This is a genomic window from Dermacoccus sp. Tok2021 (assembly GCF_019895135.1).
GTDB lineage: Bacteria > Actinomycetota > Actinomycetes > Actinomycetales > Dermatophilaceae > Dermacoccus > Dermacoccus abyssi.
On sequence record NZ_JAGTHU010000012.1, the window covers coordinates 1 to 104,507 of the forward strand.

General features: G+C 69.1%; 97 protein-coding genes, 2 tRNA genes and 1 pseudogene. 61 read left to right on the forward strand and 39 right to left on the reverse strand.

The genetic code is table 11. The features are described from left to right. Window positions 1–153: 153 nt before the first annotated feature. The 8 genes from metG to K9D12_RS08265 all read left to right on the forward strand — a co-directional run bounded on the left by metG (window position 154) and on the right by K9D12_RS08265 (window position 9,676). On the forward strand, window positions 154–2,079 hold the full coding sequence (metG, locus tag K9D12_RS08230) for a methionine--tRNA ligase (protein WP_129665710.1): 1,926 nt from the start codon (window positions 154–156) through the stop codon (window positions 2,077–2,079). Window positions 2,080–2,110: 31 nt separating this feature from the next. Further along, window positions 2,111–2,962 (forward strand): TatD family hydrolase, encoded by an 852-nt coding sequence (locus K9D12_RS08235; protein ID WP_129665712.1) that lies wholly within the window; start codon window positions 2,111–2,113, stop codon window positions 2,960–2,962. Between the two features lie 325 nt (window positions 2,963–3,287). Then, window positions 3,288–4,178: a resuscitation-promoting factor gene (locus tag K9D12_RS15150; protein WP_129665714.1), complete on the forward strand. Its 891-nt coding sequence runs from the start codon at window positions 3,288–3,290 to the stop codon at window positions 4,176–4,178. A 77-nt stretch (window positions 4,179–4,255) separates the two neighbouring features. Beyond that, complete coding sequence (gene rsmA, locus K9D12_RS08245) at window positions 4,256–5,164, forward strand: 16S rRNA (adenine(1518)-N(6)/adenine(1519)-N(6))-dimethyltransferase RsmA (protein WP_129665716.1); 909 nt, start codon at window positions 4,256–4,258, stop codon at window positions 5,162–5,164. Between the two features lie 9 nt (window positions 5,165–5,173). Then, complete coding sequence (locus K9D12_RS08250) at window positions 5,174–6,100, forward strand: 4-(cytidine 5'-diphospho)-2-C-methyl-D-erythritol kinase (protein WP_129665718.1); 927 nt, start codon at window positions 5,174–5,176, stop codon at window positions 6,098–6,100. Window positions 6,101–6,151: 51 nt separating this feature from the next. Then, window positions 6,152–7,975 carry an ABC-F family ATP-binding cassette domain-containing protein gene (locus tag K9D12_RS08255; protein WP_129665720.1) on the forward strand — a complete coding sequence of 608 codons (1,824 nt, stop codon included), beginning with the start codon at window positions 6,152–6,154 and terminating at the stop codon, window positions 7,973–7,975. A 109-nt stretch (window positions 7,976–8,084) separates the two neighbouring features. Next, window positions 8,085–8,750, forward strand: coding sequence for a TetR/AcrR family transcriptional regulator (locus K9D12_RS08260; protein ID WP_129665722.1), 666 nt, complete (start codon window positions 8,085–8,087; stop codon window positions 8,748–8,750). Further along, complete coding sequence (locus tag K9D12_RS08265; protein ID WP_129665724.1) at window positions 8,747–9,676, forward strand: TIGR01777 family oxidoreductase; 930 nt, start codon at window positions 8,747–8,749, stop codon at window positions 9,674–9,676. Before K9D12_RS08260 ends, K9D12_RS08265 begins: the two co-directional genes overlap by 4 nt. A 10-nt stretch (window positions 9,677–9,686) precedes the next feature. Here the strand turns inward: K9D12_RS08265 and K9D12_RS08270 are convergent, their stop codons facing one another. From K9D12_RS08270 to K9D12_RS08280, 3 genes are all read right to left on the reverse strand, one after another. Further along, a complete protein-coding gene (locus K9D12_RS08270; RefSeq protein ID WP_129665726.1) occupies window positions 9,687–10,091 on the reverse strand; it encodes an MmcQ/YjbR family DNA-binding protein in 405 nt (134 codons plus the stop codon). Window positions 10,092–10,093: 2 nt separating this feature from the next. Further along, window positions 10,094–10,615 (reverse strand): MarR family winged helix-turn-helix transcriptional regulator, encoded by a 522-nt coding sequence (locus tag K9D12_RS08275; RefSeq protein WP_047312254.1) that lies wholly within the window; start codon window positions 10,613–10,615, stop codon window positions 10,094–10,096. Between the two features lie 76 nt (window positions 10,616–10,691). Beyond that, window positions 10,692–11,408, reverse strand: coding sequence for a TetR/AcrR family transcriptional regulator (locus tag K9D12_RS08280; RefSeq protein ID WP_129665728.1), 717 nt, complete (start codon window positions 11,406–11,408; stop codon window positions 10,692–10,694). A 113-nt stretch (window positions 11,409–11,521) separates the two neighbouring features. Here K9D12_RS08280 and K9D12_RS08285 point away from each other — a divergent pair. Then, a tRNA-Gln gene (locus tag K9D12_RS08285) sits at window positions 11,522–11,600 on the forward strand. A 215-nt stretch (window positions 11,601–11,815) separates the two neighbouring features. Here K9D12_RS08285 and K9D12_RS08290 read toward each other — a convergent pair. Next, window positions 11,816–12,073, reverse strand: coding sequence for a hypothetical protein (locus K9D12_RS08290; protein ID WP_129665730.1), 258 nt, complete (start codon window positions 12,071–12,073; stop codon window positions 11,816–11,818). A gap of 190 nt (window positions 12,074–12,263) precedes the next feature. On the opposite strand from K9D12_RS08290, the gene K9D12_RS08295 reads away from it, so the two are divergent. From K9D12_RS08295 to K9D12_RS08305, 3 genes are all read left to right on the forward strand, one after another. Next, window positions 12,264–13,118 (forward strand): hypothetical protein, encoded by an 855-nt coding sequence (locus K9D12_RS08295; protein ID WP_129665732.1) that lies wholly within the window; start codon window positions 12,264–12,266, stop codon window positions 13,116–13,118. Continuing rightward, on the forward strand, window positions 13,115–13,480 hold the full coding sequence (locus K9D12_RS08300) for a GntR family transcriptional regulator (RefSeq protein WP_047312250.1): 366 nt from the start codon (window positions 13,115–13,117) through the stop codon (window positions 13,478–13,480). The genes K9D12_RS08295 and K9D12_RS08300 overlap by 4 nt, the downstream gene beginning before the upstream one ends. Window positions 13,481–13,701: 221 nt before the next feature. Then, window positions 13,702–16,260 (forward strand): glycogen/starch/alpha-glucan phosphorylase, encoded by a 2,559-nt coding sequence (locus tag K9D12_RS08305; protein WP_129665734.1) that lies wholly within the window; start codon window positions 13,702–13,704, stop codon window positions 16,258–16,260. A 23-nt stretch (window positions 16,261–16,283) separates the two neighbouring features. Here the strand turns inward: K9D12_RS08305 and K9D12_RS15280 are convergent, their stop codons facing one another. The 3 genes from K9D12_RS15280 to K9D12_RS08320 all read right to left on the reverse strand — a co-directional run bounded on the left by K9D12_RS15280 (window position 16,284) and on the right by K9D12_RS08320 (window position 18,550). Continuing rightward, window positions 16,284–17,012 (reverse strand): response regulator transcription factor, encoded by a 729-nt coding sequence (locus K9D12_RS15280; RefSeq protein WP_129665736.1) that lies wholly within the window; start codon window positions 17,010–17,012, stop codon window positions 16,284–16,286. 147 nt (window positions 17,013–17,159) lie between these two features. Then, the gene (locus K9D12_RS08315; RefSeq protein WP_052947063.1) at window positions 17,160–18,209 is read right to left on the reverse strand and encodes an alpha/beta fold hydrolase; all 1,050 of its coding nucleotides are present in this window, start codon (window positions 18,207–18,209) and stop codon (window positions 17,160–17,162) included. A gap of 2 nt (window positions 18,210–18,211) precedes the next feature. After that, window positions 18,212–18,550, reverse strand: coding sequence for a hypothetical protein (locus tag K9D12_RS08320; protein ID WP_129665738.1), 339 nt, complete (start codon window positions 18,548–18,550; stop codon window positions 18,212–18,214). Between the two features lie 239 nt (window positions 18,551–18,789). Between K9D12_RS08320 and glmU the strand changes: the two genes are divergently transcribed. The 15 genes from glmU (at window position 18,790) to K9D12_RS08395 (ending at window position 34,817) form a co-directional block, all read left to right on the forward strand. Beyond that, window positions 18,790–20,310, forward strand: a complete 1,521-nt coding sequence (gene glmU / locus K9D12_RS08325; RefSeq protein WP_129665740.1) for a bifunctional UDP-N-acetylglucosamine diphosphorylase/glucosamine-1-phosphate N-acetyltransferase GlmU — start codon at window positions 18,790–18,792, stop codon at window positions 20,308–20,310. Between the two features lie 8 nt (window positions 20,311–20,318). Further along, on the forward strand, window positions 20,319–21,290 hold the full coding sequence (locus tag K9D12_RS08330) for a ribose-phosphate diphosphokinase (protein ID WP_047312561.1): 972 nt from the start codon (window positions 20,319–20,321) through the stop codon (window positions 21,288–21,290). 319 nt (window positions 21,291–21,609) lie between these two features. Next, entirely contained in the window at window positions 21,610–22,302 is a 693-nt protein-coding gene (locus K9D12_RS08335) for a 50S ribosomal protein L25/general stress protein Ctc (protein ID WP_129665742.1), read from the forward strand. Between the two features lie 113 nt (window positions 22,303–22,415). Then, the gene (gene pth / locus K9D12_RS08340; RefSeq protein WP_129665776.1) at window positions 22,416–23,006 is read left to right on the forward strand and encodes an aminoacyl-tRNA hydrolase; all 591 of its coding nucleotides are present in this window, start codon (window positions 22,416–22,418) and stop codon (window positions 23,004–23,006) included. Then, window positions 22,996–24,576 carry a glycosyltransferase family 39 protein gene (locus K9D12_RS08345; protein WP_223059930.1) on the forward strand — a complete coding sequence of 527 codons (1,581 nt, stop codon included), beginning with the start codon at window positions 22,996–22,998 and terminating at the stop codon, window positions 24,574–24,576. Before pth ends, K9D12_RS08345 begins: the two co-directional genes overlap by 11 nt. Before the next feature lie 137 nt (window positions 24,577–24,713). Next, complete coding sequence (mfd, locus tag K9D12_RS08350; RefSeq protein ID WP_129665746.1) at window positions 24,714–28,340, forward strand: transcription-repair coupling factor; 3,627 nt, start codon at window positions 24,714–24,716, stop codon at window positions 28,338–28,340. After that, entirely contained in the window at window positions 28,337–29,341 is a 1,005-nt protein-coding gene (locus tag K9D12_RS08355) for a MazG family protein (RefSeq protein WP_225911092.1), read from the forward strand. Before mfd ends, K9D12_RS08355 begins: the two co-directional genes overlap by 4 nt. Window positions 29,342–29,472: 131 nt before the next feature. Beyond that, a complete protein-coding gene (gene eno, locus K9D12_RS08360; RefSeq protein ID WP_129665748.1) occupies window positions 29,473–30,756 on the forward strand; it encodes a phosphopyruvate hydratase in 1,284 nt (427 codons plus the stop codon). A gap of 5 nt (window positions 30,757–30,761) precedes the next feature. Beyond that, window positions 30,762–31,343, forward strand: a complete 582-nt coding sequence (locus K9D12_RS08365) for a septum formation initiator family protein (RefSeq protein WP_187037588.1) — start codon at window positions 30,762–30,764, stop codon at window positions 31,341–31,343. After that, window positions 31,340–31,864 carry a DUF501 domain-containing protein gene (locus tag K9D12_RS08370; RefSeq protein WP_223059931.1) on the forward strand — a complete coding sequence of 175 codons (525 nt, stop codon included), beginning with the start codon at window positions 31,340–31,342 and terminating at the stop codon, window positions 31,862–31,864. Before K9D12_RS08365 ends, K9D12_RS08370 begins: the two co-directional genes overlap by 4 nt. A 2-nt stretch (window positions 31,865–31,866) precedes the next feature. Then, a complete protein-coding gene (locus K9D12_RS08375) occupies window positions 31,867–32,805 on the forward strand; it encodes a Ppx/GppA phosphatase family protein (RefSeq protein WP_223059973.1) in 939 nt (312 codons plus the stop codon). A gap of 130 nt (window positions 32,806–32,935) precedes the next feature. Continuing rightward, window positions 32,936–33,011: transfer RNA gene (locus tag K9D12_RS08380), tRNA-Leu, on the forward strand. A gap of 23 nt (window positions 33,012–33,034) precedes the next feature. Further along, a complete protein-coding gene (locus K9D12_RS08385) occupies window positions 33,035–33,955 on the forward strand; it encodes a Bax inhibitor-1/YccA family protein (RefSeq protein WP_223059932.1) in 921 nt (306 codons plus the stop codon). Further along, a complete protein-coding gene (locus K9D12_RS08390) occupies window positions 33,948–34,271 on the forward strand; it encodes a hypothetical protein (protein ID WP_223059933.1) in 324 nt (107 codons plus the stop codon). Before K9D12_RS08385 ends, K9D12_RS08390 begins: the two co-directional genes overlap by 8 nt. 123 nt (window positions 34,272–34,394) lie before the next feature. Further along, window positions 34,395–34,817 carry a VOC family protein gene (locus K9D12_RS08395; protein ID WP_223059934.1) on the forward strand — a complete coding sequence of 141 codons (423 nt, stop codon included), beginning with the start codon at window positions 34,395–34,397 and terminating at the stop codon, window positions 34,815–34,817. A 715-nt stretch (window positions 34,818–35,532) separates the two neighbouring features. Here the strand turns inward: K9D12_RS08395 and K9D12_RS08400 are convergent. Continuing rightward, entirely contained in the window at window positions 35,533–36,393 is an 861-nt protein-coding gene (locus K9D12_RS08400) for an oxidoreductase (RefSeq protein WP_129664027.1), read from the reverse strand. A 135-nt stretch (window positions 36,394–36,528) separates the two neighbouring features. After that, a complete protein-coding gene (locus K9D12_RS08405) occupies window positions 36,529–37,584 on the reverse strand; it encodes a pirin family protein (protein WP_129664029.1) in 1,056 nt (351 codons plus the stop codon). Window positions 37,585–37,792: 208 nt separating this feature from the next. Between K9D12_RS08405 and K9D12_RS08410 the strand changes: the two genes are divergently transcribed. The 3 genes from K9D12_RS08410 to K9D12_RS08420 all read left to right on the forward strand — a co-directional run bounded on the left by K9D12_RS08410 (window position 37,793) and on the right by K9D12_RS08420 (window position 43,487). Continuing rightward, window positions 37,793–40,081 carry a bifunctional UDP-sugar hydrolase/5'-nucleotidase gene (locus tag K9D12_RS08410; RefSeq protein WP_129664031.1) on the forward strand — a complete coding sequence of 763 codons (2,289 nt, stop codon included), beginning with the start codon at window positions 37,793–37,795 and terminating at the stop codon, window positions 40,079–40,081. A 1,124-nt stretch (window positions 40,082–41,205) separates the two neighbouring features. Then, complete coding sequence (locus K9D12_RS08415) at window positions 41,206–41,928, forward strand: response regulator transcription factor (RefSeq protein ID WP_047311104.1); 723 nt, start codon at window positions 41,206–41,208, stop codon at window positions 41,926–41,928. Continuing rightward, window positions 41,925–43,487, forward strand: a complete 1,563-nt coding sequence (locus tag K9D12_RS08420) for a cell wall metabolism sensor histidine kinase WalK (protein WP_129664033.1) — start codon at window positions 41,925–41,927, stop codon at window positions 43,485–43,487. Before K9D12_RS08415 ends, K9D12_RS08420 begins: the two co-directional genes overlap by 4 nt. Here the strand turns inward: K9D12_RS08420 and crcB are convergent. The 3 genes from crcB to K9D12_RS08435 all read right to left on the reverse strand — a co-directional run bounded on the left by crcB (window position 43,425) and on the right by K9D12_RS08435 (window position 46,341). Next, complete coding sequence (gene crcB / locus K9D12_RS08425; protein ID WP_129664035.1) at window positions 43,425–43,784, reverse strand: fluoride efflux transporter CrcB; 360 nt, start codon at window positions 43,782–43,784, stop codon at window positions 43,425–43,427. The genes K9D12_RS08420 and crcB overlap by 63 nt on opposite strands. Further along, the gene (locus tag K9D12_RS08430) at window positions 43,781–44,206 is read right to left on the reverse strand and encodes a CrcB family protein (RefSeq protein WP_129664037.1); all 426 of its coding nucleotides are present in this window, start codon (window positions 44,204–44,206) and stop codon (window positions 43,781–43,783) included. Before K9D12_RS08430 ends, crcB begins: the two co-directional genes overlap by 4 nt. 107 nt (window positions 44,207–44,313) lie before the next feature. After that, window positions 44,314–46,341 (reverse strand): PhoX family phosphatase, encoded by a 2,028-nt coding sequence (locus K9D12_RS08435; protein ID WP_187036088.1) that lies wholly within the window; start codon window positions 46,339–46,341, stop codon window positions 44,314–44,316. A 197-nt stretch (window positions 46,342–46,538) separates the two neighbouring features. Between K9D12_RS08435 and K9D12_RS08440 the strand changes: the two genes are divergently transcribed. Further along, a complete protein-coding gene (locus K9D12_RS08440) occupies window positions 46,539–47,126 on the forward strand; it encodes a DinB family protein (RefSeq protein ID WP_129664041.1) in 588 nt (195 codons plus the stop codon). Window positions 47,127–47,259: 133 nt separating this feature from the next. Here K9D12_RS08440 and K9D12_RS08445 read toward each other — a convergent pair whose 3' ends face one another. The 6 genes from K9D12_RS08445 to K9D12_RS08470 form a co-directional block, all read right to left on the reverse strand. Further along, window positions 47,260–47,781, reverse strand: coding sequence for a DUF4240 domain-containing protein (locus K9D12_RS08445; RefSeq protein ID WP_223059935.1), 522 nt, complete (start codon window positions 47,779–47,781; stop codon window positions 47,260–47,262). A gap of 109 nt (window positions 47,782–47,890) precedes the next feature. Next, window positions 47,891–48,526, reverse strand: a complete 636-nt coding sequence (locus tag K9D12_RS08450) for a methylated-DNA--[protein]-cysteine S-methyltransferase (protein ID WP_223059936.1) — start codon at window positions 48,524–48,526, stop codon at window positions 47,891–47,893. Continuing rightward, window positions 48,523–49,038 (reverse strand): RNA polymerase sigma factor, encoded by a 516-nt coding sequence (locus K9D12_RS08455; RefSeq protein WP_223059937.1) that lies wholly within the window; start codon window positions 49,036–49,038, stop codon window positions 48,523–48,525. The genes K9D12_RS08450 and K9D12_RS08455 overlap by 4 nt, the downstream gene beginning before the upstream one ends. 76 nt (window positions 49,039–49,114) lie before the next feature. Beyond that, on the reverse strand, window positions 49,115–49,648 hold the full coding sequence (locus K9D12_RS08460; protein WP_223059938.1) for a methylated-DNA--[protein]-cysteine S-methyltransferase: 534 nt from the start codon (window positions 49,646–49,648) through the stop codon (window positions 49,115–49,117). Beyond that, window positions 49,645–50,013, reverse strand: coding sequence for a MazG nucleotide pyrophosphohydrolase domain-containing protein (locus tag K9D12_RS08465; RefSeq protein WP_047310530.1), 369 nt, complete (start codon window positions 50,011–50,013; stop codon window positions 49,645–49,647). Before K9D12_RS08465 ends, K9D12_RS08460 begins: the two co-directional genes overlap by 4 nt. Before the next feature lie 40 nt (window positions 50,014–50,053). After that, window positions 50,054–50,572, reverse strand: coding sequence for an O-acetyl-ADP-ribose deacetylase (locus K9D12_RS08470; protein ID WP_187036078.1), 519 nt, complete (start codon window positions 50,570–50,572; stop codon window positions 50,054–50,056). Window positions 50,573–50,744: 172 nt separating this feature from the next. On the opposite strand from K9D12_RS08470, the gene K9D12_RS08475 reads away from it, so the two are divergent. Further along, on the forward strand, window positions 50,745–52,445 hold the full coding sequence (locus K9D12_RS08475) for a long-chain-fatty-acid--CoA ligase (RefSeq protein WP_223059939.1): 1,701 nt from the start codon (window positions 50,745–50,747) through the stop codon (window positions 52,443–52,445). Window positions 52,446–52,453: 8 nt separating this feature from the next. Here the strand turns inward: K9D12_RS08475 and K9D12_RS08480 are convergent, their stop codons facing one another. Both K9D12_RS08480 and K9D12_RS08485 read right to left on the reverse strand, forming a co-directional pair. After that, complete coding sequence (locus K9D12_RS08480) at window positions 52,454–53,107, reverse strand: class I SAM-dependent methyltransferase (RefSeq protein ID WP_370633482.1); 654 nt, start codon at window positions 53,105–53,107, stop codon at window positions 52,454–52,456. A gap of 168 nt (window positions 53,108–53,275) precedes the next feature. Beyond that, window positions 53,276–54,829 (reverse strand): MFS transporter, encoded by a 1,554-nt coding sequence (locus K9D12_RS08485; protein WP_223059940.1) that lies wholly within the window; start codon window positions 54,827–54,829, stop codon window positions 53,276–53,278. Window positions 54,830–55,261: 432 nt separating this feature from the next. On the opposite strand from K9D12_RS08485, the gene K9D12_RS08490 reads away from it, so the two are divergent. The 5 genes from K9D12_RS08490 to K9D12_RS08510 all read left to right on the forward strand — a co-directional run bounded on the left by K9D12_RS08490 (window position 55,262) and on the right by K9D12_RS08510 (window position 59,039). Further along, window positions 55,262–56,737, forward strand: a complete 1,476-nt coding sequence (locus K9D12_RS08490; protein ID WP_225911098.1) for an amino acid permease — start codon at window positions 55,262–55,264, stop codon at window positions 56,735–56,737. A 188-nt stretch (window positions 56,738–56,925) separates the two neighbouring features. Continuing rightward, window positions 56,926–57,111: a catalase gene (locus tag K9D12_RS15155; protein WP_223059942.1), complete on the forward strand. Its 186-nt coding sequence runs from the start codon at window positions 56,926–56,928 to the stop codon at window positions 57,109–57,111. Continuing rightward, complete coding sequence (locus K9D12_RS08500; protein ID WP_223059943.1) at window positions 57,098–58,015, forward strand: galactosyltransferase-related protein; 918 nt, start codon at window positions 57,098–57,100, stop codon at window positions 58,013–58,015. Before K9D12_RS15155 ends, K9D12_RS08500 begins: the two co-directional genes overlap by 14 nt. Next, the gene (locus K9D12_RS08505) at window positions 58,012–58,749 is read left to right on the forward strand and encodes a glycosyltransferase family 2 protein (RefSeq protein ID WP_225911093.1); all 738 of its coding nucleotides are present in this window, start codon (window positions 58,012–58,014) and stop codon (window positions 58,747–58,749) included. Before K9D12_RS08500 ends, K9D12_RS08505 begins: the two co-directional genes overlap by 4 nt. Continuing rightward, a complete protein-coding gene (locus K9D12_RS08510) occupies window positions 58,746–59,039 on the forward strand; it encodes a hypothetical protein (RefSeq protein WP_223059944.1) in 294 nt (97 codons plus the stop codon). Before K9D12_RS08505 ends, K9D12_RS08510 begins: the two co-directional genes overlap by 4 nt. A 160-nt stretch (window positions 59,040–59,199) precedes the next feature. Here K9D12_RS08510 and K9D12_RS08515 read toward each other — a convergent pair whose 3' ends face one another. Next, a complete protein-coding gene (locus K9D12_RS08515; protein WP_223059945.1) occupies window positions 59,200–60,357 on the reverse strand; it encodes a glycosyltransferase in 1,158 nt (385 codons plus the stop codon). Next, complete coding sequence (locus K9D12_RS08520) at window positions 60,354–60,641, reverse strand: GNAT family N-acetyltransferase (RefSeq protein ID WP_047310523.1); 288 nt, start codon at window positions 60,639–60,641, stop codon at window positions 60,354–60,356. Before K9D12_RS08520 ends, K9D12_RS08515 begins: the two co-directional genes overlap by 4 nt. A gap of 105 nt (window positions 60,642–60,746) precedes the next feature. Here K9D12_RS08520 and K9D12_RS15285 point away from each other — a divergent pair, with 105 nt between their 5' ends. The 4 genes from K9D12_RS15285 (at window position 60,747) to K9D12_RS08540 (ending at window position 65,855) form a co-directional block, all read left to right on the forward strand. Further along, a complete protein-coding gene (locus tag K9D12_RS15285; RefSeq protein WP_047310522.1) occupies window positions 60,747–61,916 on the forward strand; it encodes a phosphatase domain-containing protein in 1,170 nt (389 codons plus the stop codon). Between the two features lie 128 nt (window positions 61,917–62,044). Then, window positions 62,045–62,224 (forward strand): hypothetical protein, encoded by a 180-nt coding sequence (locus tag K9D12_RS08530; RefSeq protein ID WP_118912830.1) that lies wholly within the window; start codon window positions 62,045–62,047, stop codon window positions 62,222–62,224. 150 nt (window positions 62,225–62,374) lie between these two features. Continuing rightward, the gene (locus K9D12_RS08535) at window positions 62,375–64,393 is read left to right on the forward strand and encodes a thioredoxin domain-containing protein (RefSeq protein ID WP_223059946.1); all 2,019 of its coding nucleotides are present in this window, start codon (window positions 62,375–62,377) and stop codon (window positions 64,391–64,393) included. A gap of 160 nt (window positions 64,394–64,553) precedes the next feature. Continuing rightward, window positions 64,554–65,855 carry an MFS transporter gene (locus K9D12_RS08540; RefSeq protein ID WP_223059947.1) on the forward strand — a complete coding sequence of 434 codons (1,302 nt, stop codon included), beginning with the start codon at window positions 64,554–64,556 and terminating at the stop codon, window positions 65,853–65,855. Here the strand turns inward: K9D12_RS08540 and hrpB are convergent. Further along, window positions 65,846–68,401 carry an ATP-dependent helicase HrpB gene (hrpB, locus tag K9D12_RS08545; protein ID WP_223059948.1) on the reverse strand — a complete coding sequence of 852 codons (2,556 nt, stop codon included), beginning with the start codon at window positions 68,399–68,401 and terminating at the stop codon, window positions 65,846–65,848. The two genes, K9D12_RS08540 and hrpB, sit on opposite strands and share 10 nt — an antisense overlap. 133 nt (window positions 68,402–68,534) lie before the next feature. On the opposite strand from hrpB, the gene K9D12_RS08550 reads away from it, so the two are divergent. Beyond that, on the forward strand, window positions 68,535–69,725 hold the full coding sequence (locus tag K9D12_RS08550) for an MFS transporter (RefSeq protein WP_165357886.1): 1,191 nt from the start codon (window positions 68,535–68,537) through the stop codon (window positions 69,723–69,725). 163 nt (window positions 69,726–69,888) lie between these two features. After that, a complete protein-coding gene (locus K9D12_RS08555) occupies window positions 69,889–70,800 on the forward strand; it encodes a DUF559 domain-containing protein (RefSeq protein WP_129664073.1) in 912 nt (303 codons plus the stop codon). Between the two features lie 80 nt (window positions 70,801–70,880). Here the strand turns inward: K9D12_RS08555 and K9D12_RS08560 are convergent, their stop codons facing one another. Further along, on the reverse strand, window positions 70,881–71,504 hold the full coding sequence (locus tag K9D12_RS08560; RefSeq protein ID WP_223059949.1) for a LysE family transporter: 624 nt from the start codon (window positions 71,502–71,504) through the stop codon (window positions 70,881–70,883). A 75-nt stretch (window positions 71,505–71,579) separates the two neighbouring features. On the opposite strand from K9D12_RS08560, the gene ppc reads away from it, so the two are divergent. Both ppc and K9D12_RS08570 read left to right on the forward strand, forming a co-directional pair. Beyond that, on the forward strand, window positions 71,580–74,366 hold the full coding sequence (ppc, locus tag K9D12_RS08565; RefSeq protein WP_223059950.1) for a phosphoenolpyruvate carboxylase: 2,787 nt from the start codon (window positions 71,580–71,582) through the stop codon (window positions 74,364–74,366). A 48-nt stretch (window positions 74,367–74,414) separates the two neighbouring features. Next, a complete protein-coding gene (locus K9D12_RS08570; protein WP_223059951.1) occupies window positions 74,415–75,356 on the forward strand; it encodes a 2-hydroxyacid dehydrogenase in 942 nt (313 codons plus the stop codon). A 91-nt stretch (window positions 75,357–75,447) separates the two neighbouring features. Here the strand turns inward: K9D12_RS08570 and K9D12_RS08575 are convergent, their stop codons facing one another. Together K9D12_RS08575 and K9D12_RS08580 are read right to left on the reverse strand one after the other, a co-directional pair. Further along, window positions 75,448–75,843 carry a DoxX family membrane protein gene (locus K9D12_RS08575; protein WP_223059952.1) on the reverse strand — a complete coding sequence of 132 codons (396 nt, stop codon included), beginning with the start codon at window positions 75,841–75,843 and terminating at the stop codon, window positions 75,448–75,450. A gap of 133 nt (window positions 75,844–75,976) precedes the next feature. Continuing rightward, window positions 75,977–76,453 (reverse strand): NUDIX hydrolase, encoded by a 477-nt coding sequence (locus K9D12_RS08580; protein WP_223059953.1) that lies wholly within the window; start codon window positions 76,451–76,453, stop codon window positions 75,977–75,979. Window positions 76,454–76,597: 144 nt separating this feature from the next. Here K9D12_RS08580 and K9D12_RS08585 point away from each other — a divergent pair, with 144 nt between their 5' ends. Continuing rightward, on the forward strand, window positions 76,598–77,398 hold the full coding sequence (locus K9D12_RS08585) for an SDR family oxidoreductase (RefSeq protein ID WP_223059954.1): 801 nt from the start codon (window positions 76,598–76,600) through the stop codon (window positions 77,396–77,398). A gap of 32 nt (window positions 77,399–77,430) precedes the next feature. On the opposite strand, the gene K9D12_RS08590 is transcribed toward K9D12_RS08585, so the two are convergent. Beyond that, window positions 77,431–78,705 carry an MFS transporter gene (locus tag K9D12_RS08590; RefSeq protein WP_223059955.1) on the reverse strand — a complete coding sequence of 425 codons (1,275 nt, stop codon included), beginning with the start codon at window positions 78,703–78,705 and terminating at the stop codon, window positions 77,431–77,433. 137 nt (window positions 78,706–78,842) lie between these two features. After that, window positions 78,843–80,417: an alkaline phosphatase gene (locus K9D12_RS08595; RefSeq protein ID WP_223059956.1), complete on the reverse strand. Its 1,575-nt coding sequence runs from the start codon at window positions 80,415–80,417 to the stop codon at window positions 78,843–78,845. Window positions 80,418–80,614: 197 nt separating this feature from the next. Here K9D12_RS08595 and K9D12_RS08600 point away from each other — a divergent pair, with 197 nt between their 5' ends. The 3 genes from K9D12_RS08600 to K9D12_RS08610 all read left to right on the forward strand — a co-directional run bounded on the left by K9D12_RS08600 (window position 80,615) and on the right by K9D12_RS08610 (window position 83,570). Beyond that, entirely contained in the window at window positions 80,615–80,821 is a 207-nt protein-coding gene (locus K9D12_RS08600; RefSeq protein WP_118912817.1) for a heavy-metal-associated domain-containing protein, read from the forward strand. 101 nt (window positions 80,822–80,922) lie between these two features. After that, on the forward strand, window positions 80,923–83,238 hold the full coding sequence (locus K9D12_RS08605; protein WP_223059957.1) for a cation-translocating P-type ATPase: 2,316 nt from the start codon (window positions 80,923–80,925) through the stop codon (window positions 83,236–83,238). After that, the gene (locus K9D12_RS08610; protein ID WP_047310507.1) at window positions 83,235–83,570 is read left to right on the forward strand and encodes a metal-sensitive transcriptional regulator; all 336 of its coding nucleotides are present in this window, start codon (window positions 83,235–83,237) and stop codon (window positions 83,568–83,570) included. Before K9D12_RS08605 ends, K9D12_RS08610 begins: the two co-directional genes overlap by 4 nt. Window positions 83,571–83,658: 88 nt before the next feature. Here K9D12_RS08610 and K9D12_RS08615 read toward each other — a convergent pair whose 3' ends face one another. The 4 genes from K9D12_RS08615 to K9D12_RS08630 form a co-directional block, all read right to left on the reverse strand. Then, complete coding sequence (locus K9D12_RS08615) at window positions 83,659–84,792, reverse strand: alanine racemase (RefSeq protein ID WP_223059958.1); 1,134 nt, start codon at window positions 84,790–84,792, stop codon at window positions 83,659–83,661. An 83-nt stretch (window positions 84,793–84,875) separates the two neighbouring features. Beyond that, a complete protein-coding gene (locus K9D12_RS08620; protein ID WP_223059959.1) occupies window positions 84,876–85,421 on the reverse strand; it encodes an NADPH-dependent FMN reductase in 546 nt (181 codons plus the stop codon). Window positions 85,422–85,655: 234 nt separating this feature from the next. Further along, the gene (locus K9D12_RS08625) at window positions 85,656–86,330 is read right to left on the reverse strand and encodes a peptidyl-tRNA hydrolase (RefSeq protein WP_370633483.1); all 675 of its coding nucleotides are present in this window, start codon (window positions 86,328–86,330) and stop codon (window positions 85,656–85,658) included. Between the two features lie 43 nt (window positions 86,331–86,373). After that, on the reverse strand, window positions 86,374–86,913 hold the full coding sequence (locus tag K9D12_RS08630; RefSeq protein WP_223059961.1) for a hypothetical protein: 540 nt from the start codon (window positions 86,911–86,913) through the stop codon (window positions 86,374–86,376). 198 nt (window positions 86,914–87,111) lie between these two features. On the opposite strand from K9D12_RS08630, the gene K9D12_RS08635 reads away from it, so the two are divergent. After that, on the forward strand, window positions 87,112–87,453 hold the full coding sequence (locus K9D12_RS08635; protein ID WP_223059962.1) for a hypothetical protein: 342 nt from the start codon (window positions 87,112–87,114) through the stop codon (window positions 87,451–87,453). 7 nt (window positions 87,454–87,460) lie between these two features. On the opposite strand, the gene K9D12_RS08640 is transcribed toward K9D12_RS08635, so the two are convergent. Continuing rightward, entirely contained in the window at window positions 87,461–88,771 is a 1,311-nt protein-coding gene (locus K9D12_RS08640) for an MFS transporter (RefSeq protein ID WP_223059963.1), read from the reverse strand. Between the two features lie 366 nt (window positions 88,772–89,137). Between K9D12_RS08640 and K9D12_RS08645 the strand changes: the two genes are divergently transcribed. Further along, entirely contained in the window at window positions 89,138–90,628 is a 1,491-nt protein-coding gene (locus K9D12_RS08645; protein ID WP_223059964.1) for a DEAD/DEAH box helicase, read from the forward strand. 87 nt (window positions 90,629–90,715) lie between these two features. Here K9D12_RS08645 and K9D12_RS08650 read toward each other — a convergent pair whose 3' ends face one another. Then, window positions 90,716–91,678, reverse strand: a complete 963-nt coding sequence (locus K9D12_RS08650) for a patatin family protein (RefSeq protein WP_047310500.1) — start codon at window positions 91,676–91,678, stop codon at window positions 90,716–90,718. A 79-nt stretch (window positions 91,679–91,757) separates the two neighbouring features. Here K9D12_RS08650 and K9D12_RS08655 point away from each other — a divergent pair, with 79 nt between their 5' ends. The 7 genes from K9D12_RS08655 to K9D12_RS08685 all read left to right on the forward strand — a co-directional run bounded on the left by K9D12_RS08655 (window position 91,758) and on the right by K9D12_RS08685 (window position 97,815). Continuing rightward, window positions 91,758–92,519 (forward strand): TSUP family transporter, encoded by a 762-nt coding sequence (locus K9D12_RS08655; RefSeq protein ID WP_370633484.1) that lies wholly within the window; start codon window positions 91,758–91,760, stop codon window positions 92,517–92,519. A 34-nt stretch (window positions 92,520–92,553) separates the two neighbouring features. Next, complete coding sequence (locus tag K9D12_RS08660; RefSeq protein ID WP_223059965.1) at window positions 92,554–93,027, forward strand: DinB family protein; 474 nt, start codon at window positions 92,554–92,556, stop codon at window positions 93,025–93,027. A gap of 19 nt (window positions 93,028–93,046) precedes the next feature. Then, on the forward strand, window positions 93,047–93,379 hold the full coding sequence (locus K9D12_RS08665) for a YnfA family protein (RefSeq protein WP_047310498.1): 333 nt from the start codon (window positions 93,047–93,049) through the stop codon (window positions 93,377–93,379). Between the two features lie 100 nt (window positions 93,380–93,479). Continuing rightward, a complete protein-coding gene (locus tag K9D12_RS08670; protein ID WP_223059966.1) occupies window positions 93,480–94,151 on the forward strand; it encodes a CDP-alcohol phosphatidyltransferase family protein in 672 nt (223 codons plus the stop codon). Continuing rightward, complete coding sequence (locus K9D12_RS08675) at window positions 94,148–94,621, forward strand: hypothetical protein (RefSeq protein WP_223059967.1); 474 nt, start codon at window positions 94,148–94,150, stop codon at window positions 94,619–94,621. Before K9D12_RS08670 ends, K9D12_RS08675 begins: the two co-directional genes overlap by 4 nt. A 75-nt stretch (window positions 94,622–94,696) precedes the next feature. Further along, window positions 94,697–95,569 carry an oxidoreductase gene (locus K9D12_RS08680; protein WP_193642527.1) on the forward strand — a complete coding sequence of 291 codons (873 nt, stop codon included), beginning with the start codon at window positions 94,697–94,699 and terminating at the stop codon, window positions 95,567–95,569. 152 nt (window positions 95,570–95,721) lie between these two features. Next, window positions 95,722–97,815 (forward strand): neutral/alkaline non-lysosomal ceramidase N-terminal domain-containing protein, encoded by a 2,094-nt coding sequence (locus K9D12_RS08685; RefSeq protein WP_223059968.1) that lies wholly within the window; start codon window positions 95,722–95,724, stop codon window positions 97,813–97,815. 67 nt (window positions 97,816–97,882) lie between these two features. Here the strand turns inward: K9D12_RS08685 and K9D12_RS08690 are convergent, their stop codons facing one another. Further along, complete coding sequence (locus K9D12_RS08690) at window positions 97,883–98,821, reverse strand: alpha/beta fold hydrolase (RefSeq protein ID WP_193642526.1); 939 nt, start codon at window positions 98,819–98,821, stop codon at window positions 97,883–97,885. Between the two features lie 137 nt (window positions 98,822–98,958). Here K9D12_RS08690 and K9D12_RS08695 point away from each other — a divergent pair, with 137 nt between their 5' ends. Together K9D12_RS08695 and K9D12_RS08700 are read left to right on the forward strand one after the other, a co-directional pair. Beyond that, window positions 98,959–100,020 carry an NAD(P)/FAD-dependent oxidoreductase gene (locus K9D12_RS08695; protein WP_223059976.1) on the forward strand — a complete coding sequence of 354 codons (1,062 nt, stop codon included), beginning with the start codon at window positions 98,959–98,961 and terminating at the stop codon, window positions 100,018–100,020. Window positions 100,021–100,266: 246 nt separating this feature from the next. Next, complete coding sequence (locus K9D12_RS08700; protein ID WP_223059969.1) at window positions 100,267–101,061, forward strand: hypothetical protein; 795 nt, start codon at window positions 100,267–100,269, stop codon at window positions 101,059–101,061. A 17-nt stretch (window positions 101,062–101,078) separates the two neighbouring features. Here the strand turns inward: K9D12_RS08700 and K9D12_RS08705 are convergent, their stop codons facing one another. From K9D12_RS08705 to K9D12_RS08720, 4 genes and pseudogenes are all read right to left on the reverse strand, one after another. Beyond that, complete coding sequence (locus K9D12_RS08705; RefSeq protein ID WP_182434790.1) at window positions 101,079–101,468, reverse strand: DUF411 domain-containing protein; 390 nt, start codon at window positions 101,466–101,468, stop codon at window positions 101,079–101,081. Between the two features lie 259 nt (window positions 101,469–101,727). Next, window positions 101,728–102,336 (reverse strand): DUF305 domain-containing protein, encoded by a 609-nt coding sequence (locus K9D12_RS08710; RefSeq protein ID WP_223059970.1) that lies wholly within the window; start codon window positions 102,334–102,336, stop codon window positions 101,728–101,730. Window positions 102,337–102,921: 585 nt separating this feature from the next. Then, window positions 102,922–103,140, reverse strand: coding sequence for a heavy-metal-associated domain-containing protein (locus K9D12_RS08715; RefSeq protein WP_223059971.1), 219 nt, complete (start codon window positions 103,138–103,140; stop codon window positions 102,922–102,924). 75 nt (window positions 103,141–103,215) lie between these two features. Continuing rightward, window positions 103,216–103,533, reverse strand: a pseudogene (locus K9D12_RS08720) (heavy metal translocating P-type ATPase); the annotation flags it as partial. Between the two features lie 2 nt (window positions 103,534–103,535). Between K9D12_RS08720 and K9D12_RS08725 the strand changes: the two are divergent. Continuing rightward, window positions 103,536–104,507 (forward strand): MFS transporter (locus tag K9D12_RS08725; RefSeq protein WP_223059972.1); only part of this gene is annotated, 972 nt, incomplete at its 3' end.

Genomic DNA, 104,507 nt, shown 5'->3' on the forward strand with positions numbered 1-104,507 from the left:
CCCCCCCCCCCCCCCCCCCCCCCCCCCCCCCCCCCCCCCCCCCCCCGCCCGCGCCCCCCCCCCCCCCCCCCCCCCCCCCCCCCCCCCACAACTGAATCGGCCTGTCGTGAACGCCACGGGGCTGATTTGTCGGCGCCTCCTAGACTGGCCCGCATGACCAAGGTGCTTTCCGCTGTTGCCTGGCCGTATGCCAACGGCCCCCGTCACATCGGGCACGTCGCCGGTTTCGGTGTGCCCTCCGATGTCTACAGCCGCTACATGCGGATGGCCGGCCACGACGTCCTCATGGTGTCGGGTACGGACGAGCACGGCACCCCGATCGTCATCATGGCGGAGAAGGCGGGCAAGACCCCGCAGGAGTTCGCGGACGAGAACGCGAGCATCATCGTCGACGACCTCGTCGGCCTCGGCCTGTCGTACGACCTGTTCACCCGCACGACGACGGCCAACCATTACGACGTCGTGCAGAAGCTGTTCCTCGCCCTGTACGAGAACGGCTACATGGTCGAGCAGACGACGAGCGGCGCCATCAGCCCGTCGACCGGCCGCACGCTGCCCGACCGCTACATCGAGGGCACCTGCCCGATCTGCAAGTACCCCGAGGCGCGCGGCGATCAGTGCGACAACTGCGGTAACCAGCTCGACCCCACCGATCTCATCGACCCGAAGTCGAAGATCAACGGCGAGACGCCGGAGTTCATCGAGACGCAACACTTCTTCCTCGACCTTCCGGCCCTCGCCGACGCCCTCGCGGCGTGGCTCGACGGCCGTGAGGCGGCGGGCTCGTGGCGCCCGAACGTCATCAAGTTCAGCCAGAACATCCTCAAGGAGATCCGTCCGCGCGCCATGACGCGCGACATCGACTGGGGCATCCCGGTGCCGCTCGACGGCTGGCGCGACCTGCCGACGAAGCGCCTCTACGTGTGGTTCGACGCCGTCGTCGGCTACCTGTCGGCGTCCATCGAGTGGGCGCGCCGCCTCGGCGAGCCCGACAAGTGGCGCGAGTGGTGGAACGCCGACGTGGCGCGCCAGCTCGTCGACCAGACCGCGGCCGCGAGCGAAGCGAGCACCGGTGACGCGACGAGCGCAGCGAGGAGCGGCGCCCAGAAGACATCAGAAGTACTTCGCGATGATCGCGACGAAGGAGCGATCATCTCGAAGTACTTCATGGGGAAGGACAACATCACCTTCCACAGTCAGATCTGGCCCGCGGAGCTTCTCGGTGCGAACGGTGAGGGCTCGAAGGGCGGTTCGGTGAGCGAGTTCGGTCGCCTGGAGTTGCCCAGCGAGGTCGTGAGTTCCGAGTTCATGACGATGGAGGGCAAGCAGTTCTCCACGAGCCGCGGGCACGTCATCTACGTCAAGGACGTCGTGGAGCGTTACGGCCCGGATCCGCTGCGCTACTTCATCTGTGCGGCCGGGCCGGAGGCGCAGGACGCCGACTTCACGTGGGCAGAGTTCGTGCAGCGCAACAACTCCGAGCTCGTCGCGGGCTGGGGCAACCTCGTCAACCGCACGGCGAACATGATCCACAAGAACTTCGGTGAGATCCCGTCCCCGGGCGAGCTCGAGGACGTCGATCGCGCCGTGCTCGAGCAGGTGCGCGGCGGCTTCGCCACCGTCGGATCGCTCATCGAGCGCAACCGACTCAAGGCGGCGCTCACGGAGACGATGCGCCTCGTCGGTGAGGCCAACCGCTACGTCACCGTGACGGAGCCGTTCAAGCTCAAGGGCGACGATCAGCGCGAACGTCTCGCGACGGTGCTGCACACGCTGGCTCAGTGTGTCGTCGACCTCAACACGATGATGGCGCCGTTCGTGCCGTTCTCGGCCAACCTCGTGCACGAGGTCATGGGCGGCGAGGGCGAGTTCATGCCGATGCCGGTGGCGAAGGAGGTCACCGACCTCGACGACGGCCGCCCGTACCGCATCATCACGGGCGAGTACTCGAACACGCCGTGCTGGCAGCCGCGCGACATCACGCCGGGCACGCCGGTCGCCAAGCCGAAGCCCGCGTTCAAGAAGTTCGACCCGTCGGTCGTCGACGAGGAACTCGAGCGGATGAACGCCTCGGCCTGAGCCGAGGGCGAACACCCCGCGAGGAGGGGCGATGAACGACGAGAACCGCACGTACCGCGACAAGCCGGAGGCGCCTCAACCGTTGCCGCTGGCCGTCGTCGACAACCACACGCACCTCGACATCAGCCGTGACGGGGCGCCGACGCCCGACGTTCGCCGCACGATCGACGAAGCGGTGGCGGTCGGCGTCGACCGCATGGTGCAGGTCGGGTGCGATCTCGACGGAGCGCGCTTCACCGAACGCGTCATCGACGAGCACCCCGAGCTTCTCGGCGCGGTCGCGCTGCACCCCAACGAGGTGCCGAAGCTCGCCGAGGCGAGCGAGTTGGACGCGGCGTACCTCGAGATCGAGCGCATCGCCCAGCACTCCCGGGTGCGCGCGGTGGGGGAGACGGGCCTCGACTACTTCCGCACCGGCCCCGACGGCATCGCCGTGCAGCAGAGCGGTTTCCGCTGGCACATCGCCCTCGCGAAGAAGCTCGGCAAGGCACTGCAGATCCACGACCGTGACGCGCACGACGACGTCATGCGCATCCTCGCCGAGGACGGCGCGCCGGACGTCACGGTGCTGCACTGCTTCAGCGGTGACGTCGAGATGGCGCGCGAGTGCGTCGAGCGCGGGTACTACGTCTCGGTGGCGGGCGTCGTCACGTTCAAGAACGCGCGTGATCTGCGCGACGCCCTGGCCCAGGTGCCGCTCGAGAACCTGCTCGTCGAGACGGACGCTCCGTATCTGACGCCGTCGCCGCACCGCGGCGCGACGAACGCCCCCGCGCTCGTGCCCCTCACGGTGCGCGCCCTGGCCGAGGTCAAGAACGTCGACGTCTCGACGCTCTGCGCGGCCCTGAGCGAGAACTCGGAGCGCGTCTACGGACCGTGGTGAACGCCTCGTACCCCGGCAGGTCCGAGTCGCTCGAGGCACCGATAGGAGCCGATGATGTGACGAACGCCACACGCACGGCTTTTCGCCTGCGATAGCGCGTGTTTCAGGGTAGCCCCGCCTGCCTCGCGTTACATTTTCGTTACCTTGGTTTGATCCGTGCCCGTGCTTTCGGCAAGGTGTATCTGGTTCGCCCGAGTCTGGATCACCGGACGCGCCGCCCCTCGAAGGGGGCTTCGGCCACGTTCTCATCAGGAACGTCAGCCTTCCCGCTGTTACCGCAGCGTGCGCGTGCCCCCAGTGCCGGGACCTACGACATCGGAGCATGATGACCAACCTCACCAGCCGCACCACGTCCCGCTCGCTCGCCGCCGTCGCTGCTGTTGCGGCCGCCTCGACGCTCGCTGCCTGCGGCACGTCCGACTCGAACACGGCGTCCGACGTTCCCACGATCAGCTCGAGCTCGTCGAGCTCCTCCTCCTCCTCCACGCCGTCCCCGAGCACGTCCTCGGCGAAGCCGTCGGAGAGCGCCACGTCCAAGCAGACGCAGGCCACCAAGAACGACTCGAAGCGCGCTTCGCGCTCGCAGGCCCGCCAGGCCGCCCCGGCTCTCACGTACGTGAACTGGACCCAGGTCGAGGCCGTCCCGAACAAGACGGTTTACGTCTACAGCAAGGACATGCCCAAGGGCACGTCCAAGGTGACGCAGGCCGGCCGCGACGGCGCCGCCACCGTCACGTACCGCTCCGCCAAGAAGGGCGAGCGTGTCGTCTCCTCGAAGTCGATCGACTCCAAGGTGACCAAGAGCGCCGTGCGCCGCGTCATCACGATCGGCACGGGTCAGGCCCAGACCGCCCAGCCGCAGGCTCAGAAGCAGGTCTCGCGCTCGCAGGCCCGTCAGGCTGTGACGCAGCAGTCCGCACCGAAGAAGCAGCAGTCCGCACCGAAGAAGCAGCAGTCCGCGGCTCCCGGCGGCAGCTCGCGCTCCGGCTACTGGAACCGCATCGCCTCGTGCGAATCGGGCAACAACTGGAGCATCAACACCGGTAACGGCTTCTACGGTGGTCTGCAGTTCACGCAGCAGACGTGGGCCGGCTTCGGCGGTACGGCGTACGCGCCGCGCGCCGACCTCGCCACCCCGGCGCAGCAGATGGCGATCGCCGACAAGGTCCTCGCCGTGCAGGGCCCGGGCGCTTGGCCGGTCTGCCACAAGCGCTGACCAACAGGTCGTTCGTGACGAAGCGGTCGTCTCCTTCGGGAGGCGGCCGCTTCTCGCATGCCCGATAGGGTGGGCGCATGGTTGACGACGCCGCGCAGGCTGCACGTACCGAGCCCGGCGAGACGCGGGGGTTGCTGTCGGCCGCTGACATTCGGGCGCTCGCCGAGCGTCTCGGGGTTCGCCCGACGAAGACGTGGGGGCAGAACTTCGTCATCGACCCGAACACGGTGCGCAAGATCGTGCGCCTCGCCGGGGTGGGGCCGGGCGACCACGTCGTCGAGGTCGGCCCGGGGCTCGGGTCCTTGACGCTCGCGTTGCTGCCGCAGGTCGCCGGCGTCACGGCCATCGAGGTGGATCCGAACCTCGCGGCGCAGCTACCCGCCACCGTCGAGACGATCGCGCCGGCCGATGCCGACAAGCTCACCCTCGTCCAGGCCGACGCGCTCACGGTCACGTCGTTGCCCCACGAGCCGACGGCGCTCGTCGCGAACCTGCCGTACAACGTGTCGGTGCCGGTGGTTCTCAACTTCCTCGAGTTCTTCGCCTCCCTCGAGCGCGTGCTCGTCATGGTGCAGCTGGAGGTGGCGCAGCGCCTCGCGGCCGAGCCAGGCAGCAAGGTCTACGGTGTCCCGAGCGTCAAGGCGGCTTGGTACGCCGACGTTCGCCTCGCCGACCGTGTCGGACGCAACGTCTTCTGGCCCGCTCCCAACGTCGACTCCGGTCTCGTCGCGATGGCGCGCCGCGATCCGCCGACGACGAGCGCGTCGCGCGAGAGCGTCTTCGCCTGCATCGACGCGGCATTCGCGCAGCGTCGCAAGACGCTGCGGGCGGCGCTGGCGGGGTGGGCCGGCGGTGCCGACAAGGCCGAGGCAGCGCTCGTCGCGGCCGGCATCGACCCGCGTACCCGCGGTGAACGCCTCGGCATCGAGGAGTTCGCGGCCATCGCCGCAGCGCGAGAGGCCATGGGCGACACGCCGCGTGCATAGGGTGGGGGCATGACCGCTGAGATCGCACGTGCCACCCGGGTCGTCGTTCGGGTTCCCGCCAAGGTGAATCTCGAGCTGCGGGTCGGTCCGTTGCGCGACGACGGTTTCCACGACCTCGCCACCACGTTCCACGCCGTCGACATCTTCGACGAGGTGACGGTGACGCCGGACGCCGAGTTCTCCGTCAGCGTCACGGGCGTGGGTGAGGACAAGGTGCCCACCGACGAGACCAACCTCGCCTACCGCGCGGCGGCGCTGCTCGCCGAGCGCTTCGACGTCGAGGAGCGGTGCGCGATCCGTATCGTCAAGGCCATCCCGGTGGCGGGCGGCATGGCCGGCGGTTCGGCCGACGCGGCCGCCACCCTCGTCGCGTGCGACACCCTGTGGGGGCTCGACCTGCGCCGACACGAGCTCGAGGAGATCGCCGCCGAGCTCGGATCCGACGTGCCGTTCGCCCTCACCGGGGGCACCGCGCTCGGTACGGGCCGCGGCGAGCAGATCGTCCCGGTGCTCGCCACCGGTACCTTCGAGTGGCTGTTCGCGCTCACGCACGAGGGGCTCTCGACCCCGTCCGTGTACGCCGAGTGCGACCGGCTGCGCGAGGGTGAGGACGTGCCCGAGCCGCAGCCGTCCGACGGTTTGCTCGCGAGCCTGCGTTCGGGTGACGTGCACGGCGTCGCGCTCGCCATGCACAACGACCTCGAGTCGGCCGCCCTGTCGCTCATGCCGTCACTGCGCCCGCTCATGGAGATGGGCCTCGAGATGGGGGCGCTGTGCGCGCTCGTGTCCGGTTCGGGCCCCACGGTCGCGTTCCTGCTCAAGGATCGGCAGGACGCCGTCGCCCTGCGGCGCGTGCTGGAAGCCGGTGGCCTGGCGGACGACTTCGTCCACGCCAGTTCGACGCCCCACGGCGCCCAGGTGCTCGTCGTCGACTGACGCAGGCCCTCAGGTTTGGGCGGCCCGCCGCGGTGGGGGAGAATCGCGGCCATGGTCAACCTCGTCTCCGCTGAGAAGATCTCACTCGCCCTCGGCACCCAGCAGTTGCTCGACGACGTGTCGCTGGGCATCTCCGGCGGCGACCGCATCGGCATCGTGGGCCGCAACGGTGGGGGCAAGTCGACGCTGCTCAAGGTGCTCGCGGGCGTGCACGCCGTCGACGGCGGCCGCCTCACCCGCACGAACGGCCTGACGCTCGGCATGCTGACGCAGACCGACACGATTCCACCGGAATCGACCGTCCTCGACGCCGTCGTGGGCGACCGCGCGGAGCACGAGTGGGCCGGTGACGCGCGCATCCGCGACGTCATCAACGGGCTCATCCCGGGCATGGAGCTCTCCGACGTCGTCGGCCCGAAGTCGGGTGGTGAGCGCCGCCGCATCGCGCTCGCGCGCCTCCTCGTCGACGACCCCGACCTCCTTCTGCTCGACGAGCCCACCAACCACCTCGACGTCGAGGGCGTCCAGTGGCTCGCCACGTTCCTGTCGACGCGCCGCAACCGGCCCGGTACGGCGCTCGTCACGATCACCCACGACCGGTGGTTCCTCGACGCGACGAGCACGAACACGTGGGAAGTCATCGACGGCCGCGTCGAGCAGTACGAGGGCGGGTACGCAGCCTTCGTCCTGGCGAAGGCCGAGCGAGCGCGCATCGCCGCCGTCACGGAGGAGCGTCGGCAGAACCTCCTGCGCAAGGAGCTCGCCTGGCTGCAGCGCGGGGCGCCGGCGCGCACGAGCAAGCCGAAGTTCCGCATCGACGCCGCGAACGAGCTCATCAAGAACGAGCCGGACCCGCGCAACGACGTCGAACTCGTGCGCTTCGCGACGACGCGCCTGGGCAAGGACGTCGTCGACCTCATCGACGCGTCGATCACCGTCGGCGGGCGGGAGCTGCTCGCCAAGCAGACGTGGCGCCTCGCTCCGGGTGAGCGCACGGGCATCGTCGGGGTGAACGGTGCGGGCAAGTCGACGCTGCTGCGCGCGATCGCCGGGCAGCAGGAGCTGTCGGCGGGCAAGCGCAAGGAGGGCAAGACCGTCAAAATCGCGTACCTGACGCAGGAGGTGCGCGAACTCGACACGGTGGAGGGCTGGCGCGTCATCGAGGCCATCACCGACGTCGCGAGCTACATCGTGCTCGACGGCAAGGAGACCTCCGCCTCGCAGCTGGCGAAGCGGCTCGGGTTTTCGGGCGGGCGTCAGCAGTCGCGCGTCTCCGAGCTGTCGGGTGGTGAGCGTCGGCGTCTGCAGTTTCTGCGCCTGCTCATGGCCGAGCCGAACGTCCTGCTGCTCGACGAGCCGACGAACGATCTCGACATCGAGACGCTGACGTCGATGGAGGACGTGCTCGACGGCTGGGCGGGCACCCTGCTCGTCGTCTCGCACGACCGGTACCTCCTCGAGCGCATGTGTGACCGTCAGGTCGCGCTGCTCGGCGACGGCAAGATTCTTGACCTCGTCGGTGGCGTCGAGCAGTACCTCGAACTGCGCAAGCACCACCTCGAGGCGCAGGCGGCGTTCGAGCGTCAGGGCGCCGCGGCCAAGGGCGTCGACGCAACATCGCTCGCTGAGGGCGACGCCGCTCCGGCGCGCCAGGTCTCGGCCGCCGAAGAGCGCGAGGCGCGCAAGACGGTGGCGCGCATCGAGCGTCAGCTCGCGAAGGTGGCCGACCGCGAGGCGAAGCTGCACGACGAACTCGCCGCCGCGGCGAGCGACTACGGCAGGGCCGCCGAGATCAACGTGAAGTTGCAGGCCGTGCTCGACGAGAAGGAGGGCCTCGAGCTCGAGTGGCTCGAGGCGGCCGAACTCCTCAGCTGACGACGGCGCACGAAGACGACGCCCGGTCGGACCCCACGGTCCGACCGGGCGTTCGCGTATCTGGCCACACTAGTTTTGAACACGTTCAAAAAGGCGTAGTGTTCCTCCCATGACGACGAAGTCGGAAGCCACACGGGAGGTGCTCGTCGAAACAGCGCTGCGCCTGTTCCGTGAACGGGGTTACGAGAAGACGACAATGCGCCTCATCGCCACCGAGGCGGGTGTCTCGCAGGGCAACGCGTACTACTACTTCGACGGCAAGGACGCCTTCGTCCAGGAGTTGTACCGGCGCATCCAGGTCGAGCACCGCCGCCTCGCGGAGCCGCGCCTGCGCGAGGGGGCGCCGCTGGCGCAGAACCTGCGGGTGCTGTGGGAGGCGGGCATCGAGGTCAACGCGCCGTACTACGACTTCGGTTCGACGATGCTGCACGTCGCGTTGCGTCCGGGCGCCGGCGTCAGTCCGTTCTCGGCCGAGTCCGCGTCGCCGCGTGACGAGGCCATCGCCCTCGTGCGCCACGTGCTCGCCATCTCCTCGGAGGTGCCGAGGGGGCGGCTCGGCGAGCAGTTGCCGGTGCTGCTGTGGACGGCGTACCTCGGCGTGGTGCTCCATTGGGCCGTCGACGACTCGCCCGGTCTGCAGCGGACGCAGACCCTCGTCGAGGGCGCGCCGCCCATCGTGGGCAAGCTGCTGTCACTCGCGCGCTTGCCCTTCGCCCGTGGCGTGACGGGCGACCTCACCGATCTCATCGCCCGGCTGTCGAAGGAGCAGAAATGAACTCAGGCGTGATTGTCATGGCGGGGGCCTCGGGCTTCATGGGCCGACGGCTGCAGGAGGCGTTCCGGCATGACGGGTTCGAGGTCCGGACGGTCGGGCGCGGCGCGCAGAACGACGCGCAGTGGGACGACGACCTCGCGCCCGTGCTCGACGGCGCCGACGCGCTGCTCAACCTGGCCGGTCGCTCCGTCAGCTGCCGGTACACGAAGAAGACGGCCGACGAGATCTTCTCCTCGCGCACGGAGACGACGCGCAGCCTCGGTGAGGCGCTGGCGCGTTGCCCGAACCCGCCGAGCGTCTGGCTGAACGCCAGCACGGGCACGATCTACCGCGACGCCCGTGACCGGCCGCAGGACGAGGTCGACGGCGAGCTCGGCACGGGATTCTCGGTGTCGGTGGCCCGCGCCTGGGAGCGTGAACTCTTTGACGCCCCGACGTCCGTGCGCAAGGTGGCGCTGCGAACGTCGATCGTGCTCGGCGCGGACGGCGGTGCCCTCAGCCCGCTCATCAACCTCGCGCGGCTCGGGTTCAGCGGTCCGCAGGGTGACGGCGACCAGGTGTTCAGCTGGATCCATCTCGACGACGTGTATGGCGCGGTACGGCACATCATGGCCGACGACCGGATCGCCGGGCCGGTGAATCTGGCCTCGCCGCATCCGGTGAGGAACCGGACGCTGACGGCGGCCGTGCGTCGTCACTTCGCCGGTCGACTTCCCGATCGTGGAGTGCCGCTGCCGCGGTGGTCGCTCGAGTTCGGCGGGCGCGTCATCCGCACGGAGCCCGAACTCGTGCTCAAGAGCCGGTGGGTGGAGCCCGGCGTTCTCACCGCGACGGGGTACGAGTTCGCGTTCCCAGGCCTTGATGAGGCGCTCGCCGACATCGCGAAGGAAACGCCAAGGGGGCTGTTGCGGGTGCAGCTCGGGTGAAGTCTTCGCGTCAGCGGGCGTCGAGCTGGGCGATGAGCCGCTTGCCGGCCGTCGCGCGGTGGGAGGAATCGATCAGCTCGTGCACCTCGCTCCAGTCGACCGGGCCGCCGAGGCGACCGCTGAGGTCGTAGGCCAGCCAGCCGCGGGTGCCGAGGTAGGCGGGGACGAGGAAGCGGCCGTCGGCGAGGAGGGCGTCGCGCTCGTCGGGGCTGGGCAGGAACGTGATGGCCTGCGCGAGGGCGTCGTCAGGGACGCCGCGGGCGCGGTCGTCGCGGTGGACGTGGCCGGCCCACCAGCAGAACGTCTTCGTCGTGTAGAAAACGGGCGATCCGTGGGAGGTCTTCTCCTGGGCGCCGGGGAACGAGAGGCAGATGTCGCGGACGCGGGCGAGGAGGTGCGCGGAGTCGGCGGTCATCGTCAGGTCTCGACGGCGGCGAGAAGGGCGCGCAGGGAGTCGGCGAGGTCGGCGCGGCCCCGTTCGTCCATGCCGGACAGGAGGCGCCGCTCGTGGGCGAGTAGGGCGTCGAAGGCGGCGTCGACGACGGTGAGGCCGTCGGGTGTGAGGCGCACGAGCACGCCGCGGCGGTCGCTGGGGGAGGGCTCGCGGGCGACGTAGCCGCGCTTCTCGAGGCGGTCGACGCGGTTCGTCATCGTGCCCGAGGTGACGAGGGTCTGCTGGACGAGGGCGCCGGGGGAGAGCTGGAAGGGCTCACCGGCGCGGCGCAGCGCGGACATGACGTCGAACTCCCAGCCTTCGAGCTTGTGCTCGGTGAAGACCGAGGAGCGGGCCTGGTCGAGGCGACGTGCGATGCGGCTGATGCGCGAGAGGACGTCGAGCGGGGTGACATCGAGATCGGGGCGCACCGTGTTCCAGGCTGTGACGATCGCGTCGACCTCGTCGCCGCGCGTCTCGGGCTGGGGTTCGCGGTGGCCTGTCATGCGTGCAGTCTACCGACGCATCAAGAAACTTGACGTCGAGAGACTTTGGCCCGGTGCCGGCCGAGCTCGCGCCGGTTCAGGCGTCGGCCGGCGGGACGCCGTCCGCAGCGTCGTCGAGACGCGTGACGAGCGACGAGTTGCCGCGCGGCGGTGCAGTGGCGTCGATGGCCGTGGTCTCGAGGCGCGGGGAGGCTTCGAGGCCGGTGAGGCCGTTCCAGCCGAGGTTGACCATGTGCGCGGCGATTTCTTCGGCGGTGAACTCGTGGCCGTGTTCGAGCCACCAGTCGCCGGTGAGGGCGACCATGCCGACGAACATCTGCGCGTAGATGGGGGCGAAGCGCTCGTCGATCTCGCGGCGGCGCATGACGCGCGCGAGGTAGGTCTCGATCTGCGTGGCGAGGTCGGACATGAGGCTCGACAGGGGGCCGGTGGAGTGCCAGGACGGGGCGTCGCGAATGAGCACGCGGAAGCCGTCGGGGCGCGTGCTGATGTAGTGCAGTTCGGCGACGGTGGCGCGTTCGAAGAACTCACGCGGACTCATGTCCTCGGTGATGGCGTCGGCGATGCTTTCGAGCAGGGCGCGGGTCTCGCGGTCGACGACGACGGCGTAGAGGCCTTCCTTGCCGCCGAAGTGCTCGTAGACGACGGGCTTCGTGACGCCGGCCGCGGCCGCGATCTCCTCGACGGTGGCGTCGGCGACGCCGCGCTCGGCGAAGACGCGTCGCCCGACGCCGATGAGTTGCTCCCGACGCTCGGTGCCGGTCATGCGGATCTTCGGCCGTGACGTCGTCATTCCCTCATTGTGCCCTGCTCGCAGGCGAGTTCGGCGCTCGCGGGTCGGGCCGTGCGCCGATGTGCCGCAGGTGCGGGCGGTGAACTACTCTGGGGCGGTCCGTTCGCGGACGTTCCCCGGTTGCTCTGCTGGCAGGGGCCGCCTGACTTTGAATCAGGATTAGCGACGTTGGTTCGATTCCAACCCGGGGAGCCCGGGGTTGTTTGTGCAACACCCTGCATCGAGTTTGTGAAACTCGGTGCTCGGCGTTCCGAGAGCCCATTTGATCCGAATCTGCGCCCGATCGGCCTCGCTGACGCCCGGATCAGTACCTTGCGAAGCGTTCGGGCCGGCCCCGAGCATGCGAAATGCCCCGCTCTGGTGTGAGCGGGGCATGGCCGGGGGCGCGAGGTGTCTCGCGCTGTTGGTTACTGCTGTGTGGTTGTCCTGCTGATGGTCGGCGGTTGCATCGAGGCCGGTAGGGCTGTGTGGTCGCCGCGCTTGGCAGGTGGCGCGTTCGTCGTGCGTGGTTTGGAGCGCCGCTTGTAGCGGGCGGTGTCCTTACGCCGTGAGGGTTCGGCGACCGGCACTTCGGGGATGTCGGTGTCGGCCAGGCCGAAGCCGTAGCGGCTGCGGATGATGCGCATGTTGATGATGGCCAGGACGATACCGACTGCGATTGTCATCTTGGCTTGGCCCATGACGCGGATGGAGCCGCGGGTTTCCCTCGTTCTGGTGACGCATGTGCGACGCCCCTAGGGCTCGTGAGCTTCAGGTGGCGGGTCGTTGTCTCACACCCTTGTTCCAAGCCATTGACACAAATGGTTGCCGGGTCGCACACTCCTTGTATCAATCACTTGAAACAAGGAGTCCGGGATGCCCATTCTGTTCATCGGCGCGGTCATGCTCGTCGTCGGCATTGTGGTTGTCGCCCTTTCTGCGCGGCGCGGTGACGACTCGGGCACATCCATCGAACGAAGCGCAGGGCGGCATCTTCGCGCCACTCGCCTCGTCGCTCTAGTCTGCGGGGTCGCGGCCTTCGCCGGGAGCGTGACCTTCGGCGGTTCGCTGGGGCGTGGCCTTGTCGTCGCTCCCGCCCTCGCGGGCGCGGTGGCCACCGTCGTCATGGCGGTCGGCGAAATGAGCGCGCCGCGCGAAGGAGCGGTCGAGCGTTCGGCGTCCCTGGCACGCCGAAACCCGTCCGACTTCGTCTCGCGTGCGGCAGCCACAACAATGCTCGTCACGCTCGGTGCGCTGGTCGGACTGCTCGTGCTCGCCGGCCTCACCGCGTCGGCGGACGACATGGGCCGCGATGGCCGCGCCGTCGAATGGGCGACGGCCCTCGGGGGCGAAGGCCGCAGCCCATGGCCGGGGGCTTACTACGGGGTGCCGCTCGGAGTCAGCCTGCTCGTCCTGTGCGTCGGCCTGCTCGTAGGACTCCGCGCGGCCGCTGCGCGTCCGCAACTCAACGCCGATCACGCAGAAGCCGTCAGCGACAACGCTCTGCGTCACCGCAGTGCTCGCTCGCTCCAGTGCATTGCCCTCCTGGCGCTCGGTCCCAGCCTTGCCGGCGTCGCGCTCCTCGTGACGGGCGGCACCCGAACGACCCAGCCTGGTGCGCCGACCTGGGTCCCCGTGGCGCACTGGTGCGGCGTCGCAGGGCTCCTGATCGCGCTCGTCGCCTGCCTCGTGGGCGTGCGCACCCAGCTCGCTCGGGCGGCCACGCGATGACTGCACTGCGCGTCGACGCTGCCGACCCCACCCCGCCCTACGAACAGATCCGGCGGCAGCTGGCCCTCCTCATCGACACGGGCGAACTCGGGCAGGGCGAGAGGCTGCCGACAGTGCGACAACTCGCGGGCGATCTGCAGGTGGCCCCCGGCACGGTCTCGCGGGCGTTCAAGGAACTCGAGGCCGCGGGCTACGTCGAAACACGCCGCGCCGCAGGAACTCGAGTGAAGGCTCGACAACGTCCGAGTGACACGAGCGAACTCGACTCCCTCGCCGAAGGCTTCGTCGCTCGCGCGAGGACGCTGGGCGCCGACTCCGACGACGTGCGCGCTTCCCTCGAGAGGGCTCTGAGGAGAAGTTGATCGCCTGGCCGGCGTCCCGGTTGCGGCGATGCCGCGGCTGCTGCTGTCCGCCCGCGATATGGACGAGTAGCTGTCCGCGGGGGGAGTGCTGCCGGAGAATCGATTTCGGCGAGACATCACGGCCACCGTCACGCGTGGATCGGGCACCCAGCAGCCACGACCTAGGATCGGAAGTGCCGCACGAGCGGGCCCGACCGACCTCGATTTCCCCCGGAGAGTTCATGTCCCACGACCCGTCCGATCGTCCCAGCGCAGGCTGGCTCGCCGACGAGACCCCGCGCCTCGACAGCTCCGTCAAGGGCTCGGCGTTCGAGCCCACGAGCCCCCGGGCCACCGAGCCCGTTGTCGGCCCCGAGCGCACGGTCGACGGCTTTGCCAAGACGTTCCTCGACGAACTCAACTTCGAGGCCGGCGTCGCGCTCAAGCGCTCGACGACCACCGACCAGTACCTCGCGCTGGCCCGCACCATCCGCGGCTACCTCATGGCCGACTGGCTGCGCACCGCGGAGCGTCGTCGTCAGAACCCGACGAAGATGGTCGGCTACCTCTCGGCCGAGTACCTGCTGGGCCGCCAGATGGGTAACTCGCTGCTCGCCACCGACCTCGGAGACATCGCCGAGCAGGCCATGACCTCGCTCGGCCTCGACTTCAACCTCCTGCGTGCCCAGGAGATCGAGCCCGGCCTCGGCAACGGTGGTCTCGGCCGCCTCGCCGCCTGCTTCATCGACTCGCTCGCGTCGATGGACGTGCCGAGCATCGGCTACGGCATCCGCTACGAGTACGGCATCTTCCGTCAGACCTTCGAAGAGGGGCGCCAGGTCGAGGTGCCCGACGCGTGGCTCTCCCTCGGCGCCCCCTGGGAGTTCCCGCACCCCGACCGCGCCGTCCAGGTCAACTTCGGCGGCACCACCGAGCAGTACATCGACGGCGATGGCCGCACCCGCCGCCGCTGGCTGCCGGCCTGGAACGTGCAGGGCATCCCGTACCACTACATGGTTCCCGGCTACCAGAACGGCGTCGTCAATACACTGCGTCTGTGGAGCGCCCGCGCCACGCAGGAGTTCGACCTCAAGATCTTCAACTCCGGCGACTACGCCGAGGCCGTGCGCGCCCAGACCTTCGCCGAGAACATCTCGAAGGTGCTCTACCCGGAGGACTCGACGCCGCAGGGTCGCGAACTGCGCCTGCAGCAGCAGTACTTCTTCGTCGCGTGCTCGCTCAAGGACTTCATCGACCGCACGCTCGAGGAGGACTTCGACCTCGCGAGGCTCGACGAGCGCATCATCTTCCAGCTCAACGACACCCACCCCGTCATCGCCATTCCGGAGATGATGCGTCTGCTCATGGACGAGCACGACATGGAGTGGGCCGCAGCGTGGGAGGTCACGAGCAAGTGCTTCGCCTACACCTGCCACACCCTGCTGCCCGAGGCCCTCGAGGTGTGGCCCGTGGAGCTCATGACGCGCCTGCTGCCGCGTCACATGGAGATCATCTACCGCATCAACGAGGAGTTCCTCGACACCGTTCGCGAAGCCTTCCCCGGTGACGAACTGCGCGTTCGCCGCATGTCGGTCATCCAGGAGCACCCCGAGCGGGCCATCCGCATGGCCAACCTCGCGACGGTCGCCGGCGTCAAGGTCAACGGCGTCGCAGCGCTCCACTCGGAACTGCTGCGCGACAAGCTGCTTCCCGATTTCGCGGCCCTGTGGCCGAACAAGTTCACGAACGTGACGAACGGCGTGACGCCGCGCCGCTTCATTCGCCTTGCGAACCAGCAGCTGTCCACTCTCATCACCGACACGATCGGCCCCGGCTGGGAGACCGACCTCGAGCGTCTGCGCGAACTCGAGCCCTACGCCGACGACGCCGCGTTCACCGAGAGCTTCCGCCAGGTGAAGCAGGCCAACAAGGATCGCCTGCGCTCGATCCTGAGCCAGCGTGACGGCATCGAACTGCCCGAGCACGCGATGCTCGACGTCATGGTCAAGCGCCTGCACGAGTACAAGCGTCAGACGCTCAAGCTGCTGCACATCGTCTCGATGTACGACGACATCACGAGCGGGCGTGTGCGCCGCGAGGACGTCGTGCCGCGCACCTTCGTCTTCGGCGCCAAGGCGGCGCCGGGCTACGTCATGGCGAAGGAGATCATCTTCCTCATCAACTCGGTGGCGAAGACGATCGCGCAGGACCCGCGCGTCACCGACCTCATGGCCGTCGCGTTCCCCGCGAACTACAACGTGACGCTCGCGAACAAGCTCATCCCCGCCGCCGACCTCTCCGAGCAGATCTCCCTCGCCGGCAAGGAGGCCTCCGGCACGGGCAACATGAAGTTCGCCCTCAACGGCGCACTGACGATCGGCACCGACGACGGCGCGAACGTCGAGATCCGCGAACTCGTCGGCGACGAGAACTTCTTCCTCTTCGGCATGCTCGAGCCCGAGGTGGCGGCGCTCGCGGACCGCGGCTACACGCCGTCGTCCTTCTACGAGTCGAACCCGGCACTCAAGCGCGCCATCGACCTGCTCGCGAGCGGCCACTTCACCGGTGGCGACCGCTCGCTCGCGGCGCCGGTGGTCGATGATCTGCTCTACAAGGACAGGTTCATGGCGCTCGCCGATTTCCAGTCCTACCTCGACGCGCAGGCCCGCGTGGATGCCGCCTACCGCGACGTCGACGGCTGGACCCGCTCAGCGGTGCTCAACGTCGCGCGCTCCGGGTTCTTCTCCTCGGACCGCTCGATGCGCGACTACCTCGACCGCATCTGGATGCCGAAGAGCTGACGCACGAAACGCGGACGCCCGCGTCACCTGGCCGTTTCGGCCGGTGACGCGGGCGTGGCGCTGTCGGTGACGTTCCCGCTGCTCTCGATGGGTCGCGGCGTCAGGCAGCCTGCGGACGTGTCCGGGGTGCTCGGCGGCGTCATGTGGAAGCCGTAACCGACTCCCCACAGCACGGCTTCGGAGCGCGTCGTGACGCCCATCTTGCGGTAGGCGGTGCGGATGTAGCTCTTGAGGGTGTTGAGCGTGAGGTGCAGGTGCACGGCAATGATGTCGTTCGGCATGCCCTGGCAGATGAGCGCGACGACCTCGCTCTCACGCTCGGTGAGGCCCTGACGGCGCCCCGGCCACGTGCCGCGCTCGAGCTCGATGGAGAGCGAATCCGACACGACGTGCTCGCCGGAGTCGATGGCGCGCAGGGATCGCATGAGTTCCTCGCCGCCCAGCGCCTTGGACAGGACGCCCGTGACCCCCATGTCGAGCATCCGGTCGACGAACGACTGCGGAATGCTCTTGGTGAACACGGCGATGCGCTTGACGTTCTCGTCGGCGCTCAAGACGTTGAGGGTCGACCAGCCGCGGTCGGCCATGGCGAAACAGTCGTACAACGCAATGTCGACGCCCTGGCTGATCTCGGTCTGCGGCACGAGCTCGACCTCGTCCGCGTACGGCCTGAGGAGAGCGTCGAGACCTTGGACGACAATCTCGAAGTCGTTGATGAGCGCAACGCGCAGTTTCTTGTGCTGGGTTGACACCTGTTGTCCTTTAACCCGATTCGCCCGAGGGCCCGACGATGGTTCTCGCGGGAGTCTATCGACGCGCCGACCGCTCGGGCGCAGGACCAGGTAGAAGGTCGATTTCACGCTTGCCGCGCGAGGGTGATCCGGGCTGTCGGAACGAGTTCAGCCGGCAGGTGTCATCCGGCCCAGGAGACCGTTGAGCGCGCGCACGAAGCCGTCCGGGTCCGCCACCATCGACAGGTGCCCGGCGTTCGCGACGGTCGCCGACGGCGGGTGGCCGAGGTTGCGCTCGGCGCCCTCGCGTGAGCCGCCACCGGTGGCGTCCTCCTCGCCCCACAGGACGGCGCGCGGCACCCGAATCGCGCGGACCTGCTCGGGCGTGAGGTGGAGCATCGGTCGATCCGCCGTGTCGAACATCGCCTCCTCCGCGACGCGTTGCCGCAGCGGGCGGATCCACGCGTCGACGAGGGCATCGCCCTTCGCGCCCTGCAGGCCGTGGCAGACACTTCCGCACTGTGCGTCGAAGATGCGCCGAGGGAACCAGTTCCAGTGCGTGCCGAGGCGGTACAGCGACAGGGCGTACGGAGTGCGTGCGATGAACGACGCGACGGCCGGCGGTTCGCCCTCGCGTCCGTCGAACGGGAGGGCGTCACCGTCGGCGAAGACGATGCCGGAGATCCGATCGGGGTGCTCGAGGGCGACCGCCCCGACGACGGCGGCCCCGAGTGAGTGCCCGACGAGCGTCGGCTTGTCGAGCTGCAGCGCCTCGACGACGCCGAGGACGAGGTCGCTCTGGTCATCGAGCGAGTAGCGCCCCGAGTACTGCGAGTACCCCGAGCCCGCGAGGTCGACGGCGACGACGGGCCGGTCCTTCGCCAGCTGCGGTGCGACGAGAGACCACGACACGGTCGACTCGGCGAAACCGTGGACGAGAACGAGCGGAGTCTGCGTCGAAGCTGCGTCGCCCCAGCGTTCGTAATGGACGCTGATGGTTCGCCCGTCGCGCAGCTGAACGTCGACGTCGGCACCTGTCGGGGCGTCGAGGCGTTTCGGGGGAGTGGTGAGTGCGTTGAACGTCAGCGACAGCACCGTGACGACGAGAAACGTCGTGACCACGCCGCGCAGCACCCGGCGGCCGACGGAGCGCACACGCGTACGACGGACGGGTTGCTCGGCCGGTTCGGCCGACGAGGGAACAGACGCGTGGCTCATGCTCAGCCGAGCTCGCCGTTGCCGACGCTCGGCTCTGTCGTGCGCTTGGCCGCCGCGCCCATCCGCTCCTCAAAGCCACCCGATTCGACGAACGCCGTGATGCGCCTCGTGCCCATGGCCTGCAGAACGATGTTGGCGACAACGTAGGCGAACAGCGTCACGAGGACGATCCACGGCACCCAGTGGTCACCGAAGACCCAGACGACGGCCACGGGCACGTAGAACACGAGGGCCTGGGAGACACCGGCAATGGCCTGACCGATCGAGGGCTTGGCAGCTCGAGCCAGCCGACGCGCTGATGCAGGACGGCGGGCTTCGCGCCGGTGTCGTTCATTCCGCAAGTATGAAGGACGCCGAGTCCCCCTCTCGCGCTCCAACGAGCGCCGCCCGGATGCCGGAACGGCGCCGCACGACACGCTGGCGAAGACGCCCATGGCGCCTTGCGTCCAGGCCGGGACAAGCGTTCCCCGGGGCGAGGCGGTAAGTGGGGCGGTAGAGTCGCTGTGCTACTGCTGCCCGTTCGTGATCCGAGGCGGGCCGCAGCTTCCAGACATCACCGAATCGCAGGGGAGCTTCACACGTGAGCGCACCGCGTCCCGCAGCCGTCATCGTCCTCGCCGCCGGCGAGGGCACCCGCATGAAGTCAGACATCCCCAAGGTGCTGCACACGATCGGCGGACGTTCCCTCGTCGGGCACGCCGTCGCGGCCGCCCGGGGCACCGAGCCGTCGCACCTCGCCGTCGTCGTGCGCCATCAGCGTGAGCGGGTCGCGGCGCACATCGCAGAGATCGCTCCCGACGCGACGATCGCCGACCAGGACGAGGTCAAGGGCACCGGTCGCGCTGCGGAGTGCGCGCTCGAGATGCTGCCGAACGATCTCTCCGGCACCGTGCTCGTCACCTACGGCGACGTGCCGCTGCTCGCGACGCGGACCCTCACCGAGCTGACGACGGCGCACGAGCAGGGCGGCAACGCCGTCACCGTGCTCACCGCCGTCGTGCCGAACCCCACCGGCTACGGGCGCATCCTGCGTGACGCCGCGGGTTCCGTCGCGGGCATCATCGAGCACAAGGACGCGCTGAAGGCCCGCGAGGAGGGCACCGAGCACAAGGACGCCGTCGAGATCCGCGAGATCAACTCCGGCATCTACGCGTTCGACGCGGCGGTGCTGCGCGAGAGCCTCGCGAAGGTGACCACCGACAACGCCCAGGGCGAGAAGTACCTCACCGACGTCCTCGGGCTTGCCCGCGAGGCGGGCGGCCGCGTCGAGGCGCACACGATCGACGACCTCATGCAGACCGAGGGCGTCAACGACAAGGTGCAGCTCGCCGCCATGGGCCGCGAGCTCAACAAGCGCATCGTCGAGCAGGCCATGCGTGACGGCGCCATCGTCATCGATCCGGCGACGACGTTCGTCGACGTCGAGGTGACGATCGGGCGCGACACCGTCGTCCACCCGAACACGCAGCTGCGCGGCGCCACGACGATCGGCGCGAACTGCGAGATCGGCCCCGACACGACGCTGGTCGACACCGAGGTCGGTGACGGCGCGAGCGTCGTGCGCACCCAGGCCCAGCTCGCCAAGGTCGGCGACGAGGCGACGGTCGGTCCGTTCAGCTTCCTGCGTCCCGGCACTGAGCTCGGCGCCAAGGCCAAGATCGGTGGCTTCGTCGAGACGAAGAACGCCCAGATCGGCGACGGCGCCAAGGTGCCGCACCTCACCTACTGCGGCGACGCCGTCATCGGTGAGGGCGCGAACATCGGCGCGGGCACGATCTTCGCCAACTACGACGGCGTCAACAAGCATGTGACGCACGTCGGCGCCCACAGCTTCGTCGGCTCCGACTCGGTGCTCATCGCACCCGTCACCATTGCGCCCGGCGCGTACGTCGCCGCCGGTTCCGCCGTGGACGGCGACGTCGACTCCGGCCAGATCGCGGTCGCCCGCGGTCGGCAGCGCAACATCGACGGGTGGGTCGAACGCCGCCGCTCCGGCACGAAGACGCACGAGGCCGCCCAGAACAACACCCGGGCCACCACGAACGCCGACCCGTCAACTACTGTTGCTCCGGAATCCGCTGACGAAGGGACCTCGAAGTGAGCCTGTCCATGAAGCGCACGACCGAGAAGAACCTCATGGTCTTCTCCGGACGGGCCAACCCCGAACTCGCGCAGGCGGTGGCTGAGGGGCTCGGCACCCAGCTCGTGCCGACGCAGGCCTACGACTTCGCCAACTCGGAGACGTACGTGCGCTTCGACGAGTCGGTGCGCGGTTGCGACGCCTTCGTCATCCAGAGCCACACCGCTCCGGTGAACCAGTGGATCATGGAGCAGCTCATCATGGTCGACGCGCTCAAGCGCGCCTCGGCCAAGCGCATCACCGTCGTCGCGCCGTTCTACGGCTACGCACGTCAGGACAAGAAGTCGCGCGGCCGCGAGCCGATCTCGGCCCGCCTCGTCGCCGACATGTTCAAGACGGCCGGCGCCAACCGCCTCATGGCGGTCGACCTGCACACCGACCAGATCCAGGGCTTCTTCGACGGTCCCGTCGACCACCTGCAGGCCCTGCCGGTCATCACCGACTACGTCGCGAGCAAGTACGGCAACGAGAACCTCGCCGTCGTCTCGCCGGACGCCGGCCGCATCAAGGTCGCCGAGGCCTGGAGCAAGCGCCTCAACGGCGCACCGCTGGCCTTCATCCACAAGACGCGCGACGTGACGCGCCCCAACCAGTCGGTCGCCAACCGCGTCGTCGGCTCGGTCGAAGGCCGCACCTGCCTGCTCGTCGACGACATGATCGACTCGGGTGGCACCATCTGCCACGCGGCCGACGCGCTGATGAACGACGGCGCCGCGTCCGTCGTCATCGCCTCGACGCACGCGATCTTCTCCGACCCGGCCGTTCAGCGCCTGAACGACTCGGTGGCCCGCGAGGTCATCGTCACGGACACGCTGCCGATCACGCCGGAGAAGAAGTTCGACAAGCTGACGGTGCTGTCCATCGCGCCGCTGCTGTCGCAGGCCATCCGTGAGGTCTTCGAGGACGGCTCGGTCACGAGCATGTTCGACGAGGCGCAGTAAGCACCTCGCCCGACGACGGCCTCGAACCCCGCACGTGCGGCGGTTCGGGGCCGTTTCGCGTCCGTGGCGTCGCTCGTTTAGACTGGTCGACGTTGCCTCGGCGAGGGACGCTGCACGGGCGCGCGACGAAAGTCGCCGTTCGGATCCAGGGTCCGTGATCGACGCGGTGGTTCTCCGTTCGACGTCCGCTCTGAGTGAGCGTGTGACGAGTGGCGTACCCGCGCGAACTCGTGCCCGTACATCGCCCCGCGTCGAGGCCACCGCACCCGATACGTCGGTTCGCGCGCAAGCGCGAGCCCCTTCCGCTTGGAGGCCAGACATGGCACAGGAGAAGACCTACCTCGACGCCACCATCCGCACGGAGTTCGGCAAGGGCGCTGCCCGCCGCATCCGCCGTGAGGACAAGATCCCCGCCGTTCTCTACGGCCACGGTGAGAAGCCGGTTCACCTCGAGCTCGAGGGTCACGCCACGATGCTCGCCGTGAAGAACCCGAACAACCTGCTCACGATCCGCTACGACGGCAAGGAAGAGCTGGCGCTCGCCCGCGACGTCCAGCGCGAGATCCTGCGCCGCAACATCGAGCACGTCGACCTCGTCATCGTGAAGCGCGGCGAGAAGGTCGTCGTCGACGTCGCCGTCCACGTCGAGGGCGAGGCCGCTCCCGAGACCGTCGTCACGACGGAGAACGCGACGCTGTCCGTCGAGGCCCCGGCCACCGACATCCCCGAGTTCTTCACGGTTTCCGTCGAGGGCCTTGAGGCCGGCACGCAGATCCTCGCGAAGGACATCACGCTGCCCGAGGGCGTCACGCTCGACTCCGACGAGGAGCTGCTCGTCGTCAACATCACCGAGCAGATCTCCGCTGAGGCTCTCGAGGCCGAGCTCGCCGACGCCGAGGCCGAGGCCGGCATCGAGCACGACGAGTCCGACGAGGCCGAGGCCGCCGAAGGCGCTGAGGGCGAGTCCGCCGAGGGCGACGCAGCCGAGGGTGACGACTCCGAGCAGGAGTGATCCCCGGTCCGAACAGGACTTTCTGACGAGGCCCCTCGTCGCCGTCGCAGGCGGCGGGGGGCCTTCGTCGTCACCGCCCTGCGGCATACTGGTCGCTCGTGGAAAGGACGCCCATGGACCCCTGGCTCGTCGTCGGCCTCGGCAACCCCGGCCCGAAGTATGCAGGCAACCGCCACAACGTCGGCGCCATGGTGGTCGAACGCATGGCAGCTGACGCAGGCGTCACGCTGCGCGCCCACAAAGCACGGGCCGCCGCAGCCGAAATCCGCCTCGGCACCATGCCGGGCGGCATGCCCGGGCCCAAGGCCGTCATTGCGGTGCCGAGCAGCTACATGAACGAGTCGGGTGGACCCGTCAGCGCGCTCATGAAGTTCTTCAAGATCCCGCCGGAGCGTCTCGTCGTCCTGCACGACGAACTCGACATCGACTTCGGCGCGGTGCGCCTCAAACTCGGCGGCGGAGAGGGCGGCCACAACGGCCTGCGTTCCATCAGCAAGAGCATCGGCACGAAGGACTACCTGCGCGTGCGTCTCGGCATCGGTCGTCCGCCCGGGCGCATGGACGTGGCCGACTTCGTGCTCAAGGATTTCAACGCGAGCGAACGCAAGGAACTCGACTTTCTCGTTCCCGCAGGCGGCGACGCCATCGAAGCTCTCGTCCACCGTGGGCTCACCGACGCGCAGAACATCGTGCATGCCCACTGAACGCGTCACCGAGCACGTCAGCCGACGTCTCGCGCTGCACGCCTGGTCCGCGACGGCCGTCGTTGCCGTCGGGGGCCTGCTCTTCGTCCTCATTGCGCCCGGAGTGGGCGACATGTGGGCCGCCCTCGCACGCGCCCAGGCCGCTCGTGACGGTGTGACGCTCGGGTACTGGTTCAGCTGGTACTCCGGAGCGCATCCGCCCGGCGGCTACTCGGTCATCGTGCCGTGGCTGTCGGCGCTGCTCGGCGCGCACCTCGTCGTCGCGCTTGCGGCCCTCGCGATTCCGTGGGCCGTGGCCCTCACTGTGACCCAGGTTCGCCGACCGATCGTCGCCGTCTGGGTGGCCACGATCAGCGCCCTCCTCACCCTCGGTGCCGGCCGGACGACGTTCCTCGTCGGTGCGGTCATCGCCATCGGAGCCCTCGACGCCGCCATCCGCGATCGGCGCTGGCTCGCGTCGTTCCTCGTCGTCCTCAGCGGCCTGGCGTCGCCAGTGGCCGTGGCGTTCGTGCTCGTCGGTCTGGGCGCGGGATTCCTCGGCAAACGCCTGTCGATCGTGCCGATCCTCGCGGGGCTGGCCTTCCTCGGTGTTTCGTCGTGGCTGTGGGGCAGCAGCGGCCCCGAAGGCTACGGCTGGGCTCGCGCGCTCATCTCCCTCGCCCTGCTCGCGGTCTTCCTCTTCGCGAACCCGGCGCGTCCGGTCAAGGTCGCCATCGTCATCGCGACGTTCGCCATCGTCGTGTTCTCGGCCGTGCCCAACGCGATGGGGTCGAACCTCGCGCGGCTCGTGTTCGCCGTCCTGCCCGTAGCCGTGGCCGCGACGGCCCGGCGCAGCAACCGCTTCACCGCGCTCGCCGTCGTCCCGGCACTCGTCTGGTCCGCCTACTTCACCGCGCACGATCTGGCCGATTCGCGCGCTTCGGCGTCGTCGGTCACGGTGTACCAACCGCTCGCGGACGCCCTGAAGCGCCAGCCCGGTATCGAGACGAGCCGCGTCGAGGTGGTCGCCGACGGCACGCACACCTCGGCCTTCGTCCTCGCCAAGGACTTCTGGCTCGCTCGCGGCTACGAGACGCAGGCCGACCGCAGCCTCTCGGACGCTTTCGTCGACCGGGAGGCGAGCATCTCGCCGGAGCGCCTGAACGGCTGGTTGCGCGACTCGAGCGTCCGGTACGTCGCGCTCAACCGGCACCCGGTCAAGCGCACGGGGGAGTGGCGCACCGCCAACGCGCAGCCTGAGGGATGGCGCGAGGTCTGGTCGAACCGTGACTGGCGCCTGTTCGAGGTCTCGGGCACGAAACCGCTCATCGGTGACGGCGCCACGCTGCGCGGCAAGAGCGCCTCGCACCTCGTCCTCAACGTTCAGCCTGGGCGCGACGTCGTGGTACGCGTGCGCTGGTCGTCCTACTTGCACAGCCGCATCGTCGAGGAGAAGGGCCCGGGTGACGCGTCGGGTCACCCGGACGAGACGCCGCGCGTCATCCTCGAACCGTCGGGTGACGGATGGACGATGCTGCGCCTCGAAGGCTCCTCGGTTGCTCGTGACGTCGAACTGTTCGGCCGCCCCTGAGCGGGATGATTCCGCGCCGTTCCGGGGTTGTCGTAGAGCACACCTAGACTGAGGTCACGCCTTCGTCCGCCCCGGCGGCGTGCGAAGGCGTCACGGCTGCGCGCCCTGATCCAACCGCCCGCGAAGGAGTTCCGCGAATGCCCGAGGCCACCAATCTGCCGCTCATGCCGCTGCTCGAGCGGGTGTGCGCGGACGCCTCGGTCGGCAGGCTGCTCGCGTTGCGCGGCGAGGAGGGCCTCGTCGATGTTGCGGCCGCCTCCGGCCTGCGCGGACCGATCGCGGCGGCGCTCGCCGGCGCCTGCGCGCCCGGTGAAGGTGGCGTTCCGTTGCTCGTCGTCACGGCCACCGGTCGTGAGGCCGACGACGTCACGGCCGTCCTGCGCAGCTTCCTCGACTACGACGCCGTTGCCGACTTCCCGAGCTGGGAGACGCTCCCGCACGAGCGGATGTCGCCGCGCTCCGACACGGTCGGCAAGCGCCTGGCGGTGCTGCGGCGCCTCGCGCACCCCGAATCCGGCGGCACCTACGGGCCGATCGAGGTCGTCGTCGCCTCCGTGCGGGCGCTCATGCAGCCGCTCGCCAAGGGGCTCGGTGATCTCGAACCGGTCAGCCTCGCGGCCGGCGACGAGCGCCCGCTCGAAGACATCGTCGAGGCCCTCGTCGGCGCTGCGTACACGCGCGTCGACATGGTGGAGAAGCGCGGTGAGTTCGCCGTGCGCGGTGGCATCCTCGACGTCTTCCCGCCCACCGAGGACCACCCGGTGCGCCTCGAGTTCTGGGGCGACGTCGTCGAAGAGATCCGCTGGTTCAAGGTGGCCGACCAGCGTTCGCTCGAGGTCAACCCGCACGGGCTGTGGGCGCCGCCGTGCCGTGAGCTGCTGCTGACGCCCGAGGTCCGTGAGCGCGCCGCCGAGCTCGCCCCGACACTGCCCGGCGTCACCGACATGCTCTCCAAGGTGGCCGAAGGCATCACCGTCGAGGGCGTGGAATCCCTCATGCCGGCACTTCTTCCCGCGGGGATGGAGACGCTCGTCGACGTCGTGCGCCCGGGAACCCACGTCGTCCTGCTCGACCCCGAGCGTGTGCGCACCCGCGCCCACGACCTCGTCAACACCTCCCAGGAGTTCCTCGACGCAAGTTGGGCCAACGCGGCTGCCGGCAACGCCATTCCGGTCGACCTGCGCTCGATCCTCGACGGCGGTTCCTACTGGGCGCTGTCGGATCTGCGAGACAAGGCGCTCGCCGGCGGGCGCGCGTGGTGGTCGTTCAGCTCCTTCGCTGCCGACAACGACCTGCAGGAGTTTCTCGAGGACGAGTTGCCCGGCACTCGCGTCACCATCGCGTCGGAGGACGTGCCCAACTACCGCGGTGACACGGAGAAGGCCTCGGCCGACATCAAAGCCCACGTCGACGCCGGGCGATCCGTCGCCGTCGTCACGGACGGGCCCGGCTTCGCCAAGCGCGTGACGCAGGTGCTCGGCGAGCACGATGTGGCCTCGCGCCCGATGACGCAGGTGCAGGCCGGCGTCGAGGTGGCCACCGGCGCGCTCGGGCACGGCTTCGAGATGCCCGACCTCGGTCTCGTCGTCCTCACCGAGGCCGACCTCACCGGTTCGGCCGGGGCGAGCACGAAGGACATGCGACGCATGCCGTCGCGCCGCCGCAACGTCGTCGACCCGCTGCAGCTCAAGCCGGGCGACCACGTCGTCCACGAACAGCACGGTGTCGGCCGCTTCGTCGAGATGATGCAGCGCACCGTCGGCGGAGCCACCCGTGAGTACCTCGTGCTTGAGTACGCCTCGAGCAAGCGGGGGCAGCCGGGCGATCGACTCTTCGTCCCCACCGATCAGCTCGACCAGGTCACCCGGTACGTCGGCGGCGAGATGCCCACCCTGTCGAAGATGGGTGGTTCCGACTGGGCCGCCACGAAGTCGAAGGCGCGCCGTCACGTCAAGCAGATCGCGGGTGAACTGATCCGCCTCTACTCCGCGCGCCAGGCCACGCCCGGTCACGCGTTCGCACCGGACACCCCATGGCAGCGTGAGTTGGAGGACGCCTTCGCCTACGTCGAGACGCCGGATCAGTTGAGCAGTATCGACGAGGTCAAGGCCGACATGGAGAAGACGGTTCCGATGGACCGCCTCGTCTGCGGTGACGTCGGCTACGGCAAGACCGAGATCGCCGTGCGCGCCGCGTTCAAGGCGATTCAGGACTCGAAGCAGGTCGCCGTTCTCGTGCCGACCACGCTGCTCGTCAAGCAGCACTTCTCCACCTTCTCCGAGCGGTACGCGGGCTTCCCCGTCACGGTGCGTGCGCTCTCGCGCTTCCAGAGCGACAAGGAGGCGCGCGAGGTGCTCGCGGGCCTGAAGGACGGCTCGATCGATCTCGTCATCGGCACTCACCGCCTGCTGAGCAAGGAGGTCCAGTTCAAGGATCTCGGCCTCGTCATCGTCGACGAGGAACAGCGCTTCGGTGTCGAACACAAGGAGCAGCTCAAGCAGCTGCGTACGGCCGTCGACGTGCTCGCCATGTCGGCCACGCCGATTCCGCGCACGCTCGAGATGGCGGTCACCGGCATCCGCGAGATGTCGACGCTGGCCACGCCGCCGGAGGAGCGTCACCCGGTCCTCACCTTCGTCGGCGCGTACGACGAGAAGCAGATCACGGCCGCCATCCGGCGCGAGCTGATGCGTGAGGGTCAGGTCTTCTACGTCCACAACAAGGTCGGCAGCATCGAGAAGCAGGCTGCCCGCATCCGCGAACTCGTGCCTGAGGCGCGTGTCGCCACGGCCCACGGAAAGATGGGCGAGGCCCGTCTCGAGGAGGTCGTCGTCGACTTCTGGGAGCGCAAGTTCGACGTGCTCATCTGTACGACGATCGTCGAGACCGGCCTCGACATCAGCAACGCCAACACGCTCATCGTCGAGCGGGCCGACCAGCTCGGCCTGAGCCAGCTGCACCAGCTGCGTGGACGTGTCGGCCGTGGCCGCGAACGTGCCTACGCGTACTTCATGTTCCCCGCGGAGAAGCCGCTCACGGAGACGGCGCACGACCGACTCCAGACGATCGCGAGCCACACCGACCTCGGGGCGGGCATGCAGATCGCGATGAAGGACCTCGAGATCCGCGGCGCCGGAAACCTCCTCGGCGGCGAACAGTCCGGTCACATCGCCGGCGTCGGGTTCGACCTCTACGTGCGCATGGTGGGCGAGGCCGTGGCCGACTACCGCGGCGACGAGGGCAACGCGATGCCGGTCGAGATCAAGATCGAACTGCCCGTCGACGCGCACCTGCCGCACGAGTACGTGCCGGGGGAGCGTCTGCGTCTCGAGGCGTACAAGAAGCTCGCGAGCGTCGAGGACGAGGCAGCTCTCGACGAGATCATCGCCGAGCTCAAGGACAGGTACGGCGAGCCGCCGCAGCCGGTGCTCAACCTCTTCGACGTGGCACGCCTGCGCACCGTCGCGCGCAAGGCGGGCATCAGCGATATCGGTGTGCAGGGCAAGTACGTGCGCTTCGGGCCGGTCACCGAGCTGCGCGAATCGCAGCAGCTGCGCCTCGAGCGGCTCTTCCCGGGCACCCTCGTCAAGAGTGCACAGGAGCGCCTGCTCGTGCCCACGCCCATGACGAAGCCCGTCGGCGGCAAGCCGCTGCGCGACGAGGCGATCCTGCAGTGGGCCACGCAGCTCGTTCAGGCGGTGCTGCTCGACGACATCGCGGCCGCCGCTGCGGCGCAGGAACTGTCCCGAGGAGGACGCCGATGAGTGCCGACATGAACGCCGGATCGATCGGCCTCGTCGTCGTCAGCCCACGCGTGCCGGCCGGGCTCATGACACGTGACGCTTGGAGCCGCATCGAGTCCGCGGGCCTCGTCCTCGGGCGTGACGCGGAGGAGCCGCTTGTCGAGGCCGTCACCGAGGCGGGCCTCGAGGTCAAACTCGTCGCAGACGTCACGGCGCCCGATCTGGCCCGGCGCCTCGTCGACGCGGCCGACGAGCAGGACGTCGTATGGCTCGGATCGTCGGACGCCGACCCAGGGCTCACCGACGCGCTCGCCGGTGAGCTGACGCGCCTCGACTCGCCGCCGCCCGTCGAGGTCGTCGTCGGGTCGTGGGACGCTCCCGGCGCGCGGCTGCTCGACGCCGTTGCCGTCATGGACACGCTCCGCTCGCCGGGCGGGTGCCCGTGGGACGCGAAGCAGACGCACGCGAGCCTCGCGCCGTACCTCGTCGAGGAGGCCTTCGAGGTCGTCGAGGCGATCGGCGAGCAGGACAGTTCACACCTCGAGGAGGAGCTCGGTGACGTGCTCCTCCAGGTGCTCTTCCACGCGCGCGTTGCGTCCGAGCGCGCCGATGACGGCTTCGACATCGACGCCGTCGCGGGGCGCCTGGTGGACAAGCTCGTCCGCCGCCACCCGCACGTGTTCGCCGACGGCGCCGCGTCCTCGCCCGAGGAAGTCGAAGCGGAGTGGGCCCGCATCAAGGCCGACGAGAAGCCCGAGCGCGACGCCGACGACCCCCTGGCTGGTGTCCCGACCGGGTTGCCGCCGCTCGAGCGCGCCACGAAGTACGTCTCCCGCCTGACGAAGGCCGGCCACGGCGATCTCGTCGCGGACGTGACGAGCGGCGACTCCCTCGGTCCGGCACTGCTCGACCTCGTCGTTCAGGCTCGCGAACTCGGCGTCGATCCGAGCGTGGCCCTGGCCACGGCGTTGAGCGATCTCGACGCCCGCGTGGGCGCTCGACGCAGCGATCCGTCCACATGAGCTTCACCACGGCATTGCTACCGGCCAGTTCCTGCTCGGTTCGTTAGGCTCGGAGGTGAGCGGCCATCGCGTCGCACACAGCCTGCGGTCGAACGACGTGACCGTTCCCCTCACTGCATCGGAGAGATTCTGTGGCAACCATTGAAAGCATCGGCGCATTCGAGATTCTCGACTCGCGCGGCAACCCGACAGTGAGCACGGTCGTCGTGCTCGACGACGGCTCCGTCGGTGAGGCGGCCGTTCCCTCGGGCGCTTCCACCGGTCAGTTCGAGGCCGTCGAGCGTCGTGACGGCGACAAGGGCCGCTACCTCGGAAAGGGTGTCCAGGACGCGGTCAACTCGGTCATGGAGGAGATCCAGCCCGAGCTCCTCGGCGCCGAGGCCGACGACCAGCGCCTCATTGACGCCGAGATGATCGCTCTCGACGGCACGGACAACAAGGGCAAGCTCGGCGCGAACGCCATCCTCGGCGTCTCGCTCGCCGTGGCCCGCGCGGCCTCCCAGTCAGCAGGCCTGTCGCTCTACCGCTACGTCGGTGGCCCGAACGCCCACGTCCTGCCGGTTCCGATGATGAACATCCTCAACGGTGGTTCGCACGCCGACACGAACGTCGACATCCAGGAGTTCATGATCGCCCCGATCGGCGCCGAGTCGTTCAGCGAGGCGCTGCGCATGGGCGCCGAGGTCTACCACGCGCTCAAGGCCGTGCTCCACGACAAGAAGCTCAGCACCGGCCTGGGCGACGAGGGCGGCTTCGCTCCCGACCTCGACTCCAACCGCGCTGCGCTCGACCTCATCGTCGACGCCATCAAGAAGGCCGGCTACGTCCCGGGTAAGGACGTTGCGCTCGCGCTCGACGTCGCCGCGTCCGAGTTCTGCGAGAAGGGTAAGTACACCTTCGAGGGCAAGAAGCGCGACGCCAAGTGGATGACGGACTACTACGCCGACCTCGTGAAGTCCTACCCGCTCGTCTCCATCGAGGACCCGCTGGACGAGGAGGACTGGGAGGGCTGGGCCCACATCACCGAGACCCTCGGTGACAAGGTTCAGCTCGTCGGTGACGACCTCTTTGTCACGAACCCTGAACGTCTCCAGCGCGGTATCGACACGAAGACCGGCAACGCGCTGCTCGTCAAGGTCAACCAGATCGGTTCGCTCACCCAGACGCTCGACGCCGTCACGCTCGCGCAGACGAACGGCTACCGCTGCATGATGTCTCACCGTTCCGGTGAGACGGAGGACACGACGATCGCAGACCTCGCCGTCGCCACGAACTGCGGCCAGATCAAGACGGGTGCGCCGGCTCGTTCCGAGCGCGTCGCGAAGTACAACCGTCTGCTGCGCATCGAGTGGGAACTCGATGACGCCGCGGTGTACGCCGGTCGCAGCGCCTTCCCGCGTTTCGCAGGTAACTGAGCGGTTTGAAGCCGAAGAAGTCCCGCCCCTCCCGTTCCGCCCCACGCGGTGGAACGGGAGGGGCGCGTCCTGCCCCGAACAGCCGCCCGGCACGCTCAGGGCGTGACCGTTCGCGCCCGAGCGGCTCGACGCGCCCCAGCCTGCGTCAGCAGTTCGATGCACCCATCGAGCGTCGGCGTCGGGCGAACCCGCGCACGGTCCGCCGTGCTCTTGCCCTGGGAGCGCTCTTCGCGCTCATGCTCGTCGTCCTGACGCCCACGCTGCGCAGCTACCTGCAGCAGCGCAGCGAGATCGCCGACCTGCGCCAGCAGAAGATCGATGGCCAGAAGCGGGTCGAGGCGCTCGAGGCGCAGAAGAAGCGCTGGGAGGATCCGGCGTACATCAAGAAGCAGGCGACGCAGCGCCTCGGCTACGCCATGCCGGGGCAGAAGGTGACGGTCTACGTCGACGACCGCAACAAGCCGCATGCGGTGACGAAGTCCACGGGCGTCGCGAACGCGACGACGTTGTCGAGTCACCCCTGGTACGGCCAGCTGTGGGGTTCGGTGAAGATGTCGTCCGACGAGAGTCAGCAGGGGAAGAAATGAGTGAGATCAGCTCGTCGGTGAGCGCCAGCGACACCGCGGCCATCGGGCGCCAGTTGGGGCGTGTGCCTCGCGGAACCGTCGAGGTCTCGGCGCGTTGTGCGTGCGGTTGCCCGACGGTGGTGCGCACCTTGCCGCGGCTGCCGGACGGAACCCCGTTCCCCACCTCCTTCTACGCCACGTGCCCGCGCCTGACCGGTGCCATCTCCACGCTCGAATCGCAGGGCGTCATGAAGGAGATGACCGGCCGTCTTGCCGAGGACGAGGAACTTGCGGCCTCCTACCGCCGCGCGCACGAGGACTACCTGGCGCGCCGCGCCGAGCTCGGCGAGGTTCCCGAGATCGACGGCATCAGCGCCGGCGGCATGCCGACGCGCGTCAAGTGCCTCCACGTGCTCGTGGCGCACTCGCTCTCCGTCGGCCCCGGCATCAATCCGCTGGGTGACGAAGCCATCGCCTTGCTCGGCGACGACTGGTGGAAGAACGGCTGCTGCGGCGCAGTGCCCGCCGAAGAGGGGAAGTGACGATGCGCGTCGGTGCGATCGACTGCGGGACCAACTCGATCAGGCTTCTCGTCGCCGATCGTGACGGTGAGGACCTCACGTACCTCGCTCGCCGCACTGAGATCGTTCGCCTCGGCCAGGGTGTGGACGTGACCGGGCGTATCGCCGACGAAGCGATGGCGCGCACCCTGCTCGTCGCGCGTGAGTACGCCCAGATCTGCCGCGAGCACAACGTGGACGCTGTGCGCTTCGTCGCGACGTCGGCGTCGCGTGACGCCGAGAACGCCGGCGAGTTCGTCGACGGCGTTCGATCGGCGTTCGGTTCCTACGACGTCGTGCCCGAGGTCGTCTCGGGGCACGAGGAGGCGTCGCTCAGCTTCACCGGTGCCACGGGGCCGCTGCGCGCGCAAAACGCGGATGCGCCCTTCCTCGTCGTCGACCTCGGGGGCGGCTCGACGGAGCTGGTGCTCGGTACCGACGACGTCGCGCAGTCGATCTCGCTCGACATCGGCTCGGTGCGCATGACGGAGCGCCATCTGCGTTCCGACCCACCGACTGCCGCAGAGATCGAATCGGCGATGGTCGACATCGACGCCGCGCTCGACGAGGCCGAGAAGATCGTCGACCTGTCTGCGGCGAAGACGTTGGTCGGCCTTGCCGGGTCGATCACGACCGTCACAGCCCACGCGCTTGGCCTGTCGTCGTACGACTCGTCGCGAATCCACGGAGCGGAACTCACGCTTGAGCAGGCGCTCGCCTCGTGTGACGCCCTGCTCGGCGCCGGCCGCGACGAGCGGGCGGCGTACGGATTCATGCACCCCGGGCGCGTCGACGTCATCGGAGCGGGAGCTCTCATCTGGCGAGCCGTGGTGCAACGCGTTGCTGCACGAGCAGGCCTCACCGAGGTGCGCACGAGCGAGACCGACATCCTCGACGGCATCGCCCTCAGCATCACGGCCTGAGCGCTCATTCCTCGCACGGAACGGGAACAACCGATTCGCAGCGTTCGTTGACGCAGTCAAACATCTCGACGGCTAACTGCCCGACAGCTCCGCCCGACGGCCGGTGAGCACCCTCTCGCTACGATGGGGTGCCCTCGTAGCCCAACGGCAGAGGCAGGCGACTTAAAATCGCTGTGTTGCGGGTTCGACTCCCGTCGAGGGCACCAACCATTTCGTCCCTGGAGGGCACATGGCCGGTAATCCGGTTTTCAGCAACTTCGACAAGAACCTGCGTTCTGGTCAGTACGCCGGCTTCGGCTCCCAGCAGCAGGGTGCCCAGCCGGGTTACGGCCAGCAGCAGTTCGGCCAGCAGCCAGGTTACGGCCAGCCGGGCTTCCAGCAGCGGCCCTACGGTCAGCAGCCGTTCGGTCAGCAGGGCTTCGATCAGCAGTACGCGCCGCAGGCGCCGATGCAGCAGAGCAGCGGCCGCAGCATGACGATGGACGACGTCGTCATGAAGTCGATCGCCCTCTTCGGTCTGCTCATCGTCGTGGCAGGTGGCTCGTGGGTGTTCGCCCAGCGCGCCATCGACTCGCAGCAGAACACCACCGTGCTCGGCCTCTGGGCCGGCGGCGCCATCGTCAGCCTCGTCCTGTCGCTCATCATCGCCTTCCGCAAGACGATCTCGGTGCCTCTGATCATCGCCTTCACCCTCGCTGAGGGTGTGTTCGTCGGTGCCGTCAGTGCGTTCTTCAACACGGCTTACCCGGGCGTCGTCGTCCAGGCCGTTCTCGCCACGCTGTGTGTGTTCGCCGGTGTGCTTCTCGGCTACAAGACGGGCCTCATCCGCGTCACGGCTCGAAGCCGCCGCATCTTCATGTACATGCTCATCGGTTACATGCTCTTTGCGCTCGTCAACTTCGTGCTCGTCCTGACGGGCCTGCAGGAAGGCTTCGGCATCGGCGGCTCGGGAACGCTCGGCATCGCGATCTCGATCTTCGCCGTGGCTCTCGCGTCTTACTCGCTGGCCATCGACTTCGACTCCATCTCGGACGGTGTGCGCGCCGGCGTCCCGGAGAAGACCTCCTGGCTGCTGGCCTACGGCCTGCTCGTCAGTGTCGTCTGGCTCTACATCGAGATGCTGCGCCTCCTGGCGCGTCTGCGTGACTGACACCCAGGCTGTGAACGACCCGTTCGAGGTGGAACTCGAGCGGGTCGTTCGGCGTTTGCGCGCCCTCAGCCCCGGTGAGGAGGCTGGGCAGCGCAGCTCTTGGCGGAGTTCGCTGGGCTCGCTTGTCCAACGCCTGGGCGATGCCCACGCAGATGCGGCGGGCATCGAGCGTCGTGAGGTCCCAGGCGCTGGGGGAGCCGACGTGGCCCCTGCCCTCCTCGCCGAGATGCTGCGCGCCGTCTCGTTCGACGCTGCGCAGGTCACGGACATCCACGGCTTCGCAGCGGAGCTGGCCGCCGTCCGACGCTCGCTCTGACGCGAGTCCCCGATCGGCGGGCTCTCGTGGGCTCGCGAGGGCAAGGGGACCGAGGGTCGACACGCTTATGCTGTGGCCCATACGGCGCTCGCCGTTCCCTTTTGGCACTCTCGAGGAGTAACCATGGCTTCGCGCCTCAGCCCGTACCTGCAGTTCCGTGACACCGCCCGTCAGGCGCTGGAGTTCTACCACGGCGTCCTCGGTGGAGACCTCACGCTCTCCACCTTCGGCGACATGGGCGTCGAGGGCCAGGAGGCTCACAAGATCATGCACGGCATGCTGACGACGACGGACGAGTTCGTCCTCATGGGCTCCGACACCCCTGAGCAGATGGAGTACACGCCGGGCGGCAACTTCTCGATCAGCCTCACCGGCGACGACGCCGAGTCGTTGCGACGCTACTTCGCCGGCCTCTCCGAAGGTGGCGACGTGACGATGCCGCTCGCCGTCCAGTTGTGGGGCGACGAGTTCGGCATGTTCACCGACAAGTTCGGCACCCGCTGGATGGTCAACATCGCCACGTCCGAGCACCGCGACCAGGCCTGAGCCTCACGTCATGAGAGAAGCGGGGGGGGGGGGGGGGGGGGGGGGGGGGGGGGGGGGGGGGGGGGGGGGGGGGGGCGGGGGGGGGGGGGGGGGGGGGGGGGGGGGGGGGGGGGGGGCGCCCCCGGCCCCCCCCCCCCCCCCGCGGGCCCCCCCCCCCCCCCCCGCCCCCCCCCGCGGGGGCCCCCCCCCCGGCCCCCGGGGGGGCCCCCCCCGCGGGGCCCCCCCCCCCCCCCCCGCGGGGGCGGGGGGGCCCCCGCGCCCCCCCCCCCCGCGCCCCCGCCGCCCCCCCCGACGGCGAGGGCGGCAAGCGTGACGCCCGCCGCGAGGCTCGCCTCGCGGCGGAAGCGGTGGCCGGCGCGAGCGAGCACCGTCATGAGGCCGAGCTGCTGCACGGCGAACGCCGACGCGCCACGCCGCAGGTGGGCCCGGGCCGTCGTGCCGGTGGAGCGGGACTCGGCGAGCATGAAGTGATCGCCGAGGGCGGAGCCTGTGAGGGCGGTGAGCAGGGTTGCCGTCGTGGTGCGGCGGGCGGGGCTGAAAGCGCCCGGCTGCGCAGCCAGGTCGAGCATGAGCAGGGGCGCGACGGCGTACTTCGTCGCGGCGTGTGCGCGGTCGTTGCCGACGGCGGCGGCTCCGCTCGTCAGGGCCGAGGCCGCGGCGTAGAGCCGGCCGGTCGGGCGTCGGAGGAAGCCGGAGGAGCCGGCGAGTGGGCGAATCACGAGGCGTCCCGCTTGGCGCGTCGCTCGACGAGCTTGGGTGCCTGGTCGAAGGCGGCGCTGAGGAGGGCGTCCATGGCGCGGTCCGGCAGGACGCGGCGTGCGGCGACGAGGGGCTTGGCTCCCATGCCGATCGTGTACTTGCTGCGCGGTCGTTTCGCCGTGCACGCCGCGACGACGGCGCGCGCGACGACCTCGGGTTCGGAGGAGTTCGCGTCGCTGCCGCGCAGCATCGTCGCGAGGGTGCGGGCCTGCGTCGCGTAGGGCCCGTGGCCACTGCGCTGCTCGAGCGAGTCGGCGGAGATGCCGGCCCACTCGGACTTGATGCCGCCGGGCTGCACCGTGACGACGTCGATGCCGAACGGTTTGAGTTCGAGGCGCAGGGAATCGGACAGGCCGTTCACCGCGAACTTCGTCGCGTGGTACCAAGAGCCGAGCGGTTCGTAGATGTGGGCGGCCATCGACGAGATGTTGACGATGCGTCCGCTGTGCTGGGTGCGCATCGTCGGTGTGACGAGCTGCGTCAGGCGCGCGAGGCCGAAGACGTTGACCTCGAACTGGCGGCGGGCCTCGTCCATCGGCACCTCCTCGAGCGCGCCGTACGAGCCGTAGCCGGCGTTGTTGACGAGGGCATCGATGCGTCCGCACGCGTCCAGGATGCGCTGAACACCCGCGGTCATTGACGCGTCGTCCGTGACGTCCATGCCGAGAACGTGAGCGCCGCGGTCGGCGAGGCCCGCCATGCGATCGACGCGGCGTGCTGCGGCGTACACCGTCCACCCTTCGTCGAGCAGGGCGCGTGCGATGGCCTCACCGATACCGGCAGAGGCTCCTGTGACCAGGGCGATCTTCGTCGTCATGTCGGTGAGGGTAACGCCCGGCCCCGACAACGCACGGGCACTCCACGGATGCCACAGGCATGTGGACGGCCCGGTGCGCGAACCGGAGAGCGCGCACCGGGTCGAACGTCGGGCGTCGGCAGACCTCCTGCCGACTCACCCTTCGCTGATGTCACCGCCGTGCGGCATCGACGCCACGGCTTCGCGCAGACGCTTCTCCTTGGCCTCCGCGATCTCCGACGCGCTCGCGCGGTAGGGGCGGATGCCGTCGGCGGGCACGTGGCCGAGGCGGCCTCGCTGGAAGTCCTCGAACGCCTCGATGACCTCGGCCTTGGTGTTCATGACGAACGGGCCGTACTGCACGACGGGCTCGCGCAGCGGGCGTCCGCCGAGGAGGAGCACCTCGAGCGACGGGGTCTCGACGTCCTGACGATCGTCGGCCGTCAGCGTCAGCAGGTCGCCCGGGCCGGTGACGATCGTCTGGCCGGCCTCGATCGGACGACGGTCGCGGCCGATCGACCCCGAACCGGAGAAGACGAAGACGAGACCGTTGTAGGACGCGTCCCACGGAATGTCGGCGCGGGCGCCGGCGGCGATGGACGCGTGCGCCATCGTGATGGGCGTACGGGTCGAACCCGGACCGCTGTGGCCGCCGATGGAGCCGGCGATGATGCGGATGAGCGCGCCGCCGTCGTGCGTCGTGATGAGCTCCGAGTCGCCGCCCTCGAGGTTCTGGTAGCGCGGGTCGGCCCACTTCTCGGCCCTGGGCAGGTTGACCCAGAGCTGGACGCCGTGGAAGAAGCCGCCGGAAACGACGAGCTCAGCAGGGGGCGTCTCGATGTGAAGCACGCCCGAACCAGCGGTCATCCACTGCGTGGCGCCGTTCTCGATCATGCCGCCACCGCCGTGGCTGTCCTGGTGCTGGAAGCGGCCGTCCATGATGTAGGTGACCGTCTCGAAGCCGCGGTGCGGGTGCCAGTCGGTGCCGCGCGGCTCGCCCGGCGCGTAGTTGACCGCGCCCATCTCGTCCATGTGGACGAACGGGTCGAGCTCGGCGTGGGTGAGGCCGGCGAAGGCACGGGTGACGGGAAAACCCTCACCCTCCAAGCCCTTCGGCCCGGTGATCTGGCGGCGCACGGAGCGCTCGACGGCCTGCGGGCTCGCCTCGGGCAGGTGCGGCAGCGTGAGCGTGTCTGCGGTGACTGCGGGCATTGGGGGCCTCCTCGGTGGCCGTGAAGTGTTGGATCTTCCCTCAATGTAGTTGAAGGTTCAACTATTCCGCCAGTCCTGAATGAACGTCAGATGACGATTCGATGCCGATCGCCTCGCAAACGGATTCGAGGGCCGAAACCTCCCGCAAGATAGTCGGGCACCCTCCCCGCGCCTGCGGCGCAGCCGAATCCGAAGGACACCCCCAACCATGTCGAGCTCTCTCGTGCGCCGATCCGCATTCACCGGCGTCCTCGCCCTCGCGTGCGCCGGCACGTTCGCCCCCTCCGCGCTCGCCGCTGCGCCTGTCGACTCTCTCGACGGTGACCTCACGCCTCTGACGCTCCTGGGTACCAACGACTTCCACGGCCACTTCACCAAGGACTTCGCTTGCACCGTGGCGTCGGCGAAGGCCGAGTACCCGGACGCGTCGTTCATCTCCGCCGGCGACAACGTCGGTGGCACGCCGTTCGAGTCGGCCTCGCAGCAGGACAACCCCTCGATCGACTTCCTCAACGCTCTCGGTCTCGAGGCCAGCTCGGTGGGCAACCACGAGTTCGACAAGGGCTTCGACGACCTGACGGGCCGGGTCAGCTCGCGCGCGAGCTGGACCTACCTCGGCGCCAACGTCTACAAGAGCGGCACCACGACGCCCGCTCTGCCCGAGTACAAGGTGCTCGATGTCAACGGCGTCAAGGTGGCCGTCGTCGGTGCCGTCACGACCGACACGCCCAACATGGTGGCCGGTGACGGTGTGGCCGGCCTGACCTTTGGCGATCCGGTGGCTGCCGTCAACCGCGTGGCTGCCAGGCTCAAGGACGGGAACGCCGCGAACGGTGAGGCCGACGTCGTCGTCGCCGAGTACCACGAGGGTGCGCCGGAGGGCGGCGAGGCCACCTTGTCGTCGATGCAGGCCGCGAGCCCCGTGTTCAACAACATCGTGACGAAGACGAGCGGCGACGTCTCGGCCATCTTCACCGGTCACACCCACCAGCTCTACAGCTGGGACGCGCCTGTTCCCGGCGGTGAAGGCACGCGCCCGATCATTCAGACCGACTTCTACGCGAAGTACCTCGGCGTTCTGCAGCTCGGCTACGACAAGGCGAGCGGCAAGGTGACGCAGTACAAGGTGACGAACCGGCCGGTGAGTGCACCGAGCGACGCGTGCACCTCGCTGCCCGCGTACACGGCTGCTGCCGCCGTCGTGGACTCCGCCAACGCCCGCGCCGAGGAGATCGGCAAGCAGGTCGTCGCCCAGAGCAGCGGTCCGATCACCTCGGCGCTCAAGGCGGACGGCAGCCGCGACGACCGTCTGGCCGAGTCGAACCTGTCGAACCTCATCGCGCAGAGTTACGTCGACTCGCTCAACAAGCCGGGCCGCACCGGCAGCGTCGAGATCGGCCTCATGAACCCCGGCGGCGTGCGCGCTGACCTCGTGCCCGACGCGTCCGGCAACCTCACCTTCGCGCAGGCCGCCGCCGTCATGCCGTTCAACAACACCGTTGCAACCCGTGAGGTCACGGGCGCAACGCTCGTCAAGATTCTCGAGCAGCAGTGGCAGCCGGAGGGCAGCTCCCGCCCGTTCCTCAAGCTCGGCCTGTCGAAGAACGTGACGTACACGTTCGACGAGAACAAGCCCGCCGGTGAGCGCATCACGTCCGTGCTCGTCGACGGCAAGCCGCTGGAGGAGTCCAAGAGCTACACGGTGGCGTCCAATTCCTTCCTCATCACCGGTGGCGACAACTTCACCGCCCTCAAGGAGGGTGGCGCCGTGAGCGATTCCGGCCTCATCGACCAGGGTCTGTTCGTCGAGTGGCTCAAGGCCGCGAGTCCGCTCTCGCCGAGCTACGCCAAGCAGTCGCTGTCCGTGGTGGACCAGCCGACAAAGCTCACCGCGGGCAAGGAGGCCTCGTTCACCGTCTCCGGCTTCGACATGACCAGCAAGGGTGCGCCCGCCAACAAGAGCGTCGAGGTCTTCGTCGACGGCACGTCCGTGGGCACGTTCCCCATCACGACGAGCTCGTCCACGACACCGCCCTACCCGGCCAACCACGGCACGGCTACGGTGAAGTTCACGGTGCCCGCCGACGCCTCGGGTAATGCCCTCGTCACCTTCAAGGCTGCGCCGACCGGCACGAGCGGCGGCTTCCCCGTCACGATCGAGGGTGGTGCGCCGACGACGACCCCGACCGGCCCGACCACCGAGCCGACGGAACCGACCACGGGACCCACGGACCCGACGAGCGAGCCGAGCGACCCCTCGAGCACGAGCGAGCCGAGCGACCCGTCCACCACGGACGAGCCGACGGCGTCCCCGACGGACGGTACGAGCACGAGCGGTGGCGGTAACCCGTCATCCTCCAGCACCTCGACCACCGGCCCCAAGGTCGAGACCGACGGGATGAGGAACGAGCAGGCCGTCACCGGCCTCGCGGGCCTCGGCCTCCTGCTCGTCGCCGGCATCGGCGCCGTCGTCGCTCGCCTGCGTCGCACCGTCTGATGTCTCCTCGCGGCTGACGCCGTCGCTCTCCGCCCCGCCCTGGCTCACGCCACGGTGGGGCGGAGGCGTGAGCGCAGCGCGCCAGAGTTGGTGGTCGAGTTCCAGCGTGTCGACGCCGAGCAGGCAGGCGGCCCGCGTCATGACCGCAAGGAGCTCCGTCTCCGGTGCGGCGGCCGCACGCCGTCCGAGGTGACGCCGGACGAACCGCCGCGTGAGCGGGCAGACGAGGGGATCGTCCAAGCCCGCGGCCAGCAGCAGATGCCGCCAGGTGAAGCCGCTCGACTGGCCGGTGACGGCACACCACGCTCCGCGCAGCACCTCGTCCCGAGCGCGTTCGACGAGGTGGTCGGCGGCCCACACGTCGTAGTGGCGCAGCACCTCGGCAGCCTCGGCGATGACGTCGGCCTTGTACGGGGCGTCCTTGCGCAGCACGACCCGATGGCTCGTCAGAACCTCAGTGCGCCACCGCTCGGCTCCGAGCTCGTCCATCGCGCCCCGGAGGACGTCGAGGTCGCCGTCACCGAAGCGGTCGACGAACCTCGTGACGGCGTTCTCGACCGTGACGGAGGTGACGCGGGGCGTCATGATCGCGTCGATGACTGAGGAGGCGAGCCCGGCCCGTCGAGGTGCCGCGCGCCATTCGCGGTGGTCGCCTCGCTCCTGGCGGATGCCCGCCGCGAGCAGCAGGGCGTGCCAGTCGAGGTCGTCGTCCAGACAAGCTGAGGTGGCGTGGCGTGCGTCCGGGAGCGCTGGGCTGGTGCGGAGTTCATCCGGCTCGCTGCTCACCAGGACGAGGCGGGAGGTCTCGGTTCTCGGGTCCATGAAAAGGAGCGTGGCCCGAACTGACCGACCACGAAAGGCTCGCGTGGTGCGGCCTGTGGAAGGGCCCGCTCGAGCCGATCGAAGAGCGCGATTCCCGCGCTGCTTGTGGACACCGAGCCTGCAGTGCGCAGCCGCGCTGCGAAGAGTGAGCGTGCCCGGGGCGCATCACACAAAGGGGGGAACGGGAGCACGACCCCGGGCACGTCATTGAACGTACAACTACTTTTTCAGAATTCCTTCTCATGCGACCTGCCGCGGCCAAGGGTGGCCTCGCGCGGTGGGCGACGCCCTACTGTGGACGCATGAGCGCACCGAAAACGCCTCCCCACACGGGTGGCCGAGCACTGCGTGTCCTCGTCGTCGACGACGAGCCCGGGCTCGTCGACTCCCTCACTGCAGGTTTCCGCTTCCAGGGGTGGGACGCCGAGTCTGCGCCCACCGGGGAAGTGGCCGTCGCCAAGTGCCGCATCAGCGAACCCGATGTCGTCGTCCTCGACATCGGTCTTCCCGACATCGACGGCTTCGAGGTGCTCGCTCGGTTGCGTGCGCTCAACCCCGAGGTCGGCGTCATCTTCCTCACGGCGCGGGACGGCGTCGACGATCGCGTTGCCGGCATCCGCCAGGGTGGTGACGACTACCTGACGAAGCCCTTCAGCCTCGAAGAGGTCATCGTGCGAGCCGAGGCTCTCGTGCGCCGTCGCGGCCTCACCGCAGCGGCGCAGGGCGATCACCTCGCCGTCGACGACCTCGTCATCAACACCTCCACCTTCGAGGTGGAGCGTGCGGGCGTGCCCATCAAGCTCACCGCCACGGAATTCGCGCTCGCCCGCCACCTCGCTGAGAACGCCCGTCGGGTGTGCTCCAAGCAAGAGCTGCTCTCGGCCGTCTGGGGTGAGGACTTCGCCGGCGGCGAGCACGTCGTCGAGCTCTACATCTCGTATCTGCGCAAGAAGATCGATGCCGACGGGCTCCCGCTCATCCGCACCGTGCGGGGCATCGGGTACACGATGCGTCCGGGCGCATGAGAGCACTGCGCAGCTTCTTGCCGCGCACCCTCGAGCGTCGCATCGTCACGCTCATCGTCCTTCTGGCGCTCTTCGTGACGGCTGTCGGCACCAGCGTGTCCGTACTCGTCACCCGCGCGGTCTTGCACGACTCCATGGACAGGCAGTTGCGTACGGCGGTGTCCCATCCCCAGGCGAGCGTGCAAGAACTCGCGTCCGAACTGCCGGGCGGAAGCCTCGCGTTGTGGCAGACCGGCGACGACGTCGACATCGCGGCCGTCGGTGAGGACCGCACGGTCACTGCGGCCGATCGCGACGAACTCGGGCGTCTCGTGCAGGGGCCGCCGGGGCTTCACTCGGTCACGTTCCCCGACCGGGACGAGATGCGCGTGCTGGTCGCCGTAACACCCGAACGGCGGGTTCTCGTCGCGACCTCCGACGAGACGACCGAGCGTGACCTCGCCAAGCTGGGACTCTTCGAAGGGGTCGTGTGGCTTCTCGCGGGCGTCCTGGCCGCCGGCGTCGGAGCCCTCGGAACGCGTCGGCTCACGCGGCCCCTGCGGGAGATCGCGGCCACGACGTCGGACATGGCGGCCACACCGGTCGGCTCGGTGACGGACGCCGTGCGCCGACGCGTCCCCGAGGGGGAATCGAGTGTCGAGGAGGTCGATGCGGTTGCTCGCTCGGTCAACAACCTCCTCGAGCAGGTCGAGGAGGCTCTGCGACGGCGCGACGAGGGGGAGGCCACCCGGCGCGCCTTCCTCGCTGACGTCAGTCACGAACTCCGGACGCCCATCGCCGTCGTCCGCTCGCACGCGGAACTGTCGGGTTCGATCGTCGACGACTACTACGCCAACATGTCGCACGTGTGGCCTGCGCGCCTGGAGCCCGGCGAGAAACTCACTCCGGCCGAGGCCGATGAACTCTTCGCGGCCATCACGGCGCTCGCCCCGGAGGGCAACCAGCTGCGTCCGTCGCTCGAGCGCATCGAACGCGAGGGGCGGCGCATGGGCCGGCTCGTTGACGACCTGCTCGTTCTGGCGCGCGTCGAGGACGAGCGTCAACTGGACGATGCGGAGGTCGACGTCACGTTCATCGCCCTCGAAGCACTCTCCGACGCCACGCTGCTCGCGCCGGAACACCGGTGGGCGTTCCACGCCGTTGACGAGCCCGCCGTCGTCGTCGGTGACGAGGCGAGCGTGCGTCGCGTCGTGACGAACCTCGTCGCCAATGCTCGGCGGCACACGCCGGCCGGCACCGACGTCGGTGTCACGGTCGACGTGCGAGACGGTGGAGTCGTGGTGCGGGTGGAGGACAACGGTCCGGGCCTGCCCGAAGCCGTGGCCGCCTCTCCCGGAAAGAGATTCGGTAACCGCGACCGCACGAGCGCGACGAGTTCGGGGCTCGGTCTGGCCATCACGACGGCCCTCATGGAATCCGTCGGCGGGCGCCTCACGTTCGATTCGAGCCCGGACGGCCTCACCGTCGAGGCCTGGTTCCCCAACGAGCGTCCGCGCTCAGACCAGCGCGCGCCCGAGCGCCATGCCGACGAGAACCGCAGAGACACAGACGAGCACTGACGCGAGGACGTAGGCCAGAGCCGTCACGCCGCGGCGCTCGCGCACCAAGCCGATCGCTTCGACGCTGGCCGTCGAGAACGTCGTGAACCCGCCGCACACCCCTGTGACGACGAAGGCGGTCACCGTAGCGCTCGTGTTCAGTGCCGCGACGAGGCCGATCACGAACGAGCCGACCACGTTGATGCACAACGTGGCGATCGGCCAGGTGCGGCGGGAGCGCAGCTTGATCTCGCCGTCGGTCACCGAACGCAGCACCGCGCCGAGCGCGCCGCCCAGAGCAACGAGAAGCGCCGTCATGCCCGCCGCCTCGAGGTGGCGGCAGCGCCGACGACGGCGCCGAACGCGGCGGCGAGAAGACCGCACGTCACCTGGAGCGCGGCCCAGCCCACCCCGACGCCGAAGCCCCTGTCGAGCGTCACGGTGTCATGCGCGAAGGTGCTGTACGTCGTGAAGGCACCACAGAACCCGGTGCCGAGGACGAGGCATACGGAGCGGCGTGCCCCGGTGTCGGGTCCGCTGCGGGTCAGCGCTTCAAGCAGACAACCGAGCACGAAGGCACCCGCGATGTTGACGACGAACGTCGCCCACGCAACGTCACCGTCGGCGTGGGGCAGCGCCTCGGCGACGCCGAAGCGGGCCACCGCGCCGAGCGCCCCACCGAGCGCCACGAGAGTCACCGCGCGTGGATGGCGGTGGGCGGGGCGGGCGTCGTCGGGCATCGTGGGTCAGCGTAGAACGTCCATGCTGGCGCGCGGGCGCGGACACGAACGAGCGGCCCGACGCGCACCGTGCGCGCTCGGGCCGCTCGCTCAGACGATCGGTTGCGTCACTTGGCGTACGAGACGATGACCGACGGGCGCGGGAAGGCGTCCGTGTGCGGCCACGTGCTCGTGGGCTTCTCGAACGTGGCGTCGTCCGTCTCACCGGGGTGCTGCACGGCGGTGAAGACCGACAGCTGGTCGGGGGAGACGAGCGGGCCGCAGGTCTCGGCGCCGAAGGGCACGGTGAGGAACTGCTGCACGCGTCCGCGCTCCGGGCCCTCGGTGGGCACCCGGAAGAGGCCGTCGTTCGAGCCGAGGACGTTGCCGTCCGTGGAGATCCACAGGTTGCCCTCGGCGTCGAAGGCGACGTTGTCCGGGCACGAGATCGGGCTGACCTGCTCCTTCGGGAAGCCCGCGAAGTAGGTCTCCTGCGCGGCCGGGTCGCCGCAGATGAGCATGAGATCCCACGTGAACGACGTCGCCGTCTTGCGGCCCTTCTCGGTGATTTCGAGGACGTAGCCGTTGCGATTGCCCGACTTCGCCGTCAGCGGCGCACCGAGCGACTCGCGCACCATCGACGTGCCGAGCGGGTTCGCCTCGTCCGTCGTGAACTTCTTGCCACGGTCGGAGTTGTTCGTCAGCGCGCAGTAGACCTTGCCGTTGACCGGGTTCGGCTCGATGTCCTCGGGGCGGTCCATCTTCGTCGGGCCCACCTTGTCGGCCGCGACGCGCGTGTGGATGAGCACCTCGGCGACGCTCATGCCCGGCACGTAGGACTTTCGGTCGCTCGTGAGCGGGATCCAGGTGCCGGTGCCGTCGTGGAGGCCGTCAGCGGTGCCGTCACCGGTGAACTTACCGACGTAGAGGGTGCCGGCCGACAGCAGCGCCTTGTTGTGGCGGCGCGAGTGCGGCGAACGGTCGCGGCGGTAGCGGTCGCGCGAGACGAACTTGTAGATGTACTCGCCCTTCTCGTCGTCACCGGTGTAGGCGACGACGCGGCCGTCCTCGGCGATCGTGACGTTGCAGCCCTCGTGCTTGAGGCGCCCCAGCATCGTGTGCTTGACCGGCGGCGCGCTCGGGTCGAGCGGGTCGAGTTCGACGACCCAGCCGAAGCGGTTCGGCTCGTTCGGGGCCTTCGTCAGGTCGAAGCGCTCGTCGACGTCCTTCCAGCCCTTGCCCTTGCCGTTGATGCCGTAGCGCGCGTACGCAGCGGACTGCGTCGAGTCGAGCGAACCGGAGGCGTCGAAGTAGCCGTGGAAGTTCTCCTCACCGTGCAGGGTCGTACCCCACGGCGTCGTGCCACCGGAGCAGTTGGCGAACGTTCCGAGGATCGTGCGGCCGCGCGGGTCGGCCTTCGTGCGCAGCATCGGGTGGCCTGCGGCGGGGCCGTCGACCTGGTGCGGCGTGGACGCCGTGACGCGACGGTTGTAGCGCGAGCGGCGCGGGTCGACCGTGTGCCACGAACCCTTCTTGCGGCCCTTCTCGATGGCGACGACGGCGAGGCCGTGGGCAGCCATCTCGACCTTCTTCTTCGTCAGCTCGTCCATGCCTGCGGGGAACATGAGCTCCGGGTCGGTGTACTCGTGGTTGACCGACAGCAGAGCGCGGCGGCCGTCGAGCGGGATGAGACCGACGTAGTCATTGTTGTAGCCGAACTGCTGGGCCTGAGCCTCCGGCGTCTGCTTGTAGGCGTTGAACCTGGGCGCGCGTGCCGTCACCGGGTCACCCCAGCGGATGACGACGTCGTGCGTGAACTCGGGAGCGTTGACGACGTCGTCCTTGCGGTTGGGCGCGACGGAGGTGAACTCCGTCGTTCCGACCTTCTTCGGACCGCGGTGGCCATGGCCATGGCCGTGCCCCTTGCCGCCTGCTGCGGCCGGCGAGGCCGCGAGGCCGCCGAGAACCATCGTTCCGGCCGTGGCTTTGAGCACCGAGCGGCGAGCGATGGCGCGACGGGCGAGCGTCGCGAACTCCTCGTTCTCCGACGTGTTCGGCGTCGGGGCGTCGCACTGGTTCGCGCAGCGGTACTCACACGTCTTGTAGCTGCGCGAGCCGTGACGAGTGTTGACGAGGGGAAGCAGCTTCGGGCTCACGGGAGACTCCTGGTGCGTTCGGAAATGGGGCGAGGGCCAGGGGCATCCGCAGACGCCCACGGGGAGCGATCCTGTGGCGTGCAAGCGCTCGGCAAGCGACGTGAGAGCAGACGTGAGGTGAACTGCGCCAAAGCATTCCGTGACTGAGGTTCGCCTAAGACGTGAACCTGAGCGCCTGTCGTGGCAGGGTGGCGAGCATGGACGAAAACCAGCAGGGCGGGCTCGCCGAGCGGCCCGTCGAAGACACCGAATCCGCACGTCAGAACGGTGAGGACGGCGCATCGCCCGACAAGGGCTGGATGGCTGTCGTCACCGATGGGTGCGACGAATGCGGCTTCTCCCCGGACTTCGACGTCCAGACGACCGGGAAGCGCGTTCGCGCGACCATCCCCAAGTGGGAGGCCGTGCTCGACCGCCTCGACGCGCCGCGTCGTCCGGCTCCGGACGTGTGGTCACCGCTCGAGTACGCCTGCCACGTACGTGACATCAACGCGCTGTACCGCGGCCGCCTCGACCTCATGCTCGCGCAGGACGACCCGACGTTCCCGAACTGGGATCCGGATACGGTGGCCGTCGATTCGCGCTACGGCGAGGACGACCCGCAGGGTGTGGCCGAGGCCTACCGCCGTGAGGCGACGCAGACGGCCGACCAGTGGGACGCCGTCAGGGACGATGAGTGGGGTCGGCGAGGCCTGCGGGACAACGGTTCGACCTTCACCGTGGCGACGTTGGCTGTCTACTTCCTCCACGACCTCGAGCATCACCTCAAGGACGTGAGCGCCTGACGGAGGCTTGCTGCGTTCGCCCTACAGGCAGGCGGACGCTCGAACGAGAACGTGAGGAGGCGACGGGAACCGGGCGGTTCCCGTCGCCTCCTCACGTTGGTTCGGCTCGTGACGACGAGCTGATCCGCGGCGATCAGCCGTTGACGCGCGCCCACAGCCGCGGGTAGCGACGCTTCATCTCCTCGTCGTCGTCGAAGTCGCACTCCTCGCCGAGGTCGGGTTCGTCGGGGATGTCGCGATGCAGCGGCATCTGTTCGCCCGTGACCTCCTCGTAGGCGACGAAGGGCGCGCCTTCGAGTTCCTCGCACTCGTAGGCGTTCTCGTCGATCTCGCCGTCGGGCACGAGATCGACGAGCGAATCAGGATCGTCGATGACGGCGTCGAACGCTTCCCTGCCTTGGAGGATGAGCCAACTGCGGAAGTAGTCGAAGCTGTCGTCGCTGCATCCGCCGAGCAGGAGCGAGATGGCGCCCCAGACGTCCCACGAATAGGCGTCGTGCATGAGTTCGCGATGGCGCAACCACGCGTCGGCGATCTCGTCGGCGCCGTGCTCGGCGAGCGCGGTGACGAAGGCGTCGGCCTTCTCGTCGCAGTCGCCGTCCGGCACGGCGTCACGTGCCTGTTCGATGAGTTCCCAGTACTGCGTCCGGTCCATCGTGTGCTCCCGAGTCGAGGCTTTTCATCAGGCTACGACCGCGCTCGTGCTCGTGGGAAGAGGGTGAGGTGACAGCTCGGTCTCGACTTTGTCGCTGGGTCTGACGGCTTCAACCGCGCGCTGCGGCCGGAGCGTGGGCGTGCTCGTGGTCGAGGAGAAAACGCTTGGCTTCCTCGCCCCCGAGGTAGTTGCCGTAGCCGCCGTCGCTGCGCACGACGCGGTGGCACGGCAACACGATGGGCAGCGGGTTGGTGGCGCACGCCGAACCGACGGCGCGCACCGCCTTGGGGCGCCCCGCGTTCGTCGCCACCTGCGCGTAACTCGCGGTGGTGCCGTACGGGATGTCGGCGAGCTTGCTCTGTACCTCCCGCCGGAACGGTGCGCTCGACAGGCGCAGGTCGGTGCGCGTCTCGAAGTTCGAGCGCACGCCCGCGAAGTACTCATCGAGCTGACGGCGCAGATCGTCGGCCGGCGCTGCGGCCCGCAGGGTGCGGCGTCCGACGCGCTCACCGAGGCTCTCGAGCACGACGTCGAACCCTTCGCGCTCGAACGCCACACGGACGAGGGCATCGCCCTCGAGGGCGAGCAGCAGGGTGCCGACGGGCGAGTCGTGAGTGCACCAGACGATGTCGATGTCGCCCGAGCCACTCGCCGCGAGACGGGTGGCCAGCGTCTCCGTGTCGTGGATCTGTGCGAAGGCCGCGAGGCACTCCTCGAAAGCGGTTTCTGCCGGTGTGGATGTCATCGGGACTCCTCGGTGGGCGTGTCGGACGGCACGAGGCGAGCTCGCAGGGCGGCGACCGCGTCGGAGCCGCAGCGTCGCGCAGCAGCCGGGCTGCAATCGAGTTCGGCTGCAATCTCACCGAAACTCCACCCCGCCACGTACCGGTGGACGATGACGAACCGTTGCCGCGGCGTGAGCGTCACGACGTGCTCCCACACCTCGTCCGGGAGCGCGAGCTCGTCGGCGCCCGGAGCGTGGTCGCGACCCAGCACCCCGAGGAGGTCGGCGTCGTCGATCGGCTGCTCTCGCCGACGGCCACGCAGGACGTCGATGCAGCGTCGACCGGCGACCCGCACGAGCCACGCCTCGACGTTCGCTACCCCGTCGAAGGGGTAGGCCCTGAGCGCCGAGACGAAGGTCTCCTGCCACGCGTCTTCGGCGTCGGGGCCGGGGCCCAGGACCGAGGCGCACACGGCGAGCACCGTCGAGGAGTGGGCCTCGACGATCTCGTGGAAGAGCGGTTGGTTCGTCATCACCGGGTAGTCGCGCGACGGGGCCGAAGTGTGAGGTCGCGGCGGAAAGAAAGGTTCGACACGGCGGACGGAGCGATCAGAACAGGCGCGTGGCGCGCTGTTCGTCGCTCTCCTCGTGGGCGAGCAGCCACCGTTTGCACTCCAGCCCACCCGCGAAGCCGGTGAGCGAACCGTCGGATCCGACGACGCGGTGGCACGGCACGACGACGGAGACCGGGTTGTGCCCCACGGCCTGCCCCACACCCTGGGCGAGCCCCGGCGTGAGTTCACCGTCGTCGCTCAGGGCTGCGGCGATGGCGCCGTACGTCGAGGTGCTTCCCGGTTCGATGAGGAGCAACTGCTGCCACACGCGCTGCTGGAACGTGGTGCCCACCGGCGCGAGCGGCAGGTCGAACGTCAGGCGGTCGCCGGAGAAGTACTCACTCAGCTGTCGCGAGCCCTCCGTGAGGACGTCGTCACCGGTGCCCGTGACGTCGTCGCCGAACCACGCGGTCTCCGGCTGGTACTTCTGGCCGTCGAAGTAGGCGCCGACAACGGCGTCGGCGCTCGCGACGAGGAGCAGATCGCCGAGCGGCGTCGTGATGCGGGTGTGCCGGCGCGAGGGGCTCATTGGCGCTCCTCGATGGCGCCGGGCGGAGTCGGATCGCCGCCTGCCGCCCGCTCGCCGTGGAAGCGCTCCCACGGAAGCCACTTCCGCTCGAGTGCCGCCTCCGCGTCGATTCCGGCGCGCCCGGCGAAGACGAGCACCATGGCGAGCACGTCGGCGACCTCGCCCTCGAGGTCGGTGCGCAACTCGTCCGGGCTCTTGCCGCGGTTGCGCCCCTGACCACTCAGCGCGAGGTGCGCCTGGGCGAGTTCGCCGACCTCCTCGGTGAGTTTGAGTAGCGTCCACTCGGGCGAGCGCTCGACGCCGTAGTAGTCGCCGTAGCCCGCCGACACGCGTTCGACGCGCTCACTCCACTCACCGAGTTCCATGCCGTCATGCAATCACGCGGAACCGACAAGGCCGGCCCCGTCAGCCGAGGGCGAGTTGGAAGGCGTCCTCGGACCGCTTGTCGAACAGGACGAATCGGACGAGGTCGACGTTCTCGCACGACGCTGCCTGGACGGTACGCACGGCGACGCGAGCGACCTCGTGGACGTCCCAGCCGTACACGCCGGCGCTGATGGCGGGGAAGGCGACGGACCGGCAGCCTGCCTCGTCGGCCACCTGCAGCGATTCGCGGAAGCACGACTCGAGCAGCGCCGGGTCGGTCTGGCCGGCGTGACGGTTCGGGCCGACCGTGTGAACGACGTGACGCGCCGGCATCCGACCGGCCCCCGTGATGACGGCTCGGCCCGTCGGGAGGCCGTCCGGGTAGTCGCTCGCACGCACCCGCCTGCACTCCGCGAGGAGGTCGGGACCGGCTGCGGCATGGATCGCTCCGTCGACACCGCCACCCCCGAGCAGGCTCGAATTGGCGGCGTTGACGACGGCGTCGACGTCCTCCGTCGTGATGTCGCCCAGGGTGATCTCGATGCGTGGTGTGGCCATGGGTTCATCGTGCGCCTGACGGGGTGGTCGTCGTCAACAGTGCGTTGCCCGAGGCGGGTGCGCGAAGGTGATCTGCGCGACACCGGAGAGGGTCGCTGAGAGGCTCGTCACGCGGGTAGCGTGGCAGGGTTGACGTATGGGGTGAGAACCCCGTGAGAGCGAGGGGCGAACGATGACGAACGAATCGGTGTGGGCGGGTTCCTACGCCCCGGGTGTGCCGCTGCACCTCGACTACGGCACCGAGACGCTCGTCGAGCAGTTCGAGCGCGCCGCACGCAAGTTCAGCGACCGCCCCGCCATCGACTTCATGGGGCAGGTGACCTCGTACGGCGATCTCGCCCGTGACGTCCACCGCGTCGCCGCGGCCCTCGTCGAGATGGGTGTCGAAGCCGGTGACCGCGTCGCCGTGCTCCTTCCCGGCTGCCCCCAGAACATCGTGGCGACGCAGGCGATCATGCGCATCGGCGCCGTCGCCGTGCAGCACAACCCGCTCTACACCCAGGACGAGCTCAAGGCGCCGTTCGCCGATCACGGCGCGCGCATCGTCATCGCGTGGGACAAGATCACGCCGATGATCACCGACCTCGCGCAGACCACCGACATCGACACCATCATCTCCGTCGACGTGACGAAGGCGCTGCCGCTCGCGAAGCGCCTTGCGCTGCGCCTGCCGGTCGCGAAGGCGCGCGCCTCCCGCGAGAAGCTCACCGGCCCCGCGCCCGACGGCGTCATGGCCTGGGAGAACCTGCTCACGTACGGCGACCTGCCGATCTGGCACCCGCGCCCGAGCAAGGACGACGCCGCCGTCATGCTCTACACCTCGGGCACGAGCGGAACGCCGAAGGGTGTGCCGCTCACGCACGCGAACCTCGTGGCCAACTGCCTGCAGGGCAAGGCGTGGGCGCAGCTCGAGGACGGGCGCGAGACGTTCCTCGTCGTGCTGCCGATGTTCCACGCCTACGGCCTGACGATCTCGGTGCTCGCCGGCATCAACCTGGGCGCGTGCCTGCTCGTGCTGCCGGCGCCGGAGGTGCCGCTCATCGTCGAAGCCATCAAGCGCCGCACCCCGACGTTCGCTCCCGGAGTTCCGCCGCTGTACGGGAAGATCATCGAGGAGGCCGAGAAGCGCGGGGTGAGCCTCAAGGGCATCCGCATCGGTCTGTCGGGTGCGATGTCGCTTCCCGTCGACCTCGTCGAGCGTTGGGAGCAGGCCACCGGCGGCCACCTCATCGAGGGCTACGGCCTGACGGAGACGAGCCCCGTCGTCGTCGGCAACCCGATCTCCGCCGACCGCCGCGCCGGCTCGATCGGAGTGCCGTTCCCCGACGTCGAGATCCGCCTCGCCGACCCCGAGGACGTGACGAAGGACGCCCCCGCCGAGGGCCCGGGCGAACTGCTCGTGCGCGGACCCCAGGTGTTCGGCGGCTACTTCGGCCGCGCCGAGGAGACGCGTCAGGCGTTCCACGACGGCTTCTTCCGCACCGGCGACGTCGTCGAGATGGGCGCGGGCGGCTACCTCACCGTTGTCGACCGCATCAAGGAAATGATCGTCACCGGCGGATTCAACGTGTACCCGAGCGAGGTCGAGGGCGCCCTGCGTCAGCACGATTCGGTCGAGGACGTTGCCGTCGTCGGCATGCCTGCTTCGGGTGGTGGCGAGGACGTCGTCGCGGCCGTCGTCTTGGCGGAGGGGCACAGCGATGTCGACGCGAAAGCGCTGCGCAGTCACGTCAAGCAGACCCTCACCGCGTACAAGGCACCCCGCCGCTTCGTCGTCGTCGACGAACTGCCGACGAACCAGATGGGCAAGGTCCAGCGCCGCGACGTGGCCAAGCTCGTCGAGGAGAAGGAAAAGGCTGCCGACGCTCGTTGAGCCGGTGATCAGGTGCGGCGCGCGATGACGACAGCCTGAGGCTCGCGCTCGCCGCCGACTGCCGGACGCTCGAGCCGTGCGATCACCTCGAGCCCTACCTCCTCGAGCGCAGCTGACATGTCGTCCGGCGTACGCAGGTACCGAGTGAGGACGATGTCGTGGCCCCGTTCTCGGTAGGCGCCCGAGGCGTCGCGTTCGGCCTCGCCCGCCTGGAAGGCGACGAGGACGCACCCGCCGGCGCGCGTCACCCGCGCGAGCTCGGCGAGCATCGTCGGCAGGTCGCTGTCTGGGTTGTGGATTGTCGAGTACCAGCTGAACGCTCCGTCGAACGACGCAGTGTCGTGGGGGAGCGCGGTCAGCGTCCCGACGCGCGTGGTGAACTGCGCGTGATCACGGTGCGCTCGACGAATCATGGCCGGTGACAGGTCGACGCCCTCGACGTCGGCCCCGAACCGGGCGAGCAGCGGCAGCATCCGGCCAGCTCCGCAGCCTGCGTCGAGCACCCGCGGGCGCGCACCGTCAGCGCTGGTGAGCAGACTGACGAAGTGCTCGATCATGGCCACGTCGACCGGCTGCTCGGCCTCAGTGGCGCGGAAGTGCTCGGCGTAGAGGTCGGCCACGTCGTCGTAGGCGGCCCGTACGCCGTGCTCTTTTGAGGTCACGCGAGCGAGGGTAGCGAGCGTTGGGCAGACTTCGGTGCGGTTGGGCCGAGGCGGGCACTGCCCAGCCGCAGGTGAGTCTGCCCAACGCCACGCGAAACCTCTGAACACGCGCCGCGGGCCCACCCACCGAACAGGTGAGCGGGCCCGCGTCAGGCGAAGCGTGGGCGATCAGACGCCGGCCAGCTTCTTGCCGTCGCCGAGGTCCTCGCCATCGACTTCGGCGTTCGCGACGTCGTGCGCGTGGAACGGCAGCTCGTCGTGATCGAGATCCGGGTTGTCGTGCTGGGTCTCGACGAGCTCCTTGGCCTCCTCCTCGCTACCGACCGTCGGCATCGAACCGGGCAGCGGCCTGCGCGCCGATTCCTTCATGCCGATGAGGGCGATGCCGCCGAGGACGGCGAAGAACATCGTGTAGAGCGCCGGCGACGCCTTGCTGCCCGTCAGCTTGACGAGGGACTCACTGATCGTCGGGGCGGTGCCGCCGAAGAGCGAGACGGCGATGTTGTACGACAGGGCCATGCCGCCGAAGCGCGATGCCGTCGGGAACAGCGCCGGAAGCGTCGAAGCCGACATGGCGACGTAGAACGTCACGGAGAACGCCAGCATGAGCATCGAGAGCCACACGAGGCTCTTGTTCTCCATCATGAGGTACGCGGGGTAGGTGAACACCAGGGTGGAGATGATGGCGATCCAGTAGACCGGCTTGCGGCCGATGCTGTCCGACAGCTTCCCCACGAAGGGGACGGCCAGGGACAAGGCGATGAGGGCCGGGATCGTCGCGGTCGCGGCGCCGAGTGTCGTGTAGTCGTGGTTGGACTCGAGATACCCGGGCATGTACGACGTGAGCGAGTAACCCGCCGTGTTCGTGGCGCCGACCAGGGCCATCGCGATGAGCAGGGGGCGCCAGTGGTGCTTGACGATGCCGATGAGGCCGAGCTGCGTCTGCGACTCGTCGACCTCGTCGTGCTTCTCCGCGGCCGCGTTGGCCGCCTGCGTCGATTCGAAGGTCGGGGACTCCTCGATCTTCATTCGGAACCACAGAGCCAGCAGGCCGAACGGGATAGCGAGCAGGAACGGCACACGCCAACCCCAGTCGAGCATTGCGTCGTCGCCGACGCCGAAGCTCAGGGCGGCCACGACGGCGGCACCGATGGCGAAACCGAGGTAAGAGCCGGTGTCGAGGAAGCTCGCGAGGTAGCCGCGCTTCTTGTCGGGGGAGTACTCGGCGACGAAGGTCGTCGCGCCGGAGTACTCACCACCGGTGGAGAAGCCCTGGACCATCTTCAGGACGATGAGCGCTGCGAACGCCCACCAGCCGGCTGTGGCGAAGGACGGCAGGAGCCCGATGAGGCCGGTGCCGAGCGACATCGCGATCATCGTGATGGCGAGCGTCTTCTGACGGCCGATCTTGTCGCCGAGCGGCCCGAAGAACATCCCACCGAAGGGGCGAGCGAGGAAGCTCACCGCGAAGACGGCGTACGTGATGATCATGCCGGTGGTCTGGTCGGTGTTCTCCGGCTGGAACACCTTCGTCATCGTGGCGGCGAGGTAGCCGTAGATGCCGAAGTCGTACCACTCCATGAGGTTGCCCATGGTGGCGCCGGAGATGGCCTTCTTGAGGGGGCCCTTCTCGACGACGGTGACGTGGTCGACCTCGAGTTCGGGGTGTGCGCCGTGTGGTCCGTCCCCCACGGACCCGGCTGCTTGGCGGACGTCAGACATCGTTCCTCCTGCGCACACGCGGCGGACGAACCCGAACCGGGGCGCTGGGATAGCGAGCAGTATTCGTTTTGAGCGACCGTCAAGCAAACCGGCGCGGTTGCGACTTGTCCATTCGAAATGGCCTGCGAGGGCGCGAAATTCGTAGCGAGTCCCGCGAGCGACCCAAGGATGCCAACGCAATTCGTGAGTGGTGTGAAGTGCCACACACATAGAGCGACGATGCATCTTTTCGGGTCGATCGCGCGACCGATTCCTCGGCCGACGACGTTCCGGGTGTTCACCGGCCGTGGCGGTGAGTGACCTGCTTCACTCGCGGTTGTTACCCTTGGCCGATTTCGCGAGAGCGCGGGCTCATGGGCGCGCCCTCGGGGTCGCCGATTTCCACTGTCTACAGGAGCCACCATGTCCACGAGCGTCGATTCGCCGCCCCCGATGCCAGGAGGCGAAGGGAGCCTGCCCGGCGGGGCCGGCGACAACGACCTGCGCCGCGACCTCAAGGCGCGCCACCTCAACATGATCGCCATCGGTGGCGCCATCGGAACGGGCCTGTTCCTCGCCTCCGCCGGCTCGATCAAGGACGCCGGACCCGGCGGCGCGCTCGTCGCCTACGCCGTCATCGGTTTCATGGTGTGGCTGCTCATGCAGAGCCTCGGTGAGATGTCGACGTACCTGCCCCTGGCCAACTCTTTCGAGGCCTACGGCACGCGCTTCGTCAGCCCCAGCTTCGGCTTCGCGCAGGGATGGAACTACTGGATCAACTGGGCCGTGACGGTGGCCGCCGAGATCGCGGCGGCCGGCATCATCGTCAGTTATTGGTGGCCGGACGTCGACCAGAGGTTGGTCGCCATGGTCTTCTTCGCGGTGCTGTTCACGATCAACGCCGTGAGCGTCAAGGCATTCGGGGAGAGCGAGTTCCTCTTCTCCTCGATCAAGGTCCTCACCGTGCTCGTCTTCCTCGTCGTCGGGGTGCTCATGATTTTCGGCATCATGACCGACGCCCCCGGCGCGAAGAACTGGACGACGGGTGACGCGCCGTTCGTCGGGGGCTTCACCGGCCTCATCAGCATTTTCATGATCGCGGGGTTCAGCTTCCAGGGCACCGAGATGATCGGTGTTGCCGCGGGCGAGGCCGACGAACCGGAGAAGACGATCCCCAAGGCGATCCGAGCGGTCTTCTTCCGCATCCTGCTCTTCTACGTCGGCGCCTTCATCGTCATCGGCTTCCTCCTGCCCTACACCGACCCGAAGCTCGCGAAGTCTGCCGACGGCGACATCACGGCGTCCCCGTTCACCCTCATCTTCGAGAAGGCCGGCGTCGTGGGCGCAGCGAGCGTCATGAACGCCGTCATTCTCACGGCGATCCTTTCCGCCGGCTCGTCCGGCCTCTATGTGTCGACGCGCATGCTGTACTCGCTCGCGCAGTCCGGCAAGGCGCCCAAGATCTTCCTGCGCACGAACAAGCGGCACGTGCCGATGCTGGCTCTCCTCGCAACGGCCGGTGTGGCGCTGGCCTGCTACGGCCTCAGCCTCGCGTCGGAGGATGCCTACACCTGGCTGGTCAATGCCTCCGGTCTCGCCGGATTCATCACGTGGTGCGGCATCGCATGGAGTCACCTGAAGTTCCGCCGCGCGTACGTGGCCCAGGGCGGCGACATCGCCGACCTTCCGTTCCGCGCAAAGTGGTTCCCCCTCGGACCCATCGTGGCGCTCGTCATGTGCGCCGTCGTCATCGTTCTGCAGAACTCGGATCTGATCTTCGAGGGAACCGTGGAGCCGGGCGGTCTGCTCGAGAGCTACATCTTCCTGCCGATCTTCCTGGCCGTGTGGGCGGGCCACAAGCTCGTCACGAAGTCGAAGAAGGTCGAGCCCCTGGAGGCCGATCTCACGCGTACGCGCAACCACGACTGACGCTTCCGGTGACCACGAGACCCTCGCCTTCGGGCGGGGGTCTCGTGCATGTGGGGCGGTTGCGATCGGCCCACGCACACCCCTGCGGACGTGGTGGGTCGCACTTCGTCGGGGATAGCTTATGAAGGAGGTCACGATCCAAGGTTGCGCCGCCACGAGCAAGTGCTCCCATGAAGTTGGAGGTCCGAATGGCTGACCCGCACACGACCCGAGGCAACGCAGACGAGATCCACCAGGACGTCCGCGACGACGGGGTCATGACGACGCAGCAGGGGAGCGTCGTCTACGACGACCAGAACTCGTTGCGCGCAGGGGATCGCGGTCCGACACTCATGCAGGACGCGCACATGCGCGAGAAGAGTGCCCGAACCTGACTTCTGTGCACGCGTCGTCGCCGCGTGCGCGGACGACGCCCTCGTCGTCGGGCGCCGTCGGCACGCCGATCTGAGCGCTTTGGGGCGCGCGGGCGTAGCCGCCCTGGCCGCCGGTGAGCTCGCGGACGACCACCTTCCGCTCCTCGAGGAACCGCAATGGCTGCGTGAGGGTTACGCGCGCACCCGTGACCTCGCCGAAGCGGGCCCTGATGACTGGCGTTACGTCATCAGCGCTGTGCTCGCTCTACCCCGTGCGGTATTCACCGCGCTCGGCGGTTTCGACGCCTCACTCGTCGGCTATGGCGGTGAGGACTGGGATCTCGCGTACCGCGCCTGGAATGCCGGGATTGCGCTGCGTCACGTTCCGAACGCGGTGGCGTGGCACGACGGCCCGGACGCCGCCGGGCGTCAGGGTTTCGCAGAGGCCAAGGAGCACGAACAACTGGCCCTCGCGGAACGCATCCCGCAACCGTCGGTGCGGGGCCACGGTGGCGTGTGGCGTCAACCGCGCACCGTCGTGCGCTGGCAGGTCGGCGAGATGACGTCGAGCGCCCAACACGCCTGTCTGCTCTCGTGGTTGGCCCTCGGAGATGTCGAGGTGCGCCCCGATCGCCGCCTCCACACGCCGCTGGCTCGTGACCCGCGTGTCACCTTCTCGGGCGATGACGCTCTGTTGGCACGGGCGGAGTTCCTCGTCGAGATCGAGGGCGCCATCGAGCTGTGCGAGCCCGCAGAGTTCCTCGCGACACTGGGCGTCGGACCGCACGAGGCGCGGGGTGTGGCCGGTGCACGGACCCGGGACAGGGCACTCGGCGTCGCGGCCCGCCCGTTCGCCGAGGGGATCCTGATGTCACTCGACCCGAGCGCACGCGTCGACCTCGAAGCCCAGGGGCGTCGCCCATGACACGAGTGGACGCCCTCACCGTCGTCATCCCGGCTCGCAACGAGGTGCTCGCCTTACCTGCTTGCCTCGAGGCGCTCCACGCGTCGTTCCAGCTTGCCGGCCCACATGCCGATGTCATCCTGCGCGCGATCGTCGTGCTCGACTCGTGCACGGACGGCAGCGACACCGTCGTGCGCGCCGCCACCCAGGCGTGGCACCAGGCGGGGCGTGCCGCACTCGAATCGATCACCGTCATGGCCGGTGGTGTCGGGTTGGCGCGCGCCATTGGGAACGCGCGAGCGCTCGCACTTCATGCCGGGGCGGGTCACGAACCCGACACACTCTGGCTGGCCTCCACCGACGCCGACACCCTCGTGCCCGGCCACTGGATCTCAACGCATCTTTGCGCTGCCCGAGCCGGTGAGGACGCGCTCGTCGGCACCGTCGAACCGGACGCGACGCTGCCGCTGCACGATCGTGCCTTGTGGCTCGAGCGACACCACCTCGTCGAGGACCACCCCCATGTCCACGGTGCGAACCTGGGGGTACGGGCCTCGGCCTACCTCGCCGTCGGCGGGTACCGCGCTCTGACCCTGCACGAGGACGCCGATCTCGTCGGCCGCCTGCGCGCGGCACCCGGGGTGCGTGTTCGTGCGACCGACGCACACCGGGTGGTGACGTCGAGTCGGCTCGAGGCACGCGCGAGCGGTGGGTTCGCGACCTACCTGAAGAACCTCACACGGGGGGTCTCATGATGCGCATCGCTGTCCTCGCGACGAACCGCAACCCGCTGGTCGCCCCGTTCGCCGGAGGCCGGGAGGCACTCACCGCCGCCCTCGTCGGGGGTTTTCGCCGACGCGGTCATCACGTCGTCCTGCACGCTGCGCCGGGAACTCCCGCTTCGCTGGCCGACGAGGTGATCACCTCCCCCGAGCTGCCACGCCTATCGGAGGTGGCGGCGCTCGACCCCCAGGTGCCGGAGGCGCCCTTCCTCGCCGATCACACAAGGATTTCGGGCAGCGCGCCCGGACTGCGGGGGTGTTAATGGCATGGGTCGGGGGAGCCCACGTGGTGCATCAATGGCATCCGAGCGTGATGCCGCCCGTCCACCACCTCGTCGACATCGTGCGCAACGCAGGCGTGTATCGCGAGCGGTGGGGGGCCTGGCCGATGGAGGGGTGGCTGGCGCAGTTCGCTGCGAGCGGCTACGTCGTGTGGAGCGATGCGTCGCTGGAACTCACCGACGTAGGCCGTGCCGCTGCGGCGCAGGCGCGCTCGTAGATCGCGGCGTGAGCGCGAGCGATGTCGAGCCGCTGGGCTCTTCGCTGCTGCGCGGCGGCGCCGGGCGGTCGGGGCTGCGCCAAAGCGCGGGCGACGGCGTCTGCGACCGTGCGGGGGTCGAGCCCGCCGTCCGCACCGAGAGGGTAGAGCGTGGGCTCGTGTTGCTCTCGGTAGAAGCCGATGTCGGGGGCGACGACGCGTACGCCGAGGTCGTGACACATCTCGATCCATCCCGAGTGGGTGCCCCACCGGTAGGGCATGAGGCTGACGTCGAGCGAGCGCAGGTGGGCGTGGAGGGCAGCGTCGTCGTACGGCTCGTGAAGAACGAGATCGATGCGCCCGGCGTCGGCCAGCTCGTGCGCCAACCGGGAGACCTCGGGGTCGTGACTGGGATCCCGCGGGTCGTCCGTGACGGCGTGCATGGTGACGACGGGGTCGGCGAACTCACTCACGAGAGCGAGGGCGTGCAACGCTCCGAGAGCATCGACATTGGCTCGCAAACTCTTGAGGTGCACACCCACGCGCGGACGGGGCGTCGCGGGTGCGAACGGGGCGACCTCTGTTCGTGACAGGTCATCCAGCTCGACGATGTGAGGGTGCGCGACGACGTGCGCTTTTCTCCCCCAGCGTTTCTCGATGACGTCTCGAGCACCCTCGGTCAGAGTCACCACGGCGTCCGCTGACGGCACGAGCGCGTCCAGCCGATCGAGTTGAACGCGCTCGTCGGGGATGTGCGGATTGACCAGATCGTGCACGGTGACGACCAGTGCCTTCCCGTGTTCGCGCAACTCGCGCACCACCCGGGCCAATGCGTGTGGAGTGAACGACTCGAACCCGAAGTGGATGTGCAGGACGTCGAAGTCCGTAGCGTTTCGTGCGACCCAGCCCGGTTGGAGCATCCGCGGCGGCCACCAGCGCACACTGCCGTCCTCACCGACCACGGGTGGGTCGGCGAGGCGCAGGACACGGCGACCGGCATCGGCCTCGTCACCGGGCGGTGGCGCGAGGTGACGGACGTAGGGGTGGTCGGCCGGAACGGAGGCCACCCGCAGGGCTGCAGGTGGCCGTTCTCCGCAGATCACGAGGCGCGCAGATCCTCGTACTCGGGGTGCTTGCTGATCCACGAGTCGACGTACGGGCAGGTGGGCTGCACCTTCTTGCCGCCGGCGCGGATGTCGTCGAGCGCGAACTTGACGATCTGGCCCGCGAAACCGCGGCCTGCGAACTGCTCGGGGACGACGGTGTGCGGCATGTCGACGACGTCGCCGGACTCGCGGTAGTCGGCGATGCCGACGAGCTCGCCGTCGAGGAAGCCCTCAAAGCGGCCGGTCTCGGCGTTCTTCTGGACGGAGATGACATCACTCATGCCCCCACCCTGCCACGCGCAGGCTGCGTTGATGGTGGCTCTCGCTAGGGTGAACGCAGCGACCCGCCGCTCGCCGACGAGCCCTGCCCCACAGGAGGACACCCCGTGCCCAGCACCCTCGATCTGCTCACCGCCCTCATCGACGGTTCGACGAGCCGTTCCGAGGAGCGCGAAGTGCTCGACATCCTGCGCTCCGCGCCCGCCGCCGAGCTCGACGAGGCCATGGAGAAGCTCGACACCGTCGAGTTGTTCGACAGCGTCGACAACCGGCTCATCGGCCGCGATCACCGGGACGACCTCGTGCAGCTTCTGGCCTACGAGCGTCGTGACGACCTCGGCCTGCACGCGCAGGCGTCGATCATCCGCGGTATGCAGGAGGGCCACACGGACGAGGTCATGGAAGCGGCGATCCGCGACATCCTGCTCTCGCACGCGGGCAACGACCTGTCGCACCTGAAGAACACGATCAACCTCGCGAAGGGCCGCCACGACCTCGAGGGCCTCGTGTTCTCCGACGTCGACGACGAGGGCATCCGCGAGGAGATCCTTGCCCACTTCGCGGCGAGCTCGTCGCTCGACGGGGAGCGTCAGGCGAAGGCGTTGTCGGACATCGACGACACGGCGCTGGCGAAGATCCACGAGGACCGCTACCCGAAGGGCAGCGTCATCCCCGGCGTGCTCGAGTTCTACGAGGCACTCGACCTGGGCCCGCGCGACGAGCCGATCTCGCGGGGCGACCTCACCTTCGTCACGGCGCGACCCTCGGATGCGCTCGGGCTCATGAAGGGCCACAGCCGCGAGACGCTGACGAAGGCCGGGCTGGCCGACATGTCGATCATGACCGGCAGCATCTTCAACCTCGCGACGCACGACTCGATGGCGGCCAAGAAGGTCGAGAACATCGACCACTACGCCAAGCTCTACCCCGAATACGACCTCGTCTTCATCGGCGACTCGGGCCAGGGTGACATCGCCGTGGGTGAGGCCATCGTCGAGGCGCACGGCGACGTCGTGCGGGCCGTGTTCATCCACGACGTCGTCGCGATGGCTCCGGCTGAACGAGAGAAATTGGCCGCGAAGAACATCTGGGTGGTCGACACGTACGTGGGCGCCGCGGCGAAGGCGCACGAGCTCGGGCTTGTCTCGCCGGCGGGTGTGAAGCGGGTGATCGCGGAGACGAATCGACTGCTCGACGAGATGGCTTGGGAGACACCGGAGCAGGAGCAGACGATTCGGTCGCTCGTCCAGCGCGACGCTGCCGCAGCAGGTCTCTGACACCTAAAACATACCTATCCGTTCGCAAAATGCATCGAATCGGTATGTGCCGGAGCGTTACAGAACGTTCACCTGTGTTCGGGGTGTTGACCTTTAAAGCGTTGCCCGAAGGTGGCACGGTAGAGGGCATGAGCCTGGAAGAGTCGCTTCTCCTCGTCGTGAGCTCGGTGATCGTGATGTTCGTCCTGATCTTCGTGCTGGCGACGGTGGAGGAGCGGATGTTCGACGCGGTGCTCGTCTCACCCGACGAGGACGAGGCCGTGGACGCCACAGCCGACACCGTGACGGAACTCAGTCGCGCGGCGTAACACCGCCGCTGTCCAGCGCGCCCGGCCCGTTCTCGGCCCAGGCGCGTGAACCGATCGATCGCTGTGCGCACCCGCGTCGGCGCGCGTTCGATGTTGCACGAGCATCCGATGTTCGTTGTTCCTGTCGGTGCCGGCCACTAGCGTCGAGGCATGGCCAATCGTCTTGCCGCATCCCTGAGCCCGTACCTTCGTCAGCACGCCGACAACCCGGTCGACTGGCGCGAGTGGGACGACGCGGCGTTCGCCGAGGCGCGTGAGCGCGACGTTCCGATCCTGCTCTCCGTCGGGTACGCGGCCTGCCATTGGTGCCACGTCATGGCACACGAGTCGTTCGAAGACCCTGAGGTCGCGGCCGTCGTCAACGCGAACTTCGTCGCCATCAAGGTCGACCGCGAGGAACGCCCCGACATTGACGCCGTGTACATGAACGTCACGCAGGCGCTCACCGGCCACGGCGGCTGGCCGATGACGGTGTTCCTCACGCCCGACGCTGCACCGCTGTACGCGGGCACGTACTTCCCGCGGGACCACTTCCTCCAGGTGCTCTCCGCCATCGACGACGTCTGGCGCACTGACCGCGAGCGCGCCGAATCGAGTGGCCGCGCCATCGTCGACGCCGTGAGCGGAATGACGGTGAAGACCTCCACCAGCGCTATCGAGTTCGACGACGAAGCGCTCGCCGCGTCGATCACGGCGTTGCGGCGCGAGTTCGACGACGCTCGCGGCGGCTTCGGGGGAGCCCCCAAGTTCCCGCCGTCGATGACGCTCGAACACCTCCTGCGGCACCACGCCCGGACGGGTGACGCCGACGCGCTCGCCATGGCCGAGCGCACCTGCGAGGCGATGGCTCGCGGCGGAATGTACGACCAGCTCGACGGCGGCTTCGCGCGCTACAGCGTCGACGCCGCGTGGGTCGTGCCGCACTTCGAGAAAATGCTGTACGACAACGCCCAGTTGTTGCGCGTCTACGCCCACCTGTGGCGTGCCACAGGTTCGGCGCCGGCTCGTCGCGTCACGGTCGAGACCGCCGAGTTCATGTTGCGTCGGTTGCTCACCGACGAGGGCGCGTTCGCTTCGGCACTCGACGCGGACACCGACGGCGTCGAAGGACTCACCCACGCGTGGACGCCGGCGCAGCTCGTCGAGGTACTCGGCGACGAGGACGGTGCCCGCGCTGCGCGCCTGTTCGAGGTGACGCCGCACGGCACGTTCGAGCACGGCAGTTCGACGCTGCAGCTGCGTCGGGATCCCCGTGACGTGTTTGCCCCGGACGATGTGAGCGACCCAGAGGCGTGGTGGCACGACGTTCGTTCGCGGTTGCTCGCCGCGCGCGACCGGCGGCCTCAGCCGGCCCGCGACGACAAGGTCGTCACCTCCTGGAACGGACTCGCGCTTGCAGCTCTCGCGGAGGCGGCCATGATTCTCGACGAGCCGCGCTGGCTCGACGCGGCGCGCACCGCGGCCGACGTCGTGCTCGAAGCACACGTCGTGGACGGTCGGCTGCGCCGCACCTCGCTCGGCGGTGGGGTGAGCGAGGCGCTCGGCTGTGCCGACGACTACGGCAACCTCGCCGAGGGCCTACTCGTGCTCCACCAGGCCACCGGGGAAGCGCGCTACCTCAGGCACGCCACCGAGCTGCTCGGTGCCTCGCGCGACCTCTTCGTCACGGACGGCGTCGTCTACGACACGGGCTCGGACGCCGAACAGCTCTTCACCCGGCCCCGTTCGACAGGCGACAACGCCGAGCCGTGCGGCGCGTCGGCCCTGGCGAACGCGGCGGTCATGGCGTTCGCGCTCACGGGAGAGGCGGCCTACCGCGAGTTCGCGGAGGTGTGTCTCGGGCAGTTGGGTGCCGTCGCGCGTCAGGCGCCCCGGTTCGCCGGGTGGGCGCTCTCCGCAGCCGAGGCGCTCGCGGCGGGGCCGGTTCAGGTGGCGATCGTCAGCGACGGCAATTCGCCCGACACTGACGCCATGGCCACCGGCGCCTGGCAGGCGACGAGCCCTGGCCTCGTGCGAGTGGTGGGCCGTACGGATGCCGAGGGCGTTCCGCTGCTCGCCGACCGCCCGGCCACAGGCGGCCGTGCCACTGCCTACGTCTGCCGGGGATTCGTCTGCGACGCGCCGACGACGGACGCCGGCGAACTCGAGCGGAGCCTGCGGGAGGTCTGACCCGGCCGCCCGACATCAGCTGACGCACTTCGGTGCAGCTGACGCGGTTCGAGCTGGTTCAGACGTGCATCACGTGCACCGAACTGCGTCACCTGCGGCGGTCCGGGCTAATGTCCGAATCCTGCCTGGCTCGTGCTTCGGCGCTGTTACCGTCACGCGCATGACGAGTGGGGGCGCGGCGAACGGGGTGCGCGCGGACGACGTTCTGCCCACCCGCGTGCGCGCGGGGTACGGCCTGGGATCGGTCGCGACGGGTTCGTTCGGCGCCGTTCCGGGGCTGCTCCTTCTGCCCCTGCTCACGGACAACCTCGGTGTCGCGGCGTGGCTCGCCGGCCTTCTCGTCTTCCTGCCGAAGGCGTGGGACGTCATCTTCAACCCCATCGTCGGCGGCATTAGTGATCGGCGCGGCGCATCATCCCGACGCCCGTTCCTCCTGCGCGGTGGCCTGACGCTCGCCGTCCTGTTCGCTCTGCTCTTCTTCGGGCCGAGCTCGACGACGGCTGGGGCGATCTGGGTCGTCGTTCTCTACTTCGCGTGCGCCGGCGCGTACGCGTTCTTCCAGGTGCCGTACATGGCACTGCCCGCCGAACTCACCTCCAGCTACGACGAACGCACCCGCCTCATGACGTGGCGCGTCGCCGTGCTCGCGCTCGCCATTCTCGTGAGCGGCGGCCTCGCACCCGTCGTGCGTGACGCGGTGGGCTACTGGGCTGTCGGACTGTTCGTCGGCGCCCTGATCGCGGTGGGCACGCTCGCGTCGTGGCGCGGGACAGCCGGCGTCACTCCACGCGTGACGACGAGTTCCGTGGGGTCGCTGCGGGAGCAACTGCGCGTCGTCAGCGCGAATCGTGCCTTCCGAAACCTGGTGTGCACGTGGATCATCCAGGCCCTCGCCACCGGAGCGATGCTCGCCGGCGTCGACTACGTCGCACGCTGGGTCCTGCAGGACGACGGTGCGGCGACCATCCTGTTCGTCTGCTTCGTCGGGCCCGCGCTCCTCGTCACTCCGCTGTGGCAGCGCTTCGCCGAGCGTCGCGACAAGCGACAGGGTTACGTCGTGGCGTCCCTCGTCTTCGCGGTGGGCGCGCTCACGACGTGGTGGGCCTCGAACGTCGGCATGGCAGCGACAGCCCTGACGCTCGCTGTCGTCGGCGTCGGCTACGCGGGCATTCAGCTCTTTCCGATGGCGATGCTGCCGGACGTGGCGGCCGACGACGCGACGGCGTCGGGCGAGAACCGCATCGGCACGTTCACCGGGGTCTGGACCGCGGGGGAGACACTCGGCCTCGCCCTCGGCCCGTTCCTCTACGCCGCCGTGCTGGCACTCGGTGGGTACGCACCGTCGACCGGAGGCGGCGCGACCCAAACCGGCCAGGCGATCACCGCCGTGGCGCTCGGTTTCACGGTGATGCCGGCCGTGCTCGTCGTCGTGTCGCTGCTGTTCCTGCGCCGCTACCGCTGAGAACCGAGACGGTTCTTCGTCTTCGCGGTGGCGACGTGCGTCGTCGGATCCTCGGGCCACGGGTGCTTGGGGTAGCGCCCGCGCATGTCGGCGCGCACGCCCGCGTACGGCCCGGCCCAGAACGACGCGAGGTCGTCGGTGATCGCGAGCGGACGCCCCGCCGGTGAGAGCAGGTGGAACAGCACCGGGGCGCGGCCGTCGGCCAGGCGCGGGGTCTCATCGAGCCCGAAGCACTCCTGAAGCTTCACCGCGACGACCGGTGGATCGGCCGGGTCCTCGGGGTAACTCACCCGGATGCGCGAGCCGCTCGGTACCTCGAAGCGTTCGGGTGCGAGGTCGTCGAGGCGGGTCGCTTCGGGCCAGGGAAGCAGACGACGTAGCGGGTCGAGCAACCGCACCGATGACGCCTTCGCCCCGCGAGCGAGTGCGTCGAGCTCCGGGCCGAGCCACTCGTCGGCGCGGTCGAGGAGGCTCGTATCGTCCATCGCCGGCCAGAGCTCGCCGAGGTGGTGATGGAGGAAGGCGAGGCGGCGACGCAGAGCAGTGGCTTCGTCGCTCCAGGTGAGCAGGTCAAGGCCGTGCCTGTGCAGAGCGTCATGGACGGCCGCTCGCGCGGCCTCGGGTGTCGGCTTCGTCGGGGTAGCCGAGAACTCGATCGCGCCGAGGGCCTGCACGCGACGCGCGGTGACACGGCCGTCGTCCCAGGTGGCGCGGACTTCGTCGACGAGGAGGTGGCTCGCGGCGCGCTCGGCCAGTTCACGCGTCAGCGGCGCGGCGAGCCTGATGACGGCGCCCGTGCCCTGTGCGACGCGTCCGTCGGCCCGCGTGGCGTCGGCGACGGCGAGCCATTCGTGGTGGCGCAGGGGCGAATTCGGCGGAAGCGCCGCGCGGGTGCCCGAAGCGAGAAGGTAGACGCCGTCAGTTACTCGCCGAGCCACCCGCTCGGGGTAGGCGAGGGCCACGACGAACCCGTCGGCGCACTCCCCGGGCACGGGCGGCGTGTCACGTGCCGGTTCGCTCGGGCGGTGTTCAGCGAGGCGGGTGAGGCGGTCGCGTTCCTTCGACCACCGAGCTCGGGTGGGGCCGCTCAGCTCTCGCAAAGCGCGGGCGAGGTCGGCGTCGTTCGCGCGGAGATCGTCGGAGAGGGCCGCCACGACCCCGGCGGCCCGACGGACGTCGACTCCCTCGCCCGCGACGAGCAGCGCGCGTCCCAGGCGTGGGTCGGTCGGCAGATCCGCGAGGGTGCGACCCAGCGGGGTGAGACGACCGTCATCCGAACCGTCGAACGCCCCGAGCGCGGTGAGTGACTCGTCCGCCGCGTGCAGCGCGGCAGCGGGCGGCGCCGTCGGCAACCGCAGCCCGACGCCGCCGGGCGTGCCCCACGCGGCGAGCGTCAGCGCTGCGGAGGTGAGGTCGGCCGTCGAGATCTCCGGCGTGACGTGCTCGGGCATCCGCGCGAACGTCCGCTCGTCGTAGCAGCGCACGACGCGTCCCGGCCCCAGACGGGCCGCGCGTCCGGCTCGCTGCTCGGCTGATGCTCGCGAGCACGCCACCGTCACGAGGCCCGCCATGCCGCGTGCCGCATCCCGGCGCGGTTCGCGCGACAGGCCGGCGTCGATGACGAGCCGCACGCCCGGCACGGTGAGTGACGACTCCGCGATCGCCGTCGAGACGATGACGCGCCGCGGCTCGTCTGGCCCGCGCCCGGCCGTGATGCGGTCCTGCTCGCGCGCGTCGACGCGCCCGTGCAATTCGAGCACGTCACGATCCGGTAGGGCACGGCGGACGGCGTCGGCCACGTGCGACACCTCGCGCACGCCGGGCAGGAACACCAGAGCGTCGTCGTCGCTGGTGCGAGCGGCGTCAACCGTCACGCGGGCAACGTGGTCGAGGAAGTCACGCGTCACGCCGCGCGCGTCGGTGCGTGGTGCGTCGAACGGCGCCCAGTCGAGCGTCAGCGGGCGCAGCGCCGAGGGGCAGTCGACGAGCGGCGCGGCGCCGTCGTCCCCACCGAGGACGTCGGCGAACGTCGGGGCGTCGAGCGTGGCCGACATCGCGACGAGAGCGAGATCGTCGCGCAGTTCGCGCACGTCGGCGAGCATGCCGACGAGCAGGTCGGAGTCGAGCGAGCGCTCGTGGACCTCGTCGAGCACGACGGCGGCCACACCCGTCAGTTCCGGGTCCGCCAACAGGCGGCGCACGAGCAGCCCCGGCGTGACGAACTCGACGAGCGTTGACGCGCTCGTGCGCGCATCACCGCGCACTGCATATCCGACGCGCTCGCCCAGCGTCGTGCCGGAAAGCTGCGCCAGCCGTCGGGCTGCTGCGCGCACCGCGACCCTTCGCGGTTGCGTCACGATCACACGACCCGCGCCTGCGACGTGGTTCGCCACGAGCGGCGGCGCCAGCGTCGTCTTACCGGTACCCGGCGGTGCCTGAACGACGGCGACGCCCCGCGTCAGGGCATTGCGCAACGCGTCGAGTGACGCCGCGAAGGGCAGCCCCGCGCCGATGCGGTCGAGGTCGAATTCAGGCACGTTCGCCATCCTTTCGTGCCGGGCGCGACGCACGCCAGCGGCAACCCGAGCGACGCAGCGTCAGGGCGATGACGTGGGTGGCCGCCCGGCCTGCGAGAGTGGACCTCAACACCGTCATTTTGCGAGAAGGAGTCACCGCGTCATGCCCAGGTCAGTGTCGTCGCTTCGAGAACTGCGCGACTCGGGTTGGCCCGGAGTGGTGGCGCTCGCCGTCGGCATCTTCGCGATGGTGACGGTGGAGGAACTGCCGATCGGCGTTCTCACCCTCATCTCCGACGACCTGGATGCGTCGAAGGGCGCCGTGGGTCTCGGTGTGACGCTCGCCGGCGCCGTCGCGGGTGTCATGGGTCTGTCGACGAGCGTCGTCATCGGCACGCTCGACCGGCGCCTCGTGCTCGTGGTTGCTCTGCTCCTCGTCAGTGCCGCGACGGCAGCGACGGCGGCCGCGCAGAACGTGGCCGTCTACCTCGTGGCGCGCCTCATCGCGGGCCTCGGCATCGGCGTGTTCTGGGCGCTCATCGCCATCGTCGCGTCACGCATCGTGCGCGCGGAGCGCGCGGCGCTCGCGACGACGGTCGCGTTCACCGGCGCCGCGGCGGCCACGATTCTCGGCGTTCCGCTCGGCACCTGGCTGGGCACGACGTGGACGTGGCACACGGCCTTTTTCGTCCTCGCCGCCCTGTGCCTCGTGACGGCCGGCGCGCTGTGGGTGCTCGTGCCGCGCGTTCTCGTCACGGAGCGCTTCACGTTTGACGGCTACCGCCACGCGTGGTCGATCGGCCCGGTGCGGTTGGCCCTGTTCGTCACTGCGGTGCTCGTCGTCGCGCAGTTCTGCGCGTACACGTACGCGAGCCCGGCGCTGCAGGAGTTCGCGGGCGTGAGCGAGGCCGGCGTCGGCGGAATGCTGCTGCTCATGGGTGTTGCGGGCCTCATCGGCAACGTCGGCTCGGCGCCGATCATGCGCACGCGCCCGATGCTCGCGCTGCTGCTCGTGACCACCGGCATGACCGTCGGCGTGTTCGTTCTCATGATTTCGGGCGCACCCATCGTCGCGGCGATCGCCATGACGATCTGGGGCCTGTTCGGCGGCGCAATGGCCGTCGTGCTTCAGCACTGGGTGCTTACGTCGGCGCGTCACTATGCCGAGCCCGCAGCCGCGCTCGACTCGGGCATCTTCAACTTCGCCATCGCCGGCGGCGCCGCGCTCGGAGCTCTCGTGCTCGACACGAGCAGCATCCACGCGGTCTACGTCGTCGCCGCCATCGGCATGCTGACAGCGACGCTCATGGTCGTCGCCTACCGACGGCGCATCACCCGCGCAGCCGCGCGCTGATGCGCACGATGTGAGTGTTGGCCCGGTCTGTGACCGGCGCCGCTCACACACTGGGCCAACACTCACAGGTTGTTTTCCCCAGGTGTGACGCTCTGACACCCCTTTCCACAGGCGGCGGGCCCGACGTCGGCACGAGGCAGGCGACGCGACGCACGCTGACGGCATGACCGAACCGCTGAAGCGCCGTCTCGCCGAAGGCCGCCATGACTTCCACCGTTCCGACGCCGATCGGCAGGGCCTGTCGAAACGCACCCTCGCCTCCTGGGTCTCCGCCGGACTACTGGAGTCGTTGGGCGGTGGGGACTACCTCATCGTGGCACCACTCGTTGGCGTCACCGCGTTCGAGCGTGCCCGATGCCTTCACCTTCGCCGTTGCGGCAGTCTGTTGGCCGGACGGCCAGACCTGTACCTCGTCGGACGTTCCAGCGCGGTGGCTCACGGCGTGGCCGTCCTGTCCGAACCCGAAAGGGTCGAGGTCTCCCGCCGACCTCGCGTGCAGGCTTCGCGCGGAGTGCTGCATTCCTTCATGCCGTGGGGCAGCGAGACCGTGGTGATCGAAGGCCTGCGATGTCAGCGGCTCGAGGAGGCCTGCGTTCAGATTGCCGCTGCCCACGGTCCGCGAGCGGGACTGGTGACGGCGGACGCCGCCGCGCACGCGGGCGTGACTAGGTCCAGCCTGCTCCAAGCGTCGCAGGTCTTCGGGAAGCGCCCCGGCGCTCGCGAGGCGCGCCTGGCCGTCTCGTTGGCCGATGGTCGGGTGGAATCGGTCGGCGAGTCACTGGTGCGGTGGGAGGCACACGTGGCCGGGGTGCGACTCGTGCCGCAGGTCGTCGTCCACGACGACGTCGGACGGTTCGTTGCCCGGGTCGACTTCGTCATCGAGGGCACGAACGTCGTCGTCGAGTTCGACGGAATGGGAAAGTACGCCTCACCCGACGACCTCCGCCGCGAGAAACGTCGGGAGATGGCGCTGACTCGCCTCGGATATCGAGTGCTGCGTTTCACGTTCGATGACATGCGTCGCCCCGGATATGTGGGCTCGATGCTGGCGCGAGCTGCGGCGACGGCCGCATAACGATGTGAGTGTTGGCCCGGTCTGTGACCGGCGCCGCTCACACACTGGGCCAACACTCACAGGTGGGGCGGCTGCTCACTTCACACGAGCTTCGTCGCGAACTCGACGGCCATGACGACGCCGAGCGCCACGAGCGCCCACCCGGCGAGGACGACGGCGCGGCGGTAACCGGTGTCCGTGAGTCGGTCGCGCCCGCGGGAGACGAGAACGGCGAGGACGGCCTTCGCGCCGACGAGCATGAGGTAGAACACCGCGACGAACGCGATCGCGGCCGCCGGACTCGAGCGCCACGCGGTCACCGTCAGCGGCCCGAGGAACGTCAGCCAACTGATCCACGGGTGCGGGCTGACGAGGTTCAGCGCGATGGCGCGGCGCACCTCGTCACGACCCGTGCGGCGTGGGGCTCCGGCGCCGAGCGCGAGGCTCTCCGGACGGGCCTCGCGCATCGTCTGCACGCCGACCGCAGCCACCGCGATGCCACCGACAACACCGAGCCAGGCCAGCCACGACGTCGGCATCCGGCCCAGCGCAAGGAGCGTCACGCCCACGACGACGGCGTCGCTGAGCAACGGCACACAGGCCACGGCGAGGCCCCGGCGCAGCCCGCCGCGCAACGTCGCGGTGACGACGAGGACGAGCAGGGGGCCGGGGCTGATGCCGGCGGCCAGCCCGAGGCCGAGCGCCGGCACCACGGTTGAGATCACCGGGCCATCGTAGGGAACGCTTCGCCGACTGGACGCTCCGTCGTGGCGCCCTCTGCTCTCGGCATACTGGTGAGCATGTCCGAACCACTGCACTTCATCACGACCGACGCGGACCGCTCCCAGACCGAGCCGCTGCGTGACGACATCCGCCTCCTCGGCGGCCTGCTCGGCGACGTCGTGCGTGAGCACGAGGGCGAGCGCGTCTTCGGCCTCGTCGAGGACGCCCGCGTGCGCGCGTTCGGCGTGCGTCGTCAGGAGGTGGACCGCGGGTCGTTCGGCGACACGCTCACCGGCCTCGGCACCCGCGACGCCCTCCACGTCATCCGCGCCTTCAGCCACTTCGCGCTGCTCGCGAACATCGCCGAAGATCTGCACCGTGAACGCCGTCGCGCCAGCCATGTCGCAGCGGGCGAGCAGGCCCCGGACGGCTCCCTCGCCGCCACCTACCGCAAGCTCGCAGGCGCGAGCATCGACGGTGACCTCGCGGCCGAGCGCCTGGCTGGCGCGAGCGTCGTGCCCGTCATCACGGCCCACCCCACCGAGACGCGCCGCCGCACGGTCTTCGAGGCGCAGAGCCACATCAAGTCCCTCATGCGCGAACGCGAGCGCATGACCCTCGACCAGGTCGAGGACGCGGAGAACCTGCGCCAGATCAAGCTGTGGATCCTCACGCTGTGGCAGACGGCCCTGATCCGCCTGTCGAAGATCACGATCACCGACGAGATCGACGCCGGCCTGCGCTGGTACGACGCGGCGTTCTTCGACGTCATGCCGCAGATCAACGCCGGCCTGCGCACCGCGTTCGACGAGCTGTACCCGGGCAAGGGCATCGGCGAGGAGCCCATGCTGCGCGCCGGCTCGTGGATCGGCGGCGATCGTGACGGCAACCCCAACGTCACGGGCGAGGTCGTCGACTACGCCACGCGGCGCGCGTCCGAGACGGCCGTCGGGCACTACCTCGACGAGCTGGCGCAGCTCGAGAAGAGCCTGTCGATGTCCGTTCGCATGTCGCCGACGAGCGACGACCTCCTCGCCCTCGCCAAGCGCGGCGCCAACGCCGGCGACGCGCGCGACGACGAGCCGTACCGTCAGGCGCTCGCCTGGGTCCGCGCGCGCCTGTCGGTGACGCTCGAGGCCTTCTTCTCCGAGGCGCACGCCAAGGCGATGACGCTCGACGCGACCGCTCCGGCGTACGAGACGCCCGAGGAGCTGCTGGCGGATCTCGACATCGTCGATGCGTCGCTGCGCAGCACCGGCGACAACCTCATCGCCGACGACCGGCTCGCCACCCTGCGTGAGGCCGTGCGCACGTTCGGCTTCCACCTCTACGGCCTCGACATGCGCCAGAACTCCGAGACGCACGAGGCGACGATCGCCGAACTCTTCGCCTGGGCCGGCGTCCACGACGACTACGCCTCGCTCGACGAGGACGCACGCGTCGAACTCCTCACCGCCGAGCTCGCGTCGAACCGTCCCCTCGCGGGCCCGTCGGCGTCGTTCAGCGAGACGACGCAGAAGGAGCTGGCCATCACGGCGGCCGCCGCCCACGCGGTGCGGACCTTCGGCGAGCAGGCCGTGCCGAACTACGTCATCTCGATGTGCACGAGCGTCTCCGACATGCTCGAGACGGCCGTACTCCTCAAAGAAGCGGGCCTGCTCACCGTCGACGGCGGCACGCCCGTCTGCTCGGTGAACATCGTGCCGCTGTTTGAGACGATCGAGGATCTCCAGGTCTCCGCGACGACGCTGCGCGCCGCGCTCGACGTGCCCGCCTACCGGGCGCTCGTCGACGGCAAGCGTGGGCTGCAGGAGATCATGCTCGGCTACAGCGACTCCAACAAGGACGGCGGCTACATGGCCGCCAACTGGGCGCTCTACCGCGCCGAACTCGACCTCGTCGAGGTGGCCGAGGACGCCGACATCCGGCTGCGCCTGTTCCACGGCCGCGGCGGCACCGTCGGTCGTGGTGGCGGACCGAGCTACGAGGCCATCCTCGCGCAGCCGCCCGGCGCCGTCCGCGGCTCGCTTCGCCTGACCGAGCAGGGCGAGATCATCGCCGCGAAGTACGCCGAGCCGAAGCTCGCCACGCGCAACCTCGAAGCGCTCGTCTCCGCGACGCTCGAATCGTCGCTGCTCGACGTCGAGGGCCTCGAGCCCGACGAGGTGGAGGCCGCCTACACCGCGATGGACGAGATCGCGGCGCTCGCCCGTGAGGCGTACGGCGACCTCGTGCACCGCACCGACGGCTTCGTCGAGTACTTCAAGACGTCGACGCCCGTGGCCGAGATCGGCGAGCTCAACATCGGTTCGCGCCCCAGCTCACGCAAGGCGACGAACTCGATCGACGATCTGCGCGCCATCCCGTGGGTCATGTCGTGGTCGCTGTGCCGCGTCATGCTGCCGGGTTGGTACGGCACCGGTGCTGCCCTCGAGCGGTGGATCGGCGTCGACGAGAAGCGGCTCGAGCAGCTGCGCGGGTACGCGGAGCGGTGGCCGTTCTTCCAGACCGTCATCTCCAACATGGCGCAGGTCATGGCGAAGTCGGATCTCGGTCTGGCCGCCGAGTACGCCGAACTCGTCGAGGACGAGGAGCTGCGTGAGCGCGTCTTCGGCCAGATCCGTGACGAGCACGCGCGCACCCTCGCGATGTACGAGAAGATCACCGGCCACGACGACCTGCTGTGGGACAACGCGGCGCTCAAGCGTTCGGTGTTCAACCGTTTCCCGTACCTCGAACCGCTCAACCACCTCCAGGTCGAGCTGCTGCGTCGCTACCGCGCCGGTGACGACGACCCGCAGCTCAAGCGCGGCATCCTGCTCACGATGAACGGGCTGGCCACGGCGCTGCGCAACTCGGGCTGACGGCTCTCCGCTGCCCACGGTCGTTCGGGCAGTTGGCAGGATGGGGCCATGAGCAACGTCGTCATCGCGGGACAGCACGTCCTTCTGCCCGACCTGACCGAGGAACTGACAACCGAGGACGGCGCGCTGTGCCTGCCCCCCGACGAGAGTGAGCGTCGCAGTTTCCTCGATGAGCACGGATCCGGCGTGAAGGTTGCCGTGACGTCCTCGTTCGCCGGTTTCGACGCCGACCTCATGGACGCCCTGCCCGATCTCGAACTCATCGCGAACTTCGGCGTCGGCTACGACAGCACCGACGTCGAGGCGGCGAGCGAGCGCGGCATCACCGTCTCGAACACCCCCGACGTCCTCAACGACGGCGTCGCTGACCTCGGCGTCGGGCTCATCATCGACGTGCTGCGCGGGATCAGCGCGTCCGACCGGTTCGCCCGCGCGGGGAAGTGGAAGAACGGCGCGTTCCCGCTCCAGCGCGAGGTGACGGGGCGGCGCGTCGGCATCCTCGGTCTCGGCCGCATCGGCCAGGAGGTGGCGACGAGGCTCGAGGGGTTCCGGTGCGAGATCGGCTACCACAACCGCAACGAGGTCGAGACGAGCTACCGCTACTTCGGCAGTGCCGAAGAGCTTGCCGGCTGGGCCGAGGTGCTCGTCGTCCTGACGCCCGGCGGTGCCGCGACGAAGGCGCTCGTCGACGCCGACGTCCTTGCTGCGCTCGGGCCGGAGGGCTACCTCGTCAACATCGCGCGCGGCACCGTCGTCGACGAGGACGCGCTCGTCCAGGCGTTGAACGACGCCACCATCGCGGGGGCGGGCCTCGACGTCTACCCGAACGAGCCCCACATCAACGAGGCTCTCATGGCGCTCGACAACGTCGTGCTCACGCCGCACATTGCGAGCGGCACCCGCGAAACGCGCCGTGCGATGGCCGACACCGTGCTGGAGAACGTGCGCACGTGGCTCGCCGACGGCCGCGCGGTGACGCCGGTCAACTGATCGCTCCGTCGAGCCGCGACACGACGAAGCCGCCCGTCCCCATGGGGGAGGGCGGCTTCGGTGCGATCTGGGCGCCTGGTGGCGCGACGGATCAGCCCTTCGTCGACAGCAGCGTGATGAGGCCACCGGCAGCGGCGACGTTGCCGAAGAACTTCGTCATCTGCTCGTTGCGCTCCTGCGGGTCCTCGAGGTTCCAGAAGTCGTGCGCAGCGGCCGTCGCCACGCCGATCATGCCGAGCAGGCCGATGGCGGACAGGTTCGGCTTGATGCCGAGCGCGAGGGTCGAACCGAGGGCGACCATGCCGGCGCCGTTGGCCTGGATGAGCTGCTCGGAGGTGGCGGGCACCTTCTCCTTGACGCCGTACTGCTCCTGCGCGTTGTCGATCAGACCCGTGAGGTGCTGACGGTTCACGAGAGCGTTCCGGCCGCCGTAGATGAACAGCGAGCCGATGAGTGCGCGGCCGAGGGCCTTGCCGGGGTTGACCATGGAGAATCGCAACCTTTCGGGGAATGTCGGTGGAGGGCGAGCGCCGCCCACGTCTGCCAACGCATAAGCCTGCCCGATCGCGCGCTATTCCGCACGGAGCTCATGATGTGACCGATCCGACACCGGCTCGGTGTCATGACGCCGGTGTCTCGATGCCCTCCACGGGGCGACCGTTCTCGAGGTAGAGGCAGTGCGGTGCGTCCCAGGCGGCGAGGACGCGTCGTCGGACCGGCTTGGAAAGGAGGGCTTTCGCACCCTCTGGATCGACGAAGCGGTGGCTGCGGATCTCGCTCTCCTGCAGCTCGATCGACGCGATCCGCTGGTCGGTGAGCGTGCCGCAGTGGAAGAGGAAGCGCAGGCCGATCGTGCCCGTCTGCTTGTCGGGCCGGGTGTCGACGACGGCGAGGCGCCCCGAGGTGACGACGAGCCCCGTCTCCTCGAGCACCTCACGGCGGCAGGCGTCCCAGGGTGATTCCCCGTCGGCCTCCATCGCGCCGCCGGGGATTGTCCAGCCCTTCTTGTAGGTCGGTTCGAGGACGAGGAGGTTGCCCGCCTCGTCGAAGAGCATGGCGCCCGCTGACGCCGGGATCTCGGGTGGGAACCACGTCATGTCCCCGAAACTACCCCGCGTCTTCGCCGGTTTCGACCCGAAGTCCGGGTGGCCCGGTCTCGTTCCGGTGAGGCCGTGTTCGGGGTTGTCGGTGTCGTGTGATGTGATCGGGAACACGTTGAGCGACGGAGCAAGGAGCGAATCATGGAGCTGGCTGGCAAGGTGTGCATCGTCACGGGCGCCGCGGGAGGAATCGGCGCCGCGATGGCGGAGGCCTTCCTCGAACAGGGGGCCAAGGTCGTCATCAGCGACCTCGACGGCGACCGCCTCGAAGCGACGCGGGAGCGCCTCGCGCAGACCCACGGAGCCGTAGCCGCGCGGGCGGGCAACGCGGCTGACCCGGCCGACATCGCCGCCATGATCGCGCTGGCCGAGGAGACCTTCGACGGGCCCGTCGACGTGTACGCCGCGAACGCGGGTATCGGCGGTGGAGCCGACCTCGCCGACGAGGCGGCGTGGGCGGCGTCGTTCGACGTCAACGTCATGGCGCACGTGCGCGCAGCGCAGGCGCTCGTGCCGGGGTGGGTCGGGCGCGGCGAGGGCTACTTCGTTTCGACGGCGTCGGCCGCCGGCCTCATCACGCAGCTCGGCTCGGCCACGTACGCCACGACGAAGCACGCCGCCGTCGCGTTCTCCGAGTGGCTCGCCGTCACCTACGGCACGAAGGGTGTGCGTGTGTCGTGCCTGTGCCCCATGGGCGTCGACACGGCGCTGCTCACCGACGTGAGCGAGGGGTCGCGCGTTGCACAGCGCGCCGTCACGGAGTCGGGGCCGGTGCTCAGCCCCGAGCAGGTGGCGCAGGACGTCGTCGATGCCATGCGGGCCGAGACCTTCCTCATCCTCCCGCACGCCAACGTGCTCGACATGCTCCGCGGCAAGACGGCCGACTACGACCGCTGGATCTCGGGCATGCAGCGCTTCGGGGAGCACCTCGCGTCGAGCTGACGGTTCGGCTCGTCGCGGACCGCCGACCGGGCTCAGTGCCCGTGGTGGGCGAACTCGTCGCGTGCCGGCACGCGGTAGCGCAGGCAGGCCAGGGCGAGCAGCGCTGCCATGACGATGGTGGCGACGAAGTAGACGCCAACGGGTGTGTCTGCGCCGAAGTGGTCGATCGCCATGCCGAGGACGAGCACCGGGATGGCGCTGCCGCAGTAGGTGACCACGTACATGAGGCTCACCGAGCGTGCCACCTCGCGCGGCGGCGTCAGCGCGCTCATCGTGGCGAACAGCGTGCGGAACGCGACGCCCTGGCCACCGCCGATGAGGAAGCCTGCGACGACGAGGGCCGGTGCGGTGTGGGCGTGGTCGGCGTAGAAGGCGAGGGCGAGTCCGCCGCTCATGAGGGTGAGCGCCGCCGCGGCCTTGTGCGCCCCGCGGATCGGAGCGAGCTGTGCGGCGGCCGAGCTGCCGAGCGCGATCGTCGCGAGCATGCCGGCCATGAGGCGCGAGCCGCCGAGCAGGTCGGCGTAGCGGCCGGGAGCGATGGCGAGGAAGTAACCGAACACGGCGAAGGAGAGGAACCCGGTCGCCGCAGCGAGGGTGAAGATGCGACGCGTCGTCGCGGACACGCGCGGCATGGCGGGCATGAGCGTCAGCCAGCGCGGGTGGTCGGCGGGCGGAGGCGCGACGGGCGGGAGCGGCTTCACCGCGATGAGCAGGCCGAGCAGCACCACGACGGCGGCACCGTGGACGAGGTAGGGCGTGTGCATCGGGTCGCCGAACTGCGAGAGCAAACCGCCGATGAACGGGCCGGCTGCCACGCCGCCCGCCGAGCTGAGGAGCGTCAGAGCCGTGGCGAGTTCCGATCGCTCGCGCAGGAGGTCGCGCAGGCTCGCCGCTGCGGTGCCGGTGGCGAGCGCGACGGCCGCGCCGTGCAGAGCGCGGCCGAGCACGAGCGCGCCGAGCGATTGCGCCGTGACGAACGCCGCTGTCCCGAGCAGGGCGACCACCACGGCGACGGCCATGACGGCCCGTCGTCCGTAGTGATCGGACCAGTGACCGACGATCGGTAGCCCGACGACGAGCGGCACGATGTACGCGACGAAGGCCAGCGTCACGTCGCTCGTCGTCAGCCCGAGGCGCGCGGAGAACAGCGGGAACAGTGGCGTGATGAGGTTCGCGCCGACGAGCAGGACGAAGATCGAGGCCGCCGTGAGCGTGATGCGCACGCGGGTCGGAGCGTCCCAGCCCGAGTGGGGGCGGGGAGCCCGCCGCGTCGAAGGGGTCGCTCGGGTCGTGTCGATCTGCGTCACTGGTGTCCTTCGCTGAGGGTGGGCGAGGGTGGAACGCCTGCGTCGGGGTCGCCGTCGCGGGCGGGAGAACTCGCCAAGGATGGACGGTTCTTGTCGACGTGGTCAAAACGAGTGGCGTGGCTCACGTGGGCATCGCATCAGGCCCGCTGGAGGCCGCGAACACCGTCCTCGATGCGGAAACGGGCCTTCGTCACGGCGTCGGCGCCGGGCTTCGTCACGATGTCGAGCGAACGGAACTCGGCCGTCATCGCCTCCGGGGTGATGCGCGTGGTGACGTAGCCGCGGTCGTCGTTGAAGAACTTCAGGTGGGGGTTGATGCGCTGGTTCGGGCTGGTCGTCGAGTGGGAACCGTCACCGGTCGACGTGATCGACGAGCAGACGAGCTCGGAGCCGACGACGGGGGAATCGGGGTCCGACCAGTCGAGCTTGAGGTCGTTTGCCCAGTGTTTGTGCACGTCCCCGGTGAGGACGACCGGGTTGCGGACGCCCGCCTCGGTCCACCCCTTCGTGAGGCGCGAACGGTTCGCCCGATAGCCGTCCCACGCGTCCATCGAGTACTTCTCGCCGGGGCCGGCGTCGGCATCCTGCGCGGCGAAGAACACCTGCTGTCCGAGAATGTCCCAACGCTGGCGCGACGCCGTGAACCCGTCGAGCAACCACTTCTCCTGAGCTTCTCCCGTCATCGAACGTCCGGGCGTGTCGATCTCGGGGCCCTTGGCCTTCCACCCGTCGCCGTAGAGCTGGTCGTCGCGATACTGGCGCGTATCCATCATGTGGAAGGTGGCCAGGCGGCCCCACTGTGTGCGGCGGTAGATCCGGAACGAAGCGCCCTTCGGCTGGGGCAGGCGCAGCGGCATGTTCTCCCAGTAGGCGCGAAAGGCGTCGCGTCGCCGCGCAGCAAACGCCGCGGGCGTACCGTTGTTTTCCTCGGCCTTGGTGTTCTCGGGCACGCCCGCGGCCCAATTGTTGTCGATCTCGTGGTCGTCCCACACGACGAGCCACGGCGCGACGGCGTGTGCGCTCTGCAGGTCTTCGTCGGCCTTGTACTGGGCGTGGCGTTGGCGGTAGCTCGCGAGGTCGCACGTCTCGGGCCCGGCGTGGTCGCGCACGTTGCCGTCCGGGGAGACGTAGGTGTTCGCCCTGTACTCGTACTGGTAGTCGCCGAAGTGAAGAACGAGGTCCGGGTGATCCTGTGCGAGTCGCCGGTAGGCCGTGAAGAAGCCGTGTTCGTACTGCGCGCAGCTGGCGAAGGCCATGGCGAGCGAGGCCGGCATCTCGTGAGGGGCGGGTGCCGTGCGGGTGCGGCCGATCGGTGAGAGCCAACGCATCACCTTGAAGCGGTACCAGTACTCGCGTCCAGGCCGCAGCCCTCTGACATCGACGTGGACACTGTGGGCGTTCTCCGGCCTGGCCCTGAAGGTTCCGCGACGTACGACGCGCCGCATGCCGGGATCCTCGGCGACCTGCCACTGCACCGGAACGGTGCGCGCCGGCATGCCGGCGAAACCGCTCTCGTCCAGCGGGTCGACGGCGAGGCGGGTCCAGAGGATGACGGAGTCGGACAGGGGGTCGCCGGAAGCCACTCCCAGAGCGAACGGGTTCTGAGAAAGTCGGCCCCCGCCGGGGGAAGCTGTGGCGTTCGCTCCGATGAGCGTCGCGCCGAAGCCGGCTCCGGCGCCGACGACGAAGTGGCGGCGAGAGATGTCGAACATGATGCGTCCTGATGGTCGAGTGCTGTAACACAACGACTTTCGATGATTTTCCGCCGCTGTGAGTGGCCCTGCCGTGAACGTGGAGCGCACGCTGCGTGGAGAGCGTCGCGGAGATCACACTGTTCGGCGAATACCCCGTGGGGGTATGCTGTTGTCCTCACCGAGCGGCTGCGCGCCGCACCCGAGAGGAGAAGACCATGGCTCACGAGAACAGCTACACCGTCACCGGAATGACCTGCGGCCACTGCGCTGCGTCCGTCACCGAAGAGGTCGAGGAGATCGCGGGCGTCCGCGACGTCACGGTCGACCACGAGAGCGGCAGCCTCACCTTCGCCTCCGACGAGCCCGTCTCGCGCGAAGCCGTCGAAGCGGCCGTCACCGAGGCCGGCTACCAGCTCGCCTGATCGGCCGCACGGCGACGGCGAACCGCAGTCGCAGCTGAAGGTGGCTCCCCACGCCCGCGCCGTCTTCAGCCGCGCTCCGCATCGAGTGAGGAAGGACGAGGATGCAGGCGACGACCACCCATGACGAGGTCGAACTCGCGCTCACCGGCATGACGTGCGCGTCGTGTGCCAACCGCATCGAGCGCAAGCTGAACAAGCTCGACGGCGTCGACGCGAGCGTCAACTACGCCACGGAAAAGGCGCACGTCAGCTACCCCGGGGGCACCGACGTCGCCGACCTCCTCGCCACCGTAGAGAAGGCCGGGTACGGCGCGAGCGTCATCGAACCCGAGCCGCTCACTCCTGTGGGCGACGCTGATGCCGATGGTGCTGACGCGCCGCTGTCGGACGCCGAACGGCACACGGAGGAGTTGCGTCAACGCCTCCTCATCAGCGCGGTTCTCACCGTGCCGGTCGTCCTCGTGGCGATGGTGCCGCCGTTGCAGTTCACGAACTGGCAGTGGCTGTCGCTGACGCTGGCCGCGCCGGTCGTCGTGTGGGGCGCGTGGCCGTTCCACCGTGCGGCGTGGACGAGCGCGCGCCACGGCTCGACGACGATGGACACGCTCGTCTCCGTCGGCGTCCTCGCGGCCTTCGGCTGGTCGCTCTACGCCCTCTTCTTCGGCCACGCCGGCATGCCGGGCCTCAAGCACGGCTTCGAGTTCGCCTCCTCGAGCGGGCACGGTAGCTCGAACATCTACCTCGAGGCCGCCGCAGGCGTGACGACGTTCATCCTGCTCGGCCGCTACATCGAGGCCCGCTCCAAGCGTGCCTCCGGCGCGGCGCTGCGCGCGCTGCTCGACCTCGGGGCCAAGGAGGTCACCGTCCTGCGCGGCTCGGGCGGTTCCGAGCGCGAGGAGCGCATCCCCGTGCGCGCGCTCGCCGTCGGTGATCGCTTCGTCGTGCGCCCGGGCGAGAAGGTGGCGACCGACGGCGTCGTCGAGCACGGCACGTCGGCCATCGACGCCTCCATGCTCACCGGCGAGTCGGTGCCTGTCGACGTCACGGACGGCGACGAGGTCGTCGGGGCCACCCTCAACGCGGGCGGCAGGCTCGTCGTGCGCGCCACCCGCGTCGGCTCCGAGACTCAGCTTGCGCGGATGGCGAAGCTCGTCGAGGACGCCCAGAACGGCAAGGCCGACGCCCAGCGTCTGGCCGACCGGATCTCCGGTGTCTTCGTGCCGGTCGTCATCGCCCTCGCGGTGCTGACGTTCGTGGCGTGGCTCGTGATCGCCGGCGACGTGGAGGGTGCCTTCACCGCCGCTGTCGCCGTGCTCATCATCGCCTGCCCGTGCGCGCTCGGCCTTGCGACGCCCACGGCCCTCATGGTCGGTACGGGTCGCGGCGCGCAGTTGGGCATCCTCATCAAGGGCCCGCAGGTGCTCGAATCGACCCGTCGCGTCGACACCGTCGTGCTCGACAAGACGGGCACCGTGACGAGTGGCGAGATGGGCGTACAGACCGTCGTCGCCGCCGACGGTGAGGCCGACGGCGACGTGCTCACCTACGCCGGCGTGCTCGAGAGCGGTTCGGAACACCCCATCGCCCAGGCCATCGCGCGGGCTGCGCAGGACCGCACGGCGCTGCGCCCGACGCTCGACTCCTTCGAGAACGTGCCCGGTCTGGGCGTCCAGGGCGTCGTGGTCGACGGCGACACGAGCCGCCAGGTCGTCGTCGGTCGACCAGCGCTGCTCGAGGACTGGTCGATGCCGGTTCCCGCTGCCCTCGCCGACGAAGCGGCTCGCCTTCAAGCGGGTGGCGCCACCGTGGTCGCGGTGGGTTGGGACGGCGCGGCGCGCGGCCTCGTCGCGGTCGCCGACACGATCAAGCCCACGAGCGCCCAGGCCGTCGCCGAGCTCAAGGAACTCGGCCTGCGCCCGGTGCTGCTCACCGGCGACATCGAGCGTGTCGCGCACGCCGTGGCTGCCGACGTGGGCATCGCCGATGTCATCGCCGATGTGCTGCCCGCCGACAAGGTCGACGTCGTCACGCGCCTGCAGGGTGAGGGGCGCGTCGTCGCGATGGCGGGCGACGGCGTCAACGACGCTGCCGCGCTCGCGACGGCCGACCTCGGCCTCGCGATGGGCACGGGCACGGATGCCGCCATCGAGGCGGCTGACATCACGCTCGTGCGCGGCGATCTGCGCGTGGCGGCTGACGCCGTCCGCCTCGCCCGTCGCACCCTCGGCACGATCAAGGGCAACCTCTTCTGGGCCTTCGCCTACAACGTGGCGGCCATCCCGCTGGCCGCGTTCGGCCTGCTCAATCCGATGATCGCGGGCGCGGCGATGGCCTTCAGCTCCGTGTTCGTCGTCCTCAACAGTCTGCGTCTGCGAGGCTTCGCCGCCTCGTCGTCGAGCGGGAAGGACCAGTCATGACCGAAACGCCTTCGGTGGCCGAAACCTGCTGCACGAGTGACGAATCGGCTGAAACGCCCGGCTACCACGACTCGAAGAGGGCGCTCTCGCGGCGCCTCAAGCGGATCGAGGGGCAAGTGCGCGGCATCGAGAAGATGGTCGACGAGGACCGCTACTGCATCGACGTGCTCACCCAGATCTCGGCCATCCAGTCCGGCCTCAAGGCCGTCGCGCTCGAACTGCTCGACGACCACATGGCCCACTGCGTCGTCGACGCGGCCCGCGCCGGGGGAGACGAGCAGGAGATCAAACTCGCCGAGGTGCGCGACGCCATCGGCCGCCTCATTCGCTGACGGTTCTCTCGCCCGCGGCGGCGCCCAAGCGTCCAAGCGGCGCAGCTGAGTGCGCTGGCGCCGCGTAAGCGCTACGCCTTCCAGCCGCTCAGCCGTTGAGGCCGCGGGCGGCCACGGCCCACGTGACGAGGCGCCGCCCGTCCTGCACGACGTCGACCTCGTCGGCGTAGTTGATCGCGTTGCAGCAGTGGTTGGGCACGAGGCGCACGGTCGAGCCGAGCGCGGGCAACGACGAACCGCCCATGTCGACGACGGCGTGGTGCTCCGACAGCTGCACGATGCGGGCGTCGGGGTGGTCGAGCAGACGCCCGTGGCCGGTGGCCCAGGCCGCCTTGTCGGGGGCGAGCACCTTGCTCCCGGCGTTGACGACGAGGCGTCCTCCTGCGTGACTGACGACGGTGCCGTGTGCGGTGAGGGCGATGTCCTCGGCGGTGCACGCCCCGAGTTCCCACTGCTGAGCGTCGTTGAACACGTAAGCGCCAGGCCGCATTTCGGTGGGCGCCGACGAGGCCGTGTCGGCGGGTGAGGGTTCACCGACCGTCAACGAGGTAGGTGAGGTTCCCGCCGACGAAACAGACGGCCCGTCGCTGACGAACGCCATGCTCGGGCTCGACCCGCCGCTTCGCACGTTCGGTTCGACGCCCTTGGCTCGCATGGCCTGGGCAGCCAGTGAGAGAGCGGCGCGCTCGTCCTGGGCGGCGCTGCCGCGCGCCTCACGGGCGTAGGAGTGCCCGGGAAAGGTGAACGCGCCGACGACGTCGAGGCCGAGTCCGGCCACGGCAGCCGCCAACTCGCCCGCGTCGCCCGGCGTCACGCCACTGCGGTGTTGGCCCGAGTCGACTTCGATGAGCACGCGCAGCGAAGCGGCGCCCGTATGGCGACGCAGGGATCGGGCTGCATCGAGGTTGTCGCACCCCACGGTGATCTGCGCCGACTCGCTCAACCGTGCGAGTCTCGCCCCGTCTCCGGCGTCGACCCAGAGCGGGTAGGCGATGAACAGGTCGTCGAAGCCCGCCGCGGCGAAGACCTCGGCCTCACCGATCGTGGCGAGCGTGAATCCCCGGGCGCCGGCGTCTCGCTGCATCGCGGCGATCCGGGGGATCTTGTGTGTCTTGGCGTGCGGCCGAATCGGGAGCCCGGCTCGCCGCCCACGGGCCGCCATCGTCTCGATGTTGCGTTCGAGCACGTCCAGATCGACGACGAGGCGCGGTGCGGCTGACATGGGTGGATCCTTTGATGGGGTGAACGCACCCTAGTGCGCCGAGCCCGCCGTCCGCGAGCGCCGGCCGGCCGTGAGGGAACCGCTCAGGCGCAGCGCTTGGCCGCGGAGACGACCTGGTCGAACAGCATCGTGAGCTCGCCGGAGCGGCGGTCCTCGAGCTTGAGGCCGTTCTCGGTGAACTCGCTGAACAGCAGGAGCGAGACCTGCTGGCGCACGACGATCATGTGGAAGTTGGCGAGGATCTGGCGCCAGTGCTCCACGGCGCGCACGCCGCCGTCGGCGCCGTAGGAGACGAGGCGGACGGGCTTGCTCTGCCACTCCGGGCCGAGGGAGTCGACGGCGTTCTTGAAGCCGCCGGGCACGCCGTGGTTGTACTCGGGCGTGACGAAGACGTACGCGTCACACGCGTCGATCGCCTTGCTCCACGCCGTCACCTGCCCGTTGTCGTAGGAGCGGTTCGCCTGGGCCGGGAGGGTGGCACTCGTCAGGAGCGGCACGTCGAACGAGGCGAGGTCGATGAGCTCGAACTCGGCGTCGTCACGTGCGGATGACTGGTCGAACACCCACTGCGCCACGAGTTCGCCCTTGCGGGTGTCACGGATGGATCCGAGAACGACGCCGATCTTCATACCTCCTCCTTCGAAAGGGGATGTCGACCCAGGCTATTGAACGTTCAAGAATCACCAAGGCTGCTGCGACCCCGTGGACAGATGGGGGCGGTCACGGCGCCTCCCACATGCGCGAGATGCCGCACAAGTGGGGAACCCTTGGGCTCTGACCTCCCCACATGCGCGAGGAGTCGCGCATGTGGGAGAGCCTCGCCCCGGACGGGGAACGCGACGCTCAAGCCGAACGCCTCGCACTCACCAGTTCGCGCGCGTCGTCTCGTGCTGGCCCTCGAGTTCGGTGAAGCCGGCGTCGATGATGCTGACGCGGCCCGCGTCGGCGGCCCAAGCCGCTTCCGTGTCGCGCACGACCCGCACGCGGTGGCCGTCGTTCGCCCAACGGCTGCGCTCGTCGGGCGGCATCGCCTCCCACGCCCGCTGCGCCGCGTGGGCACACTGTGCGGCCGTTTTGCCGCTCGTCATCTCGACGAGGGGGCTGATGCGCACTGTCACCATCGCGTTCTCGGTGGTGCTCTCACCCGCGGGCAGCGCGGTGCCTTCGACCTGCATTTTCGCGAGTTCGGGCGGCAGCGGCTTGACCGGTGCCGGGACGAAGGCGCGCGCCTCGGCGCGGCCCTGCGTGCACGTGAAGCCGGGCACGGTCTGCGCGTCGTCCCAGCGCTTGCCGCGGGCGCGCCGCACGATCTTGCGGATGGCGATGCCGCGCCACGCGTCGACGGCCTCGAGCCACGAGGTGTCCACCACAGCCTCGTCCGATTCAGCGAGCGGGGCGGCTGCCCGGCGCTCCGCCTCGACGATCAGCCCGACGCACGCGCGAGCGGCCGCTTCACAGGCGTCGATGTCGCTCGGTGGGTCGCTCTTCTCCACGCGCAGCGCGATCTGCATGGCCCAGGGGACGTCGCTCGTGTTCACGTCCGGCATTGTCTCAACTCGCGGGTGCGCCCACGAGGCATGATCACAGGGGCGTGGTGAAGGCGACCGCCGCGCCGGCGGCGCCCTGGAGGTCGAAGGTGCCGCTCGTGTCGAGATTCGGTGCGAGCCAGTAGCGGGCCCGGGGGAGTCCCTCGATGTCGACGATCGGTTGGGTCGGCGTCGTGACGGTTCCCGCGAGCAGAGTCATGGCCTTGGCCGGCACCATGCCCGCCGACAGGGTGGAGGTGTCGTCGAGCTCGAGTTTCACGTCGCGTGTTGTCGTCTTCGAAAGGGTTCCGACGAAGGAGCACGAGCCGGAGGCGCGCACGTCGTCATCCTTGTGCGGCTGCGCGAGGGCGCGTCCCGCAGCCTTCGTCGAGGGCACCTCACCGTCGCGCCCCGCGACGAGGCCCAGGCAACGGTGCTCACCCTTCGTCGACTGCACGAGTCGCCAACCCCAGTCGCTGCTCATGCCTGTGGCGACGGACGACCACGGTGAGTCGGTCACGGCGGCCTCGGGGGAGCCGCACGCCACGACACTCGCGCTCAACAGCGCGTACAGCGACGCGACGATTTTCTTCATGTGACTCGTCCTCACGAGAGGCGAACGGCTGCGCTGATGCGCCCGTCCGGTACCTCGCAGACCACCCCCGCTGCGAGGCGGGGCGCCGGGACGAACGTCCGGTGACGGCTCCCATGCCGGTGACACGGCGGTGACAGGAGCGCCACAGCCGGGGCGGTGACGCTCGTTCGCGAGACAACCTCGAAGGAGAGAAACGCCATGCCACCAAGGCTTCACCGTCGTCGTCCCATCCGCACACTCGCCACGGTCACGCTGACCGTCGCGGCCACGCTCGTCGCCCTCGGAGCAGGGGCTCAAGCGGCCGTCACGTCGTGGGCCACGGACGCCAGTGCCGCCGCGCAGGCTCAGCTCCGCGACAACGCCACCGCGACGCAGGTGCGCAACGTGACAACGGCTGTCCGCTCGCTCGTGCCGGACGCCACCGTCGAGAACGTGACGAAGGAGGGTGACGCATTCGTCGTCACCGTGACGAAGAACGGCGAGCAGCGCGTCTACCGCGTGCCCGCCGATCTCTCGTCCGCCACCCGCATGCTCGGGTAGCGGCGCGTCAGTGCGTCTCGTTCTCGACGACGGCCGGGGCCGTCTCCTTCTGGTACCAGACGACCGGCAGCACACAGAGCGCGACGACGGCGATCATCGCGCCGGGGGCGGGCTTCCAGTCAGTCATCTCGATGAGGCGCTCGCCGACGAGCGGGGCGAACCCACCGAAGATGGCCGTGGCCGTCGTGAAGCCGAGCGCCATGCCGGACATGCGTGCCTTCGACTTGAACTGCTCGGCGATCGTCGACGCGGCGACGGCGCTCCAGCCACCGGCGACAGCGGCGAGGACGAGTGCTCCGGTGAGCGCTGCGCCTCGGCTGCCGGAGGCCATGAGCTGGAACATCGTCAGCGAGGTCACCGCCGCGAGGACGCCGAACAGGAGCAGGATCGGGCGGCGCCCGAAGCGGTCGGCGGCCATGCCCGCGAAGGGCGTCACGAGGATGACGGCGACCGCGGCTGCGGTACCGAGCCACAGGGCGTCGCTCTCGCTGAACTTGCCGGCGTTCTGCAGGAATGTCGGCGCATAGCCGATGCCGACGTAGTAGGTGATCGAGCCGAGCGCGGAGATAGCGAAGCCGCGGGCGACGGCGCCGGGCTCGACACGCAGCACCTCGACGAGGGGGTTCTTCGCCTTGTCGTCCTCGTCCTCCTCCTCGAAGACGGGCGACTCGTCCATGCGCGAGCGCATGAGGAGCGTGGCGCCGGCCATGATCGCCCCGATGAAGAACGGGATGCGCCAGCCCCACGAGTCGAGGTCCGGGCCGGTGAAGAACGACGTCGTGAGGGCGGCGAGACCGACAGCCATGAGACCGCCGACCTCACTGGCCGCCGAGGCCAGCGACGTGATGAATCCGCGACGCTTCGGCTCCGCACCTTCGACGAGGTAGGTGATGACGCCGGAGTACTCACCGCCGACGCTGAAGGACATGAGGCAGCGCATCGCCATCATGAGCCAGCCCGCCGTAGCACCGATCGACGCGTAGGTCGGCAGCAGTGCGGTGACGAGCATCGCGACCGTCATGAGCGCCATCGAGATGAGCAGAACCGGCTTGCGCCCGATCCGGTCGCCGATGTGACCGAACACCGCCGCGCCGACCGGGCGCAGCAGGTAGGTGAATGCGAACACGAGCAACGTGGCGGCGGTGCCGCCGGTGCCGCCCCCGAAGAAGACGCGGGAGATCACCGTCGTCATGTAGAGATACAGCGTGAAGTCGTACCACTCGATGATGGTCGACATGCCGGCCACCGTGAGCGAACCACGGCTGATGGGCGGGTGATCGTCCAACCGACGGGCTGGTGTGTGGGCGATGGCGGCCATCGAATTCCCCTTGTGCTGTCGGCGTCCTCGACACGCGGATCGCGTGCCGTCAGGTTATTCGGGCGGGCGCGGTGGACGGATTGGTCTGCGTGCAGCCTAGGCACGTGTGCGGTGCGTTGCCCAGCCTATGGGCACACAAGGATGGGGCGCCGACGGCTACGATTCACGCGTCCGGGGTGCCCTGGACGTGAGCGGCGGCACGCAGGCGTCTGCCTGTACAGCGCGTAGACTGGCCGTTCGAGCAGGTGGCCGGTCGGCCGGAGGCGACGTTTCTCGCCCGTCGACCCGGTGATCGTGAGAACAACGAGTTCGCCTGCGACGCGAGGTGTTACGCCTCGCGGGTGAATCCATGTGTTCGGAGATTTCTTGACTTCCTTTGCCGATCTCGGCGTGCCCGTCGTCCTGACGAAGACGCTCGACAAGCTGGGCATCACCACGCCCACCCCCATCCAGGCCGCGACGCTGCCCGACTCCCTCGGTGGCCGTGACGTTCTCGGCCGTGGCCGTACCGGCTCGGGCAAGACGTTCGCGTTCCTCCTGCCGCTCGTCGCTCGTCTCGACGAGACGCGCTACGAAACGCGCACGTACAAGCCGCGTTCGCTCGTCCTCGCACCGACGCGTGAGCTCGCCAACCAGATCGCCGACTCGCTGCGTCCCCTCGCCGAGGCCGCCGGCCTGACCTACACGACCGTCTTCGGTGGTGTCGGCCAGAACCCGCAGGTCAAGGCGCTCGCCGCCGGGGTCGACGTTCTCGTCGCGTGTCCCGGGCGCCTCGAGGACCTCATGGGTCAGGGCTTCTGCAACCTCGAGGACGTCGAGGTCTGCGTGCTCGACGAGGCCGACCACATGGCCGACATGGGCTTCCTGCCCGGCGTCAAGCGCATCCTCTCGAAGGTGCCGAGCGACGCTCAGCACCTGCTGTTCTCGGCGACGCTCGACAACGGCATCGACGTTCTCGTCAAGAAGTTCCTCACGAACCCCGTGACGCACGAAGCCGATTCGGCCAGCTCGCCGGTGGCGACGATGGAGCACCACGTGCTCGCCGTCGACAAGGACACGCGCATGGACGTCCTCACCGACCTCGTCTCCGCGCCGGGGCGCACCGTCGTCTTCACCCGCACCAAGCACGGCGCGAAGAAGCTGTCGAAGCAGCTCGCCGCCCGCGGTGTGCCGTCGGTCGACCTGCACGGCAACCTGTCGCAGAACGCCCGCGTGCGTAACCTCGACGCCTTCCACTCGGGCAGCGTTCGCACGCTCGTGGCCACCGACATCGCGGCGCGCGGTATCCACGTCGACGACGTGTCGCTCGTCGTTCACGCCGACCCGCCGGCCGAGCACAAGGCCTACCTGCACCGTTCGGGACGTACGGCACGCGCCGGCGCGGCGGGCACCGTCATCACGCTCATGACGCCGGATCAGCGCGGCGACGTGAAGTCGCTCCTGCGCGCGGCGAAGATCACCGCGACGACGACGTCGGTCGACAGTGCGCACCCGCTCCTGCAGGAACTCGCGCCCGGTGAGCGTTCGCTCCTCGACGCCAGTGCCGTGGCTGCGGCGATGCCGACGGCGCCCGTCCAGCAGCCCTCGAAGAGGGGCGGCTCATCCTCCGGCGGTCGCAGCCGTGGTGGTCAGGGCGGTTCGGGGCGTTCCGGCGGCCAGGGCGCGCAGGGTGGCCAGCGCGGTTCGGGCCAGAAGCGCGGCGGTTCCGGTCGCGGTGCGTCGCAGGGTTCGAGCGAACGCGGCGGCCAGGGCGGCGGAGCCCGCAGCGGCTCGCGCCGTAACGGGTCGGCCACGGGTGGCCGCAGCGGTGGGGGAGCGGCGTCGTTCTCCGCTAACTCGCGCAGCGGCCGACGCTGACGCGGCAACGTTTCTTCCGAACGACGAACGGCCGGTGAGGTTCACTCCTCACCGGCCGTTCGTCGTCTGGGGGCCGTCTGGAGCGGGTCAGTGGGGCCCGTGCGAGGCTTCCGAGGTGGAGGAGCGCGCGATGTCTGCCTCGTCGAGCAGATCGGCCATGATGCGCCGGCCGTCCTCGACGGCGCGGCGCTGAACGTCCTCAGCCCGGCCGACGACGGAGATGCGCGCCACGTCGGCGGGTGGTGAGACCTGCAGGATGCGCGGGTCGTCGTACATGAGCGACTCGAGCTCCACCTTGCGTTCCGCGCGACGCTTCCACGCGCCGGCCGAACCGGGCGCGTGCCGCGTCATCCACCGCGCCACGAGCTGACGTTCGATGCGCTTGTCCGGGGAGATCTCCAGGGACGGCGCCTTCGTACGAAGCACCAGCACGTGCGTCGCACCCTGCTCGAGGGCGGTCTCGATCGGCACGTTCTCGCTGATGCCGCCGTCGATGTACAACTCCCCGTCGATCTCGACGGGCGGCCCGCCCAACACGGGCAGACGGGCCGTGGCCCGCATGGCGTTCTGCAAACTCGCCTTGTCGTGGATCGTGTTCACGAGGTCGACCGATTCGCCCGTCGCTGCGGCCGTGGCGATGGGGTGGTACTCGACGTCGCTGGCGAGAATCTCCTCGAAGCCCATGGGCGTGACGTTCTCGTACAGGTCGTAGACGATGACGTCGGTGTCGACGACCGGCTTTCCGCGCAACGCGTTTCGCGGTCGGATGGTGGCGTTCATGCTCTCGGGAGCCCACCAGCCGTGGATGTTGGCTCGCGCGCGGCCGCACACGAGCCAGGCCCCGTTGAGCGCTCCGGCGGACGTTCCGTAGACGGCGTCGACGGCCGGGAGGAGGTCACGCTCCTCCATCTCGGCCACCATGCCGCCGCCGTACGCGGCACGTGAGCTGCCGCCCTCGAGGACGACAGCGAGGCGTGCGTCGTCGTCACGCGAGCCGGGCGTGGAGCCGGCCGCCAGTCGCCGCCGGAGGAGATCGAGTACGTCATGCACCGGCTCATTGTGACGACCTCGTCCGTGCCTCACAAACGGGGAATCCTGTGGCGCGCGTCCATCGGTGTTCAATGGTCTCGTGGATCTCACCGTGACGACGCTCGCTGCCGTCACCTGCGCCATCCTCATCGGTGCTGTGCTGCAACGACTCTCGGGTTCCGGCATGGGTCTCGTCCTCGCCCCGACGCTCACCCTCGTCATGGGAGCGGCCACCGGCGTCCTGCTCGCGAACGCGACGACGACCGTCTCGGGGCTGCTGCTCACCCTCACCCTGCGCCGCCAGGTGAATTGGCGCCGCGCCGCCGTCATCTGTGCGTGTGTCGTGCCCGGCGCGGTCGTGGGCGCGCTCGTCGTGAGGGCGGCGTCGGCCGCGTGGCTGCAGGTCGTCGTGGGTGCGGCGGTGCTGGGCGCCATCGCGTTCACCGCGCTCGCCGATCGCCTCGGCCGCCTGCCCCACGTCACCCGCGCCTGGCCGACGCCCGTGGCCGGCGTTGTCGGCGGCTTCTTCAACACGGTCAGCGGGGTGTCCGCGCCGGTGCTCGTCATTCACTCGCGCCTGACGCGCTGGGAGCACACGTCGTTCGCGGCCACGCTCCAGCCGATCTTCATGACGATGGGTGCCGTCTCGGTGGCCGCGAAGGTGCTCCTCGGCTCGACGGGCGTCCACGAGTTGCCGCCGCTGTGGCTGCTGCCGTACGTGGTCGTGCTCGTGCTCGTCGGTATCGGGATGGGAAGCGGGCTCGCACGCCACGTTCCCACGGAGCGGGCCAAGGCGCTCGCCATGCTCCTGGCCGGCATCGGCGGCGCGAGTGCGCTCGTGCGCGGCCTGATCTCGCTCTGACGGAGCCGCTCACGAATCCGGCAGACTTGGTTCCGTGGACGAACGCCCGGTGCTCATGGCCTACCTCGAGAAGCAGCGCGGCCACGTGCGTGGCTGCCTCGAGGGACTCGACGACAACGCTGCCCGCAAGACCCCGCTTCCCTCGGGCTGGAGCCTCCTGGGTGCCGTCCACCACCTCGCGCTCGACGTCGAACGCTTCTGGTTCCGCTGGGTCATGGCCGGTGAAGGGGTTCGACTCGCTGACGACGCGTGGCAGGTTCCCGAGCGCGAAACGCCCGGGACCGTCCTCGACCTGTACGAGCGCGAGTGCCGCGCGGCCGACGCCGTCATCGCCGGCATGTCACTGGAAGCACGTCCACTGCAGTGGCGCGACGCGTGGGGCCCCTGCCACGTCGAGAACCTGCGCGATGCGCTGCTGCACGTCATCACGGAGACAGCCACTCACGCGGGCCATCTCGATGCCGCCCGCGAACTGATCGACGGACGTCAGCACCTCGTGCTCGAGTGACGCCTGAGACGATGCAGACATGACGATCCTGCGCTCCGTCGCCCTGTTCGCCCTCGCCGCGCTCACCGAGATCGGCGGCGCTTGGCTCGTGTGGCAGGGCGTGCGCGAACACCGCGGTTGGGCGTGGATCGGCGCGGGTGTCGTCTCGCTCGGCATCTACGGATTCGTGGCCACCTTGCAGCAGGACGCGAACTTCGGGCGCATCCTCGCGGCCTACGGCGGGGTCTTCGTCGCGGGCTCGCTGCTGTGGGCGATGGCGCTCGACGGCTTCCGCCCCGACCGCTACGACATCGTCGGCGCGCTCGTCTGCCTCGTGGGCGTCGCCGTCATCATGTACGCGCCCCGCGGCTGAACGGGAGGTTGCGAACGCGTCTCGACGCCGCGTGGCGTGTGATTGGGACGTTCGTGCGTGTCATGATCGCCTCGTCGCACGCACAGGAGACGAGGTAGGCATGACGCTGGTGGAGCGCTACGGTGCCGACCCCGTCGCCGAACGACTCTGGACCCCGGCAACGGTCATCACGTTCGTGCGTACCATCGCCTCCCTCGCGGTGGCGGCGCTCGCCGTGGTCAGACGTGACGAGCACCTCCTGTGGGCGGCGCTCGGCATCTACTGGGTCGGCGACATCCTCGACGGTGCTGTTGCTCGCAAACTCGGATGCGAGACGCGCATCGGCGCGGTCCTCGACATCCTGTGCGACCGCGTCAACTGCGCGCCCGTCTACCTCGGCCTCGCGTGGCTGCACCACGATTTCGTCGTGCCGATCTTCATCTACCTCTTCCAGTTCATGACGATCGACGCGTTCCTGTCGATCGCGTTCCTCGCCTGGTGGGTGCGTTCGCCGAACTACTTCTTCCAGGTCGACCGGACGATTTTCACGTGGAACTGGTCGAAGCCCGCGAAGGCGGTCAACTCTGCGGCTGTCGTCGTCCTCATGCTCCTCACCGGGTCGATGTGGGTGGGCCTCGTCATCGCGCTCGCGCTGGTCGTGCTCAAGGTCGTGTCGTTGCGCCGACTCCTCGCGATCGGCCTGCCGATTCCGCCGTTCACCGGCGCAGCGCACTCGGCGCCAGAGACCGGAACCACCGGAACCAATGGAGCTGCCGGAACGAGTGATCGGTGACGGCGCTGCTCCTGGCCTTCGGGGTCGGTGTCGCGTCGGCGCTGCTGCCGTTCTTCAACGTCGAGGCGTATCTGCCCGTCATCGGGCTGCGCTCCGACCCTGCGCTGACGGTAGGGCTCGCCCTCGTCGCCGCTGCCGGTCAGACACTCGGGAAGGTCGTCTGGTACGTGCTCGGTGCACGGGGCACCGAGTCGACGTGGCTGCAGAAGAAGCTCGACAAGGGCAAGCGTCGGGAGACGTACGAGCGGTGGTCGATCCGGCTCACGCAGCAGCCGCTGCTGTCGACCGGAATCATGCTGGCGTCGTCGTTCGTCGGGTTGCCGCCGCTGCTCGTCATGGCGGTCGTCGCGGGCAGCGTGCGCATGAGCATGACGATCTTCCTCTCCACCGTCCTCGTGGGGCGATTCGCACGTTTCTGGCTGCTGCTCGAGGGCGCTTCCGCCCTGTGGCACCTCGACCTGTTCGGCTGACGAGGCCCGTCCCGCCCACCGAAATCGAACGGACGCCACCTTTCGTCGACCGCTTGCGAGTAGTCGAATAGAGCCATGACGACTTACGAACTGGCGGGCCATTCCGTCGCTCGCGTCGGGTACGGCGCCATGCAGTTGCCCGGCCCCGGCGTGTTCGGGCCGCCACGAGACCACGACGAAGCCATCGCCGTGCTCAAGCGCGCGGTCGAGCTCGGCGTCAACCACATCGACACGTCGCAGTTCTACGGGCCGAACGTCTCCAACGAGCTCATCCGTGAGGCGCTGCACCCCTACGCCGACGACCTCGTCCTCGTGTCCAAGATCGGTGCCCGCCGCGACGAGCAGGGCAACTGGCTGCCCGATCAGCACCCCGACGCCCTCAAGGCAGCGGTTCGCGAGAACCTCGACACCCTCGGCGTGGAGCGCCTCCCCGTCGTCAACCTGCGCGTCATGCCGAAGGACGAGATGAGCGACCCGGGCACCGAGTACTGCCCGCTCGACGACCAGCTCGCCGCCATGCAGGAACTGGTCGACGACGGCCTCCTCGAGCACTTCGGCGTGAGCAACGTGACGAGGGACGAGGCCGCCCGGGGCATCGACGCCGGCGCCGTCTGCGTGCAGAACCCCTACAGCCTGCTCGCCCGCGACGACGAGGCCACCCTCACGCTGTGCGCCGAGCGAGGCGTGGCCTACGTGCCGTTCTTCCCGCTCGGTTCGGCCTTCCCGGGCATGCCGAAGGTGACGGAGAACGAGACCGTCAAGGCTATCGCCGAGGAGCGCGGCATTACGCCTTCGCAGGTCGGCCTCGCGTGGCTGCTCGGGCGCTCCGAGAACGTCCTGCTCATTCCGGGCACCTCGTCGGTGGCGCACCTCGAGGAGAACTGCGGTGCGGGCGACGTCACGCTCGAGCCCGGCGACATCGACGCGCTCAACGCCATCGGCGCCTGACCGGTCTTCCGGGCGCCACGTGAGCGACCGCGTCGGGGGACACCCGGCGCGGTCGTCCACGTTTCCGTGACATTTCCCCTAACTGATCGCACGTCCGGGATAACCTGTGCGGGTCGTTGACGTGTCGTGCGTCACAGAGGAAGGCGAAGGGAATGCAGAAGCAGAGCAAGCGGGTCTCGGCGCTCGCGAGGATGGGCGCTCTCGCCGTCACGGCGGGTTCGCTCGCCGGGGCTCCGGCGGCGTCGGCCGAGACGAACGCCCCGTACCTCGTGGGTGCGGGCATCTACGACATCACCGGCGCGGTGGCCGAGACCGGTGCTTTCGGATACGCGGCCAACCAGGAGATGAACGGCCTCCAGGAGCGCCTGTACTCGCACGCCTACGTCATGGGGGACCCGAAGACGGGCAAGCGCGTCGTCTTCGTCAGCGCCGACGCCGGTGCCATGTTCCAGTCGGTGAAGCTGGGCGTCGTCAACAAGCTCAAGGCCAAGTACGGCAGCCGCTACGACGACTCGAACGTCATGCTCTCGGCCACGCACACCCACGTCGCCAACTCCGGCCAGTCGCACGACAAGCTCTACCAGATCGCCGGGGCCGACAAGTCGGGCTCCGGCTACGACCAGCGCAACTTCGATGCCATGGTCAACGGCATCGTCGCCTCCATCGAGCGCGCGGACGCCAACGTCGAGCCGGGCAACATCTCCGTGACGAGCGGCAACCTCTCGGGCGCGACGAAGAACCGCTCCGCGAAGGCGTACGAGGCGAACAAGGACGCCGGTTCCTTCGACTCGAACGTCAACGAGACGATGACGGTGCTCAAGCTGACGTCCGCGTCGGGTCAGCCGGTCGGAATGATCAACTGGTTCTCGACGCACCCGACGCAGTTCTCGAAGGACACGACGCACATCAGCGGCGACACGAAGGGCCGCGCGCAGTACGAGTTCGAGAAGAAGATGAAGTCCGACCCGACGAAGGCCAAGACCTTCGTCGCGGCGTTCGCCAGCTCGGACGAGGGCGACGTCGTCTCCACGCAGGGCAACTCGAAGTCGGCGCCCGGCTTCGGTGGTTCGAGCGACGACTTCGTCAACACCGAGATCGACGGAATGCGCCAGTACACGCGGGGCGAGCAGCTGTGGAACGGCCCGTCGACCCCGGTAACTGGTCCCATCGACTCCCGTGGGCGTTGGGCCAACTTCGCCGACTACACGGTCAAGGGCGAGTACACGCAGGGCGCCGGTGAAAAGAAGCTGTGCAAGCCCGCTCGCGGTTGGTCGTTCGCGGCCGGCGCCGACAACGGCCCGTCCGACATCCCCGGCATCTACGAGGGCATGACGAAGGGCAGCTTCAGCGTCACCGACAAGTACAACAAGATCGACACCTCGGCCCTCGGTGGGCTCACACGCTTCGCGCTGGCGTCGCTCACGACGATCCTCGGTGCCGACGACGCGTGCCAGGAGGAGAAAGCCGTGCTCCTGCCGGACGGCAAGCTCGGTATGGCCCCGACGGCGGCTCCGGTGCAGATCCTGCGCATCGGCAACGTCGCGCTCGTCGGTGTTCCCGCCGAGGCCACGACGATGAGCGGTCGCCGTATCCGGGCCGAGGTGAGCAAGCAGCTCGCCGGTACGGGCGTCGACAACGTCGTCGTCGCGGGCCTGACGAACTCCTACATGGGCTACCTCACGACGCGTGAGGAGTACGCAAAGCAGCACTACGAGGGTGCCTCGACGGAGTTCGGCCCGAACCAGCTCGGTGCCTTCCTCCAGGAGTACTCGGGCCTGGCCAAGGCCATGCGTGACGGGACGAGCGTGAGCAACCAGGTCACGCCGACGACGAAGTCCGGTGGCGCGTCGCGCGCCGGTGTCGTGCTCGACGACAAGCCGCTCAGCCAGTCGTTCGGCCAGGTGCTCACCCAGCCGAAGGCCTCCTACTCGCGTGGCGAGACGGCGACGGCGGTCTTCCGCGGCGGTCACCCGAAGAACGACTTCCGCACGCAGCGCAGCTTCCTCGAGGTGCAGCGCAAGGAGGGCTCGCAGTGGGTCACCTACCTCACCGACCGCGACTGGGACACGTCCTACACGTGGAAGCGCGAGGGCGCCTCGTACTCGCGCACGACGGTGGACTGGCGCATCCGGGGCGACGTCCCCGCAGGCACCTACCGCCTCGTGCAGACGGGTGACTGGAAGAACGGCTGGAACGGCAAGGTCTCGCCCTACACCGGTACCTCGCAGGAGTTCACGGTCAACTGACCTGTGGACGCACCTCGGCCCCGCAACGTTCGCCGTTGCGGGGCCGAGCTGTGTTGGTGCGGCTGGTTCAGTCGGCCATGTCGGTGGCGTGGCGCTGGGTGACGATGCCGCGCGCGATGAGCGCGTCGTCGCCGCGCACCATGCCGGCGACGTTCATCGCGACGCCGCGCACCCGCATGGCGGGGTGGCGCGGTTTGCTCGGCGGCTCGAGCTCGCGCACGGCTTCTTCGCCCCCGTCGTGGAGCAGGCAGAGCTTCGCCACCTCGTGCGCGTGGCGGTACATGACGGAGTGCGCGGCGTTGTCGACCTCGACGGCTCGGCCGCGAGGAACGAGCTCGACGAGGCGCTCGGCCCACTCTCGAGGGCAGTTCGCGTCGTGGTCGCCGCGCACGATGAGCGTGTCGGCCTGCACGGCGCCGATGCGCTCCTCGATGCGGTAGCGCATCATGCGAGGCAGGGTCTTGAGGATCCAGCGCGGGCCGCACATCGCGTACGACATCCCGACGAGCACCCGCACCGCGCCCGGTTCGTAGAGCGCGGAGTGCGCGAGGCGAAGGATCTGCTGGGGGATGGTGCGGGCGTCGGCGTCGATGACAGGGCCGATGAGGACGAGCGAGGTGAGCTCGGGGCGGCGGGCGGCGAGCTCCGTGGCTACCTGAGCGCCCATCGAGTGACCAATGACGACGGGGTCGTCGAGGCCGAGGTCGTCGATGACGGCGCCCGCGATCTCGGCGAAGTCGCCGATGTCGAGCGCGCGGTCGCGGTGACGCACCCCGCCGAACCCGGGCAGGTCGATGGCGTGGACCGAACCGGTGGTGTTGAGGTCCGCCGCGAGGCGTACGTAGTAGTTCGAGGCGACGCCGATGCCGGCGAGCAGGACGAAGTCCCGGCCTGCCGGACCCTTGAGCGTGGTGACGCGGGCCTGGGTCGTGCCGCGGCGCACGCGACGGACGGTGACGTTCTCGCCCTGCACCTTCTCGTCGGCAGCAACGGCCTGTGCGCTCACGTGTTCGTCACCCTCTGCATGTCGTCTCGATGGGGTGGCCTTGCCGATCGCCCCACTGCCCGAAGAGCCTACCCGGCGGTAATCAGTGCGGCCGGTGACGGCATAACCGCACGATCGGCGGCGTTCTCGTGTGCGTGATCCACGATTCCCTCGTCATCGGAGCCGGTCAGGGTGGCCTGGCGTCGTCCTATGCGCTGAAGCGGCGGGGCATCGAGCACGTCGTGCTCGACCGCGATTCCGGCCCGGGCGGGGCGTGGCAGCACCGCTGGGACGCGCTCACGATGGACGACGTCCACGGAGTCGCCGACCTGCCCGACTCAACCGCGCCCGGGCGCTCACCGGAGCGGGCGAACGTCGTCATTCCGGAGTACTTCGGTGAGTACGAGAGCGAACACGACCTGCCGGTCGAACGGCCCGTCAAGGTGACGCGCGTGGAGGCGGAGGACGGGGCGCGGCAGGGCCCGCTCGTCCTCACGGCCGACGACGGCCGTACTTGGCGGACGCGGACGCTCGTCAACGCGACGGGCACGTGGACGCGACCGTTCGTTCCTGCGTACCCGGGCGCGTCGAGCTTCGCGGGCGAGCAGTCCCACACCGTCACCTACCCCGGCCAGGAGCACTTCCGCGGCAAGCGGGTGGCCGTCATCGGCGGGGGAGCGTCGGCGGTGCAGTTCATCGGTCAGATCGCCGACATCGTGTGGGTGACGCGGCGCGAGCCTGTCTGGCGCGACGGGTTCGACGGCCTCGAGGTCGTCACCGGCATCGAGGAGCGCGCGGTGCAGGGGTTGCCGACGCAGAGCGTCGTCTCGGGTACTGCGCTCAGCCTGCGGCCACAGGAGTACGAGGCGTCGCGGCTGGGCGCCTACGACCGGCGGCTGCCGATGTTCGAGCGCATCGAGCCCGAGGGCTTGCGTTGGGCGGACGGCCGGTTCGAGCGGGTCGACATCCTTTTGTGGGCCACGGGTTTCCGGCCCGCGATCGACCACCTCGCGCCGTTGCACCTGCGCTCGTCGGCCGGCGGCATCGCGCTCGAGCGGGTGCCGGGCAACGTCCAGGGCGCGACGGCGGCCGCGCTCGACCCGCGGATCCACTTCGTCGGCTACGGGCCGTCGGCGAGCACGATCGGCGCCTCCCGCGCGGCTCGTCAGGCGGCCCGGGCGGTGGAGAAGTACCTCGCCGAGGACCGATCGCGAGACTGACGTCCGCGTGCTGCGTTTCGCCCGATCTTGGGAGTTGTTCAGCCGACCGGCCCGCCCCGCCGTCCCGCCGAAAAATTGTAGGTTCCCGCTCGGCTTGTCCGAGCGACAGGGCCTCTGACCTGCGGTGGGACAACTTTGTGGGACGCGTTCCGTCCCACTAAGTTGTCCCGTTCTTTGCCTTGCCTGCCGAGTTGAGCCGAGCGGTGAGGTGTTGCCTGGCGGGTGCCGCAGCGCCATGCTGAGCCGATGGTCAGCAGATTGGGCTACGACACGGACGCAGACTTTGAGTTGCTGCCTCACACATTGGCGGTCACGGAGTCGTACAAGCCGATGCTCGACGCCTTGACGTGGCCTTCGCATGAGAGTTCGGAGTTGGCGCGGATCGACTCGCTGGTGGGCAGCAACATCACGGTGACCGAAACGTGCATCACGGGACAACGCACTGCCGTTGGGTGCGTCTTACACCTGGCTGAACTTTTCCGTCAGGGTATTGAGCCCCGAGCTTCAGTTGCGGTGTCACTCTCGCGTACGGCCTTGGTCAGCAGCGCGCACATCGTCTATGTGCTCGGGGCTCCCGATCCGGACATCCGGGTTGCGAATGCCAGAACGGTACTGCGACGCCAAGCGGGCAGCCATCTGTCGTCAACCCGGGAAATCGCGGAGTTCGAGAGTCTGATCGGTCTGCGCCCGCCGGCCGATCTGGTGCCCACGCTGGAGACAGCACGCCGCAATATCGGGGGATCTGGCGCTGGTGAGGGGGCGATGGTCCTGGAAATGGCTGACAGCATGGCGCGAGTGCTGGTTGGCTCCGAGTACCAAGAGTCCGGAGACCTTGGCGCGCTGCGTGAACACCTCGCATGGGTGTGGCATGTCTGGTCCGGCACGGCACACGGATGGGCCTGGCCAAAGCACGTGCCGGGCCTCGACGATGACGATCATGACGTGGCCCCGGGCCATTGGGCGACTGACTTCTTCCAGTTAGCCGTGATCGTGCAGCACGCAGTTCGGCTGGTCGTGGACGGCCTGACTTCACGTGAGTGACAAGGGAGCTGCTCTCGTCAGGCCTGCTGTTGTGATTGCTTTCGTACGTCCGCGAAGACGCGCGGCTTGCCGTCGGTGACCAACAGCACCTCGTAGGGGTCGAACTGATCTCCATGCTCCATGCCTGGGCTGCCCGTAGGCATCGCTGGCACGCTGAGGCCACGGCTGCCCTTCGGTGGGTCAGCCAAGTACTCCAGCACGAAGCGTGCCGGGACGTGCCCAACGAAGACCTCGCCATTTGAGTTGAGGGCCAGGTGGCATGACTGAAGGTCCAGGGGGATGTCGTGGCGCGCCCACACCTCGTGGAGGGCCGTGGATTGCTCGGTGGTGATGGAGAACCCGTTGTTCTCAGCATGCTCGACCCAGCCGCCGCAGCATCCACACGAGGGGTCCTTGTAGACGGTCATCGACAACCGCGTCGGGTTAACGCCATGGCCGGCCGATTTCGCCGGGGGTGAGGTCGTCTCCCTTGCGGAGGACGTTGAACGGTCATCTGCGCAAGCGGTCAGTAGTGACACCGACCCTGCGCCGGTCAGGAGGAAGAGTGTCCGGCGGCTGAGCTGGCGACCGGCTGTGGATGTTTCGGGAGGCATCGATCAGAACTTTCTGTGTCGTTGCCAGTGGGCCGGCAAGCCATGCTCGGCCGGGCCCACTGGCAGGGGCTGATCAGAGGGAGGCGCGCAGCTCGCGCATCTCCTTGATCTCTGCGTTCTGGTCGCGGATGACGTCGGCCGACAGTTGCATGGCGTCCGAGTTCTTGCCGTCCTTACGGTGCTCCTTGGCCATCTTCACGGCCCCTTGGTGGTGCTCGATCATCTGGTCGAGGAAGAGCTTGGAAGCCTGTTCGCCGTTGGCATCCTTCAGCTTCGTCAGGTCCTTGGGACTCAGCATCCCGTCATGGTCCATGCCCATGCCGTCGGAGCCGCCGTGGTCCATGGTGGAGCCGTCTTGGCCCCAGTCCTTGAGCCAGGACTGCATTTCTTTGATCTCGGGGCCCTGGGCCTTCTTGATCTGCTTGGCCAGCTTCACGACGTCGGGGTCTATTCCCGACTTCTCGAGGATGATGTCGGACATCTCGACGGCCTGCTCGTGGTGCATCGTCATGCCCTTGGCGTATTGGACGTCGGCGTCGTTGAACTGTGCCGAGGGCTTACTGCTGGTAGTGGTGGCGTCGTGTCCGTCGTGCGAGCCGCCTGCGCCGTTGGAGCAGCCGGTGACGACGAGCGCGGCCGCAGCGGCGGTCGTCAGTGCCTTGATCGTGGTGTTCTTGCGCATGTGTCATCGTTCCTTGTCTTGAGTTCCGATTGAGTGGGCAGGAGTGCTCCGCTTGATGTCGCGAGGTGCGTCATCAAGTGGAGATCAATGCCTCACGTTCGGCTGATGCACAAACGGATCAATGACACGCCTGCCATGGTTCCCGGCCGGAGCCACGGATGATCGGTCCCTGCGCGTAGCCACGAGGGACGCCAGCGCCACGGGGAGCCACGTCGTCCGCGCATCACGAACGTCAAGAACAGCAGCATGAATATGCACATCGCAGCCATGGCGCCGGGGCCATCGCAGGCGAGGGGCGGGCAGTGCTCGCCTCCCGTATTGGCGGGCGGCGACTCTGCCGCGTGGTCGATCGATGCACTTGCGTGCTGCTCGGATCCGACGACCGGGGAATGGTGGCCGATGGAGAACCCGTGCATAGCGAGCAGGCCAGCAATAACCGCGGTCGCCAATGCCACCAGAACCAGGGCCCACCGGCCCGACAGTGTGCGGCCACCCTGCGGGTGAACGCGACACTGCTGTCGGGGAGCATGCCCACCAGTCTAGGAACTGCGCCGTCGGGCACGCGAGGTAGGTATCGCCATAGGGTCAGGCGTGGTCGGTGTCCACGGTGTAACCGGCTCGTTTGATCGCTGTGTGGACGGCGTCATCGGTCACCGGCGCGTCGGTGGTCACCATCAGACTCCCTGTGGAGATGTCGACGGCGACATCAGTAACGCCGTCGATCTGCTCGACGTGGTCGGTGACCTTGCTCGCGCAGCTTCCGCAGGTCATGCCGGAGACGGTGTAGGTGCTGTTGGTGGCCATGGGATGGCCTCCTTTCTCTGTGGTTTCCGGGACACTTCGTCCCGGAGGGTTCGGGTGCGCCTGCGAGATGGATGGTCAGGCGCGGATTGGGGTGCGCGGGTCGCCGCTGGTTGCTGGCTCTGCGGCATCCCCGGGCAGCTCTGCCGGGTCATGAGTCGGTGTGAAACCGCGCAGGCGCAGGCTGTTGGTGACGACGAAGACCGAGGAGAAGGCCATCGCGGCGCCGGCGAGCATCGGGTTGAGCAGCCCGGCCGCGGCCAGAGGCAGGGCGGCCACGTTGTAGGCGAACGCCCAGAACAGGTTGCCCTTGATCGTGCCTAGGGTGCGCCGGGAGAGGCGGATCGCATCGGCCGCGGCGCGCAGATCGCCGCGTACCAGGGTGATGTCGGAGGCTCGTGTGCGGGCTGGCAGGCAGCGGGCAGGTCCTGCTGTCCGGCCGGGTCGGACAGGGGGTGGGTGCCGCGCTGCTCTCGCCCGCGGCACTGTCGGTGGTCGTTCGCCTCTTCGAGGGCCAGGAGCGCAACCACGCCCTGGGGATCTGGTCGGCCCTTGGTGGCGGCGGAGCGGCGATCGGTGTGCTCCTTGGGGGGCTGATCGCCGCCGGACCGGGGTGGCAGTGGGTCTTCTTCGTCAACATCCCGGTCGGCCTGGTCATCCTCGTCGCGCTCGTCCTGCTGTTGCCCGCCATGCCGCGCGCTACGCAGGAGCGGGCTCGTCTGGATGTGCTGGGCGCTGTGCTGGTCACCGCGGCAACGGCCTCGCTCATCTATGGCTTGGTGCGTGCGGGTGAGCCCGGGGGCGCTGGTGCTGCCGGTGGCTTCGTGGCTGGTTCCGTCGTGCTCTACCTCGCCTTCGCCGTGTGGCAGCGCACGACGAGCAGTCCGCTCATGGATCTCGCCCTGATCGGTCGCCGCTCAGTGGCCGCAGGGGTCTTCGTCATCCTCATCGGCACGGCCCTGATGGTCGCGGTGTTCTTCCTGGGGACGTTCTACTTCCAGGGTCGAGAAGGTCACGGGCCTCTGATCACCGGGCTGCTGTTCCTGCCGATCGCGCTGACCACGATGCTCGGCGCAAACCTCGCTGGCCGTCTCATCGCGACCGTGGGCGCTCGGCGGCTCGGCGTGGCCGGACTGGGCGTCGCTGCCGCAGGGCTCCTCGTCCCTGCTGTGTGGTCCACCACGCTGGCCACCGTCCTCGGGGTCTCCGTCGGCGCCCTGGGCATCGGCGCCATCTTCGTCGTCGCCGCGGCCACCGCCCTGAGCCAGGTTGATCCCAGCGAGGCCGGCGTCGCCTCCGGCCTGCTGAGCACCTTCCACGAGTTCGGCGCCTCCATCGGAGTGGCCACCGTCTCCAGCGTGGCCGCTGCC

Bases quoted from the DNA above. Each gene is read 5' to 3' on its own strand.
- metG (WP_129665710.1), top strand. From the start codon at position 154: ATGACCAAGGTGCTTTCCGCTGTTGCCTGGCCGTATGCCAACGGCCCC.
- K9D12_RS08235 (WP_129665712.1), top strand. From the start codon at position 2,111: ATGAACGACGAGAACCGCACGTACCGCGACAAGCCGGAGGCGCCTCAA.
- K9D12_RS15150 (WP_129665714.1), top strand. From the start codon at position 3,288: ATGACCAACCTCACCAGCCGCACCACGTCCCGCTCGCTCGCCGCCGTC.
- rsmA (WP_129665716.1), top strand. From the start codon at position 4,256: ATGGTTGACGACGCCGCGCAGGCTGCACGTACCGAGCCCGGCGAGACG.
- K9D12_RS08250 (WP_129665718.1), top strand. From the start codon at position 5,174: ATGACCGCTGAGATCGCACGTGCCACCCGGGTCGTCGTTCGGGTTCCC.
- K9D12_RS08255 (WP_129665720.1), top strand. From the start codon at position 6,152: ATGGTCAACCTCGTCTCCGCTGAGAAGATCTCACTCGCCCTCGGCACC.
- K9D12_RS08260 (WP_129665722.1), top strand. From the start codon at position 8,085: ATGACGACGAAGTCGGAAGCCACACGGGAGGTGCTCGTCGAAACAGCG.
- K9D12_RS08265 (WP_129665724.1), top strand. From the start codon at position 8,747: ATGAACTCAGGCGTGATTGTCATGGCGGGGGCCTCGGGCTTCATGGGC.
- K9D12_RS08270 (WP_129665726.1), bottom strand. From the start codon at position 10,091: ATGACCGCCGACTCCGCGCACCTCCTCGCCCGCGTCCGCGACATCTGC.
- K9D12_RS08275 (WP_047312254.1), bottom strand. From the start codon at position 10,615: ATGACAGGCCACCGCGAACCCCAGCCCGAGACGCGCGGCGACGAGGTC.
- K9D12_RS08280 (WP_129665728.1), bottom strand. From the start codon at position 11,408: ATGACGACGTCACGGCCGAAGATCCGCATGACCGGCACCGAGCGTCGG.
- K9D12_RS08290 (WP_129665730.1), bottom strand. From the start codon at position 12,073: ATGACAATCGCAGTCGGTATCGTCCTGGCCATCATCAACATGCGCATC.
- K9D12_RS08295 (WP_129665732.1), top strand. From the start codon at position 12,264: ATGCCCATTCTGTTCATCGGCGCGGTCATGCTCGTCGTCGGCATTGTG.
- K9D12_RS08300 (WP_047312250.1), top strand. From the start codon at position 13,115: ATGACTGCACTGCGCGTCGACGCTGCCGACCCCACCCCGCCCTACGAA.
- K9D12_RS08305 (WP_129665734.1), top strand. From the start codon at position 13,702: ATGTCCCACGACCCGTCCGATCGTCCCAGCGCAGGCTGGCTCGCCGAC.
- K9D12_RS08315 (WP_052947063.1), bottom strand. From the start codon at position 18,209: ATGAGCCACGCGTCTGTTCCCTCGTCGGCCGAACCGGCCGAGCAACCC.
- K9D12_RS08330 (WP_047312561.1), top strand. From the start codon at position 20,319: ATGAAGCGCACGACCGAGAAGAACCTCATGGTCTTCTCCGGACGGGCC.
- K9D12_RS08335 (WP_129665742.1), top strand. From the start codon at position 21,610: ATGGCACAGGAGAAGACCTACCTCGACGCCACCATCCGCACGGAGTTC.
- pth (WP_129665776.1), top strand. From the start codon at position 22,416: ATGGACCCCTGGCTCGTCGTCGGCCTCGGCAACCCCGGCCCGAAGTAT.
- K9D12_RS08345 (WP_223059930.1), top strand. From the start codon at position 22,996: ATGCCCACTGAACGCGTCACCGAGCACGTCAGCCGACGTCTCGCGCTG.
- mfd (WP_129665746.1), top strand. From the start codon at position 24,714: ATGCCCGAGGCCACCAATCTGCCGCTCATGCCGCTGCTCGAGCGGGTG.
- K9D12_RS08355 (WP_225911092.1), top strand. From the start codon at position 28,337: ATGAGTGCCGACATGAACGCCGGATCGATCGGCCTCGTCGTCGTCAGC.
- K9D12_RS08370 (WP_223059931.1), top strand. From the start codon at position 31,340: ATGAGTGAGATCAGCTCGTCGGTGAGCGCCAGCGACACCGCGGCCATC.
- K9D12_RS08375 (WP_223059973.1), top strand. From the start codon at position 31,867: ATGCGCGTCGGTGCGATCGACTGCGGGACCAACTCGATCAGGCTTCTC.
- K9D12_RS08385 (WP_223059932.1), top strand. From the start codon at position 33,035: ATGGCCGGTAATCCGGTTTTCAGCAACTTCGACAAGAACCTGCGTTCT.
- K9D12_RS08395 (WP_223059934.1), top strand. From the start codon at position 34,395: ATGGCTTCGCGCCTCAGCCCGTACCTGCAGTTCCGTGACACCGCCCGT.
- K9D12_RS08400 (WP_129664027.1), bottom strand. From the start codon at position 36,393: ATGACGACGAAGATCGCCCTGGTCACAGGAGCCTCTGCCGGTATCGGT.
- K9D12_RS08405 (WP_129664029.1), bottom strand. From the start codon at position 37,584: ATGCCCGCAGTCACCGCAGACACGCTCACGCTGCCGCACCTGCCCGAG.
- K9D12_RS08410 (WP_129664031.1), top strand. From the start codon at position 37,793: ATGTCGAGCTCTCTCGTGCGCCGATCCGCATTCACCGGCGTCCTCGCC.
- K9D12_RS08415 (WP_047311104.1), top strand. From the start codon at position 41,206: ATGAGCGCACCGAAAACGCCTCCCCACACGGGTGGCCGAGCACTGCGT.
- K9D12_RS08420 (WP_129664033.1), top strand. From the start codon at position 41,925: ATGAGAGCACTGCGCAGCTTCTTGCCGCGCACCCTCGAGCGTCGCATC.
- crcB (WP_129664035.1), bottom strand. From the start codon at position 43,784: ATGACGGCGCTTCTCGTTGCTCTGGGCGGCGCGCTCGGCGCGGTGCTG.
- K9D12_RS08430 (WP_129664037.1), bottom strand. From the start codon at position 44,206: ATGCCCGACGACGCCCGCCCCGCCCACCGCCATCCACGCGCGGTGACT.
- K9D12_RS08440 (WP_129664041.1), top strand. From the start codon at position 46,539: ATGGACGAAAACCAGCAGGGCGGGCTCGCCGAGCGGCCCGTCGAAGAC.
- K9D12_RS08445 (WP_223059935.1), bottom strand. From the start codon at position 47,781: ATGGACCGGACGCAGTACTGGGAACTCATCGAACAGGCACGTGACGCC.
- K9D12_RS08450 (WP_223059936.1), bottom strand. From the start codon at position 48,526: ATGACATCCACACCGGCAGAAACCGCTTTCGAGGAGTGCCTCGCGGCC.
- K9D12_RS08455 (WP_223059937.1), bottom strand. From the start codon at position 49,038: ATGACGAACCAACCGCTCTTCCACGAGATCGTCGAGGCCCACTCCTCG.
- K9D12_RS08460 (WP_223059938.1), bottom strand. From the start codon at position 49,648: ATGAGCCCCTCGCGCCGGCACACCCGCATCACGACGCCGCTCGGCGAT.
- K9D12_RS08465 (WP_047310530.1), bottom strand. From the start codon at position 50,013: ATGGAACTCGGTGAGTGGAGTGAGCGCGTCGAACGCGTGTCGGCGGGC.
- K9D12_RS08470 (WP_187036078.1), bottom strand. From the start codon at position 50,572: ATGGCCACACCACGCATCGAGATCACCCTGGGCGACATCACGACGGAG.
- K9D12_RS08475 (WP_223059939.1), top strand. From the start codon at position 50,745: ATGACGAACGAATCGGTGTGGGCGGGTTCCTACGCCCCGGGTGTGCCG.
- K9D12_RS08485 (WP_223059940.1), bottom strand. From the start codon at position 54,829: ATGTCTGACGTCCGCCAAGCAGCCGGGTCCGTGGGGGACGGACCACAC.
- K9D12_RS08490 (WP_225911098.1), top strand. From the start codon at position 55,262: ATGCCAGGAGGCGAAGGGAGCCTGCCCGGCGGGGCCGGCGACAACGAC.
- K9D12_RS15155 (WP_223059942.1), top strand. From the start codon at position 56,926: ATGGCTGACCCGCACACGACCCGAGGCAACGCAGACGAGATCCACCAG.
- K9D12_RS08505 (WP_225911093.1), top strand. From the start codon at position 58,012: ATGACACGAGTGGACGCCCTCACCGTCGTCATCCCGGCTCGCAACGAG.
- K9D12_RS08510 (WP_223059944.1), top strand. From the start codon at position 58,746: ATGATGCGCATCGCTGTCCTCGCGACGAACCGCAACCCGCTGGTCGCC.
- K9D12_RS08520 (WP_047310523.1), bottom strand. From the start codon at position 60,641: ATGAGTGATGTCATCTCCGTCCAGAAGAACGCCGAGACCGGCCGCTTT.
- K9D12_RS08530 (WP_118912830.1), top strand. From the start codon at position 62,045: ATGAGCCTGGAAGAGTCGCTTCTCCTCGTCGTGAGCTCGGTGATCGTG.
- K9D12_RS08535 (WP_223059946.1), top strand. From the start codon at position 62,375: ATGGCCAATCGTCTTGCCGCATCCCTGAGCCCGTACCTTCGTCAGCAC.
- K9D12_RS08540 (WP_223059947.1), top strand. From the start codon at position 64,554: ATGACGAGTGGGGGCGCGGCGAACGGGGTGCGCGCGGACGACGTTCTG.
- hrpB (WP_223059948.1), bottom strand. From the start codon at position 68,401: ATGGCGAACGTGCCTGAATTCGACCTCGACCGCATCGGCGCGGGGCTG.
- K9D12_RS08550 (WP_165357886.1), top strand. From the start codon at position 68,535: ATGCCCAGGTCAGTGTCGTCGCTTCGAGAACTGCGCGACTCGGGTTGG.
- K9D12_RS08555 (WP_129664073.1), top strand. From the start codon at position 69,889: ATGACCGAACCGCTGAAGCGCCGTCTCGCCGAAGGCCGCCATGACTTC.
- ppc (WP_223059950.1), top strand. From the start codon at position 71,580: ATGTCCGAACCACTGCACTTCATCACGACCGACGCGGACCGCTCCCAG.
- K9D12_RS08570 (WP_223059951.1), top strand. From the start codon at position 74,415: ATGAGCAACGTCGTCATCGCGGGACAGCACGTCCTTCTGCCCGACCTG.
- K9D12_RS08575 (WP_223059952.1), bottom strand. From the start codon at position 75,843: ATGGTCAACCCCGGCAAGGCCCTCGGCCGCGCACTCATCGGCTCGCTG.
- K9D12_RS08580 (WP_223059953.1), bottom strand. From the start codon at position 76,453: ATGACGTGGTTCCCACCCGAGATCCCGGCGTCAGCGGGCGCCATGCTC.
- K9D12_RS08585 (WP_223059954.1), top strand. From the start codon at position 76,598: ATGGAGCTGGCTGGCAAGGTGTGCATCGTCACGGGCGCCGCGGGAGGA.
- K9D12_RS08595 (WP_223059956.1), bottom strand. From the start codon at position 80,417: ATGTTCGACATCTCTCGCCGCCACTTCGTCGTCGGCGCCGGAGCCGGC.
- K9D12_RS08600 (WP_118912817.1), top strand. From the start codon at position 80,615: ATGGCTCACGAGAACAGCTACACCGTCACCGGAATGACCTGCGGCCAC.
- K9D12_RS08605 (WP_223059957.1), top strand. From the start codon at position 80,923: ATGCAGGCGACGACCACCCATGACGAGGTCGAACTCGCGCTCACCGGC.
- K9D12_RS08610 (WP_047310507.1), top strand. From the start codon at position 83,235: ATGACCGAAACGCCTTCGGTGGCCGAAACCTGCTGCACGAGTGACGAA.
- K9D12_RS08615 (WP_223059958.1), bottom strand. From the start codon at position 84,792: ATGTCAGCCGCACCGCGCCTCGTCGTCGATCTGGACGTGCTCGAACGC.
- K9D12_RS08620 (WP_223059959.1), bottom strand. From the start codon at position 85,421: ATGAAGATCGGCGTCGTTCTCGGATCCATCCGTGACACCCGCAAGGGC.
- K9D12_RS08630 (WP_223059961.1), bottom strand. From the start codon at position 86,913: ATGAAGAAAATCGTCGCGTCGCTGTACGCGCTGTTGAGCGCGAGTGTC.
- K9D12_RS08635 (WP_223059962.1), top strand. From the start codon at position 87,112: ATGCCACCAAGGCTTCACCGTCGTCGTCCCATCCGCACACTCGCCACG.
- K9D12_RS08640 (WP_223059963.1), bottom strand. From the start codon at position 88,771: ATGGCCGCCATCGCCCACACACCAGCCCGTCGGTTGGACGATCACCCG.
- K9D12_RS08665 (WP_047310498.1), top strand. From the start codon at position 93,047: ATGACGATCCTGCGCTCCGTCGCCCTGTTCGCCCTCGCCGCGCTCACC.
- K9D12_RS08670 (WP_223059966.1), top strand. From the start codon at position 93,480: ATGACGCTGGTGGAGCGCTACGGTGCCGACCCCGTCGCCGAACGACTC.
- K9D12_RS08680 (WP_193642527.1), top strand. From the start codon at position 94,697: ATGACGACTTACGAACTGGCGGGCCATTCCGTCGCTCGCGTCGGGTAC.
- K9D12_RS08685 (WP_223059968.1), top strand. From the start codon at position 95,722: ATGCAGAAGCAGAGCAAGCGGGTCTCGGCGCTCGCGAGGATGGGCGCT.
- K9D12_RS08700 (WP_223059969.1), top strand. From the start codon at position 100,267: ATGGTCAGCAGATTGGGCTACGACACGGACGCAGACTTTGAGTTGCTG.
- K9D12_RS08705 (WP_182434790.1), bottom strand. From the start codon at position 101,468: ATGACCGTCTACAAGGACCCCTCGTGTGGATGCTGCGGCGGCTGGGTC.
- K9D12_RS08710 (WP_223059970.1), bottom strand. From the start codon at position 102,336: ATGCGCAAGAACACCACGATCAAGGCACTGACGACCGCCGCTGCGGCC.
- K9D12_RS08715 (WP_223059971.1), bottom strand. From the start codon at position 103,140: ATGGCCACCAACAGCACCTACACCGTCTCCGGCATGACCTGCGGAAGC.